Source organism: Streptomyces cyaneofuscatus (genome assembly GCF_042718795.1).
GTDB lineage: Bacteria > Actinomycetota > Actinomycetes > Streptomycetales > Streptomycetaceae > Streptomyces > Streptomyces cyaneofuscatus_A.
In genome coordinates, this window is record NZ_JBHXOX010000013.1 from 55778 (window position 1) to 163973 (window position 108196).

The 108196-nt window shown below is 72.3% G+C and carries 115 protein-coding genes, 1 tRNA gene, 1 pseudogene and 1 riboswitch (1 of these 118 only partly in view); of the genes and pseudogenes, 51 read left to right on the top strand and 66 right to left on the bottom strand.

Annotated features, from left to right (window positions below; genetic code table 11):
* A protein-coding gene (thrC, locus tag ACFWRT_RS16680) for a threonine synthase (RefSeq protein ID WP_380954414.1) crosses the window boundary here: on the bottom strand, nucleotides 1-1065 show its 5' portion. Its footprint begins 231 nt before the window's first position; 1065 of the gene's 1296 nt are visible here — the first part of the coding sequence; its start codon is at nucleotides 1063-1065; its stop codon lies beyond the left edge, outside the window.
* Between the two features lie 18 nt (nucleotides 1066-1083).
* A riboswitch (SAM riboswitch) is annotated at nucleotides 1084-1211 on the bottom strand.
* 164 nt (nucleotides 1212-1375) lie between these two features.
* Between thrC and ACFWRT_RS16685 the strand changes: the two genes are divergently transcribed.
* Both ACFWRT_RS16685 and ACFWRT_RS16690 read left to right on the top strand, forming a co-directional pair.
* Nucleotides 1376-2326: a glucosyl-3-phosphoglycerate synthase gene (locus ACFWRT_RS16685; protein WP_380954415.1), complete on the top strand. Its 951-nt coding sequence runs from the start codon at nucleotides 1376-1378 to the stop codon at nucleotides 2324-2326.
* Between the two features lie 111 nt (nucleotides 2327-2437).
* The gene (locus tag ACFWRT_RS16690; protein WP_380954416.1) at nucleotides 2438-3841 is read left to right on the top strand and encodes an alpha,alpha-trehalose-phosphate synthase (UDP-forming); all 1404 of its coding nucleotides are present in this window, start codon (nucleotides 2438-2440) and stop codon (nucleotides 3839-3841) included.
* An 8-nt stretch (nucleotides 3842-3849) separates the two neighbouring features.
* Here ACFWRT_RS16690 and otsB read toward each other — a convergent pair whose 3' ends face one another.
* The 3 genes from otsB to ACFWRT_RS16705 form a co-directional block, all read right to left on the bottom strand.
* On the bottom strand, nucleotides 3850-4707 hold the full coding sequence (gene otsB / locus ACFWRT_RS16695) for a trehalose-phosphatase (protein ID WP_380954418.1): 858 nt from the start codon (nucleotides 4705-4707) through the stop codon (nucleotides 3850-3852).
* 213 nt (nucleotides 4708-4920) lie between these two features.
* The gene (locus tag ACFWRT_RS16700; protein WP_380951280.1) at nucleotides 4921-5184 is read right to left on the bottom strand and encodes a DUF3263 domain-containing protein; all 264 of its coding nucleotides are present in this window, start codon (nucleotides 5182-5184) and stop codon (nucleotides 4921-4923) included.
* 40 nt (nucleotides 5185-5224) lie between these two features.
* On the bottom strand, nucleotides 5225-6502 hold the full coding sequence (locus ACFWRT_RS16705; RefSeq protein ID WP_380951279.1) for an ABC transporter substrate-binding protein: 1278 nt from the start codon (nucleotides 6500-6502) through the stop codon (nucleotides 5225-5227).
* Between the two features lie 434 nt (nucleotides 6503-6936).
* Here ACFWRT_RS16705 and ACFWRT_RS16710 point away from each other — a divergent pair, with 434 nt between their 5' ends.
* The 3 genes from ACFWRT_RS16710 to ACFWRT_RS16720 all read left to right on the top strand — a co-directional run bounded on the left by ACFWRT_RS16710 (nucleotide 6937) and on the right by ACFWRT_RS16720 (nucleotide 10079).
* Nucleotides 6937-7830 carry an ROK family protein gene (locus ACFWRT_RS16710; protein WP_380951298.1) on the top strand — a complete coding sequence of 298 codons (894 nt, stop codon included), beginning with the start codon at nucleotides 6937-6939 and terminating at the stop codon, nucleotides 7828-7830.
* Entirely contained in the window at nucleotides 7830-8987 is a 1158-nt protein-coding gene (gene nagA, locus ACFWRT_RS16715) for an N-acetylglucosamine-6-phosphate deacetylase (RefSeq protein WP_380951278.1), read from the top strand. The genes ACFWRT_RS16710 and nagA overlap by 1 nt, the downstream gene beginning before the upstream one ends.
* A 165-nt stretch (nucleotides 8988-9152) precedes the next feature.
* Complete coding sequence (locus ACFWRT_RS16720; RefSeq protein WP_380951297.1) at nucleotides 9153-10079, top strand: 1-phosphofructokinase family hexose kinase; 927 nt, start codon at nucleotides 9153-9155, stop codon at nucleotides 10077-10079.
* Nucleotides 10080-10149: 70 nt separating this feature from the next.
* Here ACFWRT_RS16720 and ACFWRT_RS16725 read toward each other — a convergent pair whose 3' ends face one another.
* Nucleotides 10150-11160, bottom strand: a complete 1011-nt coding sequence (locus tag ACFWRT_RS16725; RefSeq protein ID WP_380951277.1) for a carbohydrate-binding protein — start codon at nucleotides 11158-11160, stop codon at nucleotides 10150-10152.
* Nucleotides 11161-11303: 143 nt separating this feature from the next.
* On the bottom strand, nucleotides 11304-12959 hold the full coding sequence (gene cdgB / locus ACFWRT_RS16730; protein WP_326704417.1) for a diguanylate cyclase CdgB: 1656 nt from the start codon (nucleotides 12957-12959) through the stop codon (nucleotides 11304-11306).
* A gap of 475 nt (nucleotides 12960-13434) precedes the next feature.
* Here cdgB and ACFWRT_RS16735 point away from each other — a divergent pair, with 475 nt between their 5' ends.
* On the top strand, nucleotides 13435-13941 hold the full coding sequence (locus tag ACFWRT_RS16735; protein WP_380951296.1) for a flavin reductase family protein: 507 nt from the start codon (nucleotides 13435-13437) through the stop codon (nucleotides 13939-13941).
* A 60-nt stretch (nucleotides 13942-14001) separates the two neighbouring features.
* On the opposite strand, the gene arfB is transcribed toward ACFWRT_RS16735, so the two are convergent.
* A complete protein-coding gene (arfB, locus tag ACFWRT_RS16740; protein ID WP_380951276.1) occupies nucleotides 14002-14427 on the bottom strand; it encodes an alternative ribosome rescue aminoacyl-tRNA hydrolase ArfB in 426 nt (141 codons plus the stop codon).
* 202 nt (nucleotides 14428-14629) lie between these two features.
* Here arfB and ACFWRT_RS16745 point away from each other — a divergent pair, with 202 nt between their 5' ends.
* Nucleotides 14630-15205 (top strand): TerD family protein, encoded by a 576-nt coding sequence (locus ACFWRT_RS16745; protein WP_254812023.1) that lies wholly within the window; start codon nucleotides 14630-14632, stop codon nucleotides 15203-15205.
* A 339-nt stretch (nucleotides 15206-15544) separates the two neighbouring features.
* Nucleotides 15545-17146 carry a M4 family metallopeptidase gene (locus ACFWRT_RS16750; RefSeq protein ID WP_380951275.1) on the top strand — a complete coding sequence of 534 codons (1602 nt, stop codon included), beginning with the start codon at nucleotides 15545-15547 and terminating at the stop codon, nucleotides 17144-17146.
* A 28-nt stretch (nucleotides 17147-17174) separates the two neighbouring features.
* On the opposite strand, the gene ACFWRT_RS16755 is transcribed toward ACFWRT_RS16750, so the two are convergent.
* The 4 genes from ACFWRT_RS16755 to ACFWRT_RS16770 all read right to left on the bottom strand — a co-directional run bounded on the left by ACFWRT_RS16755 (nucleotide 17175) and on the right by ACFWRT_RS16770 (nucleotide 21152).
* Nucleotides 17175-18575, bottom strand: coding sequence for a M1 family metallopeptidase (locus tag ACFWRT_RS16755; protein ID WP_380951274.1), 1401 nt, complete (start codon nucleotides 18573-18575; stop codon nucleotides 17175-17177).
* 83 nt (nucleotides 18576-18658) lie between these two features.
* Complete coding sequence (locus ACFWRT_RS16760; RefSeq protein WP_380951295.1) at nucleotides 18659-19819, bottom strand: beta-propeller fold lactonase family protein; 1161 nt, start codon at nucleotides 19817-19819, stop codon at nucleotides 18659-18661.
* 134 nt (nucleotides 19820-19953) lie between these two features.
* On the bottom strand, nucleotides 19954-20550 hold the full coding sequence (locus ACFWRT_RS16765; protein ID WP_380951273.1) for an ankyrin repeat domain-containing protein: 597 nt from the start codon (nucleotides 20548-20550) through the stop codon (nucleotides 19954-19956).
* A gap of 44 nt (nucleotides 20551-20594) precedes the next feature.
* Nucleotides 20595-21152, bottom strand: coding sequence for a GlcG/HbpS family heme-binding protein (locus tag ACFWRT_RS16770; protein WP_380951272.1), 558 nt, complete (start codon nucleotides 21150-21152; stop codon nucleotides 20595-20597).
* A gap of 228 nt (nucleotides 21153-21380) precedes the next feature.
* On the opposite strand from ACFWRT_RS16770, the gene ACFWRT_RS16775 reads away from it, so the two are divergent.
* Entirely contained in the window at nucleotides 21381-22691 is a 1311-nt protein-coding gene (locus ACFWRT_RS16775; RefSeq protein WP_380951294.1) for a sensor histidine kinase, read from the top strand.
* Nucleotides 22688-23344, top strand: a complete 657-nt coding sequence (locus tag ACFWRT_RS16780) for a response regulator (RefSeq protein ID WP_380951271.1) — start codon at nucleotides 22688-22690, stop codon at nucleotides 23342-23344. The genes ACFWRT_RS16775 and ACFWRT_RS16780 overlap by 4 nt, the downstream gene beginning before the upstream one ends.
* A gap of 14 nt (nucleotides 23345-23358) precedes the next feature.
* Here ACFWRT_RS16780 and ACFWRT_RS16785 read toward each other — a convergent pair whose 3' ends face one another.
* Nucleotides 23359-24354: an aldo/keto reductase gene (locus tag ACFWRT_RS16785; protein WP_380951270.1), complete on the bottom strand. Its 996-nt coding sequence runs from the start codon at nucleotides 24352-24354 to the stop codon at nucleotides 23359-23361.
* A gap of 95 nt (nucleotides 24355-24449) precedes the next feature.
* The gene (locus ACFWRT_RS16790; protein ID WP_380951269.1) at nucleotides 24450-24683 is read right to left on the bottom strand and encodes a hypothetical protein; all 234 of its coding nucleotides are present in this window, start codon (nucleotides 24681-24683) and stop codon (nucleotides 24450-24452) included.
* A gap of 151 nt (nucleotides 24684-24834) precedes the next feature.
* Here ACFWRT_RS16790 and ACFWRT_RS16795 point away from each other — a divergent pair, with 151 nt between their 5' ends.
* On the top strand, nucleotides 24835-25332 hold the full coding sequence (locus ACFWRT_RS16795; protein ID WP_018511041.1) for a hypothetical protein: 498 nt from the start codon (nucleotides 24835-24837) through the stop codon (nucleotides 25330-25332).
* 38 nt (nucleotides 25333-25370) lie between these two features.
* Here the strand turns inward: ACFWRT_RS16795 and ACFWRT_RS16800 are convergent, their stop codons facing one another.
* On the bottom strand, nucleotides 25371-26108 hold the full coding sequence (locus ACFWRT_RS16800) for a pentapeptide repeat-containing protein (RefSeq protein WP_380951268.1): 738 nt from the start codon (nucleotides 26106-26108) through the stop codon (nucleotides 25371-25373).
* Nucleotides 26109-26234: 126 nt separating this feature from the next.
* On the opposite strand from ACFWRT_RS16800, the gene ACFWRT_RS16805 reads away from it, so the two are divergent.
* Together ACFWRT_RS16805 and ACFWRT_RS16810 are read left to right on the top strand one after the other, a co-directional pair.
* Nucleotides 26235-27452, top strand: coding sequence for an NAD(P)-binding protein (locus ACFWRT_RS16805; protein WP_380951267.1), 1218 nt, complete (start codon nucleotides 26235-26237; stop codon nucleotides 27450-27452).
* A 55-nt stretch (nucleotides 27453-27507) separates the two neighbouring features.
* Nucleotides 27508-28509 carry a zinc-binding dehydrogenase gene (locus ACFWRT_RS16810; protein WP_380951266.1) on the top strand — a complete coding sequence of 334 codons (1002 nt, stop codon included), beginning with the start codon at nucleotides 27508-27510 and terminating at the stop codon, nucleotides 28507-28509.
* 18 nt (nucleotides 28510-28527) lie between these two features.
* On the opposite strand, the gene ACFWRT_RS16815 is transcribed toward ACFWRT_RS16810, so the two are convergent.
* Complete coding sequence (locus tag ACFWRT_RS16815; RefSeq protein ID WP_463288371.1) at nucleotides 28528-29535, bottom strand: aminoglycoside phosphotransferase family protein; 1008 nt, start codon at nucleotides 29533-29535, stop codon at nucleotides 28528-28530.
* Nucleotides 29536-29569: 34 nt separating this feature from the next.
* On the opposite strand from ACFWRT_RS16815, the gene ACFWRT_RS16820 reads away from it, so the two are divergent.
* On the top strand, nucleotides 29570-30274 hold the full coding sequence (locus tag ACFWRT_RS16820) for a rhomboid-like protein (protein WP_380951264.1): 705 nt from the start codon (nucleotides 29570-29572) through the stop codon (nucleotides 30272-30274).
* Between the two features lie 80 nt (nucleotides 30275-30354).
* Complete coding sequence (locus ACFWRT_RS16825) at nucleotides 30355-31755, top strand: NAD(P)/FAD-dependent oxidoreductase (protein WP_380951263.1); 1401 nt, start codon at nucleotides 30355-30357, stop codon at nucleotides 31753-31755.
* Nucleotides 31756-31762: 7 nt separating this feature from the next.
* On the opposite strand, the gene ACFWRT_RS16830 is transcribed toward ACFWRT_RS16825, so the two are convergent.
* On the bottom strand, nucleotides 31763-32353 hold the full coding sequence (locus ACFWRT_RS16830; protein ID WP_380951293.1) for a class E sortase: 591 nt from the start codon (nucleotides 32351-32353) through the stop codon (nucleotides 31763-31765).
* Nucleotides 32354-32455: 102 nt separating this feature from the next.
* A complete protein-coding gene (locus tag ACFWRT_RS16835; protein WP_018511051.1) occupies nucleotides 32456-32902 on the bottom strand; it encodes a MarR family winged helix-turn-helix transcriptional regulator in 447 nt (148 codons plus the stop codon).
* A gap of 123 nt (nucleotides 32903-33025) precedes the next feature.
* Here ACFWRT_RS16835 and ACFWRT_RS16840 point away from each other — a divergent pair, with 123 nt between their 5' ends.
* A complete protein-coding gene (locus ACFWRT_RS16840) occupies nucleotides 33026-34522 on the top strand; it encodes an MFS transporter (RefSeq protein WP_380951262.1) in 1497 nt (498 codons plus the stop codon).
* A gap of 127 nt (nucleotides 34523-34649) precedes the next feature.
* Complete coding sequence (locus ACFWRT_RS16845; RefSeq protein ID WP_380951261.1) at nucleotides 34650-34976, top strand: hypothetical protein; 327 nt, start codon at nucleotides 34650-34652, stop codon at nucleotides 34974-34976.
* A 71-nt stretch (nucleotides 34977-35047) separates the two neighbouring features.
* On the opposite strand, the gene ACFWRT_RS16850 is transcribed toward ACFWRT_RS16845, so the two are convergent.
* Nucleotides 35048-35121: transfer RNA gene (locus tag ACFWRT_RS16850), tRNA-Thr, on the bottom strand.
* 177 nt (nucleotides 35122-35298) lie between these two features.
* Here ACFWRT_RS16850 and ACFWRT_RS16855 point away from each other — a divergent pair.
* The 3 genes from ACFWRT_RS16855 (at nucleotide 35299) to ACFWRT_RS16865 (ending at nucleotide 37881) form a co-directional block, all read left to right on the top strand.
* Nucleotides 35299-36435 carry an ABC transporter ATP-binding protein gene (locus ACFWRT_RS16855; RefSeq protein ID WP_030566780.1) on the top strand — a complete coding sequence of 379 codons (1137 nt, stop codon included), beginning with the start codon at nucleotides 35299-35301 and terminating at the stop codon, nucleotides 36433-36435.
* Nucleotides 36436-36659: 224 nt separating this feature from the next.
* Entirely contained in the window at nucleotides 36660-37073 is a 414-nt protein-coding gene (locus ACFWRT_RS16860) for a hypothetical protein (protein WP_380951260.1), read from the top strand.
* Between the two features lie 88 nt (nucleotides 37074-37161).
* On the top strand, nucleotides 37162-37881 hold the full coding sequence (locus ACFWRT_RS16865; protein ID WP_380951259.1) for a nucleotidyltransferase family protein: 720 nt from the start codon (nucleotides 37162-37164) through the stop codon (nucleotides 37879-37881).
* Between the two features lie 71 nt (nucleotides 37882-37952).
* Here ACFWRT_RS16865 and ACFWRT_RS16870 read toward each other — a convergent pair whose 3' ends face one another.
* The 11 genes from ACFWRT_RS16870 to ACFWRT_RS16920 all read right to left on the bottom strand — a co-directional run bounded on the left by ACFWRT_RS16870 (nucleotide 37953) and on the right by ACFWRT_RS16920 (nucleotide 50648).
* Entirely contained in the window at nucleotides 37953-39617 is a 1665-nt protein-coding gene (locus ACFWRT_RS16870) for a DoxX family membrane protein (protein WP_380951258.1), read from the bottom strand.
* A gap of 187 nt (nucleotides 39618-39804) precedes the next feature.
* Nucleotides 39805-40761 carry a 23S rRNA (guanosine(2251)-2'-O)-methyltransferase RlmB gene (rlmB, locus tag ACFWRT_RS16875; RefSeq protein ID WP_380951257.1) on the bottom strand — a complete coding sequence of 319 codons (957 nt, stop codon included), beginning with the start codon at nucleotides 40759-40761 and terminating at the stop codon, nucleotides 39805-39807.
* A 111-nt stretch (nucleotides 40762-40872) separates the two neighbouring features.
* Nucleotides 40873-42273: a cysteine--tRNA ligase gene (gene cysS / locus ACFWRT_RS16880; RefSeq protein WP_380951256.1), complete on the bottom strand. Its 1401-nt coding sequence runs from the start codon at nucleotides 42271-42273 to the stop codon at nucleotides 40873-40875.
* A gap of 182 nt (nucleotides 42274-42455) precedes the next feature.
* Entirely contained in the window at nucleotides 42456-42860 is a 405-nt protein-coding gene (locus ACFWRT_RS16885) for a PPOX class F420-dependent oxidoreductase (RefSeq protein WP_380951255.1), read from the bottom strand.
* A gap of 161 nt (nucleotides 42861-43021) precedes the next feature.
* Complete coding sequence (locus tag ACFWRT_RS16890; RefSeq protein WP_380951292.1) at nucleotides 43022-44278, bottom strand: MFS transporter; 1257 nt, start codon at nucleotides 44276-44278, stop codon at nucleotides 43022-43024.
* Nucleotides 44279-44307: 29 nt separating this feature from the next.
* A complete protein-coding gene (locus ACFWRT_RS16895) occupies nucleotides 44308-46029 on the bottom strand; it encodes an ABC transporter permease subunit (RefSeq protein ID WP_380951254.1) in 1722 nt (573 codons plus the stop codon).
* A 112-nt stretch (nucleotides 46030-46141) separates the two neighbouring features.
* Nucleotides 46142-47683, bottom strand: coding sequence for an ABC transporter substrate-binding protein (locus ACFWRT_RS16900; protein ID WP_380951253.1), 1542 nt, complete (start codon nucleotides 47681-47683; stop codon nucleotides 46142-46144).
* A 31-nt stretch (nucleotides 47684-47714) separates the two neighbouring features.
* Entirely contained in the window at nucleotides 47715-48266 is a 552-nt protein-coding gene (locus tag ACFWRT_RS16905) for a GNAT family N-acetyltransferase (protein WP_380951291.1), read from the bottom strand.
* A gap of 234 nt (nucleotides 48267-48500) precedes the next feature.
* A complete protein-coding gene (gene ispF / locus ACFWRT_RS16910; RefSeq protein WP_380951252.1) occupies nucleotides 48501-49019 on the bottom strand; it encodes a 2-C-methyl-D-erythritol 2,4-cyclodiphosphate synthase in 519 nt (172 codons plus the stop codon).
* Entirely contained in the window at nucleotides 49009-49776 is a 768-nt protein-coding gene (ispD, locus tag ACFWRT_RS16915; RefSeq protein ID WP_380951251.1) for a 2-C-methyl-D-erythritol 4-phosphate cytidylyltransferase, read from the bottom strand. Before ispD ends, ispF begins: the two co-directional genes overlap by 11 nt.
* A 389-nt stretch (nucleotides 49777-50165) precedes the next feature.
* Complete coding sequence (locus ACFWRT_RS16920) at nucleotides 50166-50648, bottom strand: CarD family transcriptional regulator (RefSeq protein ID WP_006380568.1); 483 nt, start codon at nucleotides 50646-50648, stop codon at nucleotides 50166-50168.
* A 713-nt stretch (nucleotides 50649-51361) separates the two neighbouring features.
* Between ACFWRT_RS16920 and ACFWRT_RS16925 the strand changes: the two genes are divergently transcribed.
* A complete protein-coding gene (locus tag ACFWRT_RS16925) occupies nucleotides 51362-52069 on the top strand; it encodes a DUF461 domain-containing protein (protein WP_380951250.1) in 708 nt (235 codons plus the stop codon).
* 88 nt (nucleotides 52070-52157) lie between these two features.
* On the opposite strand, the gene ACFWRT_RS16930 is transcribed toward ACFWRT_RS16925, so the two are convergent.
* Together ACFWRT_RS16930 and ACFWRT_RS16935 are read right to left on the bottom strand one after the other, a co-directional pair.
* Nucleotides 52158-52838 carry a two-component system response regulator PhoP gene (locus ACFWRT_RS16930; protein ID WP_003968183.1) on the bottom strand — a complete coding sequence of 227 codons (681 nt, stop codon included), beginning with the start codon at nucleotides 52836-52838 and terminating at the stop codon, nucleotides 52158-52160.
* Complete coding sequence (locus tag ACFWRT_RS16935; RefSeq protein ID WP_380951249.1) at nucleotides 52835-54115, bottom strand: two-component system sensor histidine kinase PhoR; 1281 nt, start codon at nucleotides 54113-54115, stop codon at nucleotides 52835-52837. Before ACFWRT_RS16935 ends, ACFWRT_RS16930 begins: the two co-directional genes overlap by 4 nt.
* 198 nt (nucleotides 54116-54313) lie before the next feature.
* Between ACFWRT_RS16935 and phoU the strand changes: the two genes are divergently transcribed.
* Nucleotides 54314-54994, top strand: a complete 681-nt coding sequence (phoU, locus tag ACFWRT_RS16940) for a phosphate signaling complex protein PhoU (protein WP_380951248.1) — start codon at nucleotides 54314-54316, stop codon at nucleotides 54992-54994.
* Between the two features lie 221 nt (nucleotides 54995-55215).
* Entirely contained in the window at nucleotides 55216-55365 is a 150-nt protein-coding gene (locus ACFWRT_RS16945) for a hypothetical protein (protein WP_380951247.1), read from the top strand.
* A gap of 189 nt (nucleotides 55366-55554) precedes the next feature.
* Here the strand turns inward: ACFWRT_RS16945 and ACFWRT_RS16950 are convergent, their stop codons facing one another.
* Complete coding sequence (locus ACFWRT_RS16950; protein ID WP_380951246.1) at nucleotides 55555-56880, bottom strand: MDR family MFS transporter; 1326 nt, start codon at nucleotides 56878-56880, stop codon at nucleotides 55555-55557.
* A 256-nt stretch (nucleotides 56881-57136) separates the two neighbouring features.
* On the opposite strand from ACFWRT_RS16950, the gene ACFWRT_RS16955 reads away from it, so the two are divergent.
* Nucleotides 57137-57898 (top strand): phosphoglyceromutase, encoded by a 762-nt coding sequence (locus tag ACFWRT_RS16955; RefSeq protein WP_030566751.1) that lies wholly within the window; start codon nucleotides 57137-57139, stop codon nucleotides 57896-57898.
* A gap of 136 nt (nucleotides 57899-58034) precedes the next feature.
* Here ACFWRT_RS16955 and ACFWRT_RS16960 read toward each other — a convergent pair whose 3' ends face one another.
* On the bottom strand, nucleotides 58035-58259 hold the full coding sequence (locus ACFWRT_RS16960; RefSeq protein ID WP_380951245.1) for a DUF2283 domain-containing protein: 225 nt from the start codon (nucleotides 58257-58259) through the stop codon (nucleotides 58035-58037).
* Between the two features lie 280 nt (nucleotides 58260-58539).
* Here ACFWRT_RS16960 and ACFWRT_RS16965 point away from each other — a divergent pair, with 280 nt between their 5' ends.
* The gene (locus ACFWRT_RS16965) at nucleotides 58540-58764 is read left to right on the top strand and encodes a cold-shock protein (protein WP_380951244.1); all 225 of its coding nucleotides are present in this window, start codon (nucleotides 58540-58542) and stop codon (nucleotides 58762-58764) included.
* Nucleotides 58765-58819: 55 nt separating this feature from the next.
* On the opposite strand, the gene ACFWRT_RS16970 is transcribed toward ACFWRT_RS16965, so the two are convergent.
* Together ACFWRT_RS16970 and ACFWRT_RS16975 are read right to left on the bottom strand one after the other, a co-directional pair.
* Nucleotides 58820-59251 (bottom strand): hypothetical protein, encoded by a 432-nt coding sequence (locus ACFWRT_RS16970; protein WP_380951243.1) that lies wholly within the window; start codon nucleotides 59249-59251, stop codon nucleotides 58820-58822.
* Entirely contained in the window at nucleotides 59248-59496 is a 249-nt protein-coding gene (locus ACFWRT_RS16975) for a hypothetical protein (RefSeq protein ID WP_380951242.1), read from the bottom strand. Before ACFWRT_RS16975 ends, ACFWRT_RS16970 begins: the two co-directional genes overlap by 4 nt.
* A 180-nt stretch (nucleotides 59497-59676) precedes the next feature.
* Here ACFWRT_RS16975 and ACFWRT_RS16980 point away from each other — a divergent pair, with 180 nt between their 5' ends.
* Both ACFWRT_RS16980 and ACFWRT_RS16985 read left to right on the top strand, forming a co-directional pair.
* Nucleotides 59677-59925, top strand: coding sequence for a hypothetical protein (locus tag ACFWRT_RS16980; RefSeq protein ID WP_018511076.1), 249 nt, complete (start codon nucleotides 59677-59679; stop codon nucleotides 59923-59925).
* Nucleotides 59922-60164, top strand: coding sequence for a hypothetical protein (locus ACFWRT_RS16985; protein WP_364778735.1), 243 nt, complete (start codon nucleotides 59922-59924; stop codon nucleotides 60162-60164). Before ACFWRT_RS16980 ends, ACFWRT_RS16985 begins: the two co-directional genes overlap by 4 nt.
* Nucleotides 60165-60195: 31 nt before the next feature.
* Here ACFWRT_RS16985 and ACFWRT_RS16990 read toward each other — a convergent pair whose 3' ends face one another.
* A complete protein-coding gene (locus tag ACFWRT_RS16990; protein ID WP_380951241.1) occupies nucleotides 60196-61029 on the bottom strand; it encodes a hypothetical protein in 834 nt (277 codons plus the stop codon).
* A gap of 555 nt (nucleotides 61030-61584) precedes the next feature.
* On the opposite strand from ACFWRT_RS16990, the gene ACFWRT_RS16995 reads away from it, so the two are divergent.
* Nucleotides 61585-61779, top strand: a complete 195-nt coding sequence (locus tag ACFWRT_RS16995) for a hypothetical protein (protein WP_380951240.1) — start codon at nucleotides 61585-61587, stop codon at nucleotides 61777-61779.
* Here the strand turns inward: ACFWRT_RS16995 and ACFWRT_RS17000 are convergent.
* Both ACFWRT_RS17000 and mshA read right to left on the bottom strand, forming a co-directional pair.
* Entirely contained in the window at nucleotides 61745-62257 is a 513-nt protein-coding gene (locus ACFWRT_RS17000) for a type III secretion system chaperone family protein (RefSeq protein WP_380951239.1), read from the bottom strand. The genes ACFWRT_RS16995 and ACFWRT_RS17000 overlap by 35 nt on opposite strands.
* Nucleotides 62258-62327: 70 nt before the next feature.
* Nucleotides 62328-63680, bottom strand: coding sequence for a D-inositol-3-phosphate glycosyltransferase (mshA, locus tag ACFWRT_RS17005; protein ID WP_380951238.1), 1353 nt, complete (start codon nucleotides 63678-63680; stop codon nucleotides 62328-62330).
* Between the two features lie 218 nt (nucleotides 63681-63898).
* Between mshA and ACFWRT_RS17010 the strand changes: the two genes are divergently transcribed.
* The 3 genes from ACFWRT_RS17010 (at nucleotide 63899) to ACFWRT_RS17020 (ending at nucleotide 67807) form a co-directional block, all read left to right on the top strand.
* The gene (locus ACFWRT_RS17010; RefSeq protein WP_380951237.1) at nucleotides 63899-64684 is read left to right on the top strand and encodes a class I SAM-dependent methyltransferase; all 786 of its coding nucleotides are present in this window, start codon (nucleotides 63899-63901) and stop codon (nucleotides 64682-64684) included.
* Between the two features lie 317 nt (nucleotides 64685-65001).
* Complete coding sequence (locus ACFWRT_RS17015; RefSeq protein ID WP_380951235.1) at nucleotides 65002-66078, top strand: C40 family peptidase; 1077 nt, start codon at nucleotides 65002-65004, stop codon at nucleotides 66076-66078.
* Nucleotides 66079-66412: 334 nt separating this feature from the next.
* A complete protein-coding gene (locus ACFWRT_RS17020) occupies nucleotides 66413-67807 on the top strand; it encodes a PP2C family protein-serine/threonine phosphatase (protein WP_380951234.1) in 1395 nt (464 codons plus the stop codon).
* Here the strand turns inward: ACFWRT_RS17020 and ACFWRT_RS17025 are convergent.
* The 3 genes from ACFWRT_RS17025 to ACFWRT_RS17035 all read right to left on the bottom strand — a co-directional run bounded on the left by ACFWRT_RS17025 (nucleotide 67780) and on the right by ACFWRT_RS17035 (nucleotide 69468).
* Nucleotides 67780-68121, bottom strand: a complete 342-nt coding sequence (locus ACFWRT_RS17025; RefSeq protein ID WP_366425536.1) for a DUF2516 family protein — start codon at nucleotides 68119-68121, stop codon at nucleotides 67780-67782. The two genes, ACFWRT_RS17020 and ACFWRT_RS17025, sit on opposite strands and share 28 nt — an antisense overlap.
* Before the next feature lie 139 nt (nucleotides 68122-68260).
* The gene (locus ACFWRT_RS17030) at nucleotides 68261-68944 is read right to left on the bottom strand and encodes a hypothetical protein (protein WP_380951232.1); all 684 of its coding nucleotides are present in this window, start codon (nucleotides 68942-68944) and stop codon (nucleotides 68261-68263) included.
* A 44-nt stretch (nucleotides 68945-68988) separates the two neighbouring features.
* Nucleotides 68989-69468, bottom strand: a complete 480-nt coding sequence (locus ACFWRT_RS17035; RefSeq protein WP_380951231.1) for a helix-turn-helix domain-containing protein — start codon at nucleotides 69466-69468, stop codon at nucleotides 68989-68991.
* A 126-nt stretch (nucleotides 69469-69594) separates the two neighbouring features.
* Between ACFWRT_RS17035 and ACFWRT_RS17040 the strand changes: the two genes are divergently transcribed.
* The 4 genes and pseudogenes from ACFWRT_RS17040 to ACFWRT_RS17055 form a co-directional block, all read left to right on the top strand.
* Complete coding sequence (locus tag ACFWRT_RS17040) at nucleotides 69595-70119, top strand: NUDIX domain-containing protein (protein WP_380951230.1); 525 nt, start codon at nucleotides 69595-69597, stop codon at nucleotides 70117-70119.
* A gap of 437 nt (nucleotides 70120-70556) precedes the next feature.
* A complete protein-coding gene (locus ACFWRT_RS17045; RefSeq protein WP_380951290.1) occupies nucleotides 70557-71027 on the top strand; it encodes a DIP1984 family protein in 471 nt (156 codons plus the stop codon).
* 185 nt (nucleotides 71028-71212) lie between these two features.
* A complete protein-coding gene (locus tag ACFWRT_RS17050) occupies nucleotides 71213-71470 on the top strand; it encodes a hypothetical protein (RefSeq protein ID WP_380951229.1) in 258 nt (85 codons plus the stop codon).
* A gap of 42 nt (nucleotides 71471-71512) precedes the next feature.
* A pseudogene (locus ACFWRT_RS17055) lies at nucleotides 71513-72232 on the top strand (alpha/beta fold hydrolase); the annotation flags it as partial.
* Between the two features lie 123 nt (nucleotides 72233-72355).
* Here the strand turns inward: ACFWRT_RS17055 and ACFWRT_RS17060 are convergent.
* On the bottom strand, nucleotides 72356-72877 hold the full coding sequence (locus ACFWRT_RS17060) for an HAD domain-containing protein (RefSeq protein WP_380951228.1): 522 nt from the start codon (nucleotides 72875-72877) through the stop codon (nucleotides 72356-72358).
* 152 nt (nucleotides 72878-73029) lie between these two features.
* A complete protein-coding gene (locus ACFWRT_RS17065; RefSeq protein WP_380951227.1) occupies nucleotides 73030-73380 on the bottom strand; it encodes a winged helix-turn-helix transcriptional regulator in 351 nt (116 codons plus the stop codon).
* Nucleotides 73381-73429: 49 nt separating this feature from the next.
* On the opposite strand from ACFWRT_RS17065, the gene ACFWRT_RS17070 reads away from it, so the two are divergent.
* Nucleotides 73430-74353 (top strand): NAD(P)-dependent oxidoreductase, encoded by a 924-nt coding sequence (locus ACFWRT_RS17070; RefSeq protein WP_380951226.1) that lies wholly within the window; start codon nucleotides 73430-73432, stop codon nucleotides 74351-74353.
* 124 nt (nucleotides 74354-74477) lie between these two features.
* On the top strand, nucleotides 74478-75401 hold the full coding sequence (locus tag ACFWRT_RS17075) for an LLM class F420-dependent oxidoreductase (RefSeq protein WP_380951225.1): 924 nt from the start codon (nucleotides 74478-74480) through the stop codon (nucleotides 75399-75401).
* Between the two features lie 4 nt (nucleotides 75402-75405).
* Here ACFWRT_RS17075 and ACFWRT_RS17080 read toward each other — a convergent pair whose 3' ends face one another.
* Nucleotides 75406-76473, bottom strand: a complete 1068-nt coding sequence (locus ACFWRT_RS17080) for a helix-turn-helix transcriptional regulator (RefSeq protein WP_380951224.1) — start codon at nucleotides 76471-76473, stop codon at nucleotides 75406-75408.
* 143 nt (nucleotides 76474-76616) lie between these two features.
* On the opposite strand from ACFWRT_RS17080, the gene ACFWRT_RS17085 reads away from it, so the two are divergent.
* Nucleotides 76617-77207: a DinB family protein gene (locus tag ACFWRT_RS17085; protein ID WP_380951289.1), complete on the top strand. Its 591-nt coding sequence runs from the start codon at nucleotides 76617-76619 to the stop codon at nucleotides 77205-77207.
* Between the two features lie 116 nt (nucleotides 77208-77323).
* Nucleotides 77324-78388, top strand: a complete 1065-nt coding sequence (locus ACFWRT_RS17090) for a winged helix DNA-binding domain-containing protein (protein WP_380951288.1) — start codon at nucleotides 77324-77326, stop codon at nucleotides 78386-78388.
* A gap of 83 nt (nucleotides 78389-78471) precedes the next feature.
* On the opposite strand, the gene ACFWRT_RS17095 is transcribed toward ACFWRT_RS17090, so the two are convergent.
* Both ACFWRT_RS17095 and ACFWRT_RS17100 read right to left on the bottom strand, forming a co-directional pair.
* The gene (locus ACFWRT_RS17095; protein WP_380951287.1) at nucleotides 78472-79404 is read right to left on the bottom strand and encodes a MarR family winged helix-turn-helix transcriptional regulator; all 933 of its coding nucleotides are present in this window, start codon (nucleotides 79402-79404) and stop codon (nucleotides 78472-78474) included.
* Nucleotides 79405-79530: 126 nt separating this feature from the next.
* Nucleotides 79531-80046, bottom strand: a complete 516-nt coding sequence (locus ACFWRT_RS17100; RefSeq protein WP_380951223.1) for a MarR family transcriptional regulator — start codon at nucleotides 80044-80046, stop codon at nucleotides 79531-79533.
* 71 nt (nucleotides 80047-80117) lie between these two features.
* On the opposite strand from ACFWRT_RS17100, the gene ACFWRT_RS17105 reads away from it, so the two are divergent.
* The 3 genes from ACFWRT_RS17105 (at nucleotide 80118) to ACFWRT_RS17115 (ending at nucleotide 82956) form a co-directional block, all read left to right on the top strand.
* Nucleotides 80118-80810, top strand: coding sequence for an HAD-IA family hydrolase (locus tag ACFWRT_RS17105; protein ID WP_380951222.1), 693 nt, complete (start codon nucleotides 80118-80120; stop codon nucleotides 80808-80810).
* A gap of 33 nt (nucleotides 80811-80843) precedes the next feature.
* Nucleotides 80844-81332, top strand: a complete 489-nt coding sequence (locus tag ACFWRT_RS17110) for a MarR family winged helix-turn-helix transcriptional regulator (RefSeq protein WP_380951221.1) — start codon at nucleotides 80844-80846, stop codon at nucleotides 81330-81332.
* A 109-nt stretch (nucleotides 81333-81441) separates the two neighbouring features.
* Nucleotides 81442-82956 carry an MFS transporter gene (locus tag ACFWRT_RS17115; protein ID WP_380951220.1) on the top strand — a complete coding sequence of 505 codons (1515 nt, stop codon included), beginning with the start codon at nucleotides 81442-81444 and terminating at the stop codon, nucleotides 82954-82956.
* A gap of 85 nt (nucleotides 82957-83041) precedes the next feature.
* Here ACFWRT_RS17115 and ACFWRT_RS17120 read toward each other — a convergent pair whose 3' ends face one another.
* Together ACFWRT_RS17120 and ACFWRT_RS17125 are read right to left on the bottom strand one after the other, a co-directional pair.
* Nucleotides 83042-83845 (bottom strand): TetR/AcrR family transcriptional regulator, encoded by an 804-nt coding sequence (locus ACFWRT_RS17120; RefSeq protein WP_380951286.1) that lies wholly within the window; start codon nucleotides 83843-83845, stop codon nucleotides 83042-83044.
* A gap of 60 nt (nucleotides 83846-83905) precedes the next feature.
* A complete protein-coding gene (locus tag ACFWRT_RS17125; protein WP_380951219.1) occupies nucleotides 83906-84679 on the bottom strand; it encodes a TetR/AcrR family transcriptional regulator in 774 nt (257 codons plus the stop codon).
* Between the two features lie 118 nt (nucleotides 84680-84797).
* On the opposite strand from ACFWRT_RS17125, the gene ACFWRT_RS17130 reads away from it, so the two are divergent.
* Together ACFWRT_RS17130 and ACFWRT_RS17135 are read left to right on the top strand one after the other, a co-directional pair.
* Complete coding sequence (locus tag ACFWRT_RS17130; protein ID WP_380951218.1) at nucleotides 84798-85823, top strand: ATP-binding cassette domain-containing protein; 1026 nt, start codon at nucleotides 84798-84800, stop codon at nucleotides 85821-85823.
* On the top strand, nucleotides 85816-86619 hold the full coding sequence (locus tag ACFWRT_RS17135; RefSeq protein WP_380951217.1) for an ABC transporter permease: 804 nt from the start codon (nucleotides 85816-85818) through the stop codon (nucleotides 86617-86619). The genes ACFWRT_RS17130 and ACFWRT_RS17135 overlap by 8 nt, the downstream gene beginning before the upstream one ends.
* 43 nt (nucleotides 86620-86662) lie before the next feature.
* Here ACFWRT_RS17135 and ACFWRT_RS17140 read toward each other — a convergent pair whose 3' ends face one another.
* The 3 genes from ACFWRT_RS17140 to ACFWRT_RS17150 all read right to left on the bottom strand — a co-directional run bounded on the left by ACFWRT_RS17140 (nucleotide 86663) and on the right by ACFWRT_RS17150 (nucleotide 89637).
* Complete coding sequence (locus ACFWRT_RS17140; protein WP_380951216.1) at nucleotides 86663-87913, bottom strand: GNAT family N-acetyltransferase; 1251 nt, start codon at nucleotides 87911-87913, stop codon at nucleotides 86663-86665.
* A gap of 80 nt (nucleotides 87914-87993) precedes the next feature.
* A complete protein-coding gene (locus ACFWRT_RS17145; protein ID WP_380951215.1) occupies nucleotides 87994-88968 on the bottom strand; it encodes an asparaginase in 975 nt (324 codons plus the stop codon).
* A 156-nt stretch (nucleotides 88969-89124) separates the two neighbouring features.
* Nucleotides 89125-89637 (bottom strand): RsiG family protein, encoded by a 513-nt coding sequence (locus ACFWRT_RS17150; RefSeq protein ID WP_380951285.1) that lies wholly within the window; start codon nucleotides 89635-89637, stop codon nucleotides 89125-89127.
* 223 nt (nucleotides 89638-89860) lie between these two features.
* Between ACFWRT_RS17150 and dtd the strand changes: the two genes are divergently transcribed.
* The gene (dtd, locus tag ACFWRT_RS17155) at nucleotides 89861-90310 is read left to right on the top strand and encodes a D-aminoacyl-tRNA deacylase (protein WP_380951214.1); all 450 of its coding nucleotides are present in this window, start codon (nucleotides 89861-89863) and stop codon (nucleotides 90308-90310) included.
* A gap of 4 nt (nucleotides 90311-90314) precedes the next feature.
* Here dtd and ygfZ read toward each other — a convergent pair whose 3' ends face one another.
* From ygfZ to ACFWRT_RS17185, 6 genes are all read right to left on the bottom strand, one after another.
* Nucleotides 90315-91280, bottom strand: coding sequence for a CAF17-like 4Fe-4S cluster assembly/insertion protein YgfZ (gene ygfZ / locus ACFWRT_RS17160; RefSeq protein WP_380951213.1), 966 nt, complete (start codon nucleotides 91278-91280; stop codon nucleotides 90315-90317).
* Between the two features lie 10 nt (nucleotides 91281-91290).
* A complete protein-coding gene (locus ACFWRT_RS17165) occupies nucleotides 91291-91743 on the bottom strand; it encodes a Fur family transcriptional regulator (protein ID WP_380951212.1) in 453 nt (150 codons plus the stop codon).
* Nucleotides 91744-91801: 58 nt separating this feature from the next.
* Nucleotides 91802-92374 (bottom strand): heme-binding beta-barrel domain-containing protein, encoded by a 573-nt coding sequence (locus tag ACFWRT_RS17170; RefSeq protein WP_380951211.1) that lies wholly within the window; start codon nucleotides 92372-92374, stop codon nucleotides 91802-91804.
* A gap of 313 nt (nucleotides 92375-92687) precedes the next feature.
* Entirely contained in the window at nucleotides 92688-93599 is a 912-nt protein-coding gene (locus ACFWRT_RS17175; protein WP_380951210.1) for a hypothetical protein, read from the bottom strand.
* Nucleotides 93596-94342 carry a hypothetical protein gene (locus ACFWRT_RS17180; protein WP_380951209.1) on the bottom strand — a complete coding sequence of 249 codons (747 nt, stop codon included), beginning with the start codon at nucleotides 94340-94342 and terminating at the stop codon, nucleotides 93596-93598. Before ACFWRT_RS17180 ends, ACFWRT_RS17175 begins: the two co-directional genes overlap by 4 nt.
* 155 nt (nucleotides 94343-94497) lie before the next feature.
* On the bottom strand, nucleotides 94498-95259 hold the full coding sequence (locus ACFWRT_RS17185; RefSeq protein WP_380951208.1) for a hypothetical protein: 762 nt from the start codon (nucleotides 95257-95259) through the stop codon (nucleotides 94498-94500).
* Nucleotides 95260-95376: 117 nt separating this feature from the next.
* Between ACFWRT_RS17185 and ACFWRT_RS17190 the strand changes: the two genes are divergently transcribed.
* Nucleotides 95377-95739 (top strand): DsrE family protein, encoded by a 363-nt coding sequence (locus ACFWRT_RS17190; RefSeq protein WP_380951207.1) that lies wholly within the window; start codon nucleotides 95377-95379, stop codon nucleotides 95737-95739.
* Nucleotides 95740-95770: 31 nt separating this feature from the next.
* On the opposite strand, the gene ACFWRT_RS17195 is transcribed toward ACFWRT_RS17190, so the two are convergent.
* From ACFWRT_RS17195 to ACFWRT_RS17230, 8 genes are all read right to left on the bottom strand, one after another.
* Nucleotides 95771-96028: a DUF3099 domain-containing protein gene (locus ACFWRT_RS17195; protein ID WP_326704486.1), complete on the bottom strand. Its 258-nt coding sequence runs from the start codon at nucleotides 96026-96028 to the stop codon at nucleotides 95771-95773.
* A gap of 170 nt (nucleotides 96029-96198) precedes the next feature.
* Nucleotides 96199-96486 carry a DUF1416 domain-containing protein gene (locus ACFWRT_RS17200; protein WP_003968135.1) on the bottom strand — a complete coding sequence of 96 codons (288 nt, stop codon included), beginning with the start codon at nucleotides 96484-96486 and terminating at the stop codon, nucleotides 96199-96201.
* A gap of 41 nt (nucleotides 96487-96527) precedes the next feature.
* A complete protein-coding gene (locus tag ACFWRT_RS17205) occupies nucleotides 96528-97367 on the bottom strand; it encodes a sulfurtransferase (RefSeq protein ID WP_380951206.1) in 840 nt (279 codons plus the stop codon).
* A 170-nt stretch (nucleotides 97368-97537) separates the two neighbouring features.
* Nucleotides 97538-97618 (bottom strand): putative leader peptide, encoded by an 81-nt coding sequence (locus ACFWRT_RS17210; protein ID WP_350240574.1) that lies wholly within the window; start codon nucleotides 97616-97618, stop codon nucleotides 97538-97540.
* 196 nt (nucleotides 97619-97814) lie between these two features.
* A complete protein-coding gene (locus ACFWRT_RS17215) occupies nucleotides 97815-98504 on the bottom strand; it encodes an LmeA family phospholipid-binding protein (RefSeq protein ID WP_380951205.1) in 690 nt (229 codons plus the stop codon).
* 175 nt (nucleotides 98505-98679) lie between these two features.
* Nucleotides 98680-100050 carry a hypothetical protein gene (locus tag ACFWRT_RS17220; protein WP_380951204.1) on the bottom strand — a complete coding sequence of 457 codons (1371 nt, stop codon included), beginning with the start codon at nucleotides 100048-100050 and terminating at the stop codon, nucleotides 98680-98682.
* 10 nt (nucleotides 100051-100060) lie between these two features.
* Entirely contained in the window at nucleotides 100061-100315 is a 255-nt protein-coding gene (locus ACFWRT_RS17225) for a MoaD/ThiS family protein (protein WP_018490344.1), read from the bottom strand.
* A 57-nt stretch (nucleotides 100316-100372) separates the two neighbouring features.
* Entirely contained in the window at nucleotides 100373-101218 is an 846-nt protein-coding gene (locus ACFWRT_RS17230) for an alpha/beta hydrolase family protein (RefSeq protein ID WP_380951203.1), read from the bottom strand.
* A gap of 353 nt (nucleotides 101219-101571) precedes the next feature.
* Here ACFWRT_RS17230 and ACFWRT_RS17235 point away from each other — a divergent pair, with 353 nt between their 5' ends.
* The 5 genes from ACFWRT_RS17235 (at nucleotide 101572) to ACFWRT_RS17255 (ending at nucleotide 106905) form a co-directional block, all read left to right on the top strand.
* Nucleotides 101572-102387: a response regulator transcription factor gene (locus ACFWRT_RS17235; protein WP_380951202.1), complete on the top strand. Its 816-nt coding sequence runs from the start codon at nucleotides 101572-101574 to the stop codon at nucleotides 102385-102387.
* A 24-nt stretch (nucleotides 102388-102411) separates the two neighbouring features.
* The gene (locus ACFWRT_RS17240; RefSeq protein WP_109164439.1) at nucleotides 102412-103446 is read left to right on the top strand and encodes a LacI family DNA-binding transcriptional regulator; all 1035 of its coding nucleotides are present in this window, start codon (nucleotides 102412-102414) and stop codon (nucleotides 103444-103446) included.
* A 94-nt stretch (nucleotides 103447-103540) separates the two neighbouring features.
* The gene (locus ACFWRT_RS17245; protein WP_380951284.1) at nucleotides 103541-104608 is read left to right on the top strand and encodes a S1C family serine protease; all 1068 of its coding nucleotides are present in this window, start codon (nucleotides 103541-103543) and stop codon (nucleotides 104606-104608) included.
* Nucleotides 104609-104677: 69 nt separating this feature from the next.
* Nucleotides 104678-105415, top strand: coding sequence for a response regulator transcription factor (locus tag ACFWRT_RS17250; RefSeq protein WP_380951201.1), 738 nt, complete (start codon nucleotides 104678-104680; stop codon nucleotides 105413-105415).
* Nucleotides 105412-106905: a HAMP domain-containing sensor histidine kinase gene (locus ACFWRT_RS17255; RefSeq protein ID WP_380951200.1), complete on the top strand. Its 1494-nt coding sequence runs from the start codon at nucleotides 105412-105414 to the stop codon at nucleotides 106903-106905. The genes ACFWRT_RS17250 and ACFWRT_RS17255 overlap by 4 nt, the downstream gene beginning before the upstream one ends.
* Before the next feature lie 222 nt (nucleotides 106906-107127).
* On the opposite strand, the gene ACFWRT_RS17260 is transcribed toward ACFWRT_RS17255, so the two are convergent.
* Nucleotides 107128-108051, bottom strand: a complete 924-nt coding sequence (locus tag ACFWRT_RS17260) for a phosphatidylinositol-specific phospholipase C (protein ID WP_380951199.1) — start codon at nucleotides 108049-108051, stop codon at nucleotides 107128-107130.
* Between the last annotated feature and the right edge of the window lie 145 nt (nucleotides 108052-108196).

Below are 108196 nucleotides of genomic sequence, written 5' to 3' on the forward strand. Positions count from 1 at the left end.
CTTGATCGCGTCGACGACCTGCTCGTCGTTCACGTCCTCCACCGCGCCGCCCGTGCGGCGGGCGATGTCGAGGACGTACGGGCCGTCCGCCGGGTTGCCGATGGCCAGGGACTTGGCGATGGTGTTCGGCTTCTGGGGGCGGACCACGTCGTGACCGGCCTTGAAGGCGGCGGAGACCGGGGAGCAGCCCTCGGCCTGGGCGCCGAAGATCTTGTACGGCTTGTCCTCGACGAGCCCGAGCTTGATCAGCTCCTGGAACCCCTTGTCGATCTTCGTCAACTGGGAGCCGGACGCGATCGGGATGACGATCTGGTCGGGCAGCTTCCAGCCGAGCTGCTCGCAGATCTCGTACGCCAGGGTCTTGGAGCCCTCGCCGTAGTACGGGCGCAGGTTGACGTTGACGAAGCCCCAGCCCTCGCCGAGCGGGTCGCCGATGAGCTCGGAGCAGAAGCGGTTGACGTCGTCGTAGTTGCCCTCGATGCCGACCAGCTCACCGCCGTACACCGCGGCCATGACGACCTTGCCCTGCTCCAGATCGTGCGGGATGAAGACGCACGAGCGCAGTCCGGCGCGGGCGGCGGCGGCGCCGACGGCACCGGCCAGGTTGCCCGTGGAGGAGCAGGAGAGGGTGGTGAACCCGAAGGCGCGGGCGGCCTCGACGGCGATCGCGACGACGCGGTCCTTGAAGGAGTGCGTCGGGTTGCCGGAGTCGTCCTTGACGTACAGGCCGCCGGTGACGCCCAGCTCACGGGCGAGGTTGTCGGCCTTGACCAGCTTGGTGAAGCCGGGGTTGATATTGGGCTTCTCCGCCACATCGGCGGGAACCGGCAGCAGCGGGGCGTAGCGCCAGATGTTGTCCGGTCCGGCCTCGATGCGCCGGCGCAGTTCCTCGGGGGAGCCGGTGGGCAGGTCGTACGCGACTTCCAGCGGCCCGAAACAGGACGCACAGGCGAAAAGGGGGCCGAGCTCGAAACGCTCGCCGCACTCGCGGCAGGAAAGCGCCACGGCGGGACCGAGGTCCACGGAAGCGGTGGTGGCATTACCTGCGATGGTCTGAACAGCCATGATGGCGGAGGCCCTTTCTCCTCATCTTCCTTGCGGCGCGTTTCGCCACAAGACGGAATTGGCACCTTCCCCACCGTGACCTCGCGGTCGGTAGGAGGGTTGCCGGGACTTCAACGGGCCGTTCCCTCAGTCCCTCTGGATGAGCTCTGTGGCACTGGATCTTGGATCCAGGCGTTTGTGTGACGACGGACCCCGACATGCGACGGTCATCCGCGTTGTTCAAGACTGTAACCGAAGGACCTGACGGTTGAGATAGTCGTCCGAACGGCGAGATGGATCACATACCGCCCACACACAAGGAGTCCCGACCGTGCTCGAAGAGGTGGAACGCTGGCTGACCAGGCGTTCCTGGTCGTCCGCCGACCGCCCGCTGAACCGGCTCACCGACGTCCGGGCCGCCGACCCGCACCGTACGTCGGTGAGCGTGGTGCTGCCCGCGCTGAACGAGGAGGCCACGGTCGGGGCGATCGTGGCGACGATCCGGCGCGAGCTGATGGAGAAGGTCCGGCTGGTCGACGAGCTGGTGGTGATCGACTCCGGCTCCACCGACGCCACGGCCGCCGTGGCCCGCGCGGCGGGCGCCCGGGTGGTGCACCGGGACGCGATCCTGCCCCGGATCCCGGCCCTGCCGGGCAAGGGCGAGGTGCTGTGGCGGTCGCTCCTGGTGACCAGCGGCGAGATCGTCTGCTTCGTCGACGCCGACCTGAAGGACTTCTCGGCGGACTTCGTCTCGGGGACGGTCGGCCCGCTGCTCACCGACCCCGCCGTGCAGTTCGTCAAGGCGATGTACGACCGTCCGCTCGGCGACAGCGCGGGTCAGGGCGGTCGCGTCACCGAGTTGGTGGCCCGCCCGCTGCTCAATCTGCACTGGCCGCAACTGGCCGGCTTCGTGCAGCCGCTGGGCGGCGAGTACGCGGTGCGGCGCTCGCTGCTGGAGCGGCTGCCGTTCCCGGTCGGTTACGGAGTGGAGCTGGGGCTGCTGGTGGACGCGCTGCACACCGTGGGTCTGGACGCGCTGGGCCAGGTGGATGTGGGGGTGCGGCGCCACCGCCACCAGGACGGGCAGGCGCTGGGCCGGATGGCGGCGGCGATCTACCGCACGGCGCAGTTGCGGCTCTCCCGGGGCCATCTGGTGCGGCCGGCGCTGACGCAGTTCGAGCGGGGCGCGGAGGGGTTCGTGCCGCGCACCCATGCGGTGGACACGGAGGAGCGGCCGCCGATGCGGGAGATCGAGGAGTACGCGGAGCGGTGGGCGGCGTGAGGCTCGCGGGTCTCCGGCGGCTCCGGCGGCTTTGAGGCGTACGCGGGCGCCGTGGCGGGCGTGAGGCTCTGAGGCGTTTGGGGGCTTCCCGAACGGGCTAGGTTCCGCTACATGGTCTCCGAGCACGCAACCCCCGCCCCCGCCTCGTCCACCGCCCAGGTCCTCGTCGCGTCCAACCGCGGCCCGATCACGTACACGCTCGGCGAGGACGGGACGCTCGACGCCAAGCGCGGCGGGGGCGGGCTCGTCTCCGGGCTGAGCGCCGTCGACGACAAGCTCTGGGTCTGCGCGGCCCTCGGCGACGGCGACCGGGAGGCGGTGCGGCGCGGGGTCGGTGAGCCGGGCGTACGGATGCTGGACATCGACGCCGAGGTGCACGCCGACGCGTACAACGGCATCGCGAACTCGGTGCTGTGGTTCGTCCACCACCTGCTCTACCAGACGCCCGTGGAGCCGGTCTTCGACGCGGAGTTCCGGCGCCGGTGGGCATCGTACGAGGCGTACAACCAGGCCTTCGCCCAGGCGCTCGCCGAGGAGGCGGGGGAAGGGGCGGCGGTCCTGGTCCAGGACTACCACCTGGCCCTGGTCCCCGGGATGCTCCGCGAGCTGCGCCCGGACCTGCGGATCGGCCACTTCTCCCACACCCCGTGGGCGCCGGTGGACTACTTCCGGCTGCTGCCCGACGACATCGGCGAGCAGGTGCTGCGCGGCATCCTCGGCGCGGACCGGGCCGCGTTCCTGACCCGGCGGTGGGCGGACGCGTTCATCGGCTGCTGTACGGAGATCCTCGGCGGGACGGGCCGGACCAGGATCGGCGTGCACGGGCTGGGGGCCGACGCGGACTTCCTGCGGCAGCGGTCGCAGGAGGCGGACGTGGACGAGCGCATGGAGGCGCTGCGGGAGCAGGTGGGCGAGGACCGGAAGACGATCGTGCGGGTGGACCGCACCGAGCTGTCCAAGAACATCGTGCGCGGCCTGCACGCGTACCGGGCCCTGCTGGAGTCCCACCCCGAGTGGCGCGAGCGCGTGGTCCACGTGGCCTTCGCCTACCCCTCCCGCCAGGACCTCGCGGTCTACCGGGACTACACGGCGGCGGTGCAGACCCTCGCCACCGAGATCAACGGGGCGTACGGCACGGAGAGCTGGACGCCGGTCCTCCTCCACGTGAACGACGACTTCGCCCGCTCGCTCGCCGCGTACCGGCTGGCGGACGTGGCGCTGGTCAACCCGATCCGCGACGGCATGAACCTGGTCGCCAAGGAGGTCCCCGTCGTCTCCGACCACGGCTGCGCACTGGTGCTGTCGCGGGAGGCGGGGGCGTACGAGGAGCTGGGCGAGGACGCGATCGTGGTGAACCCGTACGACGTGGTGGGCACGGCCGAGGCGCTGCACGAGGCGCTGTCGATGAGCGCCGAGGAGCGGACCGGGCGCACGAAGCGGCTGGCGGAGGCGGCGACGGCGCTCCCGCCGCAGCAGTGGTTCCTGGACCAGTTGGAGGCGCTGCGGCAGGAGTGAGCGACTTCCTACAGGCGGGCCGCCAGGGCCGCCAGGAAGTCCACGACGGCGGCCGGGCCCGGGACCGACAGGTCGGCGCGCTCGGCCAGTTCGGGCACCTCGGCGCTGCCGCTGCACACCAGCAGCCCCGGGATGCCGTCCGGGCCGGCGCCGCGCAGCTTCTCCACCGTGGCGAAGGCGGCGAGGTCCCCGAGGTCGTCGCCCGCGTACAGGACGGACTCCGCGTCGACCTCGGCGACGTACGAGGCCAGGGCGACGCCCTTGTCCATGCCCGGCGGGCGCAACTCCAGGACCTGGCGGCCCGGTTCGAGGATCAGCCCGTGGCGGGCGGCCAGCTCGCCGAGGGGGCCGCGCAGGGTCTCGAAGGCCGCCTGCGGGTCGGCGGCGCGGCGGGTGTGGACGGCGACGGCCTGCCCCTTCTCCTCGGTCCAGGTGCCGTGCCAGGAGTCGAACTCGTGCAGTACGCCGGGGAGTTCGGCCCGCACCGCGGCGACTCCGGGGTGCGGGGCCGGGGCGTTCACGGTGCCGGTGGTGGCGTCCCAGCGCTCGGCGCCGTAGTGGCCGAGGACCACGAGGTGGTCGAGGCCGGGGACACCGGCGAAGCCGCCGTAGCGGACGGCGACGCCTGCGGGGCGGCCGGTGATCACGGCGACCGAGGCGACCTTGGGCGCGAGTGCGGCGAGCGCCTCCACGGCGCCGGGGTGGGCGCGGGCGTGCTCGGGGTCGGGGACGATGTCGGCGAGCGTGCCGTCGAAGTCGAGGGCGATGACCGCGCGGTCGGGCCGGGCGAGGATGGCGTCCAGGCCCTCGCGGCCGGCCGGGGTGGTCGGGGTCGGGATCGGCGGCTGTACGGAGTGGCTGCCCATGGGGTTGAGCCTAGCGGGGTGCGGCCGGTGACGGGGCCCGGGCCCGACCGGGGCTCCGCCCCGCACCCCGCTCCTCATTCGCCGGAGGGGCTGGAATGGTGGGCCTCGCGCCCCGTCAGGGACGGGCGGCCGCAGTTGGAAGCCGAGGTCAGCGAAATCAAGCCCCTCCGGCGATTGAGGAGCGGGGGTCCGGGGGCAGCGCCCCCGGAAGGCTCAGCGGCGCTCCCGCCGCGCCGCTCGCAGCCGGCGCAGGCGGTTCACCGTGACCGGGTCCTCCCGCAGCGCCCGCTCGTCCTCGATGAGCGCGTTCAGGAGCTGGTAGTAACGGACCGGGGAGATGCCGAGCTCCTCCCGGATCGCCCGCTCCTTCGCCCCGGGCCCCGCCCAGGACCTCCGCTCCAGCGCGAGCAGCGCCCGGTCACGGTCGGACAGCTCCTGGGGGGCAGGCGCGGGCTCGGCGTCGTCGGAAGCGGTCATACGACCAACCTAACCGCGCCCGCTCCCCCCACGCCCCCTGCTACTCCGCGCTCTCCGCCTTCGCCGCCTCCGCCGCTATCGACCCGAGCACCCGCTCCGGGCTTCCGCCGGGCGCGACCGCCTCGCCGATGTTCGTCTTGATCGACTCGCTCACCGTCGCCCAGGAGGTCTTGCCGAAGGGGGGCAGCTGGGAGTTGGGCAGCGCCGCCAGGAACGCGCGGAGCTTCGCGTGCTTGGTGTCGGTCTCCATCTCGGCGGACGCGCTGCCGGTCACCGGGAGCAGGTCGTACTCGTCGGCGAAGGCGAGCACGTTCTCGTCGGAGTAGGCGTAGTCGAAGAACTCACCGATCGCCTTGCGGTTGCCGTTCTGCTTGAAGCCCATCATCCAGTCGGCGACGCCCATCGAGCCCTTGGTCGGCCCCTCGGCGCCGGGCAGCGGCACCATGCCGACCTTGACGCCCTTGGCCTCGGCCTCCTCCATCAGCGTGGGGTGGCCGTTGAGCATGCCGACCTCGCCCTTGGTGAACGCCTCGAAGGCCTTCGCGCGGTCCAGCTTGCCGGGCGCGACGGGGCCGGTGAGGCCCTTGCCGACGAGGTTGTCCCGGAGCCAGCTGAACGTGGCGATGTTCTGGGCCGAGTCGATGTCGTACAGGCCGACGTCGTCGACGTAACCGCCGCTGTTGCTGAGCAGCCACATCAGGGTCTCCGCCTGGGACTCCTCCTGGCCGAGCGGCAGGGCGAAGGGGTACTTCACGCCCTTGGCCTTGAGCGCGGTGGCGTCCTTCTGGATGTCGTCCCAGGTCTGGGGGGCGTCCAGGCCCGCCTGGCCGAAGAGCTTCTCGTTGTAGAAGAGCAGGCGGGTGCTGGCGACGAACGGGAGCCCGTACAGCGTGCCGTCGACCTTGCCCGCGTCGGTGAGGGTGGGCAGGAAGTTCGCCTGGGTACGGATGGAGAGCATCTGGTCGGCGCTGTAGAGCTTGCCGTCCTTGGCGTAGTCCGCGTAGGCGCCGATCTGCGCGATGTCGGGGGCCTTGCCCGCCTTCACCATCTCGGCGACCTTGCGGTCGACGTCCTTCCAGGAGTAGACGTTGACCTCGACCTTGATGTTGGGGTGCTTCTTCTCGAAGCCCGCCGCGACACCGCTCCAGTACTTCTCGGAGCTGTTGGCCGCACTGTTGCCGTAGTCGGCGGCGACCAGCGTGAGGGTGACGTCGCCCGAGCCGCTGTCACCCCCGCAGGCCGACAACGTTGCCGTCATACCCAGCGCGGCCACCACCGCGGTCAGAACCGTAAAGCGCCGCTGCACAGCCTCGCCCATCCTCGTTGATCCATCTGGTCTCGGGCGGTGGCGCAACGGCACCGTACGGACCTCTCCTCGGTCGGCCACGGCGCCGCCACCCGTCCTGCCACCGTCCGGATGAACTGCGATTTTCCCCCACGGCGGAGGGGAGGTCTACACCACCGGCGTATCGCTTCGGCAACGTATGCGGACCCTGGGGGCCACAACTGGCTTACGTGGTCTGGCAGTCGGGGCGCCGAACCCGTATCTTGGTCCAGACCATTGGATGAGCAGACCCCTGTTCCGCGTGCCCAATTCGTGGCTTTCCGGCAGGAAACGGTCCGCCTCCACTCATTCATCATTTTGTATGGGTGCGCAACAAACCGCGCTAGTGGACTAGACCTTTTAGGGGTCGGCGGGCGAAACTGTCTCTCGTGAGACATGTCATCGCCCTCGATGTGGGCGGCACCGGAATGAAGGCCGCGCTGGTCGGAACCGACGGCACGCTGCTCCATGAGGCGCGGCGGGCCACCGGCCGCAAGCGCGGGGCCGACGCGGTCGTCGAGACGATCCTCGCGTTCGCCGCGGATCTGCGCGCCCACGGCGAGGAGCACTTCGGCGAGAGCGCAGTCGCCGCGGGGGTCGCCGTGCCCGGCATCGTCGACGCCGAGAAGGGGATCGCGGTCTACTCCGCCAACCTGGGCTGGCGCGACGTACCGATGCGCGCCCTGCTCGGCCAGCGCCTCGGCGGGATCCCGGTCGCCCTCGGGCACGACGTCCGCACCGGGGGGCTCGCCGAGGGCCGGATCGGGGCGGGCCGGGGCGCGGACCGCTTCCTGTTCATGCCGCTGGGCACCGGGATCGCCGGGGCCATCGGCATCGGCCGGACCATCGAGGCGGGCGCGCACGGGTACGCGGGCGAGATCGGCCACATCGTGGTCCGCCCGGACGGCCCGGACTGCGGCTGCGGCCAGCGCGGCTGTCTGGAGACCCTGGCCTCCGCCTCCGCGGTGAGCCGGGCCTGGGCCGCCGCCTCCGGCGACCCGGAGGCGGACGCCGCGGACTGCGCCAAGGCCGTCGAGTCGGGCGACCCGGCGGCGATCGCGGTCTGGCGGGACGCGGTCGACGCGCTCGCCGCCGGACTCGTCACCGCGCTCACCCTGCTGGACCCCAGCACGCTCATCATCGGTGGCGGTCTCGCCGAGGCCGGGGAAACCTTGTTCACACCACTGCGTGCGGCCGTCGAGGAACGCGTCACGTTCCAGAAGCTGCCCCACATCGTCCCGGCGGCCCTCGGGGACACCGCCGGATGCCTGGGCGCGGGGCTGCTCGCCTGGGATCTACTCTCCACGGAGGTTTCCGCCTGATGGCCGGACGCGCAGCAGACAGCACGGTCCTCGCGGGCGCCCGGGTGGTCCTTCCCACCGGGACCGTGGAGGACGGCCGGGTGACCGTCGAGTCCACCCGGATCTCGGACTCCGCCCCCGAGGGCGCCCGGGTCATCGACCTCACCGGCCACTGGGTGGTCCCCGGCTTCGTGGACATGCACAACCACGGCGGCGGCGGGGCCTCCTTCACCTCCGGCACCGTGGACGAGGTCCTGCACGGCATCCGTACGCACCGCGAGCACGGCACCACCACCCTGGTCGCCTCCGCCGTCACCGACGGAATGGACTTCCTCGCCCGGCGCGCCGGCATCCTCTCCGAGCTGGTCGAGCAGGGCGACCTGGCCGGGATCCACTTCGAGGGCCCCTTCATCTCGCCGTGCCGCAAGGGCGCCCACAGCGAGCAACTGCTGCGCTACCCGGACCCGGCAGAGGTCCGCAAGCTGGTCGACGCCGGGCGCGGTGCCGCCCGGATGGTGACCCTGGCCACCGAGCTGCCCGGCGGACTCGACTCCGTACGGCTGCTCGCCGACCTCGGCGTGATCGCCGCGATCGGCCACACCGACGCCACGTACGCGCAGACCGTCGAGGCGATCGACGCGGGCGCCACCGTCGCGACGCACCTGTTCAACGCGATGCCGCCGATCGCCCACCGCGAGCCGGGCCCGATCACCGCGCTCCTGGAGGACGACCGGATCACCGTCGAGCTGATCAACGACGGTACGCATCTGCACCCGGCGGTCCTGGAGCTGGCCTACCGCCACAAGGGCGCCGGCCGGGTCGCGCTGATCACCGACGCGATGGACGCGGCCGGCTTCGGCGACGGGCTGTACGACCTGGGCCCGCTCGCCGTCGAGGTCCGCGACGGCGTCGCCCGGCTGGTGGAGGGCGGCTCCATCGCGGGCTCGACCCTCACCCTGGACACCGCGTTCCGCCGGGCCGTCACCATCGACAGGATCGCCGTCGAGGACGTCGTACGGTCCATCTCCGCCAACCCCGCCCGCCTCCTCGGCGTCGACGACCGGGTCGGCTCGCTGGAGCCGGGCAAGGACGCGGACCTGGTGGTGCTCGACGAGGACTTCGTGCTGGCGGGCGTCATGCGCAAGGGCGAGTGGATCATCGAGCCGAAGACGGCCTGAGGGCCTCCCCCGGTGAGCACGGGGTGAGCACGTAACGAAGAGATGGCGGTCGGGCCCGAGCACTGGGCCCGGCCGCCCTCCCTTTGACATGATCACCAGGCCCGCAAGCACCCGCACGGGCGGACGCACCGAAGGACCGACGGATCGAGGGAGGTGCCGGACCAGGTGATCCTGACCGTCACTCTGAACAGCGCGCTCGACGTGACGTACACCGTCGACGCGCTCGTCCCGCACGCCAGCCACCGCGTCGGCGAGGTCACCGAACGCCCCGGCGGCAAGGGACTGAACGTCGCCCGGGTGCTGGGCGCGCTGGGCCACGACACCGTGGTCACCGGCTTCGCCGGCGGCCCGACCGGAGACGTCCTGCGCGGCCTCCTCGCCCCGCTCCCGCCCCGCGACGCCCTGGTCCCCGTCGCCGGGAACACCCGCCGCACCCTCGCGATCACCGACCGCTCGACCGGCGACACCACCCAGCTCAACGAGCCGGGACCGCAGGTGAGCGCCGCCGAATGGGCCGCCTTCCTGCGGTCGTACGAGGAGCTCGTCGCCGCCGCCGACGCGGTCGCGCTCTGCGGCTCGCTGCCGCCCGGCGTCCACGTCGGCGCCTACGCGGAGCTGGTCAGGATCGCCCGCGCCGCCGCCGTACCCGTGCTCCTGGACACCAGCGGCGAACCCCTGCGCCGGGGCATCGCCGCCCGCCCCGACCTGGTCAAGCCGAACGCGGAGGAGCTGGCCCAGCTCACCGGCTTCCGCGAACCGCTGCGCGCCGCCCGCGACGCCCGCCGGCGCGGGGCCCACACGGTGATCGCCTCCCTGGGCCCCGAGGGCGTCCTCGCCGACACCCCGGAGGGCACCTGGCGCGCCGCCCCGCCCGCCGCCGTCCGCGGCAACCCGACGGGTGCGGGCGACTCCGCGGTGGCCGGCCTGCTCTCCGCCCTGGCCGAGGGGCTCGACTGGCCGGCCCGGCTGGCCCGGGCGGTGGCCCTGTCGACGGCGACGGTCCTGGCCCCGGCAGCGGGCGAGTTCGACGCGGCGGCTTACGCGGAGCTGCTGCCGCGGATCACGGTGGAGCCGCACACCGCCACTCCCTGACCGTCCCCGCACACCGACGCCCTGACCACCTCGGAGGCGGTCAGGGCGTCGGCGGACACAGGCAGCGGGACTAGCTCTTGATGTGACCCGACTTCAGCTCGAGCTGGTCGAGGTTGGCGTCGCACTGGTCGCCCGTCTCGCAGGACAGCCTGAGGGTGTTGGAGCCCTTGTCGAGCTGGACGTACGCGTAGGTGTTCGTCCAGCCCTTCTCCAGGTCGCCCTCGGGAGCCTTGGCGAAGTTCGTCATGTTGATGCCCCGGGGCTCCTGCGCGTTGACCGTCAGGGTCGTCTTCGCGTCCTTGCCGGGCACGCCGTAGGTCACGTACAGGGTGTACGGGCCGGCCTCCGGCACATCGACCGTCCAGGTGGCCGACCGGCCGACCTCGTTCAGGTTGATGTAGTTGCCGTTGGCGCCCTTGGCGCCCTTGACCGTGCTGTCCAGGGAGGCCGAGCCGCCCAGCGTCAGCGTCGCCGCGTCCTGCTTCGGGAGTTCGACCGGCTTCGGCTTCTCCTCGGGCTTCTTCTCCGGCTTGCCGGACTCCTCGACCTTGTCGGCGGGGCCCTGCGTGGACACGGCCTCGTTCTTCTTCTCCTTGTCGCCGTCGCTGCCCGAGAGCAGCGCGGCGCCGATGCCGATGAGGACGACCGCGACCACGGCGACCGCCGCGATCAGCAGCGCCTTGGTGTTCGGGCCGCCCCGGCCGCCGGAACCGCCGCCGGAACCGCCGCCGCCGGGTACCGAGCCGTGCTGCGCGGTGGTCGCGCCGCCCGGGTAGGTCTCGGGGGCCGCGTACTGCGGGTTCGGCGCGTTGTACTGCTGCGCGGGCTGGCCGTAGGCCTGCTGGGGCGGGTAGCCGTACCCCTGCTGCGGCGGCACCTGGTGCTGCCCGTACTGGCGCTCACCGACCGTCCGCACCTGGTTGTACGACGTCCGGGGCACGCCCGGCTGCGCGGCCGGACCCGGGTAGCCGTAGCCGCCCTGACCGGGTGGCTGGGCGCCTGCCGCTTGTCCGTCCGCGTACAGGTAGCCGAACGGATCGTCGTCCTCGGGCTTGCTCGCGCCGTTGTTTCCGGCCGTCATCCCTGGGTCACTCCTCACCATCTCGCCAGCCGTCGCCGACCGGCCGAGCCTACCTCGAACGGAGCACAGGCCGAATTGCGATCACCGGCCGGGCGGGCTCGCGGGAACGGGTACGGGGTAGGGGGACCAAGCGTCTGTGAACGTCAGCCGGCCCGGCGGTGAACCTTCGACCGCGACCGCTTCTCGACGTACATCCGCTGGTCGGCGGAGCGCAGGACCTCCTCCACGCTCATCCCGCACTCGGCCCAGCCGATGCCGAAGCTCGCCCCGACCCGGACCGCGCGCCCATCGACCCTTATGGGCGGAATGATGGCATTTCGCAGACGTACGGCCAGGTCAGCGGCGTCCGCCGCCCCGAGGCCGTCCGCGAGAACGACGAATTCGTCACCTCCGAGCCGCGCGACCGTGTCGCCGTCCCGGACGCAGGTGGACAGTCGCCGCGCGACCTCTATGAGCACCGCGTCACCCGTGTGGTGGCCGAAGCGGTCGTTGATGGACTTGAAGCCGTCGAGGTCGCAGAAAAGGACCGCGAGCCCCTTCGTGCCGTCGTCGTGCTCCGCGTCGGGGGCCAGCGTGTGCACATGGTGGTCCCAGGGCCCGCCGCCGGGCGCGGCCTCCCCCTCGTACCCGTCGGCCTGGTAGCCGTGGGTGAGGGACGACTCGACGTCCCCGTACGCCGCGTCCAGCGCCTCGATCGCGGTGGCGGCCGGGGAGTTCGGCCGCTCGCAGATCCGGGCGCTGAGGCGGGACTTCAGCTCGGCACTGTTGGGCAGCCCGGTCAGGGCGTCGTGCGAGGCCCGGTGGGCGAGGTTCAGCTCATGGCGCTTGCGCTCCTCTATGTCCTCGACGTGGGTGAGGAGGAAGCGCGGCCCGTCGGCGGTGTCGGCGACCACCGAGTTGCGCAGGGAGACCCAGAGGTACGTCCCGTCCCGCCGCGCGAGCCGCAGCTCGGCCCGGCCGCCCTCGGCCGAGGTCCGCAGCAGGGTGCCGATGTCCTCGGGGTGGACCAGGTCGGCGAAGGAGTACCGGCGCAGCACGGAGGCGGGGCGGCCGAGCAGCCGGCACAGGGCGTCGTTGGTGCGGAGCAGTCGGCCGTGCTGGTCGCCGCCCATCTCGGCGATGGCCATGCCGCTGGGCGCGTACTCGAAGGCCTGGCGGAAGGACTCCTCGCTGGCCCGCAGCGCCTGCTGCTCGCGCTCCAGCCGGACCAGCGCGCGCTGCATGTTGGCGCGCAGGCGGGCGTTGCTGATCGCGATGGCGGCCTGGGAGGCGTACATCTGGAGCGCCTCGCGCCCCCACGCGCCGGGGCGGCGCCCGTTGCGCGGCCGGTCGACGGATATGACCCCGAGGAGGTCCCGTCCGCCCCCGGAGGCGTACATCGGGGCGTAGAGACGGTCCAGCGGGTGCCACTCGTCCTCGAAGCGCGGCTCGGGGCCCTCGGTGTGCCACTGCGGTACGTCGTCGTCGAGCAGGACCCAGCCCTCGGTGTGCGGGATGAACCGCAACTGGTCCCAGGCCTCGCCCATGGTCAGCCGGCGGTCCCAGGAGGCGCGCGAGCCGACGCGGCCGGTGATCAGCGCCTCGGCGGCGGCGTTGCCCGCGAAGGCGGCGATGACGAGGTCACCGTCGGGCCGGACCAGGTTGACGCAGCCCAGCTCGTAGCCGAGACCGGTGACGATGCCGTCCGCCACGGTCTGCAGCGTGTCCGCCAGACTCCGCGCCGTGTTGAGATCAGCGACGGCCTGGTGCAGCTGCCGCATGGTCGCAAGGCGGACGTAGGGTTCCGACTCGGCCTCCATCGCTCGCACTCCCCGAGACCTCGACAGCAACTCCAGGTTTCATATCGACGTACTTGTTGCAGTGTCACGGCCACTGAATCACAGTGAGCTGTGCACCCGGTACACAGGGTCAGCAGAAAATGGACTCTGTGACTCAAGTCACAACAGATGGTGCCGTGGTGGAGGGTGACTCTTCGGGCGTTCCGTCGTTTTCCCGGCGCACATCCGGCCGTGCGCCACCGTGCGTATTCGGCCACGCTTCGATGTTCGGACGCCCCCGGAGTTCCCGGGGTTCCCATAGTTCCCGGAGCCCCCGTAGTTCCCGTAGTTCCCGAAGTTCCCGGGGGAGGCCCCGCGATCCCGTCGGGCTGAGGTCCTAGGACCCGGCTGGTCCCCTGGCCCGATGCCGCGGCCGGCCGCGCGCGGTTAGCGTTCCGGTGTGCTGCAGACGACTCCCGCCACCCCGAGCCCCGAGCCCATCCCCCATGCTGAGGGGGTGAGCAACGACGAGTTCCGCGCAGCACTCGCGCGCCTGGCCGCCGGAGTGGTGCTGGTCACCGCCCAGGAGCCGCCGCTCGACGAGGAGGGCCGCGGCGAGGACGTCGGGATGACGGCCACCGCCTTCATGTCCGTCTCCCTGGACCCGCCCCTGGTGATGGTGAGCCTGCGCAACGGCTCCCGGATGGACGACCTGCTCGACGAGCAGCCCCTGTGGGCCGTCTCCGTCCTGGCGGCGGGCCAGCGGCAGATCGCGGGGCGCTTCGCCATGAAGGGCCGGATCAGCGACCGGCTGCTCTTCCAGGACCTGCCGTACGTACGGGGTGAGGTGACGCGTGCACCGCTGATCGGCGGGGCGCTGGCGACGCTGGAGTGCCGTACGGAGCAGCGCGTGGTGGCCGGTGACCACACCCTGGTGATCGGGCGGGTGCTGACGGCCCAGGCGCCGAACACGGACGGGGAGCCGCTGACGTACTTCAAGGGGCGCTACCGGCAACTGGGCTGACGGGGCGCGGCGTGAACCGCATGATCACCAGTCCCGTAACGGCTACCAGTCCCGGAGCGGCTACCAGTCCCGGCCCGAGCGGCCGCGCTTGGTGTCGCCGCGCTGCTTCTTCTCGCGCAGCCTGCGCTCGTTGATCCCGCGTGGGATCTTGCGCTTGATCCGCGGTTTGGGCGGCGGTGCCGTGGCCTCGGCCAGGAGTGCGGCGAGCCGGACGGCGGCCGTCTCGCGGTTGCGCCACTGGGAGCGGTGCTCGGAGGCCCGTACGGAGATCACCCCGCCCACCAGTCTGGCCGCCAGCCGCTCCAGCGCCCGCGCCTTCCACACCTCGGGGAGCGCGTCGGTCGCCGCGAGGTCGAAGCGCAGCTCCACCTGGGAGTCGCTGGTGTTGACGTGCTGGCCGCCGGGCCCGGAGGAGCGCGAGAAACGCCACATGAGCTCGGCCTCCGGGAGGGAGACCGAGCCGCGGATGACATAGGGCCCGGACATGACACCCATGTTCCCCGCCCCCCACCCGGTACGTCACCTTCTTTTGCGCCCGAGTTCCGCGCCCGGCACCTCTTCGGAGGGAAGTTCGGCAAAGAAAGTAAAGAGAACAGGAACCTCATGGTCTGCTGACTGCGTTATGACGGGTGACGGTAGCTTTCGTGATGGCATGAAGGCCCGCACACGACGAGGAAAGGGACTTCCCATGGCTGTAAGCCTGTCCAAGGGCGGCAACGTCTCGCTCACCAAGGAGGCCCCGGGCCTGACCGCCGTCACGGTCGGCCTCGGCTGGGACGTCCGCACCACCACCGGCACCGACTTCGACCTCGACGCCTCGGCGATCGCGGTCAACGCGGCGGGCAAGGTCGTCTCCGACGGCCACTTCGTCTTCTTCAACAACAAGTCGACGCCGGACCAGACCATCGTGCACACCGGTGACAACGTCACGGGTGAGGGCGAGGGCGACGACGAGCAGATCAACGTCAACCTGGCGGGTCTCCCCGCCGACGTGGACAAGATCGTCTTCCCGGTCTCCATCTACGACGCCGAGAGCCGCAGCCAGAACTTCGGCCAGGTCCGCAACGCGTTCATCCGCATCCTCAACCAGGCCGGCGGCGCCGAGATCGCCCGCTACGACCTGAGCGAGGACGCCGCCACCGAGACCGCCATGGTCTTCGGCGAGCTCTACCGCAACGGTGCCGAGTGGAAGTTCCGCGCGGTCGGCCAGGGCTACGCCTCCGGCCTCAGCGGCATCGCCCGCGACTTCGGTGTCAACCTCTGACCCGAGCCGCACCCCATCTCCACCGGGAGCCCCCGGCCGCGCGTATACGCGGCCGGGGGCTCCCGTGCGTGCGTGTGCGGCGGCGGGGGCCCCGTGCGTGTGCGTGATGTGTAGGCGTGATGCGTGTGCGTGATGTGCCGTCAACTCAGGCGTACGACTCCGTGTAGAGCGCAGTGAAATCACGCCACTCCACCGAATACCGGACACCCGAGGGCTTCAGTCGGACAAGGACTGGTCAAAAACTTGTGAGGTAATTGTCGGCACACCGTCAACTTCGCTCATTCGGTGGCACGCTCTCCGCTCGTAGTCCCCCCACAGGACGACCGACGGAGAACACACATGAACCTCCACACCACCCCCCACAACTCCCGCACCACCCGGCGGCTCGCAGCACTCGCGGCCGTCGCCGCGATGGTGGTCGCCGGAGTCCAGGCCGGATCGGCGGTCGCCACCCCCGGTGACAGCGACACGCCCTCCGCAGCGCCCTCCACGGCCGCCGCGCTCGGCGTGAACCCCTCGGCCCAGCGCGCCACGGCCATCACGTCCGCGCAGGCCGAGACCGCTGCGGCGGCGAAGGCCCTCAAGCTCGGCGCCGGCGAGAAGCTGATCGTCCGTGACGTCATCACCGACGCCCACGGCACCGTCCACACCCGCTACGAGCGCACCTACGACGGCCTGCCCGTCCTCGGCGGCGACCTCGTCACCCACACCGCCGCCACCGGCACGCTCAAGGGCGTCGACAAGGCGACGGACGCGAAGATAGCCGTGGCCTCGACCACGCCGAAGCTGAAGGCCGCGGCGAGCGCCCGCAAGGTGATCTACGCGGGCCACGGCGGCACGCCCGTACTCGCCTGGGAGACCGTCAAGAAGGGCGTCCAGAAGGACGGCACGCCCAGCCGCGTCCACACCATCACCGACGCCACGACCGGCAAGAAGCTGCACAGCTACGAGGCGATCGAGACCGGCACCGGCCACAGCCAGTACAGCGGTGACGTCGAGCTCACCACCACCAAGACCGACGCCGGCTTCGAGCTCACCGACGCCGAGCGGGGCGGCCACAAGACGTACGACCTGAACCAGGGCTCCTCCGGCACCGGCGCACTCGTCACGGACGACGACGACACCTGGGGCGACGGCACGGGCGGCGACCGGCAGACCGCCGCCGTCGACGCCCACTACGGCGCCGCGAAGACCTGGGACTTCTACAAGAGCGCGCTCGGCCGGGACGGCATCGCGGGCGACGGCAAGGCCGCCTACTCCCGCGTCCACTACGGCAACGCGTACGTCAACGCCTTCTGGGACGACAGCTGCTTCTGCATGACGTACGGCGACGGCGAGGGCAACAAGAACGCGCTGACCGCCATCGACGTCGCGGGCCACGAGATGACCCACGGCCTCACCTCCGCCACCGCGAACCTGGAGTACGCGGGCGAGTCCGGCGGCCTCAACGAGGCGACCAGCGACATCCTCGGCACCTCGGTGGAGTTCTTCGCCGACAACGCCTCCGACGCCGGGGACTACCTCATCGGCGAGAAGATCGACATCAACGGCGACGGCACCCCGCTGCGCTACATGGACCAGCCGTCCAAGGACGGCAGCTCCGCCGATTTCTGGGACGAGAACCTCGGCGACCTGGACGTCCACCACTCCTCCGGCGTCGCCAACCACTTCTTCTACCTGCTGGCCGAGGGCAGCGGGAAGAAGACGGTCAACGGCGTCGCGTACGACTCCCCGACCTCCGACGGCTCCACGCTGACGGGTATCGGCCGGGAGAAGGCGTACCAGATCTGGTACAAGGCGCTCTCCGTCTACATGACCTCCACCACCGACTACGCGGGCGCGCGCGTCGCGACCGAGAAGGCGGCGACCGACCTGTTCGGCGCGGACAGCGAGGAGCTGAAGGCGGTCTCGGCCACCTGGACCGGGGTCGACGTCAAGTAACCCCGGCGGTACGGAACACGGAAGCCGGTCAGCCCTCCACGGGCGGCCGGCTTCCGCCGTACAGCCAGGCGTCCCACAGCGCGGTGAGGTCCCGGCCCGTCTGCTCCTCCACGTACGCGGTGAAGTCGTCGGTCGAGGCGTTCCCGTGCCGGTGGGCCTTCGTCCACCCCTTGACCAGGGCGAAGAACGCCGCGTCGTCGTCCATCGCCAGCCGGATCCGGTGGACGACCATCGCGCCCCGCGCGTACACCGGCGAGCCGAACAGATCGGCGGCGCCCGGTGGATCGGCCGGCGGAAACGCCCAGTTGGCGTCGTCCTCGTACGCCTCGTCGAAACTCTCCTGGACCGGCACGTCGTCGTGGTCGGCGGCCCAGAGCCACTCCGCGTACGTGGCGAACCCCTCGTTGAGCCACAGGTCCCGCCAGGTCGCGGGGGTGACGGAGTTCCCGAACCACTGGTGGGCCAGCTCGTGGACGAGGAGCCCGGTGTCGGGCGGGCCGGGGAAGACGGGCCGGTTCTGGGTCTCCAGCGCGTACGCGGAGTCGTCCTCCCGCTCCACGATCGCCCCGGCGGAAGTGAAGGGGTACGGGCCGAACTTCTGCGCCGACCACTCCAGTACGGCCGGGATCTCGTCCAGCACGTCCTTGCTCGCGGCCGCCGACTCCGGGTCCACGGCGGTGAACAGCCGGATGCCGTCGGGCGTGACCGACTCCCGCGTGGCGAACCGGCCGACGGCGACGGTCGCCAGATAGCTCGCCATCGGTTCGCGGGTGCGCCAGCGGTAGGCGGTACGGCCGTCCGTCGTCCGCCGGGACACCAGCTCCCCGTTGGAGACGGCCGTGAGCCTTTCCGGAACGGTGACCTCGATGTCGTACGCGGCCTTGTCGCTCGGGTGGTGGTTGCCGGGGAACCAGGCCATCGAACCGGACGGCTCCCCGAGGGCGACCGCGCCGTCCGCCGTCCGCAGCCAGCCCTCCTTCCCGCCCTCCGCGTCGGTGAGGGCCTGCGGAGAGCCGGAGTAGCGCACGACGGCGGTGAACGTGCGCCCCTTGCGCAGCCGGTTCTCCACCGTGGCGCCCGGACGGATCGTCAGCTCCTTGCCCGCCCGGTTCACGGACGCCCGGCGCCCCTCCACGGTGGCGCCCTCGACGTCGAGCCCGGCCAGGTCGAGGTGGAAGGCGCTCAGGTCCTGGGTGGCGCGCGCGGTGATCGTGGCCGTGCCGCGCAGCCGGTTCGCGGCCGGGTCGACGTCGAGCTCCAGGCCGTAGTGGGTGACGTCGTAGCCGCCGTTGCCGAGCCCCGGGAAGTACGGGTCGCGCACCCCGACCGCGCCCGGGGTGCCCTCGACCCCGCCGGTGCAGCCCGCGCCGAGGAGGGCGAGGGCGAGGAGGAGGACGGGGGTGGCGGGGGCCGGGAGGCGGTGGTTCACCGGTCGATCCTAGGCGTCGGATGCGGTGCATCGGCGGACGGGAAGGAGCCGCCCGCCCCGGGGGACGGGCGGACGGCTCTGCCTCAGAGGATGGCGATACCGAGGGGTCGGTTGCCTGCTTCCAGCCGGATCGGCTTGTTCTTCTCGTCGTTCAGGTCGACGACGGTGATCCCGTTCCAGTACCCGTCACGCGTGAACCCCCCGGTGACGTACGCCGTACGGCCGTCAGCCGACACCGCCACGTTCTCGTGCGGCCCGTCCAGCTCCACGGTCCGCTCCTTGCCGTCGGGGGCGCGGACGGTGAGCGAGGGGCCCTCGTCGTCCGCGCCGATCGGGCCGGTGCCGACGACGAGGAGGGTGCCGTCGGGGGCGAGGGCCGCGCCGTGCTGGTGGGTGTCGGCGGTCATGCGCTCGGCGGCCACCTCGCCGGTCCGCGGGTCGAGGACCGCGAGCCGCTCGCCCTCGAACGGCAGCAGCAGCCTGCCGTCCTCAGGTCGTACGACGGCGTAGTGCGGCTTCAGCCAGGAGCCGAGACCGCCTTCCGTGCCGTACGGGGCGACTTCCATGCGCCGGGTCCGCAGGGTGTCCGCGTCGACCGCCGTCACGTCGAAGGAGTCGTGGTTGGTGGCGTACACCTCGCGGCCGTCCGGGGAGACGTCCACGTCGAAGGGGCGGCGTCCGACGTCGGCGACCCCGGTGACCTGGCGGGTCGCGGTGTCGATGACCTCCACGGTGCCGTTGCCGTCCGGCACGTTGACCCCGACGTAGACGTGCCGGCCGTCGGGGGCCAGGGCGATGCCCATGCCGCCACCCCGGTACTCGCCGGTCGTGACGGGCCCGGTCTCCGTCTCGTACGGGACGGTCCCGAGCCGGGTCCGCCGCTGCGTGTCCACGACGGCGACGCCCTCGGCGGTGGCGACCCAGGCGCGCCCGTCCTCGCCGACGACGAGGCCGTAGGGGGCGGTGCCGACCTTGACGGAGGCGATGGGGCGGCCGGTCTTTCCGGAACCTGACGTGCCGGGGTCGACGAAGGTGACGGTGTCGCTGCCGAAGTCGGCTACGAGGAGGGTGCCTTGGGGGGTTCCCTGGGGGGTGCGGCCGGAGGGGGTGGAGGAGGGCGGGGCGGCAGGTGCGGTCGTTGCGGGTGCGGTGGTTCCGGGTGCGGTGGTTCCCGTTGCGTCCGGGGTGGCCTCCGTCGTGCCGGACGCGCACCCGGCGAGCGCGGCGGCGGCGGTGAGCGCCAGCGTGAACCGGCGCGCGCGGGAGACGCGAGGCGTACGGGGCGCACGGGGAGTACCAGTCGCGCCAGACGCACTCGGGGCACTCGGCGCACTCGGCGTCCAGGAAGGAGTGACGGTCCACGCCCCGCGCACGCCGGTCACGCGGCGGCCCGCAGCAGCGCGGCGATCTCCGCGAAACCGCGCCGCTCGGCGTGGGCCAGGGCCGTGACCCCGTCCCCGTCCGGCAGCCCGGGAGACGCCCCGGCCGCGAGCAGCAGCTCCACGACCTCCTGGTGCGCCCGCCCGCCGTCGCCGAGGATCACCGCCTCCAGCAGGGCGGTCCAGCCGAGCCGGTTGACGTGGTCGACGTCGATCTCGGTGCTGCGCAGCACCTCCCGTACGTACGCGACATGGCCACGCTCACTCGCCGGGATCAGCGAGACACCGCCGAACCGGTTGCGCAGGGTCAGATCGGGCCCGGCCGGCAGCAGCACGTGCAGCATCGCGACGCTGCCGGTGACCCCGGTGACCAGCCACGGGCTGTCCTCGCGCCGGTCCTGCGCGTCCGGATCGGCCCCGGCGGCCACGAGGAGCCGGGCCGCCTCCACATGGTCGCCGAGGGCGGCGAGGAGCAGCGGGGTGCGCAGCTCCTCGTCGCGGGCGTCGACCCGGGCGCCGCCCTCGATCGCGGTGCGCACACCGTCGGTGTCGCCGGTGCGTGCGGCGGTGAGCAGGTCGTGATCGAGGGCGTTCATGGGCCTCTCCGTTCCGTGGTCGCGTGGGTGGGCGGGGCGGGTGACTACCGGGCGAGGGCGGCGACGCCCGCCTGGGCGAACTTCTCGTCCAGGTCGCCGCTCGGCGCGCCCGCCACGCCGATGCCCGCGACCGGGGCGCCCTTGGCCTGGACCGGGGCGCCGCCGCCGAGGAACAGGGTGCCAGGGATGTCCTTCAGGTTCGGGGCCTGCTCCAGGCGCTTGGCCAGCTCGGAGGTGGGCGCGTTCCAGGAGACGGCGGTGAACGCCTTCTTGACCGCCGACTCCGGCGACTGCGGCCCCGCGCCGTCGCCGCGGAGGGTCACGATGGTGTTGCCGTTGCGGTCGACGACGGCGACCGAGACGCGCTGGTTCTCCTTCTTCGCGGCGTCCAGTGTGGCCTGCGCGGCCTTGGTGGCGGCGGCCACGGTGAGGTGGGTGCTCTGCTGGAGGTTGCGGTTGCTCGTGTCGGCCTTGACCGCGGCGGCGGGGGCGGCGGCCGGGGCGGAGGCGCTCGCGGAGACGGCGCCGAAGGTCCCGGCACCGAGGGCGGCGACGGCGACGGTACCGGTGAGGACGCGGGCACGCAGCGACAGCTTCTTCATGGTGGCTCCTTGGGGTGGTGTGCGGGGCGGCCCGACGGCTTCCCGGGCGTTTCGCTCTCTGCCATCGATCCTCCCGTCGGACCCGGCCCCGTACGGTCGACGTACCGGCTGCACCGGGCGCGCGGGACGGCTGACGCCCCTGTCGGCCGATCGGTTGATGCGGGGGTGGTCGGACCGGGTCACCATGGAGGGATCCGCGCAGGTCAACGAGGGAACGTGAGGTACAGGGTGGAGCGCCGGACCGGTGCAGGGGAAGCGGAGGCGGAGGCGGACGGTGCGGCCACCGGCTCCGCCCCCGGCCCCGGCCCCGCCCCCGACCCCGATGCCCGCTGGCTCGCGCTCCTCATGCACGCCGCGTTCTTCCTGCTGCTCGGCGCCTCGCTGACCCGGTTCCTGATGCGGCACCCCGGTGAGGCCCGTACGCCGTGGATCATCGCGCTGTCGATCACGCTGGCGGTGCTGTACCTGCTCGGCCCCGTCCTCGGCTCGCGCCCCACCCCGCGCCGGCTCACCTGGCTCGGGGTGCTCGTCGCCGTCTGGATGGTGCTGGTCGTGCTCGCGCCGAGTTTCGCGTGGTGCGCGGTGCCGCTGTTCTACACCGGGCTGCGCATCCTGCCCCCGCGCGCGGCGCTCGCGCTCGTCGCCCTGCTGACCGCGTTCGTGGTGGCCGCGCAGCTCCGCCTGGCCACCGGGTTCGACCCGAACCTGGTGCTCGCCCCGCCCGCCGTGGCGGCCGTCGCCACCGCCGTATTCGTGCACATGCAGCGGCAGGCCGTACGCCAACGGGAACTGGCGGCCCGCCAGCGCGAGCTGATCGACGACCTGCTGCGCACCCGGCGCGAACTGGCCGCCACCGAGCGACGCGAGGGGACCCTCGCCGAGCGCCAGCGGCTCTCCATGGAGATCCACGACACCCTCGCGCAGGGCCTGTCCAGCCAGCAGATGCTGCTCCAGGCCGCTGACCGCACCTGGGCCGCCGACCCGGACGCGGCCCGCCGCCACGTCCGTACGGCCACCGGCATCGCGGAACGCAACCTCGCCGAGGCCCGCCGCTTCGTCCACGACCTGGCCCCGGCCGACCTGGCGGAGGGCGGCGGCCTGGAGGCGGCCCTGCACGCACTGGCGGCCCGCGAAACGGCCCAGGCGCAGGGGGCGCTCACCGTTCGCTGCCATGTGGAGGGCACGCCGCACGCCCCGCTGCCGGACCGGGTGCAGTCCGCGCTGCTGCGGATCGCGCAGGGGGCCCTCGCCAACGTACGGGAGCACGCGGGGGCCACCGCCGCCGGGCTGACCCTGACCCATCTGGACGACCGGGTGGTCCTGGACATCGGCGACAACGGCCGCGGCTTCACGCCGGAGCCCGGCGCCCCGCGCGCGACGGGCGCCGTACGCGGCCACGGGCTCCCGGCGATCCGGGCCCGCGTGCACCAGCTCGGCGGCACGCTGACGATCGAGTCGGCGCCGGGCGAGGGCACGGTGCTCTCGGCCGAGATCCCGCTCGCGCCCACCGCCCTCACCACCCCGGAGGCCCCCGCATGACCGACGAGGCAACCCCGTCCGCCCCCGCGCCTGCCCCCGTACGCATCCTTCTCTGCGACGACCACGTGGTGGTCCGCGCCGGACTGCTCGCCCTCCTCGGCAGCGAACCGGACATCGAGGTCGTCGGCGAGGCGGGCAGCGGCGAGGAGGCCGTGGCGCTCGCCGCCCGCCTCACCCCGGACGTCGTCCTCATGGACCTCCAGCTCGGCGAGGGCATCGACGGCGTCGAGGCGACCCGCCGCATCGCCGCCGGCGGCACGGTCCACGTCCTGGTGCTGACCACGTACGACACCGACGCCGACATCACGCGCGCCATCGAGGCCGGTGCCACCGGCTACCTGCTGAAGGCGGAGCGCCCCGAGGAGCTCTTCGCCGCCATCCGCTCCGCCGCCCAGGGCCGCACCACCCTCTCGGCCCCCGTCGCCACCCGGGTCATGGCCCGCATGCGCAGCCCCCGCCCCACCCTCACCGACCGGGAACGCGACATCCTGGCCCAGCTCTCCCAGGGCCTCGGCAACCGCGACATCGCCCGCGCCCTGTTCATCAGCGAGGCCACGGTCAAGACCCACCTGGGCCGGATCTACGACAAGCTCGGCGTCGACACCCGCGCGGGCGCGGTCTCGGTCGCGAAGGAGCAGCGGCTGCTGCCGTGAGACACCCCCTTGGGTCAGCGCCCGAGGATCGCGTCGATCTCCGCGAGCTGCCCTGCGGTGAGCGGCCCCTTCGCGATCGCTCCGGCGTTCTCCTCGGCCTGGGCGACCGTACGGAACCCGGGGATGGGGATCGTGCGCGGGCTGCGGGCCCAGAGCCAGCCGAGGGCGCCCTGCGTGAGCGTGCGGCCGTCGCTCGTCAGGACGTCCCGCAGGGCCTCGACCCGCCGCAGCCACTCCGGGTCGGGCCCGGCACCGGCGGTGAAGCCCGGCAGCCAGGCGGGAGGCGTGCTGCGGATGTCCCCGGCCTCCAGCACGCGCCCGGCGCCGTGCTTGCCGGTCAGCAGGCCCATCGCCAACGGGCTGCGGTTGATGCTCGCCAGGTCCGAGGCCTCGCAGAGGGCGAGGAGTTCGGGGGCGTCCTGGAGAACGTTCAGCCGGTGCTGGACGGCCGCGCAGTGCGGGCCGTCCGCGAAGACGGCGGCGCGATCGGGGTCGTCGGTGCTCCAGGCGTACGCACGGACGAGCCCTTCCCGTACGAACTCCTCGCACAGGTCACGGAGGTGGGCGGCCTGCTCGGGGTCGGCCTCGGAGATATGCAGCTGGTAGAGGTCGATGTGGTCGGTGTCCAGCCGGTGCAGGGACGCGGTGAGGGCCCGGCGGGCGTACGCGAGGGAGTCGTCCGGTCCCAGGGCGGTGCAGCTGCTCTCGTCAAAGGTGTTGCCCCACTTCGTGGCCACGACGACGTCCGCGCGGCGCTTGCCGAGGGCCCGGCCCAGCAGCCGCTCGCTGTGGCCGGCGCCGTACGCGTCGGCGGTGTCGAAGAAGGTGACCCCGAGGTCGACGGCCCGCCGCACGGCCCGCACCGACTCGTCGTCGTCCACCGCGCCCCAGCCCAGCGGCTCACCGTCGACGGTCCGCCACTCCCCGCCGACGGCCCAGCAGCCGAATCCGAGGGCGCTCACGGTGATCCCGCTGCGGCCCAGTGTCCTGTGGTGTGTGTTGGTCTCCATGCCGACGCACGCTAGAAGTTGAAGCGCACACGAAGGCAAGACCCCGCGCGGGCCCGGCGGTCAGCGCACCCCGGCCCGGCCCGCGCGCCTCGCGGTCAGTCCTCCCCCAGAACCGCGTCGGCGGTGGAGGCGGTGATGGCCCGCCCGAACCACACATCGAGCACATCGAGGTCCTTGCAGCCGGTGATCCGCTGCCGCACCTCATCCGGCACCTCGACACCGCGCACCGCGAGAATCCGGAGGATGTCCTCGCGGCGGCCTTCCGCACGCCCCTCGTCGCGGAAGGATTCGGCGACGAAGCCGCGGAAGTGACTGAGACCAGTGCCCATCAGGTTCCTCCAGAGCTCACGGGCCGAGGTCGTTCCCAGGCCCGCTTCGGTGAGGTGAAACTAGAGGCGTCTGGCATATGCGTGGGGCATAACAAACTCCGTTCACCCGATCGTGTCAGTCCGGCCCGACCCGGCATGACACCATCGATCCGTGCTCGACATCGGCTACTCCCTCTCCCGCCGCTTCCCCGACCCCCCGCAGACCGACTACCGCCGCGCGGACGTCCGCGCGCTCCGGCACGATCTGTTCTCCGGGGACGTCTACCTCGCGGACACCAAGGCGGACCGCGAGGTGTCCACAGCCTGGGGATGGGTGCCGGTGCTCGACTTCGCGTGGGCGCTGTGCGACATCGTCGAGCAGATCGACCAGGACCCCCGCGGCAACCGCTCGCACCGGCGGCAGTACGCGGAGCTGGACTTCACCGAGTCCTCGGACGTCATGATCTTCGAGCGGCGGTTCGGCTGGGTCGACGTCGAGGCGGACTGGATGCCCGGTGACGAGCCCCCGCTCACCTTCGGCCATTCGCTCCTGCGCCGCGAGGCCCGGGACTTCCTGCACGACCTGATCGCCGACCTGTCCGACCTGCACGACGGGCTCGCCGACAACCCGGTGATCTGGGACCTCCAGGCCCGCTTCCCCCGTATCTGACCGCCTCCGACCACCTCCGAACGCGCCCCCCGGACGCGTCACCCCTCCACCCGCACCCCGATCTGCGCCGCGAACGCCGGAGCCAGCTCCAGCAGCTGCGCCGGGCTGATCACCGCGCCCGCCAGCCGCTCCACCCCCCGCGCGATGTCCAGCTCGGCGACCGTCCGCAGATCCACCGACTCCATCCGCACCGCGCTGAAGTCGGCCCGCTTCAGCACACAGTCCCGGAACTCCACCCGCACCAGGTGCGCGTCCCCGAAATCGGGCTCGGAGAGCACGCAGCCCTCGAAGACCACGTCCTTCAGCCGGGCCTTGCGCAGATTCAGGTAGTCGATCTTCCCACCGCGCACCACCACCCGCTCCAGCACCGCCCCGTGCAGCTGCACCCCGCCCAGCCGCGCGTCCACCACCTCCACGTCCCGCAGCGACGCCTCCGCGAGGTCGGTGCCCACGCCCCGTACGCCGGTCAGCACCGAGTCCATGAAGCGGGCCCGCGTCAGCTCCGTACGGTCCAGGGCGCAGCCGTCCAGCGCGCAGTCCATGAACCGCGCGCCCGGCCCCGACGCGTCCGCCAGGTCCGTCCCGTCGAACCGCACCCCGTCGTAGTCGCCGTCCGGCTCCAGGCCCTCGCCGTCGTACGGAACGAGCGGCGGGAGCCGCACGTCCGGGCGGCGCGCCGCCGCGACGGTGTCCTTCTTGCTCCTGGTCGGCCTGGTCGGCCTGGTCGGGTTGGTCGAACCGGTTGACCGGGTCGTCCTGCTCGCGCTCGATGCCATGCCCCCATCGTGACGCACCCCACTGACAACGCCCCCGGTCCCCTGTCAGGCCACCCCATGTCACGCGCCGCCGTCCCCGATCCGTCACATCCCCAAAGAGGCGAAAGAGGCGAAGGAGTTTCAGCCATGGAGCACATCCAGAGCGACACCCGCACCCCCGTCCACGTCATCGGCGGCGGCCTCGCCGGGCTCACCGCCGCGATCACCGCGGCCGAATCCGGCGCCCGGGTCACCCTGTACGAGAGCCACCGGACGCTCGGCGGCCGGGCCAGGACCGCCGACGGGCCCTACCGCACCAACGAGGGCCCGCACGCCCTCTACCACCGCGGGCCGCTCTGCACCTGGCTGGCCAGGCGCGATCTGCTCGGCCCGGTCGCCTCCGTACCGCCCCTCGAAGGCCTCCGCTTCCGCTTCCGGCGGGCCGGGGCCCTGCGCGCGCTGCCGCCCGTCGCCCTGCTGCGGCTCTCCCGCCGCAACCCCCGAACGGCCCCGGTCGACGCCGCCTTCCGCGACTGGGCCGCCGGCCAGGTCGGGGACGAGGGCGCCCGGGCCGCCGCGCACTTCGTCGCCGCCGCGCTCTTCCACCACGACCCCGGCGCGCTCTCGGCCCGGTTCGTCCAGGAGCGCCTGCGCCGTCTCACCTCGCTCCCGCCCGAGGCCCGCTACCCGGTCGGCGGCTGGGCGCGGCTCGTCGAGCGGATGGCCGGCCACGCCCGCGGCCTCGGGGTCACCGTCGAGACGGGCGCCCGCGTCGACCCCCGTACGCTCGGCGAGCTGGCCCGTACCGGACCGGTCGCCGTCGCCACCTCGCTCGACGCCGCCCGCGTCCTCCTCGACGACGCGTCGCTCACCTGGGAGAGCGGCCGGACCGTCCTGGTGGACCTGGCCGTACGGAACCGGCGCGGCGACCCGTTCATCGTGTCGGACCTGGACGCGCCGGGCTGGGTCGAACGGTTCACCGCCCAGGACCCCGGGCTGGCCCCGGCCGGGGAACAACTGCTCCAGGGCCAGTTCCCGATCGGGCCGGGCGTGGGCAAGGCCGAGGGCGCCGCCCGTGCCGAGGAACTCCTCGACCTCGGCTTCCCCGGCCGGCGCGAGCGCACCACCTGGCGCTCCGAGGCCCTCGCCGACGGCCGCACCGGGGCCGTCGACCACCCCGGCACCACCTGGCGGGACCGGCCCGCGATCGTCCGGGGCGACGGGATCTTCCTCGCGGGCGACCAGGTCGCCGCGCCGGGACTCCTCAGCGAGGTCTCCTTCACCAGCGGCCTCGAAGCCGGACTGCTCGCCGTGCGGGACGCCGGCCGGCGCTCCGGCTCAGGGGTTGACCTCAACCAAACCTGAGGTACGAGGCTGAGGGCACAGCCCGCCCCGCCCGACCGCCCCGAGGGAGCCCGCCATGCACGCCGTCCGCCTCCACGCCTTCGGCCCCGCCGAGAACCTCACGTACGAGAAGACCGAGGACCCCGTACCCGGCCCCGGCCAGGTCCGTATCGCCGTCGAAGCGGCCGGCGTACACCTTCTGGACACCGCCCTGCGCGAGGGGCAGACCGGCCCCTACCCCACCCGCGCCGAACTGCCCACCGTCCCCGGCCGCGAAGTCGCCGGGACCGTCGAGTCCGTGGGCGAGGGCACCGACCCCGGCTGGCTCGGCAAGCGCGTCGTCGCCCACATCGGCACGGCGCCGGGCGGGTACGCCGAACTCACCGTCACCGAGGCCGACAAGCTCCACGAGATCCCCGGCGAGCTGGCTGCGGCCGAGGCCGTCGCCATGATCGGCACCGGCCGCACCACCCTCGGCATCCTCGGCTTCACCGACCTCGGCCCCGACTCCGTGGCCGTCGTCACCGCGGCGGCGGGCGGGATCGGCACCCTCCTCGTCCAGTTCGCGAAGCACGCCGGGGCCACCGTGATCGCCCTGGCCGGCGGCCCCGCCAAGGTCGCCCGGGCCGAGGCGAACGGCGCCGACCTCGCCCTCGACTACACCCTCCCCGACTGGCCCGACCGCGCCCGCGCCTTCCTCGACGCGAACGGCCTGTGGGCCACCGTGGTCTACGACTCCGTCGGCGGGACCACCGCCCGCGACGCCGTGAGCCTCCTCGGCCGGGGCGGGCAGCACATCGTCTACGGCTGGTCCGGCGAGGGCCTCCAGGACGGGAAGCCCCTCACCTTCACCCCCGAGGAGCTGGACCGACGCGCCATCACCTCCACCTCCGTCCTCGGGCCCCGGATGATCGAGCGGGGCGGCGGCCTGCGCGCCCTGGAGACCCGCGCCCTCACCGAGGCGGCCACCGGGCGGCTGCGCCCCGCCGTCCAGCGCTACCCGCTCGCCGAAGCGGCCGCCGCCCACCGCGCCCTGGAGACGCGCGGCACGATCGGCAAGGTGGTGCTGGAGCCGTGACGCCGTACGCCGCCGGCCTCACCCCACCCCCAGCAGCCGCCGCCCCAACAACCGCCGCGCGATCTCCGCATGGTCCGGGGCCAGTTCACGCTTCCCGCCTGCGACCGCCCACACCGCGTTCTGGAGCACCCGCCCCAGCGTCCAGGCCCGCGCCCGCCCCCGGTCCCGCTCCAGGCCCAGCGCCTCCGTCAACGCGTCGAACCGCCACACCACCTCCCCGGCGTCGAACAGGTTGTCCAGCGCCGGGAACAGCTCGAACCCCGGGTCCCCCGCCAGCGGCTTGGGGTCGAGCGCCACCCACTCCCCCGCACGCCCCGCGTCCGCCCGCCCCGCCAGGATGTTGTCGTAGTGCAGGTCCCAGTGGAGCAACCGGTCCCCCGGCTCCCCCGCCACCTCCCGCACCGCCGCCACGCAGTCCGCGAGCAGCCGCCGTTCCTGCTCGTCGACCAGCCGCTCCACCACCCCCGGAGCCGCCGCCAGCATCCGCTCCACCGCATCGCCCAGCGTCCGCAGCCCCTCCGGCGCGGGCACCGCCGCCAGCCGGGCCAGCACCCCGCCGAGCACCGTCACCGCCCGCCGGGCGTCGGCCACGTCCCCCTCCAGACGGCTCCCACCAGGAACCCCACCGGCACCACCACCCCCAGCATCACCGCCGCCCCCAACCATCCCCGACAACGGCCGCCGCTCGTCCAGCCGTTCCAGCAGCAGCGCCCCGGTCCCCGGGTCATGGCCGAGCACCCCCACCGCCCCGGCCCCCGCCGCACCCCACGCCCGCAGCGCCACCGGCTCGCCCACCGTCTCCTCGTCCACCAACTGGAGCTTCAGCGCGGCGGGCACCCCGTCCGCCTCCCGCACCACCGGCAGGACCAGCGCGCACATGCCGTACATCGCGGCCCCGTCCCGCCGCAGCCCCCACTCCTCCAGGAACCGGCCGGCGAGGCCGGGCAGCGCGGCGACGAAGGCCCGCCCGGCCGCCCCGTTGTATGCGTACTGAGTGGCGATCAGCTCGTCCGGGATGTCAATCACGCCCTGGATCCTAGGGGCGTGCGTCAATCGGACCATGCCCCGAAATCGGCCGGGCCCCACCGCCAACGGCAACGGCAGCACACGCACCACCGACCACCACCGCACCCGGCCCCGCGCCGTACGCCACTGGATCGCCACCGCCCCCGGGACGTACATCTGGCTGACGGTCCTCTTCGTCACCACCGTCGTCCTGCACCGGATGTCCCCCGCCTTCGAGGACGCGTTCCTGCGCGACCGCTCCACCAACCTCCACGAGCTCTCGCAGAACCCCGTCCGCGTCCTGATCTCCAGCGCCTTCTGGATCGACGGCGGCCGCTGGCTCCCGTACGCCGTCCTGTTCACCGTCTTCCACGCCACCGCCGAACACTGGCTCGGCACCCTGCGCTGGCTCGCCGTCGCCGCCGCCGCGCACGTCGTGGCCACGCTGGTCAGCGAAGGGGTCCTCGCCTGGGCCATCCGGCAGGACCACGCCCCGCAGTCCGCCACCGACGCCCGGGACATCGGCGTGAGTTACGCCCTGGCCGGGGTGATCGCCGTCCTCAGCTACCGCGTGCCGCGCCCCTGGCCGTACGTCTACGCCTTCACCGTCCTCGTCTTCTACGGCATCCCCCTGCTCGCCGACGGCCGCACCTTCACCGACGTGGGCCACTTCACCGCCGTCCTGACCGGCCTGGCCTGCTACCCCCTCACCCGCACCCGCCGGAAGACACAGAAGACGAAACACCCCGCCGCGCAGTAACGTCCCGCCACACATACGCTCGGCCTCAGCAGAGAGCCGACCGACGCAGCGGCACACCGGACAGGGACCCCAGGGGCATCATGAGCACCGTCAGTACCGTCAACGGCGGCATATCGTTCTGGTACGCGCAGGAGGGCACACCGGCCCCCCGCGAACCCCTCCCCGGCGACGCGAGCGCCGACGTCTGCATCGTCGGCGGCGGCTACACCGGACTCTGGACGGCGTACTACCTGAAGAAGGCCGTCCCCTTCCTCAACATCACCGTGCTGGAGGCCAAGTTCTGCGGTTACGGGGCCTCCGGCCGTAACGGCGGCTGGCTGTACAACGGCATCGCGGGGCGCGAGCGGTACGCGAAGCTGCACGGCCACGACGCCGCCGTACGGCTCCAGAAGGCGATGAACGAGACGGTCGGCGAGGTCGTCCGGATCGCCGCCGAGGAGAAGATCGAGGCCGACATCCACCAGGGCGGCGTCCTGGAGGTCGCCCACACCCCGGCGCAGCTCGCCCGCCTCAAGGACTTCCACAGCGTCGAGATCGCCTTCGGGGAGACCGACCGGGTCCTGCGCGGCGCCCGCGAGACCGCCGAGCGCGTCCGTGTCACCGGAGCCGTCGGCTCCACCTGGACCCCGCACGGCGCCCGGCTGCACCCCGCCAAGCTGGTCAAGGGGCTCGCGGACACCGTGGAGGCGCTCGGCGTCACGATCCACGAGTCGACCCCGGTCACCGAGATCAAGCCGAAGCACGCCGTCACCCCGTACGGCACGGTCCGCGCGCCCTACATCCTGCGCTGCACCGAGGGCTTCACGGCCGGCCTCAAGGGGCTCAGGCGGACCTGGCTCCCGATGAACTCCTCCATGATCGCCACCGAACCGCTCCCCGCCCGCATCTGGGACACCATCGGCTGGGCGGGCCGCGAGACCCTCGGCGACATGGCCCACGCCTACCTCTACGCCCAGCGCACCGCCGACGACCGCATCGCCATCGGCGGCCGCGGCTACCCCTACCGCTACGGCTCCGCCACCGACAACGACGGCCGCACCCAGCCCGCCACCATCGCCGCCCTGCGCGACCTGCTGGTCCGCCTCTTCCCCACCACGGCGGGCGTCCGCATCGACCACGCCTGGTCCGGCGTCCTCGGTGTCCCGCGCGACTGGTGCGCCACCGTCACGCTGGACCGCTCCACCGGGCTCGGCTGGGCGGGCGGGTACGTCGGCTCCGGCGTCGCCACCGCCAACCTCGCCGCCCGCACCCTGCGCGACCTCATCCAGCAGGACTCCGGCCAGGCGGGCCCCACCGACCTGACCACGCTCCCCTGGGTCAACCACAAGGTCCGCCGCTGGGAACCGGAACCCCTCCGCTGGCTCGGCGTCCACGGCCTGTACGCCGCCTACCGAGGCGCCGACCGCCGCGAGAGCACCTCACCGCGCCCCGGCACCGACCCGGTCGCGAAGGCGGCGGACCGCATCTCGGGCCGCCACTGAGACCGGGCTACGGCACAGGGCTCTCGGCCACCAGCACGCCCACCTTGTCGATCCGGTGCTCGGGATTGCCGAGACCGTCCCGCCAGAAGTTCCCGGCCGCGTCGTCCTCGGGCGTCGCACAGGTGGAGATCGTGATCATGGCCCGGGACGGCTCCTCACCGGGCTTGCCCGGCACCTCGGCCCGCTGCTCGGCGAGGAGACGCTCACTGCGGAAGGAGGTCTGCCGGGTCGCGGTGATCTCGTACGTGTACCGGGTGCCGTCCTCCACCACGTACACGGGATCGCCCTTGCCGAGATCCGGCAGCTCCCGCAGCACCCCTCCGGCGCTCAGCCGGTGCGCGGTGACGAGGTAGTTGCCGACATCTCCCGGCCCGACCCCGCCCTCCTCCCCGTACGGGCTGGAGGCCACGCCCCGGTCCTGGATCCGGCTGCCGGGGACGTCGTCGGTGGTCCCCTCGTACGGCACGACGTCCAGGTCCGCGACGCCGATGGCGGGGATCGCGAGGACGGCGGTCTCGGTGCGGGGTTCGGTGCGGTCGGCAGGGGCGGCGGAGACGAAGCCGGTGGTCAGCAGGGCGGCGGCACCGGCACAGGTCACCACCCTGGGCAGCGTACGAAGACGACGGTGGCGGCGGCTCATGGGCATCCATCCCCATCCATCCCTGTCCGGGCTCGGTACCTCCAGTACACCAGGACGGGCTCAGTCGCGCGGCCAGGGCCGTCCGTCGAGACGCTCGATGGAGAGGTTCAGCCGGCTGAGCGAGGCGGCGAGCTGCTCGGCCTCCTCGGGCGTCCAGTCGGCCATGACCTTCGCCAGACCTGCCACGTTCCGCTCGCGGTCGCTGTCGAGCCGGCGGGCACCCTCGTCGGTGATGGCGAACTTGCGGGCGATGCCGCCGTCGGGGTCCGGGATGCGCTCGACGACCCCGGCGCGGAGCATCGCGGCAGTCTGCCGGTTGAGGGTGGAGGCGTCCAGACCGAAGGCCTCGCTGAGCTGGCTGATGGACATGGGGCCCTCCACCTCGATCCGGCTGAGCAGGATGTAGGCGCTGCGGTCGAGCCGCCACTCCACACGCGGGGTGAGCAGGTGCATGTACCGGCCGAGCAGCATGGTCTCGCGTTCGATCCGGTCGAGGGGCATGTCCACGCGTACAGGTATATCACGATGGATATGTGCCATACATAAGATGTGCATGATGCATATTCCCTGTATCTTGCATAGCCGAACAGCCCGACCGAGATACGGGAAGGCTGAGAACGGAGACACCCCGTGGAGAGTCCACCGCCCGCAACAGCCTCCCCGGGGGCACCCACCGCCCGCCCCGGAGGCATCGTCGGGATCCTGGCCTTCGCCGGCATCGTGGCGGCGCTCACGCAGACCCTGGTGGTGCCGCTGATCGCCCAGTTGCCGACCCTGTTCGACACCTCCGCGTCCAACGCCTCCTGGGTCATCACCGCCACCCTGCTGGCCGCCGCGGTCTCCACGCCCGTCGCCGGACGGCTCGGCGACCTGTACGGCAAGCGGCGGATGCTGCTCGTCTCCCTCGTACCGCTGATCCTCGGTTCGGTGGTCTGCGCCCTGTCCTCCGCCGTGATCCCGATGATCGCCGGACGTGCCCTCCAGGGCCTCGGCATGGGTGTGGTGCCGCTCGGCATCAGCCTGCTGCGGGACGTCGTCCCGGCGGAGAAGCTCGGCCCGTCCATCGCGATCATGAGCGCGTCGATGGGCGTGGGCGGCGCGCTCGGCCTGCCGTTCGCCGCCGCGATCGCGGAGAACACCAGTTGGCGGGTGCTGTTCTGGGTCGTCGCCGTACTCGCCCTCGCGGTCGGCGCACTGATCACCGCCCTGGTCCCGGCCGACCGCCCCGCCGATCGTCCCGCCTCCGCGCGCGGCCGCTTCGACGTTCCCGGCGCCCTCGGCCTCGGCGCCGCCCTGATCGCCCTCCTGCTCGCCGTCTCCAAGGGCGCCGACTGGGGCTGGGGCAGCGCCACCACGCTCACCCTCTTCGCCGCCGCACTCGTCCTGCTGCCCGCCTGGGGCTGGTGGGAACTGCGCCTGAGCGACCCCCTGGTCGACCTGCGCGTGACCGCCCGCCCCCAGGTCCTGATGACGAACACCGCCTCGGTCCTGGTCGGCTTCGCGATGTACGCCCAGTCCCTCGTCGTGCCCCAACTGCTCCAGCTCCCCGAGGCGACGGGCTACGGCCTCGGCCGGTCGATGCTGGCGATGGGCCTGTGGATGGCCCCGGCCGGGCTGATGATGATGGCGATGTCCCCGGTCGGCGCCAAACTCTCCGCCGCCAAGGGCCCCAAGGTCACCCTGGCCGTCGGCAGCCTCCTCATCGCCGCCGGCTACGGCCTGTCCGTACCGCTCATCGGCTCCGGCTCCCCGTGGAGCCTGCTGATCGTCACCCTCGTCTGCAACTCGGGCGTCGGCTTCGCGTACGGGGCGATGCCCGCGCTCATCATGAGCGCGGTGCCGCAGTCCGAGACCGCCTCCGCCAACAGCTTCAACGCCCTGATGCGCTCGATCGGCACGTCGTTCGCGGCGGCCGTCATCGGCGTCGTCCTGGCCCGCATGACGACCGACTTCGGCGGCTTCCCGCTGCCCTCGCAGGACGGCTTCCGGGTCGCGATGCTGATCGGCTGCGGAGTCGGCCTGGCGGCGGCGGTCGTCGCCGCGCTCATCCCCGTACGGACGGCGAAGGCCCCGCTCGACCAGCCCGCACCTTCCACCTCACCGGAACGAGCGCATCAGGGAGCCTGAGCAGAAGAGTTCGCAGAATCCACGGAGAGCGGCCGCACGACACGGGCGAGAACCAGCCCCAGCCGACCCCCACCCTGTAGGCAGTCGGAACCAGCCACGGCCACCCCACCCACTCCCGGAGCCCCGCATGGAACCGAAAGACGCCACCTCGATCCCGGCCACCTGCAGCCACACCCACCTCTTCCCGGGCGCCCGCTGCCACCTCGAGGGCCTCCCTGCCCCCACCGCCTTCGCAACGTCCCCGCACCCGATCGACATCTACCTGCGCTTCCCCGACGGAGCGGCCACGGACGTGGAACTTCACACAACGGACCCGGCAGGCCCGACCCTCAAGGTCCCGGCATACACGACCGGCGCGGGCACAGCCATCGACGCCCACACCTGGACCATCCGCGACATCACCGCGAAGGGCGCCGAGGTAGAGCTGACGATCGGCGCCAAGAACGCGACCTGACCCATCGAGCACAGCACGGCAACCAACAGGAAAGCCCAGGTCGGACAACATCTGACCTGGGCTTCCCACCGGGCCCCCTGTCGGATTCGAACCGACGACCTACGCATTACAAGTGCGTTGCTCTGGCCAGCTGAGCTAAGGAGGCGTGCCGGAGCAGTGTAACCAACCGCGCACCCGGCCCGTCCCCGATTTCCCTGTGCCCCGGGCTACTGACAGATCGGGAAACGCCAGGTAGCGTCACGGCAGGTCCGCTCAAGTGGACCAGACCACTCCCTACTCGGATCGTCCGGCACGTTCCTGCCGGTGGAGGAGAAGATTCAGCATGGCCAGTGTCACGTTCGACAAGGCGTCCCGCGTCTACCCCGGCTCCACGAAGCCGGCGGTGGACCAGCTCGAGATCGACATCGCGGACGGTGAGTTCCTCGTCCTCGTCGGTCCTTCCGGTTGTGGCAAGTCGACCTCCCTGCGCATGCTCGCGGGTCTTGAGGACGTCAACGGCGGTGCCATCCGCATCGGTGACCGCGATGTCACGCACCTGCCGCCCAAGGACCGGGACATCGCCATGGTGTTCCAGAACTACGCGCTCTACCCGCACATGTCCGTCGCGGACAACATGGGCTTCGCGCTGAAGATCGCCGGCGTGAACAAGACCGACATCCGGGCGAAGGTCGAAGAGGCCGCCAAGATGCTGGACCTCACCGACTACCTGGACCGCAAGCCGAAGGCGCTCTCCGGTGGTCAGCGGCAGCGTGTGGCGATGGGTCGCGCCATCGTCCGTGAGCCGCAGGTCTTCCTCATGGACGAGCCGCTGTCGAACCTCGACGCCAAGCTCCGTGTCTCCACGCGTACGCAGATCGCCTCGCTGCAGCGCCGCCTCGGCATCACCACCGTGTACGTCACCCACGACCAGGTCGAGGCGCTCACCATGGGCGACCGGGTCGCGGTGCTGAAGGACGGGCTGCTGCAGCAGGTCGACTCGCCGCGCAACATGTACGACCGGCCGGCCAACCTCTTCGTCGCCGGCTTCATCGGCTCGCCCGCGATGAACCTGGTCGAGGTCCCGATCACCGACGGTGGCGTGAAGTTCGGCAACAGCGTCGTGCCGGTGTCGCGCGAGGCGCTGAGCGCCGCCGCGGACCGCGGCGACACCACCGTCACGGTCGGCATCCGCCCCGAGCACTTCGACATCGTCGAGCACGGTGGCGCCGCCGCGAAGACCCTGACCAAGGACTCCTCGGACGCGCCGGCCGGTCTCGCGGTCTCCGTGAACGTCGTCGAGGAGCTCGGCGCCGACGGGTTCGTCTACGGTGCCGCGCAGGTCGGCGGGGAGCACAAGGACCTGGTCGTCCGCGTCGGCGGCCGTGCCGTGCCGGAGAAGGGCACCGAGCTGCACGTCGTCCCGCGCCCGGACGAGCTGCACGTCTTCGCCACCTCGACCGGTGAGCGCCTCACCAACTGACCCCGTCAGGCCTCTCGGCCCCGCCTCCCCTTCCCCGGGGACGCGGGGCCGTTTGCGTGCTCGGGGGCGGGTTGGGGTTTCGGTGGCGGGCGGCGTCAAATACCCCGGCACACAGGGCATTTCCCCCTGCTTCGTCAACCTGGCATTCGAAAGGACGCGTCGAACCATCCCCCGGAGGGGTGACGAAATGTCATCGCACCACCACCGACCGCTACGCTCGCTGCGTGACCCACACCGCTCGGCGCATCGGCCGATCCTTCGCCCTCGTCCTGCCCGTCGTCATGGTGCTCTCCGGGACCCTCGCGGTCACCAGCGTTCCGTGGGCGGGGACGGACAAAGACTCCACGCTGCTGGCCGCCTCCTCGGAGACCGTGTCCAAGCCCGCCAAGCCCCGTGCCGCCCAGGACATCCTGCGCGACAAGCTGCTCGTCGAGCTCCAGGAGAAAGACCCGGGCACCGCGCTCACGGGCCTCCAGCGGGCCGTCGAGCAGCGCCCCTCGCTGGCGCGGCACTGCATGTCGATCGCGCGGGCGCTCGGCAAGGCCGCGGTCGAGCAGTACGGCCCGGCGCGCGCGCAGCGCTTCTCCCGCCCCGTCTGCGACACCTCGTTCGCCTCGGGGGTCGCTCAGTTCAGCTGAGCCGCGTACACGTACACGAGCTGCCGTCGCCCGGCTGTCGTCGGGCAACGGCGGCTTTCCTCTGTCCGCACCGCATATCGTGCGTGCCATGCATACGTTTCCGACGCAGGCCGTGATCCTCGCCGGTGGCCAGGGGTCGCGGCTGCGGCCGTACACCGATGACCGCCCCAAGCCGATGGTCGAGATCCCGGGCACCGGGACCCCGATCATCGGCCATCAGCTGTCCTGGCTGGCCGCCGAGGGGGTGACCGACGCCGTGGTCTCCTGCGGCCATCTCGCCGAGGTGCTCCAGGAGTGGCTGGAGTCCGCCGTGCTGCCCCTGCGGGTCACCACCGTGGTGGAGAAGGAGCCGCTGGGCCGTGGCGGCGGGCTGAAGTACGCGGCGCAGCGGCTGCCCGATCCGGAGCAGCCCTGGTATGCCACCAACGGGGACATCTGGACGCGGTTCTCGTTGCGTGAGATGGCGGCCTTCCACGGCGAGCGTGACGCCACCGCCACGCTGGCTCTCGCGCGGCCCCGGATTCCGTGGGGTGCGGTGGAGACGGACGCGTTCGGGCACATCACGGACTTCATCGAGTCGCCGCCGTCGCCGTATCTGATCAACGCGGGCGTGTACGTGTTCTCCCCGGCCTTCACCGGGATGCTGCCGGACCAGGGCGACCATGAGCGGACGACGTTCCCGCGGCTGGCGCGGGAGCGCCGGCTGGCCGGGTATCCGCTGCCCCATGGGGCGTACTGGCGGGCGATCGACACGGCGAAGGACCTGACCGAGGCGGCGCGTGAGCTGGGCGCCCAGGGCGGCGGCTGACCCGTACGGACGGTAAGGAGAAGAGGGGCGGCCCCCATCCGGGCCGCCCCTCTTGCTGTGCGTCGCTGCGGTCAGCCGAGGAGGCCGCCGATGGGGTTGCGGCCGCCGCCGGTGGAGCCGCCGTTCGATGCGGGGGCTTCGCCGCCGCCGGTGGTGGCGGGCGGGGCCTCGGGTTCGGGGGCGCTGCCGCCGGAGGAGCCGTCCGAGCCGGTGGAGCCGGAGGAGGTGGGGCCGGCGCTGGTGGCGGCGGGGGGCTGCTGGGGGGTGGTCTGCTGCGGGGGTTCCTGGCCGGTGCCCTGGGTCTGGCTGGGCTGGGTGCCGGTGCCGGTGCCGGTTCCGGTGCCGGCGCTCTCGCCGCCGCCGGAGTCGCTGGTCGCGCCGGGGGTGGTGGCCTGGCCGCCGGTGGCGGGGGTGGTGGGGGCGCCGGAGCTGGTGGGCTCGGGGCTGCGCTCCTGCTCCTGGGGCGTACGGGAGGCCTGGCGTTCGCCGGTGGACTCCTGGGGGAGCGGCTGGCCGGGGAGCCGGTTGGTCGGGTAGTCGTTGCGGCCGGGGACGGTGACGACCTCGGCCGAGCGGACGGCGCCGCCGAGGATGGAGCCGATGAGCAGGGTGAGGCCGATGACGACGGAGGCGACGACCCCGCCGCGGCGCAGGACGCGGCGGCGCAGGTCCCAGATCTCGGAGCGGGGTCCGAGCGTGCGCCAGGCTTCCCCGGCGAGGCGTCCGTCGACGGAGTAGACGGGGGCGCCCGCGATGATCAGGGGGCTCCAGGCGGCCAGCAGGATGATGTCGGGGGCGTCGTACACGGCGACGGTGCGCCAGCTCACGGTCACCAGGAGGGCGGCGGAGAGCAGGGCGCCGACGGAGGCGGCGACGCGCTGCCAGAGGCCGAGGACGGTGAGGACGCCGACGACGACCTGGAGGAAGGCGACGGTGAGTCCGGCGCCGACCGGGTGGGAGAGGGCGAAGTCGCGCAGGGGTTCGGCGAGCGCCCAGGGGTGCAGCGAGGTCAGCCACTTGACCATGGAGCCGCGTTCGCCGCCGTCGAAGTAGACGGGGTCGCAGAGCTTGCCCATGCCGGCGTAGATGGAGATGAAGCCGAGGAGGACCCGCATGGGGAACAGGACGACCCCGAGGTTCATCCGGTGGCCGGGGTAGTAGGCGTGCCGGACGGGGTCGTTGCCGTGGCGCCGGGCGCGGGCCTCGGAGGTCTCGTCCTCGTCGCGGTCGTCGCCGGTGCCGGGGGGGTCCTGGTCGAGGTCGACGGAGTCGTACGCGCCGACGGCTCGGCGCATGGGCGGCAGGAGGGGGCCGGTGCGGCCGGGCTGGTGCGGGGTGGTCAGTACGGGGTTGGGCTGGGTCTCCTCCAGGAGCGGGATGACCTGGGTCGCGCCCGCCGCGTGGCTGTCCGCGGCCCCGGCGGTGAGCGCGGTGTCGAGGTGGCCCGCGGTGGAGTTGCGTACGGCCTGGAGGAGGCCGGTGGCGCCGGGGTCGCCCGGGGCCGATCTGCCGCTCCAGACGACCGGTGCGCGCCTGCGGCCGCCGCCTCCGGCACCGCTCATGGCGGGGATGCGGGCCGTGTCCGCGAGACCGCGCAGCCGTGCGCGCTGACCCGGGGCGAGCTGCACCCGGAAGCTGGCGTGGTTGACGATGACCTGCGCGGGGTCGCTGTCCACCTTGGTCATGCTCAGGGCGGGTTGCTCGTCGAACCGAGGCGTTCTGGTGTCCACACTCATCTAACCGAGTGATGGGTGGATAGGACACTGCCTTGACGGGCCCGATGTGTCCGAGACCCGTCAAGATCCGGCCAAACTCGGGCATCCTGGAACCCTGTTCGGCGTTCGCGCGTCAACTCGGTGAGCGGGCGAGCCCGTTGCCGAGGTGGACACCGCGCGAACGCCGTACGGGCGGCCGGTACGGCGGCTATGCGCGGCGGCGCGCCACCTCGTAGAGCACGATGCCCGCCGCGACCCCGGCGTTGAGCGATTCGGCGCCGCCGGGCATGGAGATCCGGACGCGGTAGTCGCAGGTCTCGCCGACGAGGCGGCCGAGACCCTTGCCCTCGCTGCCGATGACGATGACGACCGGACCGGCCAGCTCCTGGAGGTCCTCGACCGTGTGCTCGCCGTCGGCGGCGAGGCCGACGACCGTGAGGCCCGCCTTCTGGTAGCCCTCCAGGGCGCGGGTCAGGTTGGTGACCCGGGAGACCGGGGTGCGCGCCGCCGTACCGGCCGAGGACTTCCACGCCCCGGCGGTCATGCCGGCCGCGCGGCGCTCGGGGACGACCACGCCGTGGCCGCCGAACGCGGAGACGGAGCGGACGATCGCGCCGAGGTTACGGGGGTCGGTGACGCCGTCGAGGGCGACGATCAGCGGGTCCTCGTTGTTGTCGTACGCGGCGGCGGTGAGGTCCTCCGGGTGCGCGTACTCGTACGGCGGGACCTGGAGGACGAGACCCTGGTGGTTCAGGCCGTTCGTCATCCGGTCCAGCTCGGGGCGCGGGGCCTCCATCAGGTTGATGTTGCCGCGCTCGCCCGCGAGCTTGAGGGCGTCGCGGACGCGCTCGTCGTTGTCGATGTACTGCTGGACGTAGAGGGTGGTGGCGGGGACGCCGTCGCGCAGGGCCTCGTAGACGGGATTGCGGCCCACGACCATCTCGGAGGTGCCCTTCACACCGCCGCGCCGGGGCGCGGGGCGGCGGGCGGCGGCCTGCTTGGCCTGGGCTCCGGCGATCCGGTTCTTCTTGTGTCCCTTGCGGGCGGAGGCGGGCGGCGTGGGTCCCTTGCCTTCGAGACCACGGCGTCGCTGACCACCGCTGCCGACCTGCATGCCCTTCTTGTTGGACGTGCGGCGGTTCCTGCGCTGGCTGTTCCCGGCCATGACCTACCTGTTCCTGTAAATCTGCGATCTGCATGCGTATGCGGATCGTGTACGTCTCAGTGTGCCGCCCGGATCGCCGGGCGGCACCATTGCCCTGTTCAGAGGGTGCGCTCAGCGCGGTCCGAGTGTCCACCGGGGACCGTTGGCACTGTCCTCGATGACGAGTCCCGACTGGTTGAGCTGGTCGCGGATGGCGTCGGCGGCCGCCCAGTCCTTGCGCTCACGGGCCGACTGCCGCTGGTCGAGGACCAGGCGTACGAGGGTGTCGACGACGCCGTGGAGGTCCTCGCCCCGGTCGCCCTCGCCCGCCCAGTGCTCGTCCAGCGGGTCGAGTCCGAGGACGCCGAGCATGGCCCGGACCTCGGCGAGGCGGGCGACGGCGGCTTCCTTGTCGTCGGCGGCGAGCGCGCTGTTGCCCTGGCGGACCGTGGTGTGGACGATCGCGAGGGCCTGCGGCACGCCCAGGTCCTCGTCCATCGCCTCGGCGAAGGCGGGCGGCACCTCGGCGGCGGGGGCGACGGTCTCCCCGGCCTTCTCGGTGACGCGCTGGACGAAGCCCTCGATCCGCGCGAACGCGGACTCGGCCTCGCGAAGGGACTCCTCGCTGTACTCGATCATCGACCGGTAGTGCGGGGTGCCCAGGTAGTAGCGCAGGACGATGGGGCGCCAGTGCTTGACCATCTCGCTGACGAGGACGGAGTTGCCGAGGGACTTCGACATCTTCTCGCCGGCCATGGTGACCCAGGCGTTGTGCACCCAGTAGTTGGCGAACGCGTCGCCGTACGCCTTGGCCTGGGCGATCTCGTTCTCGTGGTGCGGGAAGATCAGGTCGAGCCCGCCGCCGTGGATGTCGAACGCGGAGCCCAGGTACTTGTGGGCCATCGCGGAGCACTCCAGGTGCCAGCCGGGCCGGCCGCGACCCCAGGGGGTCTCCCAGCTCGGCTCGCCTTCCTTGGCCGCCTTCCACATGGCGAAGTCCCGCTGGTCGCGCTTGCCGGTCTCGCCCTCGCCGGAGGGCTGGCGCAGGTCGCCCAGCTCCTGGTTGGAGAGGGAGAGGTAGCCGGGGAGGGAGCGGACGTCGAAGTAGACGTTGCCGTCGGCCTCGTAGGCGTGGCCGCGCTCGATCAGGCCGCGCATCATCTCGATCATCTCGGTGATGTGGCCGGTGGCACGGGGCTCGTAGGTGGGCGGCAGGCAGCCCAGCGCGTCGTAGCCGTCGTTGAACGCGCGCTCGTTCTCGTAACCGATCGACCACCAGGGGCGGCCCTGTTCGGCGGACTTCTTGATGATCTTGTCGTCGATGTCGGTCACGTTCCGGATGAACGTCACGTCGTAGCCGCGGTAGGTGAACCAGCGGCGCATGATGTCGAAGTTCAGCCCGGAACGGATGTGCCCGATGTGCGGTGCGGCCTGGACGGTAGCGCCGCAGAGGTAGATCGAGACACAGCCCGCGGTGAGCGGGACGAAGTCACGGATCTGCCGGGCGCTGGTGTCGTGCAGGCGAATAGTCACGCCTCAAGGGTAGTAGGCCGACACCAGTGCCCCGCGACCCTTGGGCGATCGCGGGGGCAACTTTCTGATACCGGCTGGTCGAGGAGGCCCCGCCGAGGGCACTAGGGGGCTCTGTGGGGCCCTCGGAAGGGCTCTCGGGGGGCTCTCCTGTGGCTCTGGCGAGCTCCGGGGAGCCGGGCTTCTCAGATGCTGCCGACGACCTTGCGCGGCGTGATCCGGACCACGACCCGGGGGTCGTCCTGGCCGGCGTTCGGGTTGAACTCCCCGTACGGCTTGCCGGTGTACTTCACGGACAGCTCGTCGATCAGCTCCTGGCCGCCCTCCGTGGTCAGCTCCGCCTGGCCCCGGATCTCGGCGTAGGAGTAGGGGTTGTCGGCCGGCTGGACGACGACGGTGACGCGCGGGTCGCGGCGGAGGTTCGTCTCCTTGCGGCGGCCGACCGTGGTGGAGATCAGGACGTCGTCGCCGTCGCGCTTCACCCACACCGGGGAGACCTGCGGGCTGCCGTCCGGCTGGATGGTGGCGATGTTGACGAAGACCGGGGTGTCGAGAAGGTTCTTGAGCTCGGTGGAGAGTGCGGCGGTCATGACGTACGTCCTCCTGAGTGGCCGGGTGGTCCGGTGCCGGGGGCCCTGGACCCGGTGTCGGGTGCTCTTGATCCGGTGTCGGATGCTCTTGATCCGCTGTCGGGTGCCCTGCGGTCCTACCCCCCAACCTCGCGCGGCCTCTGTTACTTCCCGCGTGGCCCTTAGTTGTCGCCGTTTCCCGCCGGAAGGGTGAACGCGAGGGCGGCTCCGGCCAGCGGTACGGCGGCCAGCACCGCCCACAGGACCGGGGCGGGCGCGCCGAGGAGGGCCCCGGTTGCCGCGCTGCCGCCGAGGACCGCGAGGCCGGATACGGAGGAGAGCGCTCCGGTGGCCAGCCCGAGCCGCCGGTCGTCGACCAGGTCCGGCACGATGCCCCGGGCCGCGGGGACCAGCAGCATCTGGCCGAGGGTGAGCAGGACGACGAGGGCCGCGCCGGGCAGCAGGCCGCCGGGCCCGCCGGGGGTGAGCGGTACGGCGGCGAACCCGGCGGCGACGGTGGTGAGGCCGGTGACCAGGGCGGTGCGCGGGGTCATCCGGTGCGCGGACCGGCGGGTCAGCGGCAGTTGGAGGGTGACGACGAGCAGCGAGGAGAGCGCGAAGAGCCAGCCGAGCGCTGCCTGCGAGCCGGTGGCGCGCTCCACCTCGGCGGGGAGGGAGAGATAGAGCTGGTTGTAGGCGACGAGGTAGGTGCTGTACGCGAGGCAGAGGACGAGGAAGGGCCGGTTGGTGAAGACGGCTCGCCAGGAAGACCCTGGGGTGCTCTGGGCCGTACGGGTGATGGCGTCGTCCCGCGTCCGCTCCCGCCCCGGCATCAGGCGGGCGTGTCCCGCGAGGACGGCGACGAAGACGAGGGCCCCGGCGAGGCAGGCGGCCCGGAAGCCGCCGCCGAGCAGCAGGAGCAGCGAGCCCAGCAGCGGCCCGAGGAACGCCCCGGCCTGTCCGGCGGCGGAGAACAGGGCGAGCACCTGGGCGCGCGGGGTGCCGGTGGCCTGCTCGTGGCGGACGGCCTCGCGGGCGGTCTCGGACTCGACGGCGGGCGAGAACAGGGCGGCGGCGAAGCCGATGAGGAGGACGGCCGCGATGACGGTGGCAGTGGAACCGGCGTACGCGAGCCAGCCGAACCCGGCGATCCGCAGCGCGCACCCGGCCAGGACGACCGGGCGGGGGCCGTAGCGGTCGGTGAGGGCGCCGCCGACGACGAAGAGGCCCTGCTGGCTGAAGGTGCGCAGGCCGAGGACGAGCCCGATGAGCCAGCCCGCCATGTCCAGGCCGCTGCCGAGGTGGGCGGCGAGGTAGGGCAGGACGGCGAAGAAGCCGATGTTGAAGGCGAACTGGGTGGTGGTGAGGAGGCGGAGGTAGGGGGTGGTGGCGCTCGCGATACGGGGGCCTGGCACGCGGCGGCGGGTGCGGGTGCTCACCTCCGTCTGCGCCCGGCTCACGCGCGCGGTCACCTCGCGCCCGCCGGGGTGCGCCCGCGCGCGGCGGCCGAGGTGAGGACGGCCAGCGCGCCGAGGACGACGAGCGCGGCGGCGGGTGCGAGGACGGCCCAGGGGGCGCGTTCGGCGTACGGCATGTTCTCCGAGAGCATCCGGCCCCACTCCGGCGCGGGCGCCTGGGTGCCGAGCCCGAGGAAGCCGAGGGAGGCGAGGGCCAGCGCGACGGCCGGGATGCGGAGGAGGGCGTGGCGGGCGACGGGCGGGAGGACGCCGGGGAGCACGTGGTGGCGGAGCAGGCGGGTCCGGTGGGCGCCGAGGGCGACGGCGGCGGTGAGGTGGGGTGCGGCCTTCTCCTGGGCGTACAGGGCGGCGGTGTGCGCGGCGAGCGGGGCCCAGGCGACGGCGGCCACGGCGGCGGCCGCGCCCCAGGGGCCGGGTCCGGCGATGCCCGCGACGACGAGGCCGGTGAGGACGGCGGGGAGCGCGTTGGCGGTCTCGGTGAGCGCTCCGGCGCGTACGGCTCCGAGGGCGAGGCCGAGGAGGAGGGTGACGGCTCCGACGGCGACGGCTGCCAGGGCGGTCCTGGCGGCCCCGTGGCCGAGGCGGGCGAGGACGTCGCGGCCGAGGTGGTCGGTGCCGAAGGGGTGCGCGGCGGAGGGGCCGGCGAGGCGGGCGGCCGTGTCGACGTGGAGGGGGTCGCGCAGGAGCCCTGCGACGGTGACGGCGACGAGGAGGGTGCCGAGGAGGACGGCGGCGATCGTGAGCGCGCGGCGGCCGGGGAGCCGGGGCGCTACGAGGGTGGGCAGGGCGCGTTCGGTGAGGGCGAGGCCGAGGAGGGTGCGGGCGGCGAGGCGGGCGGCGAGCCCGGCCGCGATGCCGAGGAGCAGCAGCACGAGGACGCAGGCCTGGAGGACGGGCAGGTCCTGGGCGAGGGCGGCGGCGAGCGCGGTGCCCCCGAGCCCGGGGATGGCGAAGAGCGTCTCGACGGCCACCGCTCCCCCGGTCAGCCCGACCGCGACCAGCCCCACCTGGGGCAGCAGCCCCGGCAGCGTACGGCGCAGGGTGTGGGCGGCGATCCGGCGGCGCGGCAGGCCGTGCGCGGTGGCGGCGCGGGCCCAGGGTTCGGCGAAGGCGGCGGGCAGGGCGTCGTCCAGGAGGCGGCCGAGGAGGGCCCCGGCGGGGACGCCCATGGCGAGGGCGGGCAGCACGAGCTGGCCGGGCGCGCCCCAGCCGAGGGCCGGGAACCACCCCAGGTGCACGGCGAACACCGTCGCCAGCACGGCCGCGAGCAGGAACTCCGGCAGCGCGGCGAGCACCGCCGCGCCCACTCCGGCGCGCACCCGCACGATCCGGCGCGCGGCCCCGCGCCGGAGGGTCGGGGCGCTCAGCGCGAGGGCGAGGAGGAGGGCGACGGCCATCGAGACGCCCATCAGGGTCAGGGAGTTGCCGAGGGCGGCGACCACGTCGGGGGCGACGGGCAGCCCGGAGACCCAGGACTCCCCCAGGTCGCCCCGGAACAGCCCGCCGAGCCAGGAGCCGAGGACGTGCAGGGGCCCGCCGTCGAGTCCGGTCTCGGCACGGATGGCGTCGAGGGTCTCCGGGGTGGGCTCCCGGTCGGCGTACCGGGCGTGCAGGATCGTGCGGGCCGGGTCGGTGCGGGTGAGCCGGGGCAGCAGCCCGATCACCGCGACGACGGCGAGCAGGGTGGCCAGCCGCCCGGCGAGGTACTTCACGGGGACACCCGGGCGCACATCCCGGCGGACCTCTCGGTATCCGTCCCGGCGGACCTCTCGGTATCCGTCCCGGCGGACCTCTCGGCATCCGTCCCAGCGGTCGTCCGGTCGCTCATCCGACGTGCGTGTCGGCGGTGATCAGGGTGCGCTCCATCGGGTCGAGGGCGACGCCTTCGACGCGGGCGTCGTCGTACCCCTGGATGAACCGTTCGTGGACGAGCGGGACGAGGGCGTCAGCGCCGAGGATCGCGGCCTCGGCGGTCATCTCGGCGCGGTGGCGGGCGTCGGGGTCGGCGAGGGAGGCGGCCTTCGCGACGGCCGCGTCGACCGGCTTCGCGCACAACTGGCTGATGTTGAAGCTGCCGTCGCAGGTGAAGTCGGAGGCGAGGTAGGAGAGCGGGTCGGCGGTGTCGAGAAGGGTGTTGCGTGCCTGAAGGAAGGCGTCGAATTTCCCGCCGAGCGCGTCGGCCTCCATCTGCGCGTAGTCGCGGACGACCTGCTTCACCGTGAAGCCGCGCTTCTCCAACTGCTGCTGGACGACGGTGGCGGCCTCGGGGAGTTCGGGCCGGTTGGTGTACGTGGCGAGGACGATCTCCTTCGTCTGCGCGACCTCGGCCGGGGCGGCGGCCTTCGCCCGTCCGGTGGGGGCGGTGCGCAGCTCGGCGGCCCAGCGGACGCCGGGGCCCAGCAGCCCTTGTGCGGTGTCGGCGCGGCCCTCGTAGACGCCGGTGGCCAGGGCCTCGGAGTCGATGGCCTCGCGGGCGGCGGCGCGCATCGCCGGGTCGGCGAAGACGCCGCGTTCGGTGTTGAGGGAGAGGCCGCTGGTGCGGGCGGTGGGGAACTCGTGGACCAGGTTGTCACCGAGGAGGGCGGCCTGCGAGATCGGTACGTACTCCGCGATGTCGACGTCCTTGGTACGGAGCGCGTTGGCGCGGGCGGTGCCGTCGGCGACGAACTTCACGTCGATGCCCAGGGCCTTGGCCTTGGTGCCCCAGTAGGTGTCGTTGCGCTCCAGGGTGGCGCTGACCGCGCCGTTGACCTTGGCGAGGGTGAAGGGGCCGGTGGCGTGCCCGGCCGGGTCGGCCTTGCCGCTGCCCTTGCCGTCGTCCTTGTAGGCGGCGGCGGAGAGGACGGCGAGCGAGGGGTTGGCGAGCCGCTGGGGCAGCAGCGGGTCGGCGGCCTTCGTCGTGACCCGTACGGTGTCCGCTCCCTCGGCCGTCGCGGTGAGCGTGGTGTCGGAGAGCACCCGGGGCTTCGGGGAGGCCTTCTGGGCGGCGGTGAGCGAGCGGACGACGGCGGCGGCGTCGACCTGCGTACCGTCCTGGAACGCCGCCTTCCGCAGCGTGAACTCCCAGGCCAGGTCCCCGTCGCGCTTCCAGGCGGTGGCGAGGGCGGGCGTGGCGTCGCCGTTCTTGTCGAGGCCGGTCAGGCCCTCGACGACGGCGAGGCGGCTGAGGGTGACGGCGTCGTCCCCGTACGGCGACATGGCCTGGGCGGGCGGGAAGGCCATGGCGACCTTCAGCCGCTGGTCCCCGCCGGACGCGCCGGAGCCGCCTGCCCCGCCGGAGGAGCAGGCGGTGGCGGCGGGGACGAGGAGTGCGGCGGCGGCGAGCGGCAGGGCGACGCGGCGGTGGCGGGGGGAGGTGCTGGGCATGCGGGTGACCCTACATGAAAACGATTATCATCTAACCGGCGGGGCAGGTGCCGGTGCGACGGCCCGGCAGCGGCATCACCCTCGGCATCGGCAGCTCGAAGTGGACGATCCCCTGCCCGCCGCCCGGCAGCGCGCGCTCGTCGCACACCTCACGGGCGAGCGAGCGCCAGAACGGCTCGGCCCCGGGAACGGCCGGGTCGGTGTGCAGGTACAGGGCGTCGTAGCCGCCCACCCGCGCCGCGAACTCCCCCAGCTCACGTACCAGTTGACGGGCCAGCCCGTGCCTGCGGTGTTCTGGGCGCACATAGATCCGGCAGAGCTGGGCGGTGGTTCCGGAGGGGAAGCGGTCGGCGACCCACCGTGGATTGGGCGGCGCCTGCGGCCCCCGGTCGCGTACGGCACCGGTGGCGACGATCTCGCCGCCGTGCCCTGCCTCCCCGCCGTGCCCTGCCTGCCCGCCGTGCTCGACGACGAGCAGCGTGCAGCGCTTTGGGCGGAGGTAGGCGGTGGCGGGGTCGATGATGTCGGCGTGCCAGCGGGGTACGTAACCGGACTTCAGGTCGCGGTAGACGGTGTCGAGCATCACGGCCCGGGCGCCGCCGAGGTCGTCGGCGGTGGCGGTGCGCAGGACGTACCCGGACGCGTCGGGCTTCCGGTCGGCTTCCGCCCCTGCGGCCGCCGTGGCCGCACCCGTCGCGCTCGTCACCGGGATCACTCCTGCCTCGTGCGGCACATCGCTTGCGGTATCAGCGTACGTGCAAGCGATGTGCAGCAAGGCGGGAGTGCGGCCGCTGGTGGGCCGCCTTGGTGGACCGGGTCAGCGCGCCCGGTAGACCAGCGCCGTCGCGATCCCCGCGAGGCCCTCGCCGCGCCCGGTGAAGCCGAGGCCGTCCGAGGTGGCGGCGGAGAGTGAGACCGGGGCGCCGACGGCGGCGGACAGCACCTTCTGCGCCTCGTCGCGCCGCTTGCCGATCTTGGGGCGTACGCCGACGACCTGGACGGCGACGTTCCCGATCTCGTACCCCTCGGCGCGGACGATCCGGGCGGCCTCGGTGAGCAGGGTCACGCCGGCGGCGCCGGACCACTGGGGGCGGCCGGTGCCGAAGTGCTGCCCGAGGTCGCCGAGGCCGGCGGCGGAGAAGAGGGCGTTGCAGGCGGCGTGCGCGACGACGTCGGCGTCCGAGTGGCCGGCCAGGCCGGGGCCCTCGCCCTCCCACTTCAGGCCCGCGCACCACAGCTCGCGGCCCTCCTCGAAGGCGTGGATGTCGGTGCCGATGCCGACGAGCGGGATGACGGGGACGGCGGGCTCTGCCGCCGCGTGCTGCTCAGAAGCCATCGTGGGCCCTCCTGCGGGCGAGTACCGCTTCGGCCAGCACCAGGTCGAGCGGCCGGGTCACCTTGAACGCCTCCTCGTGGCCGGGGACGACGACGACCGGCGCGCCGAGGCGCTCGACCATGCCCGCGTCGTCCGTGGCGCCCTCACCGTCGAGTGCGACCTCGGCGTGGGCCCGTACCAGCGTGTCCCGGTCGAAGCCCTGCGGGGTCTGCACCGCGCGCAGCCTGGCCCGGACGGGGGTGGAGAGCACCGGCTCCGGATCCCCGGCCACCTCGGCGGGCTCGACCTCCTTGACGGTGTCGGTGAGCGGCAGGGCGGGAACGACGGCGGCCGCCCCGTTCCGTACGGCTTCGACGACCGCGTCCACCGTGTCGACCGGCACCAGCGGGCGGGCGGCGTCGTGGACCAGGACGACGGCGATGTCCTCGGGCAGCGCGTCGAGGCCGAGGCCCACCGACTCCTGTCGGGTGTCGCCGCCGGGCACGACCAGGTAGTCCGTGCGCTCGGGCAGGGCGTGCTCGTCGAGGAGGTGCTTCACCTCGGGCGCGCCGTTCGGCGGGGCGACGACCACGACGAGGGAGACGGCCCGGGAGGCCGCCATGGCGCGTACGGCGTGGATGAGCATGGGCGTGCCGCCGAGCGCCCGGAGGGCCTTGGGCGCGCCCGGTCCGAGCCGTATGCCGCGCCCGGCCGCGGGGATCACCGCGGCGGTGCGCGGGGGGCGCGGCCGGTCGGGCGGGGGTGGCGTCGAGGTCATCGATTGCACTCCGAAGGTCCGGGGGTTCGGCAGGTTTGTTTCCACGGGGGACGTGGGTAGGGGCCCAGCAAGCCGGGCGTGACGCCCTGACTTGAACCGGGCCCCTTCCGTGACCCCCGGTCGAGCGGAGTCGCAGCGGTGATCAACGGTACGGCGGGTGACGATACGGCGGTCGGCGGTGCGTCGGGCACATCGCCGTCGCCGGTTCGGGAATCGCCGGGAGTCGGGCTCGGAATCCGCCGGGAGTCGGGCTCGCGATCCGGAACCGAAGGTGCCGCGAGCCAGGTACCGCGAGCCGGATCCGGACATGCCTCAGCGCCCGACGACACACCGTAAAACGGCTGGTCAGCGGGCACCGCGGCATATTCATACGACCGGTGCGATCCGGTTCAGGACGCGAGGACCTCGTCGAGAAGGGCCTCGGCCTTGTCCTCGTTCGTGTTCTCCGCGAGAGCGAGCTCGCTCACCAGGATCTGGCGGGCCTTGGCGAGCATGCGCTTCTCTCCGGCGGAGAGACCGCGCTCGCGCTCACGACGCCACAGGTCACGCACGACTTCAGCGACCTTGATGACATCGCCCGAGGCGAGCTTTTCCAGATTTGCCTTGTAACGCCGGGACCAGTTGGTCGGCTCTTCGGCATACGGTGCGCGAAGCACCTCGAAGACCCGGTCCAGCCCCTCCTGCCCGACCACGTCGCGCACGCCCACGAACTCCGCATTGTCCGCCGGCACACGAACCGTCAAGTCGCCCTGGGCGACCTTGAGCACCAAGTAGGTCTTGTCCACGCCTTTGATCTGGCGAGTTTCGATAGCCTCGATCAGCGCGGCCCCGTGATGGGGATAGACCACGGTGTCGCCAACCTTGAACGTCATGTGACAGGTACCCCTTCCGTGGCTATCCAGAGTAACACGAGAATCGCCTCTCCTGAATGGCGTTTTCGCAGGTCAGGGCATATCTCAGGGCTTGACAACAGCAACATGGACGTGCTGCGGAAGGCTTCCGGAAGGCGGTATTCGCAGGTGGGAGCCGCTGTGCGGCCAAGGGGAAACGCTCGCGTCACACGGCCCGGAAGCCCTACAGAAGAGGGCGAAAGTCCCGTTTTGTCGGGTTCCAGGCGGTGAACTTTACGTACTCCGTTCGGTCATCGATCACCCGTACGGATGTAAGTACGCGTGCCCCATGAAATTGATCAAGACGCGCACCTCACGGCACCTCACGGCATCTCTCACGACGACTCTCCCGACGCCTCTCCCGACGCCTTTCGCGGGGAATGCGCCGCGGCCGGAAAAATTGATCACCGCGATTATGTGAACGGCACGTGACACGTCGGCCCTGGTGGGGCCATCACCGCCCGCTCCGCCGCACGCCGGGCCGTCGGGAAGCGCTCCCCCCGAAGAGCCGCGCTCTCTAGAGGCGGGTCGGGTGCGGGGCGGGAGTGGTGGCTCGGTAGCCTAAGGCCGCTGACACACCCTTAGGGCGGCTTTACGTCACCCCTTCCCTCCGTCCACGGGGCGCTCAGCCAGCACACGTACAACGCCCGACGCCCGAAGTCCGCAGTCCGATCGTTCAAGGAGTTGCCGCCGCCGTGAGCCGCAGCCTTCGACACGGCGCCCTCGCCGCCACTGCCATCGCGTTCTCGATCGTCTCCCTGTCCGCCTGCGCGGCGGGCAACAACGCCGAGACGCTCAAGGTCAGGCCGGACAACGCGGCCACCTCGGTGGGCACCATCAAGGTCCAGAACGCGAACGTGATCACGCAGGCCGAGCCCGAGGCCGAGGGCCCCGCCGTCGTCGTCGCGACGCTGTTCAACGACGGCACCGAGGACGAGGTCCTGGAGAGCGTCACGCTGCCCGGCACCGACGTCCAGGTGAAGCTCCAGCCCGCGAAGGGCACGGGCCCCGTCGAGATCCCGGCCGGCGGCCGCGTCCTCCTCGGCGGCAAGGGCAACGCCTCCGCCGTGATCGAGGGAGGCCGTGAGGCCGCCCAGGACGGCAACGTCCAGCAGGTCGTCTTCAAGCTGAGCCGCACCGGCGACGTCGGCCTCGGCGCCAACGTCGTCCCGGCCACCGGCTACTACAAGGACTTCGGCCCCAGCGCGCTGCCCGAGGCCCCGGCCGCCACGCCGAGCGGGACCCCGGAGACCGGCGGCTCCGAGACGCCGGAGGCCGGCAGCTCGGAGACCCCGGCCGGCGAGAAGCCCGAGTCCCCCGCCGCCGGCACCCCCGAGTCGCCTGCGGCCGGTACGGAGCAGCAGGGCACCCCGGAGACCGCGACGGCCGGGACGACCGGCTGACGCCACTCGCGTACGTACGGAACGACGTGAAGGGGCGCTCCCGGCCGGGAGCGCCCCTTCACGTGTCAGTCGTCCCGCAGTCTGCGGTCTACGGCTCGAACTTGTAGCCCAGGCCCCGCACGGTGACGAGGTAGCGCGGCGCTCCGGGGTCGGGCTCGATCTTGGCGCGCAGGCGCTTGACGTGGACATCGAGGGTCTTGGTGTCGCCGACGTAGTCCGCGCCCCAGACCCGGTCGATGAGCTGCATCCGGGTCAGCACGCGGCCCGCGTTGCGCAGCAGCATCTCCAGGAGGTCGAACTCCTTGAGCGGGAGGTCGACCTTGCCGCCGGAGACGGTGACCACGTGCCGGTCGACGTCCATCCGGACCGGGCCCGCCTCCAGGGCGGCCGGGGTGACCTCCTCCGGCTCCCCGCGGCGGCGCAGGACGGCGCGGATACGGGCGACGAGCTCGCGCGAGGAGAACGGCTTGGTGACGTAGTCGTCGGCTCCTATTTCGAGACCGACGACCTTGTCGATCTCGCTGTCCTTGGCGGTGACCATGATCACCGGAACGTTGGACCGGCTGCGGAGCTGGCGGCACACCTCGGTGCCGGGCAGACCGGGCAGCATCAGGTCGAGCAGGACCAGGTCGGCGCCGTTGCGCTCGAACTCGTCCAGGCCGTCGGGGCCGGTCGCGGCGATCGCGACCTCGAAACCTTCCTTGCGCAGCATGTAGGACAGGGCGTCGCTGAAGGATTCCTCATCCTCGACGACAAGCACTCGGGTCACGGAAGAGCCTCCGGGGCGGGGAAGGGGTCATAGGAGTCGGTCTCGAACGGGGACCTGTCCTGTTCGCCGACGCCGTTGACGCCGTTGACGATAAGGGGTCCGCCGGTGGTGCGCTCCCTCACGGCGCCCGATTCGGGCAGCCGGAGGGTGAAGGTGGAGCCCTGTCCCTCGGAGCTCCAGACGGTGACCTCCCCGCCGTGCGAGGCGGCCACGTGTTTGACGATGGCGAGGCCGAGACCGGTGCCACCGGTGGCCCGTGAGCGGGCCGGGTCGACGCGGTAGAACCGCTCGAAGACCCGCTCGCGGTCCTTCTCCGAGATGCCGATGCCCTGGTCGGTCACGGCGATCTCGATCAGGTCCCCGCCCGGTCCGGCGGTGCGGCGGGCCGCGATACCGACCCGGGTGCGGGCGGGACTGTAGTTGACGGCGTTCTCGACGAGGTTGCCGAGGGCTCCGACGAGCTGGCCCCGGTTGCCCCAGACCGTGAGGCCCTCGGTGCCACCGGAGGCCATGGTGATCTGCTTGGAGCCGGCCTGCTGGCGGCAGCGGTCGATCGCCTCGGCGACGAGCACCTCCACCTTGACCGGCTCGGCGTCCTCCAGGGGGTCGTCGTTCTGCACCCGGGAGAGGTCGATGAGCTCCTGGACGAGGTTGGTGAGCCGGGTCGCCTCGATCTGCATCCGTCCGGCGAACCGCTCCACCGCCTCCGGGTCGTCGGAGGCGTCCATGACCGCTTCGGAGAGCAGGGAGAGCGCTCCCGTGGGGGTCTTGAGCTCATGGCTCACGTTGGCGACGAAGTCGCGCCGTACCGCTTCTATCCGACGGGCCTCGGTGAGGTCCTCGACGAGCAGCAGCACCAGCCGTGAGCCCAGCGGGGCGACCCGGGCGGAGACCGCGAGGGTGTCGCCCCGGCCGGTGCCGCGCCGGGGGAGGTCCAGCTCGCCCTGGCGTATCTCGCCGTCGCGCCGGGTGTCGCGGGCCATGTTGAGCATCGGCTCGACGGAGAGGCGGCCGCCTCTGACCAGGCCCAGCGCATACGCCGCGGAGCTGGCCTTGACCACGCTGTCGCTCTCGTCGAGCACGACGGCGGAGGAGCTGAGCACGGAGAGGACGGTGTCCACCCCGGGGGGAAGAGCGGCGTTGCTGTCCGGCCGCAGGGACGTACGCGTGGGCCGTTTCAGGTCGCGCTCGCTCCAGCGGAACGCCAGCATGGCGATCACACCGGTCAGGAGACCGGCGATCGCCGAAGCTGCGGCGACCGCCGCGTTCACGTCCATGCTTCAAGGTTATGCGGGTGCGCCGACACTCTCCCAGCCGTCCGAGTGCTATCTCGAACACTCGTCGCCCAGAGTTCACCGAGGGGTAGGAGCCGGTTCACTTAGGGGGCCGGATACGGACGCGTTGCGGCCCCACCGTGTAACCGTGGGGGTCGGTCCGAGACCCCGGCCTCAGTTGGAACTGGAGAGGGACTTCCCATGCGCGACGCTTACCACGAGGAACTCGACTCGATCGGAGAAGGCCTGGTCGAGATGGCCCGGCTGGTCGGTTCGGCGATCGGCCGGGCGACCACGTCCATGCTCGATGCCGACCTGAAGCTCGCGGAGAGCGTGATCGCCGGTGACCAGAAGGTCGACGACCTTCAGCACGACCTGGAGGCGCGCGCGATCGCCCTCCTGGCCCGTCAGCAGCCGGTGGCGACCGATCTGCGGATCGTGGTGACCTCGCTGCGGATGAGCGCCGACCTGGAGCGCTCCGGCGACCTCGCCCAGCACGTGGCGAAGCTCGCCCGGCTGCGCTTCCCGCAGTCGGCGGTCCCGAACGACCTGCACGCCACCATCCTGGAGATGGGCCAGCTCGCCCAGCGGCTGATGGCCAAGGCCGCCGAGGTCATCATCACCAAGGACGTCGATCTGGCGCTCCAGCTCGAGCAGGACGACGACGAGATGGACCTGCTGCACCGCACGCTCTTCCAGCACCTGATGGACGACCGCTGGAAGCACGGCATCGAGACGGCCGTCGACGTGACGCTGCTGGGCCGCTACTACGAGCGCTTCGCCGACCACGCGGTGTCGGTCGCCAAGCGCGTCGTCTACCTGGTGACGGGTGAGCACGCGGACGAGATCCAGGCGGCGGCGACGCCGGCGGAGGGCTCGTAGCCGTTACGGGGCCGGGTGCGGGCACTCCGTATGCTCCCGGCGCACGCGAGTCGCACATGTGTTCCTGCACGTGTGCGCCGTTGATGCGCCGTACGGGATGGGCATGCAATGGGGCGGGGACGGCGCCAGGGCCGTACGCGGTACGTACGGCCCTGCCGTCACGTCCCCGGCGGTGGCGCAGCGGCGTCCGCCGCCCAGCCGTACGCCCCTGAGGAGGGACCATGGCCGATTCCCCCACCGCCGAACCCCAGCTGGAGACCCCGACCGAAGTGGTGCACCTGACCGTGCTCGGCGCCTGCGGCTGCGGCTCGGGCTGCGGGTGCGGCTGCCAGTCCGGTGCTCCGTGCCAGTGCGGCGGCTGCTCGGGCTGACGCGCGCCGGCGCATCTCGTACGGCGTTCGCGTGTCCCGTACGGCGTCGCGTGTCCCGTACGGCATTCGCCGCGCCCTGTACGGCGTTCGCGCGTCCCGTACGCGTTCACGGACGAAGGCGCCCGCCCGGAGAGTGGTCCGGGCGGGCGCCGTCGTCGTACTCAGGGGTCCGGCTCTCGGGCCCGGAGCTCAGCCCGCGCGTTCCATCACCGTCGCCGGGTCGGGTTCGGCCTGGTCCGGCCGGGCCTGGGCGGGTACGGGGGCGGGCTCGGGGACGGCCTCCTCCGCGAGGATCTCCTCACGGGGCAGGTTGCGCATCAGCAGCCAGTAGCCGAGGCCGGCGACCGTACCGATCACCGCGCAGGCGCCCCAGAGCCAGGCGGCACCGTAGTGGTCGATCACGAAACCGGACATCAGGGGCGCGACGAGGGCCGCCACCGACCAGGACATCGTGTACATGCCCTGGTAGCGGCCCCGGCCCTGGGCCGGGGACAGTTGCACGACCAGACCCGTCTGGGTGGGCGCGTTGACGATCTCGGCGAGGGTCCAGACGCAGACCGTCAGGGCGTACGCGGCGACGGACCCGGCGAAGGCGGTCAGCCCGAAGCCGTACCCGGCGAGCAGCGAGGAGATGATCAGCAGCCGCCGCGGGTCGCGGTGCTGGATGAAGCGGGTGACGGGGATCTGGAGGGCCACGATCAGGACGCCGTTGACGGCGATGGCGGTACCGAAGTCGGAGCTGGAGAGCCCGTCCGTCCCCATCGCCACCGGCAGCCCCACGTACCCCTGCTGGAAGATCAGTGACACCAGGAACGACAGCCCCACGACACCCATGAAGCGCCCGTCGCGCAGCACGGTGATGAGCCGCACGTCGTCCTCGCCCCGCTTGCCGCCGGCGGTCTTCACCAGGACGGCCTGCTCGGGCCGCGACTCCGGCACCTTCAGGAAGACGACGACGGCGCAGGCCAGCACCATCGTCGCCTCGCCGAGGAAGCCGGCGAGATAGCTGTACTCGGCGATGAACCCGGCCCCGGCGGAGGAGATGGCGAACCCGAGGTTGATGGCCCAGTAGTTGAGCGAGAACGCTCGTACACGATCCTTGGGCGGCACGATGTCGGCCATCATCGCCTGGACGGCGGGGCGCGAGGCGTTGCTCGCCATGCCGACGAGGAACGCGACGGCGGCGATGGCGACCGGGTGCTCCATGAACCCGAGCACCGCCACGGAGGCCGCCATCGACACCTGCGCGATCAGCATGGTGGGCCGCCGCCCGAGCCGGTCGGTCATCACCCCGGCGCCGAGCGAGGAGATGACGCCGCCGAGCCCGTGGAGGGCGGCGACGAGACCGGCGTACGAGGCCGAGTAGCCCCGGTCCAGGGTCAGGTACAGCGCCATGAAGGTGGCGACGAAGCCGCCGAGCCGGTTGACCAGCGTGCTGAGCCAGAGCCACCAGAACTCCCGGGGCAGCCCGGAGACGGTCTCACGTGCGGCGGTTCTGAGACCGGCGACGGACATGCGGTTTCCCCCCACGGGACGTGACGGACGGTCGCCTCGGGCAGGCTCCCGGGACGTACGGAACGGGTCGCCTTCGGTAAGGCTCCCGGCGACCATCCGAACGTTACGAACCCCGACGGCTCACCCGCCACCGGATTGACGCCCGCCGTCAATCGTCAGCCGCGCTCGTCACCCGCCCTCGTCACCCGCGCGAGCGCTTTGTCCGCCACGCGGGCGGGCGCGCGGAGGGCGTGCGGGTTCGATTACGCTCGGACTCATGGCCGACGCACCGTACAAGCTGATCCTCCTCCGCCACGGCGAGAGCGAATGGAACGCGAAGAACCTGTTCACCGGCTGGGTGGACGTCAACCTCACCGAGAAGGGCGAGAAGGAAGCAGTCCGCGGCGGTGAGCTGCTCAAGGACGCCGGTCTGCTCCCCGACGTCCTGCACACCTCCCTCCAGCGCCGCGCGATCCGCACCGCGCAGCTCGCCCTGGAGTCCGCCGACCGCCTCTGGATCCCGGTCCGCCGCTCCTGGCGCCTGAACGAGCGCCACTACGGCGCCCTCCAGGGCAAGGACAAGGCGCAGACGCTGGCCGAGTTCGGCGAGGAGCAGTTCATGCTCTGGCGCCGCTCGTACGACACCCCGCCGCCGCCGCTGGCCCGCGACGACGAGTACAGCCAGTTCGACGACGCGCGCTACGCGGACCTCCCGCCGGAGCTGCGCCCGGACACGGAGTGCCTGAAGGACGTCGTGGTCCGGATGCTCCCGTACTGGTTCGACAGCATCGTCCCCGACCTCCTCACCGGCCGCACGGTCCTGGTGGCCGCCCACGGCAACAGCCTCCGGGGCCTGGTGAAGCACCTGGACGGCATCTCGGACGAGGACATCTCGGGCCTCAACATCCCGACGGGCATCCCGCTCTCCTACGAGCTGGACGCCGACTTCAAGCCGCTGAAGCCGGGCGGCACGTACCTCGACCCGGACGCGGCGAAGGCGGCCATCGAGGCCGTGAAGAACCAGGGCAAGAAGAAGTAGCTTTCGCGATCATGCCCCCGAACCGCACTTACGGCGCGGGGCGGGGGCATTTTCACGGCCTGGGCCCGCTGTGGGACCTTGACGCGGCGCATCCCGCGGCGGTCGACTCGACTGGTCATGCACCTTCGGTGTCCAGTCACTCGGCGGACCGGAGCAGGTACGTGGGCAGTTTCGAACGGGCCGCCAGCACCTCGATGCCGATGAGGCGGCCCTGCTCGTCGAAGTCGAGGTTGATCATGCCGTCGATGTCCACAGGATCGCAGGGATACATGCGTGCGGACGTCACGCGGGCCTGCGGTTCGGTGAGATGTACGTACGCCGCGTCTACGGTCTCGTCGTAAGTGACTCTGACGTCTGCCACGGTGAGCGGTCTCCTTTGCTGTCGCTGATGGCGGCGCTGTCCTCTGGCCGAAAGAGCTGAACTCGTGCGTACACGGGGAGAGAGCCCGTCTCCCGGCTGCAACGTGCTGGAAGGGGTCTTGATCCATCACCTGCGCTCGGTTTCTTTCACACAGGGGTTCCAAGGTCTCCGTCGGATCATGTCAGGGCAGCCAGGGACGACGGCCGGGAGCGGGAGCGCGGATCGGGGGCATTCTCACGTGCTGGAAGGGCTCGGAGGGCTGGGGCCATGGAGTTCCGGCATGGTGATGGCGACGTTTCGTGAGTGGGACGACGAGGAGGGGTGGGGCGTGCTCGACTCCGCCGAGACTCCCGGCGGTTGCTTCGGGCACTACTCCGACATCCAGGCGACCGGCTTCCGTACGCCGGCGGCCGGGCAGCGGGTCGGTCTGATCTGGGAAGCCCCGGGGTTCCAGCAGGACGGGTACGACTACCGGGCGCTGAGCATCGTGCCCCGGGCCGTGTGAGGTCCCAACGCCTACGGCGAGCGCTCTGGCGCTCGGGAAGTCAGGCCCCGGTCCGTCAGTTCGGAACCCTGGCGGCCACGAAGCCCTCACCGTCCTGGAACTCGATCAGTACGTGGCCGTCGGTGAAGTAGAGCCAGCACTCGTAGCAACTGTCCACCACCAACTCCGCTTGAGCCGCCACGACTTCGGTCTCCAGCGCGACGGCGGGGACCACCTGGTCGCCCCAGAACACGACGACGAGCTCTCCCTCGCCCCCGTAACGTCGCACCATCTCGCGCAGCCCGTCCCCATCGAACTCCTCGGAGCGTTCCAGAACTTCGACACCCTGCCAGTCCAGGCGGGTCGAGTTCACCGAGGCGAAGCGGTTGAGGCTGACGCCGGCGAAGGCCCGGTCCTCCGCGTACGTCAGCACGATGGCGGCGTCCCCTGCGGCAGCCAGCAGACCGGCGATCTGCTCGGGGTGCATCCCGTATCCGGTCGTCCTCACCGGGCACCTGACTCCCGGCGGGGCCAGGAGTTCGGCACGAAGAGGCTCAGGCGGTACGTCGTCGGCTGCTTCAGGCGGCCGCAGAGCGTCTCCATCCGCACGGCGGACCAGTCGATCCCGGGGCCCTCCGCCCGCAGGCGCCGGACGTAGGCGCGGTGTTCCGACGCGTCCTGCGTCTCGAAGAGCACGCTCCAGTGGCCCGCCTCGGGTGCGAAGCGCCCGGCGGGCGGACGTGGTTCGCCCACCGGCTGTCGTCTTCTCTTTCGCTGACCTGGCATCGGACAAGGATCGTCGCTTCCGGCCAGGGAGCCAAGCTCCGCTCCGGCACGGCCGTTGCGCCACCCCCGACCCGAACTCTCCGCCTCACGCACTACGGTGACCCCAACAGGTAGCGGTCAACGGCAAGGAGATCGGGGAGAGCGATCATGGGCGAGTCTCTGAAGACCTTCGTCGGCGGCACCGAGGTGGAGGTGCCCAACAGCATCCCGGACATCCGCGCCGCCCTGCCCGAGGAGAGACGCGAGGAGTTCGACCTCGCCATCAACGAGGCCGGGGTGCACGAGATCTCGGCCGTCATGCGGCACTGGATGCTGGAGGCCGTTCCCGATCCCGAGGCCGAACGGATCCTGGACCGGCTGGCGCAGGACGAGGCCGAGAGGCGGAGCGTCGCTTGAGCTTCCGCATCTCCTACGCGCCGCCCGCCGACGACACCCTGGCCAAGATGCGCGACGGGCAGTCCTTCCGGGACGCGATGGCCCGCACCCTGGGCCGGGAGCCGTACGGGCACGCCTCCTCCGCCGTCAAGAGTGAGCGGGACCGGCGGGAGGCCACCGTCTCCGGGGCCATCGTCCTCTACTACGTCTCCCGGTCCGTACTGACCGTCACCGTCGTCCGGCTCGTGCCCCTGCCCTGAAGCCGGAGCCGCCGGGCAGGGGTTGCGTTCATCAGCCGAGCTTCTTCGCCTGGGCCGCCACGACCTCCGTCGGCACGGTGAACTTCGCGCCGCCGTCGCCGCCCGCCGCCAGGTTGAAGGAGAAGAACGTCGCCACGGTGCCCTCCTTGCGGAGCGCCACCAGCTTGAACGGCGCCTTCGCGCCCTCGTCGTCCTGGACGAGCGTCCAGGCCGCCGCCTCGTCGCCGCCGGTGACCTTCTCCTCGGTGATCGAGACGATCTTCTGCGGGGCGCCCGCGACCGTCGCGGTGAAGCCGCCCGCGCACTCCGCCGCGGCCTTCTTCAGCCCGGCGAACGTGTCCTGGCCCGCCGTACCGTCGTACGCGTTCAGCGCGACCAGGGTGGACGTCAGGTCGAAGGCCGCCTTCAGGGCGCCCTCGGCCTCGCCGTCCGTCATGTCCTCCAGCGACTTCTTGGTACCCGCCTTCGGGTCCGTGATCACCTTGCGCTTGCTGGTGGCCTTGGAACCCGCCTCCGCCGCGCCGTACATGGCGTGGACCACCGGCAGGCAGGCGGCCTTGTCGGCCTTCAGGCCGTCCGCCGGGGCCTCGTCGTCCGGGCCCGCCGCGGCGATCTTGTGGCCCTCGACGTCACCCTGCTTCAGCGACGCGGCCTCCAGCTCGGCGGCGCTGAGCGCCTTGGCCCCGGAGGCCTTCGGGGCCGAGCTGCTCCCGCTCGTGGCTCCGCCCTGGCCGTCCTTCCCGCTGCCCGCGTCGGTGCCGGTGCCGGTGCCGGTGTCGGACGAGCCGCCGCAGGCCGTGGCCAGCAGGGTCAGCGAGACCGCGCAGGCGGCGAGGGCGGTACGGCGTACGGCGGTGGCGCGCATGGTTCTTCATCTCCGGGTCGGGGTTCGGGGAGCAACCGCCCTTCGCCCGTACGGCACTTCGACGCCGCCCGGGACGGACCGTCGCAGTGATCCACACTTTACGTTCGAACCTGTGAGCGATGATCCGGCCGACAGCCCTCTCCCATGATCGTGATTCGGCTGTGATCATCCTGTGAACGCACTGTGCGGCACCGCCGTACAACCCCACCCGCCGTACCACCCCGCCCGCCGTGCAACCTCCACGGTACGGGGGACGGGGCGACGAAGCCCGCCTCCGCACTGAACTCGGGCGCCTCGTCGGGCGGTTGCACACCGTAACCGGCCCTGGCGGCTTCGGCTGTCCCGCCGCGCCGTTCGGGCCGCCCGCCACCACCTGGCGTACCGCCTTCACCGCGATGACCGAGGCCGTGCTCGCCGACGCCGTGACGTACCGGGCGCCACTCCCGTACCCCCTCGACCGCATCCGTACGGTGCTGGCGCACGCCGCCCCGGCCCTGGACGACGTCACGCGGCCCGCGCTCGTCCACTTCGATCGCCGAAGGGAGCGGGCGAGCAGTGGAGTTCACCGATGCGGTGCGCCTTCGGCTTGCCCTGTACCGGAGTTACCTCTACCTCATCATGCTCGTCGAGACCGTGCTGCGTGGCCCCGGGCCCGAAGCGGCCGGGGAGACACGGCAGTTGATGGCGCCCCACCTCGTCGCGGCACTGGACGCCGTCAGTCGCGCGGCGAACGCTCGATCAGATGGCTGAACGCGTCGAGGTTGCGGGTGGACTCGCCGCGGGAGACCCGCCAGGCGTGCTCCTTGCGGATCGAGCTCGCGAAGCCCAGTTCGAGGAGGGTGTTGAACGAGTCGTCGGCCGCCTCCAGGACCACGCCGAGCAGTCGGTCCAGCTCCTCGGGGGTGACCACGGCGAGCGGCAGTCGGCCGGCCAGGTAGATGTCACCGAGGGAGTCGATCGCGTAACTCACCCCGAAGAGACGGAGGTTGCGCTCCAGGAGCCAGCGGTGCACCTCGGCATCGTTCTCGTCCGGGTGGCGGACGACGAAGGCGTTGACGGAGAGGGAGTGATTGCCGACGATGAGCGAACAGGTCGTCGACAGCTTGCGGGTGCCGGGCAGGGTCACCACATAGGTGCCGGGGGCGGGGCTCTCCCAGGCGAGCCCGGCACCGTCCAGCGTCGCCTCGATGACGCGGGCCGCTGCTGTTCCATCGGGTACGTCAGCCATGCAGCGAGCGTACGTCAGCCGTGGGTGGCGGGCAGGACGGGCTCAGCCGTGGGCGGTCGGCAGGACAGGCTCAGCCGTGGTGCGTACGCGCCCGGCGGCGGTGGTCGGCCAGTGCCGCCGTGTAGACGTCGGCCGTGCCGGAGGCCGCCGTGTCCCAGCCGAAGGACTGCGCGTGCGCCGCGGCCGCCGCCCCCATCCGCTCGACCAGCTCCGGCGCGTCCGCGAACCGCTCCAGCGCGCGGGCGTACGCCTCCGGGTCGTGGCCGGGTATCAGGAAGCCGCTGACCTCGTCGCGCACCGCCACCGGCAGCCCGCCCACCGCCGCCGCGACCACCGGCGTACCGGCCGCCTGGGCCTCGATGGCGACCAGACCGAAGGACTCGCTGTACGACGGCATGACCAGCACGGACGCGGCCCGGAACCAGTCCGCCAGCCTGTCCTGGCCCACCGGCGGATGGAACCGTACGACGTCGGCGATGCCGAGCCGCGCGGCCAGCTTCTGCAGCCCCTCGGGCTTCGCGAGCCCGCTGCCGCTCGGGCCTCCGACGACGGGCACCACGATGCGGGAGCGCAGGGAGGGGTGCCGGTCCAGCAGCACCGCCACCGCGCGCAGCAGCACGTCCGGGGCCTTCAGCGGCTGGATGCGGCCCGCGAAGAGCGGGATCAGCGCGTCCTGCGGCAGGCCCAGGCGGGCCCGGGCGGCGGCGCGGCCGTCGGCCGTGCGGAAGCGGTCCAGGTTGACGCCCGGGTGCACGACGGCGACGGAGGACGGGTCGGCGTCGTAGAAGCGGACCAGTTCGTCGGCCTCCTCGGCGGTGTTGGCGATCAGCCGGTCCGAGGCGTGGACGATCTGGGTCTCGCCGATGACCCGGGCGGCCGGCTCGGGGGTGTCGCCCTCGGCGAGCGCGGCGTTCTTGACCTTGGCCATGGTGTGCATGGCGTGCACGAGCGGGACGCCCCAGCGCTGGGCGGCGAGCCAGCCGACCTGCCCGGAGAGCCAGTAGTGGGAGTGGACCAGGTCGTAGTAGCCGGGGCGCTGGCCGGCCCAGGCCTGCATCACGCCGTGCGTGAAGGCGCAGAGCTGGGCGGGCAGGTCCTCCTTGGCGAGCCCCTCGTACGGCCCGGCGTCGACGTGCCGGACCAGCACGCCGGGGGCCAGCTCGACCTCGGGGGGCAGCGAGCCGGTGGTGGCCCGGGTGAAGATCTCGACCTCGATATTGATCGCGGCGAGGCGCTTGGCCAGTTCGACGATGTAGACGTTCATCCCGCCCGCGTCGCCCGTGCCGGGCTGGTGCAGGGGCGAGGTGTGCACGGAGAGCATCGCGATGCGGCGCGGTTTGCGGGAGGAGCCGGGGAAACTGCCGGGGAACCGGATGCGGGGGCCGGTCCGGGTGGAACCGAGCCGGGAGACGTACTGGCTCACGTCGTCGGTCCTCCTCACTCACGCTCACTGGCTCACTGGCTCACTCAGGGCACGCCACGTGAGGGCGCGGAGCCCTCTGAAGGGCGAGAACAGCGGAATCCCGCCTTTCATTTCCGCTTTGCCAAATCATTACGGAGGTGGAGGGAGGCGGCATCCCGGCCCCTCGCGCCCACGGCCACCCGCGTACCCGCCCCTCCCCCGTCGCATACGCTCACCGCATGCGCCAGCGCCCCATCGGCACCGCCACCCGCGGGACCACCAACCCGAACCGGCTGCGCCGCATGGACCGCTGGATCGCCGCCGCGCACGGCCCGGCCCTGCGCCGCGCGGAGACCCCCGTGGCCGTCGATCTCGGGTACGGGGCGGCGCCCTGGACCGCCGTGGAGCTCCTGGCCCGGCTGCGTACCGCCGAACCCCGCACCGCCGTAGCGGGCGTCGAGATCGACGCGGAGCGGGTCGCCGCGGCGAAGCCGTACGAGCGCGAGGGGCTCACCTTCGTCCACGGCGGCTTCGAGATCCCGCTGGCGGAGCGGCCCACGCTCATCCGGGTGGCGAACGTGCTGCGGCAGTACGACGAGGACCAGGTCGCCGAGGTCTGGGCGCGGCTCTGCTCGCGGCTCGCCCCGGACGGGCTCCTGGTGGAGGGGACCTGCGACGAGATCGGGCGCCGGCATGTGTGGGTGGCGCTGGGGCCCGAGGGGCCGCGCACGGTGACCTTCGCGACCCGGCTCGGCTCGCTGGAGCGCCCGTCCGACCTCGCCGAGCGCCTGCCGAAGGCGCTGATCCACCGGAACGTGCCGGGCGAGCCGGTCCACGCGTTCCTGCGCGACTTCGACCGGGCGTGGGCGGCGGCCTCCCCGTACGCGTCGCTCGGCGCCCGGCAGCGCTGGATCGCGGCGGTACGGGTGCTGTCGGCCCACTGGCCGGTGAGGGACGGCGTACGGCGGTGGCGGCAGGGCGAGGTCACGGTGGCGTGGGAGGCGCTGCGGCCCGGGGACCACTGAACGGCAAGCTGAACGGCAGCCGCTCGATGAGGACCGCTCGACGACGACCGCTCGACGACGACCGCTGAACGACGACCGCTGAACGATCACCCGACCGGGCGAAAGTATGCTCTTCCGGGGAGCGACGGGAACGCCGACCGCGTGTCGTTCGTCCTGGGGTGGGGATCACGAGGCGCCGGACACCGACTGCCTCTGTTGTTTTACGGGACGACATGGCACGATCGCGACGTCGCCTGAACGTTACTGATGGTAAGTCAGATGCTCACTATCCGGCTTCTGTTGCTTTTGTCTTGATTTCGTTCTTGCTGGGGGAGCTCGTGAACCGACGCCACTGCGCCGCCGCGGCCATCACGCTGGTCTGCGCGCTGGGCCTGCTGACCGTTCCGGTCCAGGCGATGGCCGCACCGACGCCGGACTCGTCGCCGTCTTCCGTATCGGCGCCGGTCTCCTCCGAGCAGGACCTCGAAAAGATCCGCGAGCAGATCGAGACGCTCTACCGGCAGGCCGGCGCGGCGACGGACGCGTACAACCTCGCCGAGCAGCAGACCAAGAAGCAGTCCGGCGAGATCGTGAAGCTGGCCAAGGCGATCGTCGACGGCCAGGCCCGGATAGCCGAGCTGAAGGACCGCGCCGGCGCCCAGGCGCGCGAGCAGTACCGCAACGGCGGCCTGCCGCCCGGCGCCCAACTGGTCCTCAGCGACGACCCGCGGCTCTTCCTGGACGGCGTCAACAAGGTCCGCACCAGCCAGCAGGCGAGCAAGACGGTCCTGGCCGAGCTGACCCGGACCCAGGAGGACCTGGAGACGTACACCCAGGACGCCAGCAGCAACTGGCACAAGCTGGAGACGAACCGGGTCAAGCAGGCCAAGGCCAAGAAGAAGATCAACGCGCAGATAGCCGCGGCGCAGAAGCTCGAATCGCGGCTGGAGACGAAGGAGCGGGCCCGGCTCCGCGAGCTGGAGCAGGACGCCGCGAACCGGGCGCAGTCCGCCTGGCTCGCCACCCGCCCCACGCCCAACGTCGCCGTCAGCGGCGCGACGACCGCGGCCGGCGAGGCGGCGGTGGCCTTCGCGACCGCGCAGATAGGCAAGCCGTACGTCTGGGGCGCCACGGGCCCCGGCTCGTACGACTGCTCGGGGCTGACCTCGAAGGCCTGGGCCGCGGCGGGCCGGCCGATCCCGCGCACCTCGCAGGAGCAGTGGCGTCTGCTCCCGCGCATCGACATCCAGGACATGCGCCCCGGCGACCTGATCATCTACCACGCCGACGCCAGCCACGTCGGGATGTACGTCGGGGACGGCGCGATCGTCCACTCCCCGCGCCCCGGCCGCCACGTCACCCTGGCGGGCGCGGGCTCGATGAAGATCCTCGGCGTGGTCCGGCCGGACAGGTAGGGCCGGACAGGCAGGGCCGGACAGGTAGAGCCGGACAGACAGGGCTGCGGGGCCCTCGCGCGGCCACGGGGACTTCGGGCGTACGTGAGCGGCGCCACGTCGCCGGGGCGGGCGCGGGCGTGCGCGGGTGATGTTTGTCATGGCCTCTCCGCCGCCTCCGGCACGCCCCATCCGGCCGGATCCGTGCCGGGAAGCGGCTTATGACGGCGCATATGACAGGGGCTGGTCCCCGCGCGCCATTCCGTTCCCCCGCCGGAGACCGCTATCGTCCCCGACTGGCGTTCGTCGATCGGCGTACCGCCGCACCCTAGGGGGGAGGGGAGGACCCGAACCGATGCCCGTACCCGTACCGCAGCAACGTGATGCTCCCGCTGCGGAGACCCCCCATGGCGCCGACCTCACCGTCCTGGTGATCGAGGACGACCCGGCGGGCAGCATCACGGGACCCGAGCTCTCGGCAGCGGCCGGCACCCGGGTCCGTATCCGTACCGCCCGCAACCTCACCGAGGCCGGGCGGCTGCTGACCGACGACGTCGACTGCATCCTGCTGGACCTCGCACTGCCCGTACCGACCACCACCACGGCAGCGGCCACCGCCGTCCCCGATCACCGGCCCGAGCCCGTCCCCGGCCGGGCCGACGAGCTGGCGGTCCTCACCCACGTACTGCGGATCGCACCGCTCCACGCGGTCCTCGTGCTGACCGCGCAGGACGACACGGAGCTGGCGGCCGAGGCGGTACGCGTCGGGGCGCAGGACTACCTCTTCCGGGGTGAGCTGGACGCGCGGGTCCTGAGCCGCGCGATCCGGTACGCCGTCGAGCGCAAGCGCGCCGACCTCGCCCAGCACCAGTTGACCGAGTCCGGGCTGCGCGCCCAGGAGAACGCCCGCCTGGAACGCGGCCTCCTGCCCACCCCGCTCCTGGAGGGCTCCGACCTGAGCTTCGCCGCCCGCTACCGGCCGGGCCGCAGCCGCGCCCTCCTCGGCGGCGACTTCTACGACACCGTGCGCACCCCGGACGGCACGGTCCACGCGATGATCGGCGACGTCTGCGGGCACGGCCCGGACGAGGCGGCGCTGGGCGTCGAGCTGCGGATCGCCTGGCGGGCGCTGACCCTGGCCGGGCTATGCGGGGACCAGTTGCTCTCCACGCTCCAGCAGGTGCTGGAGCACGAGCGGCAGAGCGAGGAGATCTTCGCGACGCTCTGCACCGTCGACATCGCCCCCGACGGCCGCCGCGCCGGGCTCTGCCTGGCCGGCCACCCCGCACCGCTGCTGGCCCGCCACGGCCGGCCGGCCCGGCTGCTCCCGTACGAGGACGGCGGCCCGGCGCTCGGGCTGCTGCCGCGCGCCCGGTGGCCGCGCCGCCAGGTGGAGCTGGGCGCGGAGTGGAGCCTGATGATGTACACGGACGGGCTGATCGAGGGCCGCGTCGGGGCGGGCAGCAGTCAGCGGCTCGGCCAGGACGGCATGGTCGCGATGGTCAACAGCCGGCTGGAGCAGGGGCTGACGGGCGAGGAGCTGCTGGAGGCGGCGGTCGCCGAGGTGCGGGAGTTGAACGGCGGCGAGCTGACGGACGACGTGGCGGTGCTGCTGCTGGGCCGCGACCCGGAGCGGATACGGCGACGGGGCCGGAGCGCCTCGCGCCCCGGCCCCGTATCGACCGCTCCTGCGACGGCTGTCGCTCCCGCCGCCGCGAGCGCTCAGCGCCCGCCGTTGTACGGCCCGTAGGGCCCGTCACTGCTGGAACCGCCCCGGCGGCCACCGCCGCTGCCACCCGAGACCTCCTTGAGCGCGGGCCGGACGTCGACCATGAACACGATCGACGCGACCACACCCGCGAGCTGGAGGAAGAGGAACGGGATGAGCAGGTTCACGGCGACGGCGACACCGAGAAGGATCAGCCAGAAGGACTTCTTCTTCTTGTCGGCGGCCCGGTAGGCGTCCTCCCGGGCGATCGCCGCGAAGACGAACGCGACCACGGCCAGCACCAGCATGCCCAGGTAGAGCAGCTGGAGGAGTGAGCCGAATGCGGAGAGCAACATGGTGTGAACCGCCTAGTGAGTGGATGAGCGCCCTGCGGCCGAGAAGGCCAAGGTACCGGGACAACGAACCGGCCACCGGTAAAGGTGCCCGCCCCGCGCCCCGGTCACTCTTCGTCCGTACGGAGGGGAGCCGTCGGGGTCACTTCCCGGCGGGCGGGGTGGTCTTCTTGGCGGCGGGCTTGCGCGGGGCGGGAGCCTTCTTGGCGGGCGCGGCCTTGGCCTCGGCGGGGGCGGCGCTCTTCGCGGCCGGGGTGGCGGGCTTCGCGGCGGGGGTGGCGGGCTTCGCGGCCGGCGCGGGCTTCACGGCGGCCGGCTTGGGCGCGCTCCTGGTCGTCGCGGCGGCGGGCTTCGCAGCAGCGGGCTTCGGCGCGGCCTCCACGACGGCGGCGATCTCGACGATCTCGTCGGCCGTCTCGCCGCGCCAGGTCCGCACGGCCTGCTCACCGTGGACGGCGACCTTCTCGTACGTCTCCCGGGCCCGCACCGCGTACTCGGCGGCGATGCCCACGCCGCGCAGCGCCAGGTCCTGAGCGCTCTCGCCCAGCTTCTTCAGGTCGGCGGCGTCGAGCGCCCCGAACACCTCGGTGACCTTCGCCTGCACGGTGGCCTGGGCCTCCTTGGCCTGCGTGGTCACCTTCTCCTGCACGACCTTGGGGTCGGTGTTGCGTACGGCCTCGAACCGCTCGGGCGCCTCGGCCCGAAGCTGCTCGATCAGCGCCGGGACCTTGAGCGCCTGCTGCACGGCCAGGTCGGCCGTACCGGCGGCGAAGTAGAGGGGGGTGCGGTCGGTGAGGGTCTTGCGCAGGTCATCGGTGATGGCCATGACTGTGGTCCTCCCGGATCATCAGAAGCAGGTGGTGACTGTGGCTAGCTGTGAGGGTTGTCGTCTTTCGCGGCATCGGCCTTGAGCACGTCAGCCTTGAGCGCTTCGGCCTTGAGCGCGTCGGCCTTGAGCGCGTCGTCCGCCCCAGGTGTCCCGTCCGTCTCGTCCGTCTCCGGCACGAACCCGTTCTCGCGGCGGAAGGAGTCGTAGATCTGCAGTAGGACGTTCTTCTGCCGCTCGTTGATCGACGGATCGGCCAGAATGACCGCCCGCGTCTCCAGCTCCTCCCGCTCCCGCTCGTCGAGGATTCCCGCCCGTACGTAGAGGGTCTCGGCCGAGATCCGCAGCGCCTTGGCGACCTGCTGCAGCACTTCCGCACTGGGCTTGCGCAGGCCACGCTCGATCTGGCTGAGGTAGGGGTTCGACACCCCGGCGGCATCGGCGAGCTGCCGCAACGAGAGCTGCGCGGCGTTGCGCTGCTCGCGGAGGTACTCACCGAGATTGCCGACGTTGAGTGATGCCATGACTCGATACTGCAACACCTTTGCTAACTATTGCAAGCGGATGCTTGCAATAGTGTCGCACGCCACGTGTCGGGGCCGGCCTCCGCGAGTCACCGAGAAACGGCGTTGTCGGTGGGCTCAGCCAGGATGTGCGTCGTGGATGAATGGGTGGAGCGTGTCGACGGTCAAGATCGCGTGCTGGGGGTGGTCACCCGTCGGGAGGCCGTTCGGGTGGGTTGGCTGCACCGGGTCGCCGTGACGGTGTGCCGTGATGAGCGTGGGCGGATCCTCGTCCATCGGCGTTCGGGGCAGGTGTCGCGCTTCCCTGGGCTCTATGAGGTCGAGGTCGGTGGCGCCGCAAACGTCGGCGAGTCCTATGAACAGGCCGCCGCGCGGGAGCTGGCCGAGGAGCTGGGCATGCGTGCGCTGCCGCGCCTGCTGTTCACGTTCATCAACCGCATCGGCTTGAGCCCTCACTGGCTCGGCGTGCACGAAGCCGTGGTGCCGGACGCCGTGGTGCAGGACACTGTGGTCCCCGATCCGGATGAGGTCGCCTGGCATGGCTGGCTGACCGAGCCGGAGCTCGGCTCGGCTTTGCTGGAGTGGCGCTTCACCCCCGACAGCCACGCGGTCTTCAGCCGGTATCTCGCATTCCGGAGCGCGCGCTCCTGACCTTGTTCGCCTCGCGGTCCGGGATGCCTGCTTGAGGCCGACGCGCCTTGTGAGGGCGGCTGTTCGGGATAGGGAGTACGGCGGGAGAAGCGCTTCGTATGCGTCTTCTGCGGCGAGTACCTGCTGCGGGAATGGAACGTCGGGGAGCACGGGTGACTGGTCAGACCGCGAAGATCGCAGCGCTCTGCGAGTGCGGCAGCATGGCAGCGCTGAAGGTGAACCAGTTCATCCTTCATGATGAGTTGTGGTGGGAAGCGGAGTTCCCGTCGACATCGATCGGCAGCTGTCCCTGGGGACTGAACCGGAGTGCTCCGGCGCCGGCTGCTCGGGTTCGGTGAACCACAGTCAGAGCCTCCTGCGGATCAGAAATCCAGGTGCGTGTGAGCTGGTTCGCACTCCTATACTCGTGCGAGCTCACGGAGGGGGAGGTGGAGACAGTGAAGCTTGCTGAGGCACTGGCAGAACGTGCGGAGGCGACGCGCCGCGTAGAACAGTTGCGAGCGCGCGTCGTCAGCAGCGCGCGGTACCAGGAGGGGGAGACACCTGCCGAGGATGCCGCCCAGTTGCTGGCTGAGGCCGGTGAGGTGCTGAGCGCTCTGGAATCGTTGATCCGGCGGATCAACCGGACCAATGCCACCGTGGAGATGGGTCCCGACGGCACGCTCACCGATGCCCTTGCGCGCCGGGATGTCCTGCGGTTGCGTCACTCGGTGCTCACCGCGGCGGCGGACGCGGCGGCGGGCAGCAGCGAGCGGGGATACGGTCGGCAACTCCGGTCCGAGCTGATGATGCTTTCCGCGCTTCCGGTCGCGGAACTACGCGGTCAGGCGGATGTGCTCGCGCGGGAGATCCGCGAGGTCGATGTGCGGATCCAGCGTACGAACTGGGAGGTGGATCTGCTGGACTGAGCAGTCCGGCAGGCGGAGACGATGTGGAGCAGGTAGCAGCTTCGGAGGCGTGCACGAACCGAGGGCCGGCGGTTTTCCAGCCCACTCCTGGCGCGTGAAGAGCAACGCGGGGTTCGACTCCCCATCAACAGTGCAGCTCAGCACGGCGTACAGGTAAAGGTGCACATCGCACAGCACATCACCACGTGCAGATCCGAAGCGGTGAGGGCGGGTTCGGGGCTTTCCACATCGCAGCACACGAGGCGCTCATCCGCGCCTGCGCGGAAGGGGAGGGCCCGCCGGACGGGCCGCAGAAGGCCCCGGCGATCCTCTCCCGTCATGCCCCGCTCGCCGCGGTGATGACGGACTTCTACGTCAAGGTCCAGGACGAGGACAGGGAGACTCTGTACCCGTCGGAGGCGCTCCGCCGGGCCCTCCAGGCGGACAGGTCACGTCGTAGCTGAGCAGATGCCTTGTTCTGAAGATCGTTCTGTTGGACGCTGAGGCACGGCTTCGAGGCGGCCTTCCCCGCTGCCTACCAGGCGCCCCAGGACCTGGCCGCGCTCGCCGCGGAGCCCGGGAGCATCAAGGGAGTCACGCTCGCCGACAACGCCGCCCGGGTGGTCGAGGTCCTCGAACGGGCCAAGCGGAACGGGCCCACCGTCCTCGTCGCGCACAGCAGGGGCGGCGCCACGGCCACCGCCGTCGCCAACGCCCGGCCCGAGCTGATCGACCGGATCGTCCACGTCTCCGCATGGTGTCCCGTCGACCTGACCGTGGGCGACTACTACGCCGAGCCGGAGATGGCGGACGTCGACCCGGCGGCCTTCGTCGCCACGCTCGTCGGGAACCCGGCCGAACTCGGGCTGCTCCGGACCAACTTCCGTACCGTCGACCCGACAGCGCTCGACGCGTTCAAGCAGGCGTTCGCCGCCGACCTCACCGATGACGAGTTCCGGACCTTCCTCAACACCTTCCAGCCCGAGGAGAACCTCGACGTCGGTACGACCGCCGACCGGACCCAGGCCACTACCTGGGGCCGGATACCCAGGACCTACGTACGTCTGGCCGCCGATGCCAGCGTGCCGCTCGCGATACAGGACCGCATGATCCGCGAGGCGGGCGCGCTCACACCCGGCAATCCCTTCGACGTCCGGACCCTGGAGGGAAGCCACCTGCGCTGGCTCGTCCACCCGAAGCCCGCAGCCGAGGTGCTCGCGGGCCTCCCTGGCCTCCCTGGCCTCCCTGGCCTCCCTGGCCTCGCGGACCTCGCGGACCTCGCGGACCTCGCGGGGAGCTGACCGCCGATTGACCGGCGAGGGGGGAGCGCCCAGGGGGAGCCTTGACCGTCAGCTCCCGGTCAGCCACTCCGTGAGAGCGGCGAAGTCCGCGTCCGTGAGGCCGTGGCGGGGATCGACCCGGTGGAGAAGCGCCCGCCCCCTGTGGTGCCTCTCCACCCAGGCCCGGTCGGTAGCGGTGATCTCGTCGTCCACCCAGGCGAAGGCGCGGCCGCCCGCCCGGTCGACGAGGGCGCGGGTCTTCCAGTGGAGGCCGTCCCGCTCGGCCTCGGCGGGCTCCTCCGGCCAGGACACCACCGGTAGGGGCGGCAGCCCCAGCCAGGGGGCGACGCACGCGTTGGCGTCGGCCATCCAGGTCGTCGCCCACACCAACTCGTAGCCCAGGGACGCCAGTCGCGGGCCGTGTGCCGGATCGATCCTGGTCAGCAGGGGGTTCGCCGCTGCGGCCTGAGGCGCCGAGGGCGAGCGGTACCTCGGATATCCCTGCGGGTACTGCTGCGGTGTTCCTCCGAACGGGATGAGGGGGCCGTCGACGTCGAGGAAGAGAAGCGAACGCTGCCTGTTGCTGGTCACGGCCGCACGATAGTGGCCGAGGAGCGGACGCCCTTCCCGTAGCCACCTTTTTGTGGGTACTGGGCAACGGGCGACGGCCGACCGATGCTGGTGGGGAGCGGTCGGGACGGCCGCCCGAGCCCGCGGCGGGGAGAGGGAGGGGGCGTGGTGCGTCAGGAGGCCGAGCGGAGTTCGGTGAGTCGCGCCAGGCGGCGGTGGCCCCAGTCGGAGAGGGTGTCGAGGAGTTCGGCGAGTTCCTGGCCGTCCTCGGTCAGCGAGTACGTCGTCTTCAACGGCCGGACGTCATGCACCTCCCGGCGCACCAGCCCGTCGGTCTCCATCTCGCGGAGCGCCTGAGTCAGCACCTTCTCGCTGAGGCCGGGCAGTCCGCGGCGTAGTTCGCCCGGGCGGCGCGGGCCTGATTCCAGGAGCCACATCAGGCCCGGCTTCCACTTTCCGTCGACCACAGCGATCGCTGCGGTCACCCCGCAGACGTTCGGGTCCTGGGCACGGCTGCGCGTCATCATCGCTCCGTTCGTCAAGAGAACATCCATTATTTCAGGGAGTTGAGCCATGTCTCCGCAGAGTGAGCCACGTGAACAGTCCGCCGTCACCGGCACCGGCACCGGCTCCGTCACCGTGATCGGGCTGGGGCCGATGGGGCGGGCCCTCGCGGGTGCGTTCCTCGACGCCGGGCTGCGGACCACCGTCTGGAACCGGACGCCGGGGCGGGACCGGGAGCTGGTCGAGCGAGGGGCGGTCAGCGCCCCTTCGGCCGAGGCCGCCGTTGCCGCGAGCACGTTGACCGTGGTCTGCGTCGTGAACTACGACGCGGTGGACGCGATCCTGCGACGCGACGCGGTCGCAGGTGCGCTCAAGGGCCGCACCGTGGTCAACCTGACGGCCGACACCCCGTCCCGGGCCCGGGACGCGGCGGCGTGGGCGGCCGAGCACGGCGTACGGTACCTGGACGGGGCGATCATGACGCCCACCGTGACCATCGGGACCCCGGACGCCGTCCTCATCTACAGCGGGCCCGAAGATCTCTACCGCGAACACCGCCCCGTCCTCAACGCGTTGGGCGGCACTCACACCCACCTCGGCGAGAAGATCTGTCGGGCGGCGGCCTACGACATCGCCCTGCTCGACATCTTCTGGACCGCGATGGCCGGCTTCAACCACGCCCTGGCCGTGGCGCGGGCGGAAGGCATCACCGCCCGGGAGCTGGCGCCCTTCGCCGCCGGGATCGGCGCCATCCTCCCGGCCGTCTTCACGGAGGTCGCGGAGGAGGTCGACCGGGGCACGTTCTCCGCCGAGGGCACCCCGCTCACCTCGACGGCCTCGACCATGGCCCACGTCGTCCACACCTCCGAGGCCCACGGCATCTACGCCGGCGTCATGCGCGCCGCCGAGGGCCTCGCCCGGCAGGCCATCGGCCTCGGTCACGGAGAGGAGGGGTTCCACCGGGTCGCCGAGCTGTTGGGGCGGCGGAGTTGATCAACTCCCGTTAGGTGAAGCGGGGTTGATGCCGGTACGAGGCCGTGGATCCGTTCATACGAATGACAAGCAGCCTTCACACGCGTACGGAATGCGGGCCTGTCCGCCGACCGTTGGCATCCGTATGGCCATAGGAGTAGCACTCAACGCGCGCGACGCCGACAACGAGATCGACTCCACCGTGGAGCTGGCCCGCGAGGCGGCTGCCGCCGGGCTGCGGTCCGCGTGGTTCGGGCAGCGCTTCGGCGTGGACTCGCCCGCGCTCGCGGGGATCGTCGGGCGGGAGGTGCCCGGCCTCCAGGTGGGGACGTCCGCCATCCCCATCTTCGGCCGCCACCCCCTGCTCGTGTCCAGCCAGGCCCAGACCGCGCAGGCCGCCACCCACGGCCGTTACCACCTCGGGCTCGCCCTCGGCGCCCGGCACCTGGTCGAGGGCGGCTTCGGGATCCCCTTCGAGCGGCCCATCGCCCGGCTGCGTGAATTCCTCACCGCGCTAAGGGAGTTGACCGAGACCGGGGCCGCCGACTTCCACGGCGAGCTGCTCACCGCCACCACCCCGATCCCCGCGCGCGTCCCGGGCGCCGAGGCCGGGGTGCCGCTGCTCGTCGCCGCGATGGGGCCCCAGGCGCTCCGGGTCAGCGGCGAGCTGGCGGACGGGATCCTGCCCTACCTGGCCGGGCCCCGCGCCCTGGCCGAACACATCGTCCCGGCCGTCAACGCGGCGGCAGAGGCGGCCGGGCGGCCCGCGCCCCGGATCGTCGCGCTGGTGAACGGCGTGGTGACCGACGACGTCGACGCCGTACGGGAACGGGTCGCCGAGCAGCTCGCGTTCTACGAGAAGATCCCGTCCTACATCCGCGCCATCGAACTCTCCGGCGGCCGGCGGGCCGTCGACGTGGCGGTGATCGGCGACGAGAAGGCGGTCGCCGCCGAGGTGCGGCGCTACCGGGACGCCGGGGCGACCGAGGTGGTCTTCGCGGGGACGGAGGTCGCCGGGGACGCCGACCGGCGCCGCACCTGGGCGCTGCTCGGGGAGCTGGCCGGCTGATCCCTCACAGGTCCGGTGCCCTGCGGGCGTCCGTCGCCGCTGCCGCGTACCGGGCCGCCAACTGGGCGAAGACCGAACGGAGTTCGGGAGGACCGATCACCTCGATGTCGGCGTCGAACCTGCCGATCGCGGCGACCAGGCCGGGCCACGACCACGAACCCAGCACCAGGCGGCAACAGTCCGGCCCGAGCTCCTCGACGATCCCCTCGCGGGTGTGGCGCAGGACCTCGGCGGCCGGCAGGGCGAGGATCACCTCCCCTCGGCAGGGCCATCCGCCGACGCCGTCCCCGGTGGCGGCGGCGCCCCGGAACCGGGCGGTGATGAAGTCCGCCACGCCCCCGCCGGGCAGCTCGCGCGGCGTGAAGCGCGGGCCGGTCGGGGTGCGCGGGGCGATCCGGTCGGCGCGGAAGGTCCGCCAGTCACCGCGTTCGAGATCCCAGGCGACGAGATACCAGCGCCGGCCCCAGGTGACGAGGTGGTGCGGCTCCACCCGGCGGGGCGGGGGCGGCAGCACACCAAGGCCGCCCTCCGCCTCCCCCTCCGCCTCCCCCTCCCCCTCCGGCTGTACGGGCCCGGGTGCGGACACCGCGCTGTAGTCGAAGCGCAGCACCTCGCGCGCGTGCACCGCCGCCCCGATCGCCATCAGCACCCCGCTGTCCACCTGGGGCCCCGGCCGGCTCCCCGGGCGGTCCACCGCGGTGACCCGGAGCGTGTCGACGCGGTGGCGCAGCCGGGCGGGCAGGACCTGGCGGACCGTGTTCAGCGCGCGGGCCGCCGCCTCCTCGATGCCCGCACCGGAGGCGGTCGCGATCTGGAGCGCCACCGCCAGGGCCACGGCCTGCTCGTCGTCGAAGAGGAGCGGCGGCAGCTCCGTACCCGCGTCGAGGCGGTAGCCGCCGTCCGGGCCCTTCATGGCCGCGACCGGGTAGCCGAGTTCCCGGAGCCGGTCGACATCGCGGCGTACGGTACGCGCGCTGACGTCCAGCCGTTCGGCCAGCAGCGCCCCGGGCCAGTCGCGGCGCGCCTGGAGCAGGGAGAGCAGCGACAGCAGCCGCGCTGAAGTTTTCGGCATGACATCCATGGTGCACCGAGTAGCGGACACAACCTGACCGCTTCTCTTGGGATGGTGGACCTGTTCCCGAGAGCACGGAAACGCATACGAAGCAGTAGTAAGCGGCATGAAGCGGTATGAAGCTCCACGTAGCGAAAGGCCCGATGACCATGACCTCCTCCCCGTCCCCCTCCCCCGCCCCCTCCCTCGAGGGCGAGCGCGCCGACCTCCTCGCCGAGCTGGCCGAAGCACGTGCCGCCCTGATCCGTACGGCACAAGGGCTCAGCGACGAGCAGATCGCCGAGCGGCCGACCGTCAGCGCGCTCTGCCTGGGCGGACTGATCAAGCACGTCGCCTCTACCGAGGAGGGCTGGCTGGACTTCGTGGTCGAGGGTCCCTCCGCGATGGCCTTCGACCTGCCCGAGGGCGTGACCTGGGAGGACTTCGCGGCCGGGACCGCCCACACCTACCCGCAGTGGGCCATCGACCGCCAGACCGACTTCCAGGTGCTGCCCGGTGAGACGCTGGCCGGCATCCTCGCCCGGTACGAGGAGGTCGCCGCCCGCACCGAGAAGGTCGTCGCCGGCCTGCCGGACCTGTCCGTCACGCACCCGCTGCCCGACGTGCCGTGGAACGAGCCCGGAGCCGTGCGCAGCATCCGCCGCGTGCTGATCCACGTCATCGCCGAGACGACCCAGCACGCCGGACACGCGGACATCCTGCGCGAGACGATCGACGGGCGGACCGCGACGTGACCCGTACGCCCAGCAGCCGTACGCAGAGCAGCCATACGTCCAGCAGCCGTACGCCCGCCGGCCATGGGCCCGTTCTCGACGTCCGTGCGCTCAACCGGGCCACCCTCGCCCGGCAGTTGCTGCTCGACCGGGCCGACGTGCCGCCGCTCGACGCCGTCGCGCACCTCTGCGGGCTGCAGGCGCAGGAGCCCCAAGAGCCGTTCACCGGGATCTGGTCACGGCTGCGCGGGTTCCAACCCGGTTCGCTGGACGACCTGTTGACCGGGCGGCACGTCGTACGCACCCATCTCATGCGCCGCACCGTGCACCTCGTCACCGCTGAGGACGTCCTCGCCTGGCGGGCCCGCCACAACGCCATGCTGCGACAGCGTGTGCTCGGCGTCTACCGCCGCGAGCTCGCCGGGGTCGACCTCGACGAACTCGCGGCGGCGGGGCGGGCGGTGCTGGCCGACGGCGAGCCCCGCTCCATGGCCCAGCTCGCCCGCGCGGTCGCCGACCGCTGGCCGGAGCCGGGGACGCGGCCGCTCGGCGAGATGCTCGTCGCCGGTGTCCTGCCGATGGTGCAACTGCCGCCGCGCGGGGTCTGGCGGACGAAGGCGGGCGTGCGCAACGCGCTGGTCTCCTCCTGGCTGGGGCGTGAGATCGACCCGCTGCCCGCGGACGACGGCTCGGACCCGGTGGGGCAGGAGCTGGTACGCCGCTATCTCGCCGCGTACGGGCCCGCCGCCACCGCCGACGTACGCGCCTGGTCCGGCCTCGCCGGGCTGCCGGGCGCGGTCGCCGCCCTGCGCGGGGAGCTGGTCACCTTCCGCGACGAGCGCGGCCGGGAGCTGCTGGACCTGCCCGACGCGCCGCGCCCGGACCCCGAAACCCCGGCGCCCGTACGGTTCCTGCCCGCCTTCGACAACGCCGTCCTCGGCTACGACGACCGCACCCGGATCATCGACGACGCCGACCGGGGCCTCTCGGTCGCCGGAGCCCGGGTCGTCCTGGTCGACGGCCGGGTCTCCGCGACCTGGGACGTGGAGGCGGGGACGAGCGGGGCGGGCACCGTCGTGGTCACGCCGCTGCGGGCGTTCTCCCGCACCGAGCGGGACGAAGTCGGCGAGGAGGGAGAGGAGTTGGCGGGATTTCTCTCCGACGGGGAGAGCCGGCGGGTACGGGTCGCCTCATCGGCGTGAGGGCCGGGCGGGGGGGGCGCCGGCGTGACCGGCGCCCCTGGCGTGCCCAGCGCGCCCCCGGCACGGGTGAAGCCGCCCGGTCCTCAGTCGCGCCGTGCGGTCGCGGTCGCCTCGGCGGCCCCCGGGTGCGCCGGTTCGAGGAGCCGGCCGAGCAGGGCGCGCAGTTCGTCCTCGCCGCCGGGGCCGAGCAGCTCCGCGGTCTCCGCCGCCAGCAGGCCCACCGCCTCCGCGACCCTCTCCAGCCGGGTGTGCCCGAGCTCGGTGAGCTCCAGGGCGTACCGGCGCCGGTCGTGCGGGTCGCGCCCCCGGTAAACCATCCCGCCCGCGACGAGCTCGTCCACCAGTTGGGAGGTCGCGGGGCCGGAGATGGCCAGCTCCTGGGCGAGGCGCTGCTGCGGGCAGGGGCCGGAGGTGGCGAGGAGGGAGAGCGGCCCGTAGTGGCGGATCCGCAGGCCGGTCCCGGCCAGCTTCTCGTCGCCCAGCCTGCGCAGCCGGTGGTGGGCCTGCGCCACCAGGTGCTCGGTGCCCTGCACGAGGTCTCGGGCGCCCGGGGGGAGCAGCCGCGCGAGCAGGGTGTTGAGCCGGGTGACCTGCTCGGGGGCGAGGGCGGCGGTGAGCCGCGCGTCCCGCTCGGCGACCGCGCGGCGGCCGGCCTCCACGGCGGAGCGGCCCTCGTCGGTCAGGGAGAGGATGTACTGGCGGCGGTTGTCCGGGTTGCGGGTGCGGCGCACCTGGCCGCGCCCCTCCAGGCGGTCGACGACGCCGACCATCAGGGTCCGGTTGATGCCGAGGCGTTCGGCCAGGTCGAGTTGGGAGGCCCAGTCGCCCCCCGTGAGGGCGTCGAGGACGAGGAACTCCCGGGAGCCGTCCTCCGCGCCTTCCGAGTCGGCGGCGAACCGGGCGAACACCCGGCGCAGCAGATAGCCGACGAAGCCGGTGAGCGCTTCCGGCAGCGCGCCGGGGACCTCAGCCGTCTCCTCAGCCGTCTCCTCGACCCGAGCCGTAGCCTCCGCCACGGCATCCGTCACGGCCTCGGTCCTCGCTTCGGGGCCCCGCGCCCCGCCGCCGGGTTCGACTCGCACGATCGCCCCCTCCCCTCCAGAACCGGAAGGCCGATTGTACGGAGGGGCAGGCCCGGTGGATCAGGCGGTCAGCGCCGCGAGCTCCGCGTTCGCACGCGCGGTGACCAGCGCGAGGACCCGGCCGGCGGCGACCAGGTCCTCCGCCGGAATCCCGCCCCAGATGCGTGCGGAGATGGGGGCGGTCTCCACGGCGACGGCCGCGAAGAGCTCGCGCCCCGCCTCCGTGGGGCGAAGGTGTGCACCGTCGGCGACGAGCAGCCCCTTGGCCCGGAGCTCATCGAGCACGGCGCGGATGCCGGCCGGATCCGCCTTGAGGGACCCCTGGATCTGGGCGATGAGATCGTCCGGCGTCTGCGGGGCGTCGGCGGTGATGGCGGCGCGCAGGGCGATCTGCTGCGGGAACGTGGCGCCGTGCCGGGCCAGGACCTTCTCCAGAACGCCGCGGGCGGCGTAATGGGCCAGGCCGAGGTCACGCGCCGTGGCAACAGCCGCGGGTGCGGATGCGGGTGCGGGTGCGGGTGGGGATGCGGGTGCGGAGGCTGAAGCGGTGGTGGTGGATGCGGTGGTGGTGGTCATGGTTGTCTCCCTCTCCCAGCACACGTCCGGCCGTCGGCAGGCGACCGGCTCAAGAGGAAGCTATCGTCAACTTGCTTAACCATCAAGAGGATAACCATCAACTCCCCAAGGAGTCACCGGCGCCGGGGGCCGTACTCTGCGACCTCGACAACGTGATCCGCTTCTACGACACCGCCCCCCTCGCCGCACGGGAGCGGGCGGCCGGACTGCCGGTGGGCCTGACCATGGAGGTCGCGTACGCCCCCGAGATCGACCTCCCCCTCCTCCTCGGCCGGATCACCCCCGACGCCTGGGTCGAGGCCATCACCGCCGGGCTCGCCGAGCGGGCCGGCGGGGACACGGAGCTGGCCCGCTCACTCGGCCGCGCGCTGGCCAGGGCGCCGTTCCGGGCCGACGCGGAGGTGGTCGCGCTGCTGCGGCGGGCGCGTACCCACGTACCGGTGGTGCTCGTCACCAACGCGACCCTTCAACTGGACGACGACCTGGCCCTGTTGGGGCTGACCGACCTGGCCGACGCCGTGGTGAGCAGCGCGGTGGAGCAGGTGGCCAAGCCGGACCCGGCCATCTACCGGATCGCCGCCGAGCGGGCCGGCGTACCGGCGGAGCGGTGCCTGTTCGTGGACGATCGGCAGGAGAACGTCGACGCGGCCGCCGCCCTCGGCATGAGGGGCGTGCTGTACCGCGAGCCGGCCGACCTGCGACGGGCGCTGGGGCCGTACGCGTACGAGGCTCCCGGGCGACGCCAGTCGTCCATTTACGGATGATCCATCACGGATCGAACCGTTACGCTGGCTGCCATGACCGCCATGGCGCCCGCCCGCACCGCACCTGACCTGTCCTTCCTCCTGGACCACACCAGCCACGTCCTGCGCACCCGGATGTCGGCAGCACTCGGCGAGATCGGCCTGACCGCCCGGATGCACTGCGTGCTGGTCCACGCCCTGGAGGAGGAGCGCACCCAGATCCAGCTCGCCGAGATCGGCGACATGGACAAGACCACGATGGTGGTGACGGTGGACGCCCTGGAGAGCGCCGGGCTCGCCGAGCGCCGCCCCTCCAGCCGGGACCGGCGGGCCCGGATCATCTCGGTCACCGAGAAGGGCGCGGCGCTCGCCGTACAGAGCCAGGAGATCGTCGACCGGGTCCACGAGGAGGCCCTGGCGTCGCTGCCCGCGCGCGACCGCGAGGTGCTGCTCCGGGCGCTGAACTCCCTGGCCGGGGGGCACCTGGCGACGCCCGCGGAGAGCGCCGGGCCGGTCCGCCGGGCGCGCCAGTCCAAGAAGTAGTAGCGAGGAGGAGCCGAACCACGGAGGAAGGAAGGACCCAAAGAGATAGTCTGCAACAAAACCATCTGCTACGGTCACTCCTGTCGCATCGACCGACAGGAGAAGGCCCATGCCCACCACCGCGCCGCGCACCCCCTCCACCCCCGCCATCCCCGCCACCCCCTCCGTCCCTGGAGCGCTCCACCCCCCTTCGCCTCAACTCACCCCCCGAGCACGGCTGTCGGCCCTCGGGGTGATCGCCACGAGCATGCTGATGATCGTGCTCGACGGCTCGATCGTGACCGTCGCGATGCCCGCGGTCCAGGACGACCTCGGCTTCACGCCCGCCGGGCTCAGTTGGGTGGTCAACGCCTACCTCATCGCCTTCGGCAGCCTGCTCCTGCTCGCCGGACGGCTCGGCGACCTGGTCGGCCGTAAGCCGGTGTTCCTGTCCGGGATCGGCCTGTTCACCGCGGCCTCACTGGTGGCCGGGGCGGCCGGCTCGCCCGCCGTGCTGATCGCCGCCCGGTTCGCGCAGGGTGTCGGCAGCGCGATGAGCGCAGCGGTGGCCCTCGGCATCCTGGTCACCCTGTTCACCGAGCCGGCCGAACGCGCCCGCGCCATCGCCGTGTTCTCCTTCACAGGCGCGGCCGGAGCCTCGATCGGCCAGGTCCTCGGCGGCGTCCTCACCGACGCCCTGAGCTGGCACTGGATCTTCTTCATCAACCTGCCGATCGGCCTCGCCGTCCTGCTGGTCGCCGTACGCGTGCTGCCCGCCGACCGGGGCCGGGGACTCGCCGCCGGAGCGGACGTGGCGGGCGCCCTGCTCGTCACCGCCGGTCTGATGCTCGGGATCTCCACGGTCGTCGGGGTGGAGACGTACGGCTGGTCCTCGGCGCGCACGCTGGGGCTCGGCGCGCTCGCGCTCGCCCTGCTGGCCGGGTTCGTCCTGCGCCAGGCCACCGCCCGGACCCCGCTGATGCCGCTGCGCGTCCTGCGCTCCCGCAACGTGTCCGGGGCCAACGTGGTCCAGATGCTGATGGTGGCCGCGCTGTTCTCGTTCCAGGTCATCGTCGCCCTGCACCTGCAGAAGGTCCTCGGTTACGGGGCCGCCGCGACCGGTCTCGCGATGCTTCCGGCCGCCGTCGTCATCGGAGCCGTATCGCTCGGCCTGTCGGCCCGGCTCGTCGCCCGCTTCGGTGAGCGGATCGTCCTGCTGACCGGGATCGGGCTGCTGGTCGCGGCCCTCGGCCTCCTCGCCCGGGTGCCGGTGCGGGCGGAGTACGTGACCGACCTGCTGCCGGTGATGCTGCTGGCCTCCGGGTTCGGGCTCGCGCTCCCGGCGCTCACCTCACTCGGCATGTCGGGCGCGGGCGAGGACGATGCCGGACTGGCCTCGGGGCTCTTCAACACCACCCAGCAGATCGGCATGGCGCTCGGCGTCGCCGTCCTGTCCACCCTGGCCGCCGGGCGGACCGAGGCGCTCACCGCCGCCGGTCGCCCCGCCGAGGCGCTGACCGGCGGCTACCGGCTGGCGTTCACCGTCGGCGCGGCGCTGCTCGTGGCCGCCTTCGCCGTCGCGTTCCTGGTGCTGCGCCGGAAGCCGGCCGACGCGCAGGGCCCGGGCGACCCGCAGGGCCCGTGAGCCGCACACGACCCGGCCGCCTCGCAGGGCCCGGGAGCCTCGCAGGGCCCTGCCGAGGCAGGCACCACCTGACCCGGCCCCTCCCTCAGCCCCGCCCCTCCGGCTCCAGCCCCCTCCGCAACTGGACGAACGCCTCCTCGGCCGCCTGCACCGCGCCCGCGTACACCGCGTCCGCGCTCTCCCCCGCGTCGATCCGGCGCCAGTTCTCCTCGGCCAGGATGCGCAGGACGGCGATGACCTGACCGGCCGCCAGCCGCGCGGCCACCCCGCCGCCGAGGGCGCGTGCGAGGGCGGCCTCGGAGCGGCCCTGGTACGCGTAGAGGCGGGCGACCAGCGACGGGGTCCCGTACAACAGGCGGTGGAACGCGAGCACTTGAGGGGCGTCGGAGAGGCCGGTCACCGGGTCGCGGCGGTCCAGGCCGGCCAGGAAGTGGCGGCGCAGCGCGTCCAGCGGGCTCTCGCCGGGTCCCCGGCCGCCGACCACCCGGGCCGCCTCGTCCTCGTGGTCGGCGAACCGGTGCAGCGCGAGGTCCTCCTTGGCGGGGAAGTACCGGAACAGCGTCGGCTTGGAGATGTCCGCCGCGGCCGCCACCTCCGCCACGGAGACCCTGTCGAAGCCGCGCTCCAGGAACATCGCGATCGCGGCGTCGGAGATCGCCCGGTACGTCAGTTGCTTCTTCCGCTCCCGCAGGCTGACCCGGGGCGGAGCCGCCGGTTCCCCCTGTCCCCGCGCGCCGACCCCGGACGGAGCCGCCGGTCCCTCCTTCCCCCGCGCACCGACCCCGGACGGATCCGCCGGTTCCCCCTGCCCCCGCGCCCCTTCTCCCGCCGCCCCGGCGACGCTTCCGCTTCCGTTCCCGCCGCCGGCCTTCTCTCCGCTCATGACCATGAAGCGTACGCCCTTGACCTCGGCCGGACTTGATGTCGCGGGCACGACAGCACGGCCCCGTCAGCCCTCTGCGGCCGTGCTCCGGATCAGCGCCTCGACCCCGTCCAGCAGGGTCGCCAGGCCGAAGGTGAACTCGTAGTCGGGGTCGTCCGGTTCACTCATCACGCCGGAGTCCAGCAGCCGGTGGATGCCGGGGTGGCGCACCGGGTCGACCAGCCGCCGCAACGTGCGCTCGTGGCCCGCGACCACTTCCTCGGGGGGGACGCCGCGCGCGGTGACGGCGGCGGCGAGGTCGCTCATCAGCAGCGCCTCGCTGCGCACGAAGTTGGAGATCAGCAGGATCACCGAGATCTTGTCGCCCTCGCCGAGCCCGCTGCCCTCCAGCGCTTGGAGCCCCTGCTCCCACCAGGCGAGCGAGTTCGGGGTGGCGGGCGGGCCGCCGATCGGGATGCGGAGCACCCAGAGGTTGGCGCGGAACTGGTCGCGCTGCCCGGCCGCCCACTCCGTGAGCGCCTCGCGCCAGCCCGCCCCGGCCGCCAGGGCGGCCGACGGGGCCGGCGGGCCGATCGCCGCCTCCTGCATCAGGACGTACAGCTCGTCCTTGGCGGAGACGTACCGGTAGAGCGACATCGTGGAGGCGCCGACCTCCTGCGCGACCCGGCCCATCGACACGGCGGCGATCCCCTCGGACGCCGCCACGGCCACCGCAGCCGCCACGATCCGCTCCAGGCTCAGGCCGGGCTTCGGGCCCTTGACCGGGCGCTCCCGCAGCCCCCAGGCGGCCTCGATGGAGGGCGGGAGGTCGCCGCCGCCCGCGCTGTTCTTCTCGGCCATCGCATCCCCTTGCCCGCGTTCCGTGCCCCCGTGCCCCGTGCGCCTTGACCCCATCCTAGAGATGCGTAATGCTTACGCAGTAACGCGTATGTCATACGCAGAAGGGGGTCAGGCCACCATGACCAGCCCGAGCACCGAGAAGAACGGGTACGCCATCGAGGCGTACGGCCTCACCAAGTCCTACGGGAACCACGGAAAACCCGGAGACCCCGGAAAACCCGGCAACCCCGGCAACCCCGGAAAACCCCGAAAGCACGTCACCTGCGTCCTGGACGGCCTCGACCTCCGCGTCGAGCGCGGCAGCGTCTTCGCCCTGCTCGGCCCCAACGGAGCGGGCAAGACCACCTCCGTACGCATCCTCGCCACGCTCACCACCGCCGACTCCGGCACCGCCCGCGTCGCCGGGTACGACGTCGTCGCCGACCGGAGCGCGGTGCGCCGGGCGATCAGCCTCACCGGCCAGTTCGCCGCCGTCGACGAGACCCAGACCGGCGAGGAGAACCTGCGGATGATGGCCCGGCTCACCGGGCTCTCCCGCCCCGCCGCCCGCCGCCGGGCCGAGGAGCTGCTGGAGCGCTTCCGGCTCACCGACGCCGCCCGGCGGCCCGCCCGTACGTACTCCGGGGGCATGCGCCGCCGCCTGGACCTGGCCGCCGGGCTCACCGGCTCACCGGAGCCGGGCGTCTTCTTCCTGGACGAGCCGACGACCGGCCTCGACCCGCGCAGCCGCCAGGAGCTGTGGGAGGTGGTCCGGGGGCTGGCCGAGCGCGGCGCGAGCGTCCTGCTCACCACGCAGTACCTGGAGGAGGCCGACCGCCTCGCCGACCGGATCGCCCTGCTGGACAAGGGGAGCATCGCCGCCGAGGGCAGCGCCGCCGACCTCAAGGGCCGGGTCGCCGGACACCGCCTCGACGCGGTACTCACCAGCCGCGACGCCTACCTCCGGCTGACCGGGCGGGCCGTGCACCACTCCCCCGACACGCTGACCCTGGGCATCCCCACGGACGGCAGCGCCGCCCACGTACGCGCGCTGCTCGACGAGATCGACCCGGCCGGCACCGAGATCGACCGCTTCACCCTGCACAGCGCGACCCTCGACGACGTCTTCCTGGCCCTCACCTCGGAGGTACCCGCCCATGTCTGAGACCGCCGTCCCGCTCGTCCCCCCGGGGCGGGCACCGGGCCCCCTCACCCACGCGAGCGTCATGGCCGGCCGCAGCCTGCGCGTCAGCCTCCGCAACTCCGACGCGCTGATCATGTCGCTGGCCCTGCCGATCATGCTGATGCTGATCTTCGTCTACTTCTTCGGCGGCGCGATCGAGACCGGGGCGGGCTACGACTCGTACGTCATGTACGTCGTCCCGGGCGTCCTGCTCCTGTGCGCCGGGTTCGGCGCCGCGACCACCGCCACCGCCGTCAGCGAGGACATGAAGGGCGGCATCATCGACCGCTTCCGTTCGCTGGACGTGGGCGGTACGCCGGTGCTCGCCGGCCATGTGGCGGCGAGCACCGTCCGCAACCTCTTCGCCACCGTCCTGGTCTTCGGCGTCGCCCTGCTGATCGGCTTCCGCCCCGCGGCCTCCTGGAGCGGCTGGCTCCTGGTCGCCACCGTGCTGATCGCCTACATCGTGGCGCTGTCCTGGATCTCGGCGGCGATCGGGCTGCTGGCCCGCTCCCCGGAGGCGGCGAGCGGGTTCACGTTCTTCATGTCGTTCCTGCCCTACCCGAGCAGCGCGTTCGCCCCGATCGAGAAGATGCCCGACTGGCTGCACGGCTTCGCCGAGAACCAGCCGATCACCCCGGCCATCGAGTCCCTGCGGGGGCTGCTGCTGGGCCAGGAGGTGGGCAACGCGCCCTGGATCGCGCTCGCCTGGGCCGGGGGGATGCTGGCGGTGGCGATCGCCGCGTCGGGGGTGCTGTTCCGGATCAGGACGCGCTGACCACCACCGGAGAAAGCTGACCACCACCGGAGAAAGCAGGGGATCAGAAGATGTCCGGGCACCAAGGGCGCCGCCCCGTACGGAAGACGGCGTCGGCCGTGGTCGCCGCCCCGGTCCGCAGCTCCTCGGCCCGCCCCAGGTCCACCAGCCGCCGCGCCGACTCGTCGCCCAGATACAGGGCCGCCAACTCCCCTGCCCCCAGGACCAGATCGGCGCTCCGGGTGGTCGGGGCGCAGCGCGCCCCGTCGGGCGAGGCGTCCAGCAGGAAGCGGCCCTCGGCCACACCCCCGCCGTCCCGGACGTCCAGGACGAGCGACGCCTCCCGCTCGTAACTCCGGGCCTCCAGCGCGCGCTCCACGTCCAGCACCCGCAGCCACAGCCAGTCCGCGTGCGTGATCGTCCTGGCGGCCCGGGGGTCCGGAAGCAGCAGGGGCAGCAGGTCGTCGGGGGCGCGGTAGCCGGAGCGGACGGTGGTGATCCAGTCGACCGAGCAGAGGAAGAGCCAGAGCGCCCGCTCCGCCGCCGGGGTGAGCGCGATCAGGTCCCGGACGGTCGCGGTGTTCAGGGGCTGCTTGGCGTCGCCCCACTTGTCGTCGGCGCCGTAGACCATCAGGCCGTCGACCTCGCCGGACGCGTCGCGGTGGATGACGTAGAACGGCTCGGTCCACTTCTCGTGGGCCGGGACGACGGCCGCGCCCGTGTGCAGCTTCCACCAGCGCTCGCTGCGGCTGACGACCCCGGGCCGGAGCGCCGCGAGCCGGGTGTGCAGCTCGGGGCCGTACTTGCGGATGTCGGCGCCGTCCACCATCTCGATCCGGCCGCCGTCCTCCGGCTGCCCGGACCGGCGCGGGTCGAGGCCCGCGCGGTGGACGGAGACCTCCCACTCGGTGGTCCAGGTGGCGGGGCCGAAGCCGAACCGCCCGTAGATCGGGTACTCGGCGGCGATCAGCGTGGCGACCACCTCGCCGCGCTCCCTGGCCGCCGCGAGGTCGGTCGCCATCATCCGGCTCAGCAGTCCGCGCCGGCGGTGCGTCGGCGCCACCGTCACCCCGCTGACCGCGTCGGCCGGGACGGTGGCGCCGCCCACCACGGTCAGCCGCTGGGCGAACGAGCGGAACGTCGCCACGCACCGCCCGGCGTCGAACGCGCCCTGGAGGCGGGAGAGATCGGTGTCGGCGAGCCGCTCCGCGACATCGTCCTCGGACGGTGAGCCGGCCGTGAGGAATCCGTTCTGCACCGCCCGCAGCCAGTCGGGGTAGTCGGACGCGGTGACGGTACGGACATCAAGGCTCATTCCCCCACGCTAAGCAGCCGCGCCGGAGAATGTCGCGCGAATTTCCCGCACGGAACGCCGTACGGGCGGTCCCCCGAAGCTCAGAACACCGCCCGTACGGCCCCGACCTCCGCCGCCCCGCCGAGCAGCGGCGCGCGCCCGATCCGGGCGACCACCGGGGCGTCCACGCCGAGCAGTTCCAGGGCGCGGGCCAGGACAGGGCCGAGCGCCCGGGTGGAACCGTCGTCGATCTTGAAGGCGAGGGCCCGTCCGTCGGCGAGCGCGACCGCCTGCACGGCCTCGGCGCCCATCTTGGAGAGCGTGCCGGGGACCTCGCTCATCAGCCAGGTGTCGGGGCGCCGGGTGCCCGCCACGTACTCCGGGTGGGCGCGCATGGCGTCCGCGACCCGGCGCTCGGCGCTGCCCGGCTCCGCCAGCACGAAGGACCGGAAGGCGCGGGCCAGACCGGTCAGCCCGATCGCCATCAGCGGGGCCCCGCAGCCGTCGGTGCCGAGCGAGGCGACCGGCTCGCCCGCAGCCTCGGCCACGACCTGGCCGACGAGGAGCTGGAGCGGGTGGGCGGGGTCGAGGTAGCTCGCGGTGTCCCAGCCGTTGCGGACGCAGACGGCGAGCATGGCGGCGTGCTTGCCGGAGCAGTTCATGGTGATCCGCTCGCGTACGTTCCCGGCGGCGAGGTAGGCCTCGGCGGCGACCGGGTCCAGCGGCAGGTCCGGCGGGGTCTGGAGGTCGTCGGCGGACAGCTCGTGCTCGGCGAGCATCGTCGCCACGAGCTCCAGGTGGAAGGGCTCCCCCGAGTGGCTGGCCGCCGCCAGCGCCAGCCGCTCCCCCGACAGTTCCAGGCCCGCCCGGAGGATCGCGGCGGCCTGCATCGGCTTGTTGGAGGACCGGGGGAAGACCGGGGCGGCCGGGTCGCCGAGCGCGTACTCCACGCTCCCGTCGGCGGCGAGCAGGACCAGCGAACCGCGGTGGTGGCCCTCGGTGAACCCGGACCGCACGACCTCGGCCAGGACGGGCGGGGCGGGGGCTATCGCGGCAGGGGCGTCGGTGGACGTCATGGTGGCCTTCCGGAGACGGTCGGTACGTTGCGTACGGACCCGGGACGGTCGGTACGGGCGGGTACACACGGGTTCAGACGGCTGTGCGGAGACCCGGCGCCCGGAAGGATCGGCCGGACGGGCGGGGTGCGGGACCCGCCGTCCGGAAGGGTCGCTTCAGGCGAGCAGGTCGTCCACTCGGGCTTCCCCGTCACGGTACCTGCGGGCGATCTCCGCGCTGCAATCATCCGTCGTGCGCTGGAGCTCGTGACGGCGCCGGGAGACCTGCTGCTCGTAGCGGACCAGGCGGCCCATCGCGTCGTGCAGCTCCTCGTCCGTCCGGGCGGCCAGGTCCGAGAGCTCGACCTCCGCCAGGTTCTCGGCGGCGAGCCGCCGGAACTCGTCCCCGCGCGGCGTCGTCACCGTGACGTGCCGGGCGGAGGTGCGGTGCCGGGACGGGGCGTCGGCCAGGATCTCCGAGAGCCGGTCCACCACCGGGGCCTCCGGCACGGGCGCCTGCGGGTCCCGCCTGCGGTCCAGCTCGGCGCGGAGGATGTCGATCCGGCCCTGGACGAGCCGGCGTACGTAACTGAGATCGGCCTCGTCCCGCTGCGCGTCCCGCCGTAGCGTCCGCAGCTCCGGCAGCCGCAGCCCGCCGAACCCGCCCTCGCCGCCGCCCTGCTCCGGCACGGACGCGAGCCCGGGCAGCAGGGGCCGTACGGATGGGTGCAGGGTGCTGGTCCTCGTACGGGCGCCCGGTACGGGCCCGGGAGATTGTCCGGCTCCATAGGTACTCATGCTGTTCCGTCCCCTCGACCGGTGCGTCGGCACACCGACATCGTGCATCGTGCCACCCTGCGAGGTGCCCCCGCCCACACTCTGTACCCGTTCAGCCCAAGATAGGTTGGTCTGTATGCGTGCAGTGGTACAGCGAGTGGACGGCGCCACCGTCTCGGTGGCCGGGACGGACGACGACCCGTCCGCGACTGACGTGGTCGGCGAGATCATCGGCGAAGGCCTGTGTGTACTGGTCGGAGTCACCCATGGCGACACCCCCGAGAAGGCGGCGCAACTGGCCCGCAAGCTCTGGTCCGTCCGCATCCTGGAGGGCGAGAAGTCCTGTTCGGAGGTGAATGCCCCCCTCCTGGTGATTTCGCAGTTCACTCTCTACGGGGACGCCCGCAAGGGCCGCCGCCCCACCTGGAACGCCGCGGCGCCCGGCGAGGTCGCCGAGCCGCTGGTGGACGAGGTGGTGGCGCGGTTGCGGGCGCTGGGCGCGGAGGTGGCGACGGGCCGGTTCGGAGCGGACATGCGGGTCTCGCTCACGAACCACGGCCCGTTCACGGTGATCATCGAGGTGTGAGACCTCAGGGCTCGACGACCGTCTCCTGGGCCGCCGCCGTGTCCCCGGCGATCAGCTCCGCGTCCACCGCCACGTTCCGCTTGACCAGCGCCAGGGCGATCGGGCCCAGCTCGTGGTGGCGGGCCGAGGTGGTGATGAAGCCGAGCTGCCGGCCCTCCTCGCCGTCGGCGGCCAGCCGCACGGGCGTGCCGTGGCCGGGCAGGTGCACCTCGCTGCCGTCCAGGTGCAGGAAGACCAGCCGGCGCGGCGGCTTCCCCAGGTTGTGGACGCGGGCGACGGTCTCCTGGCCCCGGTAGCACCCCTTCTGGAGGTGGACGGCGGTGCCGATCCAGCCCAGCTCGTGCGGGATGGTGCGGTGGTCGGTCTCGAAGCCGACGCGCGGCCGGTGCGCCTCGATGCGCAGCGCCTCGTACGCCAGGATCCCGACGGCCGGGCCGTTGGCGGCCGCGTACGTCTCCAGGTCGGCGCGGGGCAGGAAGAGGTCCCGGCCCTGCGCGGTCTCCCGTACGGCGACCCCGTCCGGGGCCTCCGCGATGGAACCGGCCGGCAGGTGCACGACGGCGGTGTCCGCGGTGCGGTCGGCGACCTCGACCCGGTAGAAGAACTTCATCGACTCCAGATAGGCGATGAGATCGCCTTCGGTGCCGGGTTCGACGTGCATCCACACCGTCGTCCCGTCGTCGACGAGATACATGGCGTGCTCGATGTGGCCGTTGGCGGAGAGGATCAGCGCCTCGGTGGCCTGGTGCGGGGCGAGGTCGCTGACGTGCTGGGTGAGCAGCAGGTGCAGCCAGCTCAGCCGGTCGTCGCCGGTGACGGTGACGACGCCGCGGTGGGAGAGGTCGACGAGGCCGTTGCCGTCGGCGAGGGCGCGTTGCTCGCGGAACAGGTCGCCGTAGTGCCCGGCGACTCCTTCGTCGCGGCCCTCGGCGGCGACCGCGCCGGGCAGGGACAGCAGGGGGCTCTTCATGGAGCCCAGCCTACGACTCGGGCTCGCCGGTGCCCGCGCCGTCCCTCGCGGCCGTGCACGCCTCGCACCGGCCGAAGATCGCGAAGTGCTTCATATCGGTCGCGAAGCCGAAGTCGGCGCGGAGCTTCTCGGTGAACTCGGTGACGACGGAGACGTCCGCCTCGATGACGCCCTCGCAGTCCCGGCAGACCAGGTGGATGTGGTGGTGCCGGTCGGCGAGGTGGTACGTCGGCGCGCCGTGCCCGAGGTGCGCGTGGCTGACCAGCCCGAGCTCCTCCAGGAGCTCCAGGGTCCGGTAGACGGTGGAGATGTTCACGCCGGAGGCGGTTTTGCGCACCTCGCAGAGGATGGAGTCCGGGGTCGCGTGCTCCAGGACGTCCACGGCCTCCAGCACGAGCTGGCGCTGGGGCGTCAGCCGGTAGCCGCGCTGCCGAAGATCGGTCTTCCAGTCGGTGCTCACCACAGGCCCAGTGTAGGCGGGGTGAGCACCGGCCGGCAGAGATCGCTCCGTGCGGGCTTCCCTACCTGAAGAACGCGATGCCGTCGTCGGGCATGTCCTCAAGATTGCGCGCCATCTCGGCCACCTCTTCCGGGGTGACGACCTTCTTCAGGTGCGCCGACATGTAGGGGCGCAGCTCGACCTCGGGGGTCGCCTTCTCGCCGACCCACATGAGGTCGCTCTTCACATACCCGTAGAGGCGCTTTCCGCCGGTGTACGGGCCGGAGGCCGCGGTGCGGGCCACGGCGTCGGTGACCAGGTCGATCTGCGGCTTCTGGTCCGCCAGCTCGCCGTACCAGATCTCGACGACGCCCTGGTCGCGGACCATGACGACCTCGACCTTGCGGTCCTTGTCGATGCGCCAGTAGCCGGACTCCGACTCCAGCGGGCGGACCTGGTTGCCGTCCGCGTCCAGGACCCAGGTGTGGGAGACGTACTCCAGGAAGTCACGGCCGTCGTGGCTGAACGTGACCTCCTGGCCGAAGTTGCACTTCTCGGCGCCGGGGAAGTCGGAAACGCCCGCGCCCGCCCACTTGCCGATGAGGAAGGCCAGCGGGACGAGGTCCGGGTTGAGGTCGGACGGAATCTCGATCATGAGCGGCTCAGACGATCTGTGAGGGAGCGGCGGAACGTTCGGGGTACGGCGGGGGTCAGCGCTGGCCCTGGTACAGCTTCTTCACGGCGACGACCGTGAAGGCGAGCACGCCGACGCAGACCAGGATGAGCAGGGCGGAGAAGAATGCCTCAAGCACGAAGGGCTCCTCGGAATGAGCGGTATGGCGGCAGTACAGGGCCGGTTCCCAGCCTAATGGGTGGGGGCCCGGCCTTCTCGTCCAGGTAGGGGCCGAACGGCGTCACCACCGCCGCCCGGCCCCCCTGCCGTCCGGGCCCTCCCGTCCGGACCGTTCTCAGCCCAGCATCTGGTTCTGGAGGATCACGGTCTGGTGGAACGGGATGCGCGCCGCTTCCGCCTTGCCCGGCCGCTCGTGCACGATCAGCGCGAGCGTGTCTCCGGCCAGGCTGTAGGCCAGCCGGGTGTGCGCGTCGCCGTGGGGAGCCTGCTCGGTGTGGAGGTACGTCACCACCCCCTGGACCGCACGCGAGAACGTCGCGGTCGCGTCGAACTCCGTCACCTGCGCACCGGCCAGTTGCCGTTGCTCCGGGAGACCGAAGCGCAGCGCGTCCCGTACGTGCGTGGCGAAGGCTGTCGAGTCGAACCGGACCAGGTAGATCCGGGCCCGGGTGCCGTCGGGCATCGTCCAGCCGCGGGCCGTGATGTGCCGGGGCGGGGTGTCCACCAGGGTCTGGGCCAGTTCGTCGCGGTCCTCGGCCCGGTACTCGGCGAGGAACCGCTCCGGCTTCACCCAGCCGCCGTCCAGCGTCTTGTCCGGGGTGGCCCCGGCGGGCGCGGGCAGCAGCAGCTTCCGCAGGTCCGCGTGGTGGATCTCCGCGTGGTTGGCGTCGGTGAACGGGCGGGGCGAGCCGGCCGGCAGCGCGGGGAGGGAGAGCTCGGGGTACGCCCAGCGCCCGTCGCCCTCGGTGGCCAGCCCGGGGACGTCGGTCCGCTCGGCCGAGGTGATCGCCAGGGCCGTCCCCGTACCGAGCCCGCCGAACACCAGCAGGGCCGCCGTCCACCGCGCCACGGCCCGCAGGGCGCGGCGGGGCGGACGAGGAGCATCCGGTACGGCCGGGGAGGCGATGGGCGGGGCGGTGATGGCCGGAGACGCGATGGCCGGGGCGGTGATGGCCGGAGACGCGATGGCCGGGGCGGCCTCAGTCGGTTCGGCGGGGGCGGGTGGAGCGGTCTGCTGGTCGGTCATATGGACACCCCCGGGGACTTGATGTGGTCGAGCTGGTCCTTGACCAGACCGGCGACCGTGGACGCGCTGAACGGCTTCGGCCCGTCCGCCTCGACGGTCACCGAGATCCCGCCCTTGTAGGCGTAGCAGGCGATGCTGTCGAGCGGGTCCTCGGCGTCCTTGGGCATCCGGTAGCAGGTGACGTTCTTGTGGCCTTCGATCTTCGGCCCCTTGCGCAGCACGCCGAACGAGTCCAGCATCCTGTTCCGCCGCTCGTGGACGGTGCGGACCATCCGCTCGTCCCCCATCTTGCCCACCCGGACGGTCAGCACCAGATCGTCGAAGCCGGTGCGGGTGAACCGGACGTGGGGGCCACGGGTGTACGAGCGGTAGGCGATGCCCTCGAACCGGAGCTTGTCGATGAGCGCGTCGAATTCACGGCGCTCCTTGCCGGCCAGCCCGCGCCCGGTGTCCTTCAGGACGGCGGTGGCCTTCTCACCGCTCGTCTCGCTGTCGTTGCCGAGGTCGCCGATGTCCGGGCCGAGCCGGTAGCCCTCGGGCACGGGCATCAGCAGCCTGCTCAGCTCGGTGTCCGTGCGGCCGCGGTCCGCGTCCACGGCGGGATCGACGCCCGGCTTGGTGCCTCTGCCGTCCCAGACGACCGTGGTGACGGTCCGGTCGGCGCTGTCCGCGGTCCGCACGGTGTAGGCGGCGGCGCCGCCGACGGCGGCGAGGACCAGGACGAAGGGCAACGCGGTGCGCACCGCCCGGCGCCCCTTCCCTGCGGCAGCCTCCGGAGCGGCGGGCGGCTCGGAAGCGAAGGGCGGCTCGGAAGCAACAGGCGGCTCGGAGGCCGCGGGCGATTCGGAAACCACGGGCGGCTCGGAGGCCGCGGAGGTGGTCGTCTCGACGTCGTCGCTCACAGGCGCTCCAGCTGTCGTTCGGCGAGGACGCGGATGTCCTTCTTGCTGATCGGCTTCACGTCGGTGATGTTGATGTCGATCATGATGTCGCCGCGTACGGCCAGCGCCCTGGCGCGGTGGAACGGCAGGTAGCCGGGGTCCCGCTCGACGGCGTACAGGTAGTAGCGGCCCTCGCCGGTGCCGGCGATCGGGTCACCGGCGTTGCCGGCACCGTCCTCCGCTTCCGGCATGTACGAGAGCTGTCCGCCGAAGTGATCGGCCGCACCCATCCGCGCGTTCGACCGGAACTGGACCAGGGTGACGTCGGACTGCCGGTGCTGCCCCTGCATCCATCCGGTCACCGCGATCCGGCGCACGTCGTTCTCGGCGAGGAACAGGAACATGCTCCGCTCGTCCTCGAACACCCGGGTGTAGTCCGGGAGCGGCAGCCACTCACCGCCCTTCCGGGGATGCGACGGGGAGCCCTTCGCCCCCTTGGGCCGCTCCACCAGCAGCTTGCGCAGATCGCCGTCCGTCCTGACCTGCCGGTCCTCCGAGGCCGGGAGCGGAGCCGGGGCCTTGCCTGCGGGCAGCGCCTTCGCCGGGTAGCCGAGGCCGGTCTGGGCGAGGGCGGGCAGGGGTGTCGGTGGCCGCTGTGCCTGGATGCCGTAGCCGACGGCGGTGCCGCCGGAGATCCCGAGCAGGGCCGCGGCGGCGATGATCAGCGCCGTGCGGCCCCGAGGTCTGCGGGTGGGCGAAACGGTGTCGTTCGGTTCCAAAAGGGGTCCCTCGTAAGGAGCTTGTGCGAGCTTGTTCGCGCACGTCGCGTACGTGCGCGCACAAGTGACCCCCCGGTCGACCATGGGGTTGCCCCGTGGACGATTACAGTTCGGCATATGCCGAAGAAGCTCGTGATCAAGGTGACCGCCGGGCCCGAAGCCGCCGAGCGGTGTTCGCAGGCCTTCACCGTGGCGGCGGTGGCCGTGGCCAGTGGCGTGGAGGTCTCGCTCTGGCTGACCGGGGAGTCGTCGTGGTTCGCGCTGCCGGGCCGGGCCGCCGAGTTCGAGCTGCCGCACGCCGCCCCGCTGCCCGATCTGCTGGAGTCGATCCTGGCGGGCGGGCGGATCACCCTCTGCACGCAGTGCGCGGCGCGGCGGGAGATCGCGGAGAAGGACGTGCTGGAGGGCGTACGGATCGCCGGGGCGCAGGTCTTCGTGCAGGAGGCCATGGCGGACGGCACGCAGGCGCTCGTCTACTGATCCCTCCCCGGGGGCGGGCTGCGGGGCGGGCTCAGCGGCGCTTCTTCCCGTCCAGCTCGTCCCACCACTCGTCGGACTTGGGATCGCCGGAGGGGTCGTCCCACCACCGGTCCTCGGGCCCCCGCCGATTGGCGAGCACCGCGGCGACGGGCGGGATCACCATCGCGACCAGGCACATCGCGACGGCGGCCGGCATCGACCACAGGCGCACGACCGCCCAGGCGGAGACGAAGAGGGCGACGCATCCGCCCATCATCCAGAAGTAGCCGCGCCGGCGTCGGGCGTACATGCCTCCAGCGTAGAACCGCAGAACGGTTTCCGGGCCTCTGGAACAGACCAGGCCTCCGGAACAGAACGGAACGGCGCGAAGGGCCGCACCCCGCGTCAGGTGGCGTCCAACCCCCTGGGGTGCGGCCCTCCGGCCGTTCTGTGCCGTCGGCCGAACGGCCATGCCGTGGATCAGACGGCGATCGCGACCTCGGAGAGTCCACCGGTCTGCGCGACGACCGTGCGGTCGGCGCTGCCGCCCGGGACCAGGGCGCGGAGCGTCCAGGTGCCCTCGGCCGCGTAGAAGCGGAACTGTCCGGTCGCCGAGGTCGGAACCTCGGCGGTGAACTCGCCGGTCGAGTCCAGCAGACGCACGTAACCGGTGACGGGCTCGCCGTCGCGGGTCACGCTGCCCTGGATGGTGGTCTCACCGGGCTTGATCGTCGAAGCGTCGGGGCCGCCGGCCTGTGCTCCACACATGGGGTTCTGTCCTTCGGGTCGAAGTGGTGCTGGTCGGTCGGTTACTTGTTGGCGCCGAGCTCGATCGGCACGCCGACGAGGGAGCCGTACTCGGTCCAGGAACCGTCGTAGTTCTTGACGTTCTCCTGGCCGAGCAGCTCGTGCAGGACGAACCAGGTGAGCGCGGAGCGCTCACCGATGCGGCAGTAGGCGATGGTGTCCTTCGCCAGGTCGACCTGCTCGTCCTCGTAGAGGGCCTTGAGCTCGTCGTCCGACTTGAAGGTGCCGTCGTCGTTGGCGTTCTTCGACCACGGGATGTTGCGGGCGCTCGGCACGTGGCCGGGGCGCTGGGACTGCTCCTGCGGGAGGTGCGCCGGGGCGAGCAGCTTGCCGCTGAACTCGTCGGGCGAGCGCACGTCGACCAGGTTCTGGCTGCCGATGGCCTTCACGACGTCGTCGCGGTAGGCGCGGATCGACTCGTCCTGCGGCTTGGCCTTGTACTGCGTGGCCGGGCGCGTGGGGACGGCGTCGGTCAGGTCGCGGGAGTCCAGCTCCCACTTCTTGCGGCCGCCGTCGAGGAGCTTGACGCTCTCGTGGCCGTACAGCTTGAAGTACCAGTAGGCGTAGGAGGCGAACCAGTTGTTGTTGCCGCCGTAGAGGACGACCAGCGTGTCGTTGCCGATGCCCTTCTCGCTGAGCAGCTTCTCGAAGCCGGCCTGGTCCACGAAGTCACGGCGGACCGGGTCCTGGAGGTCCTTCGTCCAGTCGATCCGGATCGCGTTCTTGATGTGGTTCTTCTCGTACGCCGAGGTGTCCTCGTCGACCTCGACGATGGCGACCTGCGGGTCGTCGATGTGGGCCTCGACCCAGTCGGCGTCTACCAGGACGTCGCTGCGGCTCATGTTGTTCTCCTCCGGGGCAGTCTGCGGCGGGTGGTGCGAGATGCGGAGTGATCGTGCGGGGGTGCGGGTGTGCACGCGGACGGACGGAGCGCGGCGCGTACGGGGCACGGGTCCGGCCCTGACGGTGGTCGAAGGGCCGAGGGGAGGCGGGACGGAACGAACGGCCCCGCTCAGGAGGTGCGACAGAGCATGGCGGCGACGCGGCACAGGTCTACTGCCCGCCGCTTCGTGAGATCCGCCTGTCGCTTCATGGGTCCGATCGTAGGGAGGTACGGGCGGAGATGTCACCGTCGTGTCGCATGATGAGACGCGATCATCCATGATGCGAGACGCGAGGCGGGGAGGCGCGCCCTGGAGCCGGTTTCCCGTCACTCTTCTTTCGCCGCGCATCTACGGACCGGACACCGGCGTCTCACTATCCGGATCGGCGGGCCGTGGGGCGCGGAATCAGCCCGTCAGCGAGACGTCCGAGCCGTTCAGCGCGATCTCCAGGCCGCTCTCGGTCACCTGGACCTTCTGGAGTCCGAGGCCCTTCGGCAGGCCGTCGACGTCCCCCTCGAAGTCCGTCCTCGTCCGCACGAGCTGCTCGACGCCCGGAATGCCCTCGCCCGGCACCTCGTCCGCGCGCACCTTGATCGTCTGGCCGTCGACCCGGGTCACGGTGGAGACCACGCTGCGGGAGATCGAGCGGCCGAGGATCTCGACCGTGCCGGTGACCTTCACCTTGCCGTCGCCGCCGTACGCGACGGTGACGCCGTCCTCAGCGGCCGCCGTCAGGTCCGCGTACGAGACGACGGCCGTGCCGGTGGCGCGGGCGGCCGTGGCGGTGGAGTAGCCGGAGCCGAGCTTCACGTCGTGCAGCCGCGCCCGCACCTCGCCGACGCGTATCGCCCGGCCCGCGGCCTCGGTCTTCATGTCCTTCAGGGTCACGTCGACCCGGTCGAACTCGGAGGCGGCGAGCTGGGTCAGGAACGGGAAGCCCTTGATCGAGATATCGGTCGTCCCGGCGCTGCCACCGCTGATCCTGACCCGGTCCTCGGCCTCCGACTCGGCGAAGTGGAGCGCCAGCCGGTCGGCCGCGACGAAGAGGGCGCCGACCACCACGAGCAGGACCAGCAGGTTTCGCAGTGCGCGCATGTGTGTGGTTCCCCCACCTCGGCCGTACGGTCAGTGCCCCCGGGTGATCGACGAGTGACGCCACCCGATCGGTTCCCGTGGTTCCCGGAGCGCGTACCCCCGTCGAGGGCGTGTCAGGCTCGTACCGGCCCAGGCGAGGGCAACCTCATGCCCGTACGGCCTCGATGCGTACGCGTCAGACCAGCGCGCGGCCGATCAGGTAGACCGCCGGGGCCGCCGCGGTGAGCGGCAGTGCCACCCCGGCCGTCATGTGGACGAAGCGGGACGGGTAGTCGTAGCTCGCCACCCGCAGCCCGATCAGGGCGCTGACGCCCGCCGCGAGGCCGAGGAGCGCCCCCTGGCCGCCGCCGTACTCGGTGAAGCCGCCCACCGCGATGCCGGCGCCCGCGCTCACGAGCAGCGCCACCACGACCGACACGGCACCCGGCAGCGGCAGCGCCCGGGCGAGCGCGGCGGCCGCGACCGCCACCCCGCCGACCGTCACCGCGTCCGGGATCGCCGCCAGGTGCCCGGCGGCGAGGACCGCCAGGGCCGCCGAGACGACCGTGGCCATCAGCCCGTACATCCGCTCCTCGCCCGTCGCGGGAGAGCGGAGCTGGAGGACCACGGCGAGCAGCACCCAGACCCCCAGGGTGCCCAGGAGCGCGGTGGGCCCGTGCTCCCGGCCCGCCGCGAGGAGCGCGGTGTCGGCGACGAGGCCGCCGGCGAAGGCGAGCGCGATGCCCTGGCGGGCCGGCCACATGCCGTTGAGCCGGAACCAGCCGGCGGCGGTCACCGCCTGGAGGAGGACGAGCGGGACGAGCAGGGCGTACGAGCCGATGGCCGCGCCGCCCGCGAGGAGCAGGCCGAGCACGGCGGTGATCGCGGCGGGCTGCATCCCGGGCGCGATGATCGGCGAGCGCCCCTCGGCCCTGGCCCGCTGGGCGTCGGTGATCCGGGCGTTGCCGAGGGTGGTGGGGGCGCTGTAGCCGGAGGCGTCGCGTGCCTGGGGCGCCGCGGCCGGGGGTACGGGGGCGGGGGCGACCGGGGAGGTGACCGGGACCTCGGGCGGGAGCGGGAGGGAGCCGGAGGCGCCCTGCGGGGGCAGGTAGGCGGTCTCCTCGGCGGCGGGCCGGTACGGCTGCTGGGGCTGCTGGTACGGCTGGTGGGGCTGCTGAGGCTCCTGGTAGGGCTGGTGGTACTGCGGCTCCTGGTACTGCGGCTGCGGCTCCTGGTAGCGCGGCTGCGGCTGCGGTGTCCCGTACGGGTGTGCCTGCCCGGTTCCGTACGCCTCCGGCTGCCCGTGACCCTGCGCGTCCGCCGGCCCCTGGTACGGCCCCTGATTCCGCTGGATCGTCGGCTGGTACTGCGTGTCCCAGGTCGGCGCCTGCCAGGTCTGCGTCCCGCCCTGGTCGTAACCGCCCTGGTCGTACCCGCCCGGCTCCTGGGGCAGCGCGGACTGCCCGGCCGTCCCGTCGGGCCAGTGCTGCGGCGACGCGGGCTGCTGCTGGGGTTGCTGCTGAGGGTTGTACGGATACGGGTACTGCTGATCGTTGCTGCTGCTCATGGCCTGCGGTTCACCCTCCTGCGAACGGCGGGAGCACCTCGACCGTGCCGCCCTCGGCAAGGCGTACGGTCTCATGCCCACGGGTACCGACGGGGTTGCCGTCGATGAGGAACGAGCACCGCTGGAGCACCCGGCTCAGCTCGCCGGGGTGCCGTTCGCGTACGGCGTCGAGCGCCTCGGCGAGGGTCGCCGCCGCGTACGGCTCCTCGGCGGTGCCCGCGGCGGCCTTGGCCGCGGCCCAGTAGCGGATCGTTCCCGCTGCCATGGCGCCACTCCTTCGGTCGGTTCGTCGGACGCGTGTGCGTCAGCTCTCCATGATGGGTCACGCGGACAGCGCGCCCGTCGCCCAGTCGGCGATCCGGGCCAGCAGGGCGTCGTCCGCCGCGTTCTCCGCGTGCCCCATCCCCCGCTCCAGCCACAGCTCCGCACCGCCCTCCCCCGCCGCCCCGGCCAGCATGCGCGGGTGGTCGAGCGGGAAGTACGGGTCCCGGTCGCCGTGCACGAGCAGCAGCGGGGCCGGGGCGATGAGCGGGACCGCGGCGACCGGGGAGAGCGGGACGGGGTCCCAGTCGTCGGTGGCGATCCGGGTACGGAATCCGTACCGCCCGACGAGGCGCCCCGAGGGCCGGGTGACCACCCAGTGCAGGCGGCGCATCGGGGCCGTACCCCGGTAGTACCAGCGGGCGGGAGAGCTGACCGCCACCACCGCGTCCGAGTGCGCCCCTGAGTGCGCCTCCGTGCGCCGTTCGCGCACCGGTACACGGACGGCCGTATCGCGTGCCTCCGATGCGTCCGTATACAGAGCGCCGTGCCGGAGCACCACGGAGCCGCCCATGGAGAACCCGACCGTAACGACCCGGCGATGCCCCAGGGACCGCGCCCACGCCACCGCGGCGGCCAGATCCAGCACCTCGCGGTCGCCCACCGTGGAGCGTCCGCCGGACCTCCCGTGCCCCCGGAACGAGAACGTGATCACGGCCGCACGCTGGGAGAACACCCGCGCGGCCCGGCGTACGGCGGGGCGGTCGACCGAGCCCGTGAACCCGTGCGCCACCACGATCACGGGGACATCGTCCACCGGTTCCGCACGCACCCCCGAGGATGCGCCGAAACCGGCCGTACACGGCTCGTACACCGCCTCGACCGGGATCCCGTCATCGGTGAGCAATGTGGCGAATCGTGGGACCCGCGTGAGCAAGGGAACAGAAGAACCCAGGAATCGACCCTCGGACGCGGAAGTCATGTGGGCTATTCTGCTGCGAAGAGGACCTGGGCAATGCAGCCCCCGGGTCCTTTTGTGCTTCCCGGGCGTTGTTACGCCGACGTTTCGAGAAGCTCAGCGGTCCCCGGGGCGCGGGATCGCACGTAATACACGCAATACCGGCTTGACGTACGAAGCAGTGCCGCATACTCCCCCGGGTCCGACCCGGGAGTGCCCCTCTCGCAGGGAACGAGGAGGACCGACGTAATGGGCGAGCGAACCGTGCAACACGATCGACCGAACCAGGCAGGTGGGCGGCGATGAGTTCACTGCTGCTGTTGACGAACGCACTCCAGCCCTCGACGGAGGTGCTCCCCGCCCTCGGCCTCCTGCTGCACAGCGTGCGGGTCGCCCCGGCCGAGGGACCGGCCCTGGTGGACACCCCGGGCGCCGATGTGATCCTCATCGACGGGCGCCGCGACCTCCCGCAGGTCCGCTCGCTCTGTCAGCTGCTGCGGTCCACCGGACCGGGCTGTCCGCTGATCCTCGTCGTCACCGAGGGCGGCCTCGCGGCCGTCACCGCCGACTGGGGCATCGACGACGTGCTGCTGGACACCGCGGGTCCTGCGGAGGTGGAGGCGCGGCTGCGGCTGGCCACCGGCCGGCAGCAGATCACCTCCGACGACTCCCCGATGGAGATCCGCAACGGCGACCTCTCCGTCGACGAGGCCACGTACAGCGCGAAACTCAAGGGCCGGGTCCTGGACCTGACCTTCAAGGAATTCGAACTGCTGAAATACCTGGCCCAGCACCCGGGCCGGGTGTTCACCCGCGCCCAGCTCCTCCAGGAGGTCTGGGGCTACGACTACTTCGGCGGTACGCGGACGGTCGACGTCCACGTCCGGCGGCTGCGCGCCAAGCTCGGCCCCGAGCACGAGTCGCTGATCGGGACCGTCCGCAACGTCGGCTACCGCTTCGTCACCCCGGAGAAGGTCGAGCGCGCCGCCGAGGAGGCGAAGGAGCGGCAGGCCGCCCAGCAGAAGCAGCAGAACGCCGCCGGGCCCGTCGCCCGATCGGAGCAGTCCTCTTCGGCCACGGCGGCGGAAGAGGCCCCGGTGGAGGCTGCCAAGAGGTAGGTCCATCCGCGTAGACTGCCGCGCGTGGCCAAGGTGACGCGGGACGATGTGGCGAGACTGGCGGGGACGTCGACCGCGGTCGTCAGTTACGTCATCAACAACGGACCCCGGCCGGTCGCCCCGGCCACGCGCGAGCGGGTGCTCGCCGCGATCAAGCAATTGGGCTACCGGCCCGACCGGGTCGCCCAGGCCATGGCCTCGCGGCGGACCGACCTCATAGGGATGATCGTCCCCGACGCCCGGCAGCCCTTCTTCGCGGAGATGGCGCACGCGGTCGAACAGGCCGCCGCCGAGCGCGGGAAAATGGTGCTCGTCGGCAACTCCGACTACCGCGACGAGCGCGAGGTCCACTATCTGCGCGCCTTCCTCGGCATGCGCGTCTCGGGCCTGATCCTGGTCAGCCAGGGCCCCAGCGAGCGGGCGGCGGCGGAGATAGAGGCCTGGGACGCCCGGGTCGTGCTGCTGCACGAGCGCCCCGAGGCGATCGACGACGTAGCGGTCGTCACGGACGACGTCGGCGGCGCCCAGCTCGCCACCCGCCACCTCCTGGAGCACGGCAACGCGTACGTGGCCTGCCTCGGCGGTACGGAGGAGACCCCGTCGGTCGGTGACCCGGTCGCGGACCACGTCGAGGGGTGGCGCCGGGCGATGCACGAGTCCGGCCGCTCGACGGAGGGCCGGCTGTTCCAGGCCCCGTACAACCGGTACGACGCCTACCAGGTGGCCCTCGGGCTGCTCGCCGGCCCGGACCGGCCACCGGCGATCTTCTGCGCCACGGACGACCAGGCCATCGGGGTGCTGCGGGCGGCGCGGGAGCTGCGCATCGACGTGCCGGGTGAGCTGGCGGTGGCGGGCTTCGACGACGTGAAGGAGGCCGGGCTCACCGATCCGCCGCTGACCACGGTCTTCTCCGACCGCCCGGCGATGGCGCGGGCCGCGGTGGACCTGGTGCTGGACGACTCGCTCCGGGTCGTCGGCTCACGGCGGGAGCGGCTGAAGCAGTTCCCCTCGGCGCTGGTGATCCGGCGCTCGTGCGGCTGCGGGGAGCCGACGGCGTAGGACCGGGGGCTCAGGCCTTTACAGCGGGCATACACGCTTCTTCCGGGCTTCTCAGGACGTACTCAGGCTGCTCTCATGTTCGGTGGCCAGCCTGATGGACATGACGGAGAACCTTCGCCCGAGCGGCGCGCACTCGACGGACCAGGCCCCGACCCCGTACGCGTACGGCGGCACGGCGTACGACGGCGGCACGGCGTACAGCGACACCGCGTACGACGGCGCGGCGGGCGGCTACCCGCCCCCGCCCCCGTACGCCCCCACCAACCACCGCCGGGCCAAGCGGCCGGTGGCGCTGCTGGCGGCGGTCGCGCTCGCGGCGGCGGTGGTCGGCGGCGGTACGGCGACTCTGGTCGGGCAGCTGAACAATGACGGTACGGGAACCACCGGCGCCTCCGGCACGGTCCAGGGCACCACCGTCTCGCAGAGCAGCAAGGGCACGGTCTCCGGCGTCGCGGAGGCGGTCTCGCCGGCCATCGTCGAGATCGGCGCGGCCTCCTCGGCGGGCAAGTCCACCGGGTCCGGGGTCGTGATCACCGAGGACGGCGAGATCGTCACCAACAACCACGTGATCTCGGGCGCCCAGCAGATCGAGGTCACGCTCTCCACCGGCAAGACCTACACCGCCGACGTCGTGGGCACCGACCCCGACAAGGACCTCGCGCTGATCAAGCTGCGCGGCGCGAGCGGGCTGAAGACGGCCGCGCTCGGCGACTCCTCGCAGGTCAAGGTGGGCGACCAGGTGGTGGCGATCGGCTCGCCGGAAGGCCTGACGGGCACGGTCACCAGCGGGATCATCTCCGCGCTGGACCGGGACGTGACGGTGGCGAAGGACGACTCGGGCAGTTCAGGGGAGAACCAAGGTGGTGGTGGCCAGCAGTGGCCGTTCGAGTTCGGTGGCCAGCAGTTCAACGGCGACACCGGCGAGAAGACGACCACGTACAAGGCGCTCCAGACCGACGCCTCGCTCAACCCCGGCAACTCCGGCGGTGCGCTGATCAACATGGACGGCGAGATCATCGGCATCAACTCCGCGATGTACGCGCCGAGTTCCTCGGCAGCGGGCAGCGGCTCGTCGGCGGGCAGCGTGGGCCTCGGATTCGCGATCCCGGTGAACACGCTCAAGGCCGACCTGGACACCCTGCGCGCGGGGAACAACTCCTGACCGTGCGAGGCTGAGACACTCCCGCAGAGCAGGCCAACCAGGCCGGAACGAGAAGAGGACGACACCGCGATGAGCCCCGCCGAAGACGATCCCCAGCGCATCCTGATCGTCGACGACGAACCGGCCGTACGGGAGGCGCTCCAGCGCAGCCTCGCCTTCGAGGGGTACGGCACGCGGGTCGCGGTCGACGGGTACGACGCCCTGGCGATGGCCGAGGCGTACGCCCCCGACCTCATCGTCCTGGACATCCAGATGCCGCGCATGGACGGCCTCACCGCCGCCCGCCGCATCCGCGCCACCGGCTCCACCACGCCCATCCTCATGCTCACCGCGCGCGACACCGTCGGGGACCGGGTCACCGGCCTCGACGCGGGGGCGGACGACTACCTGGTCAAGCCGTTCGAGCTGGACGAGCTGTTCGCCCGGATCCGGGCCCTGCTGCGCCGCAGCTCGTACGCGGCGTCGGCGGCGGACGCTGAGGCCCCCGACGACGACGTGCTCTCGTTCGCGGACCTGCGGATGGACCTGGCGACGCGCGACGTCACGCGGGGCGCGCGCCGGGTGGAGCTGACGCGTACCGAGTTCACGCTCCTGGAGATGTTCCTGGCCCACCCGCGCCAGGTGCTGACCCGCGAGCAGATCCTCAAGGCGGTCTGGGGCTTCGACTTCGAGCCGAGCTCCAACTCCCTGGACGTGTACGTGATGTACCTGCGCCGCAAGACGGAGGCGGGCGGCGAGCCGCGCCTGGTCCACACCGTGCGCGGGGTCGGCTACGCGCTCCGTACGGGCGGGAGCGGCGAGGCGTGAGCACGGCGGAACCTCCCGCGAGCAAGGCGGAGCCCACCGCGAACAAGGCGAGCACCTCCAGGCAAGGCCTCGTACGGCGCTTCCGCGCGCTGCCGCTGCGCTCCCGGCTCGCGCTCCTCGTGGCGACGGCGGTGGCGGTGGCGGTCGCGGCGGTGGCGGCGGCGTGCTGGTTCGTGACCCGGATCCAGTTGGAGGACCAGCTCGACGACTCGCTGCGCAACGCGAAGATGGACAACGAGCCGATGCGCGACCTGCTGAGCTCGTGCCTGAGCGGCGGGCAGTTGCCGGCGCAGGAGTTCCCGGGCCAGTACACCGTGCAGATCGTCGCGGCGAACGGCAGCTACTGCACCGCCCCGAACACCACGCCCGTCCCCGCCCAGCCGAGTGACGTCGACGTGGCGGCGGGCCGGAAGACCGACGCCCTGCACACGACGGAGAACAACGACGGCAAGGACATGCGGGTCTACACCCGCAAGCTGCCGCCGGTGGTCAGCTCCGGCCAGGCCAACAACCAACTGGCCGTCTCGGTGGCCCGCCCGCTCAGCGAGATCGACGCACCGCTCTCCACCCTGGCCTGGGTCCTGGCCCTGGTCGGCGGCATCGGTGTCGTCGGCGCGGGCGCGGCCGGGCTCTGGGTGGCGCGGGCGGGCCTGCGTCCGGTGGACGAGCTGACGGAGGCGGTGGAGCACGTGGCGCGGACGGAGGATCTGACCGTACGGATCCCGGTCGACGGCGAGGACGAGATCGCCCGGCTGTCGCACTCCTTCAACTCCATGGCGGCCCAGCTCGCCTCCTCCCGCGACCGCCAGGCACAACTGATCGCGGACGCGGGCCATGAGCTGCGCACCCCGCTCACCTCGCTCCGGACGAACGTGGAGCTGCTGGCGCGCAGCGACGAGACGGGCCGGGTGATCCCGCCGGAGGACCGGAAGGCGCTGATGGCCTCGGTGAAGGCCCAGATGACGGAGCTGGCGGCGTTGATCGGCGACCTCCAGGAGCTGGCCCGCCCGGACGCGGCCGGACCCGGCCCGCTCCAGGTGGTGGGCCTGCACGACATCACCCGTACCGCCCTGCAACGCGCCCGCCTGCGCGGCCCCGAGCTGACGATCACGGCTGACCTGGCCCCCTGGTACGTACGGGCGGAGCCGGCCGCCCTGGAGCGGGCCATCGTCAACGTCCTGGACAACGCGGTGAAGTTCAGCCCGCCCCGCGCCACGATCGACGTGCACCTGCACCGGGGCGAGCTGACGGTACGGGACCGGGGCCCCGGCATCCCCGCCGAGGAGCTCCCGCACGTCTTCGAACGCTTCTGGCGCTCCCCCTCGGCCCGCCAGCTCCCGGGCTCGGGGCTGGGCCTGTCCATCGTGGCCCGTACGGTCCAGCAGGCAGGCGGCGAGATCACGCTGCGCCCGGCCCCGGAGGGCAACGGCCCCGGCACGGTCGCGACGATCAGGCTGCCCGGGGCGCCGACGCCGCCGCCGGAGATGTGAGGCCGTGAGGGGCAGGCCTCTCCGATCGCTCCGGTCGGCTCGGCGGAATCGGATGGTCAGTCACCGTAGAGACCGGACTCCTCGGTGAGTCCGGCCAGCTCGTCCAGCCCTCTGCGACATCGTGAGCGCCGGGTGTGGTCAGTGTCGTGTTCACGGGCGCGACGGTAACCGGCTTGAGGGCGGGTTGTGCCGGGGTGCGGCACGACCCGGCACAACCCGCCCTCACCCCACCGGGTTGTGCCGGATCAGCGACTCCACCAGCCCGCCCCGCTGGTTCGGGTAGTCCAGCGGGACGATGCCGAGCCCCGTCCACCCGGCGGTCTCGGACCGCTCAAGGAACGAGTGCACCTGCGGGTTGAGCCGGTCGGCGTTCCAGCGGGGCGGCATCAGGGCGGCCGTGGAGACGTAGTTCATGAAGAACTTGCCCGGCTGCTGAGCCGCCTTGCGGAACTGGGCCTCGATCTTCGGGTACTTGGCGAACGGCTCCGCCATGTAGTCGTCCTGGATGTCGAAGACGGCCGGATCGCCGTACCGCACCCCCGGCAGCCCGCCGTTGTCGGCCAGCAGCACCACCTTGCCGCGCGCCCCGCCGAGCGAGGGCAGCGCCGAGTCCAGCCGGAACAGCGACCGCCACCCCCGCCCGTCGAGGTAGTCGTCGAAGACCGCCCGGAACGCGGCGTCGCTCTCGGAGGAGTACTCCTGCTTCACCCGCATCAGCACGGTCTCGCTCGGCCGCGCGGCCAGGAAGTCCCGGCAGGCGACGAGGACATCGCCGAACATCATGTTCTGGAACGCGGCCCCGTGATGGATCGCGAACGACCCTGACGTGATCCGGCACCGTACGTCCAGGAACCGCACCCCGCTCTGCAACTGCTGCGCGATCGTGGTGTTCTGGCACTCCGCCCACGGCCCCCCGAACCGCGCGCCCGAGTCGTGCGTCCCCGGAATCGTCAGCCGTTGGAGCGCGGTGCCGTCGGGCAGCCCGCCCATCCAGTCCTGCGTCCCGCGCACCGCCTTCCGCGTGGCGGCGACGGCCGGCGCGGCTCCGATGACGGCGGTGGCGGAGACGGCGAGGGCTCCGGCCAGGAAACCTCTGCGGCTGGTCAAGGGGCCGGCGGGAGCAGGGCGGTTCGAGGTCGTCGACATGGGAGCGCCTCCAAGGGCCGTGGGGGGCAGGGCCCTTGGATTCTGACGCGCGCACGTCATGACGGGAAGGGGGTCGTCCGCTGCGCCGCTCGGGGTTTCCGGCCCGGGTGACGGAGGAAGACGGGTAGCGGACGGACGGACCGAG

Bases quoted from the DNA above. Each gene is read 5' to 3' on its own strand.
- ACFWRT_RS17225 (WP_018490344.1), bottom strand. From the start codon at position 100,315: ATGGCAGCGGGAACGATCCGCTACTGGGCCGCGGCCAAGGCCGCCGCG.
- phoU (WP_380951248.1), top strand. From the start codon at position 54,314: ATGCGCGACGCTTACCACGAGGAACTCGACTCGATCGGAGAAGGCCTG.
- ACFWRT_RS17070 (WP_380951226.1), top strand. From the start codon at position 73,430: ATGTCTCCGCAGAGTGAGCCACGTGAACAGTCCGCCGTCACCGGCACC.
- ACFWRT_RS17025 (WP_366425536.1), bottom strand. From the start codon at position 68,121: ATGTTGCTCTCCGCATTCGGCTCACTCCTCCAGCTGCTCTACCTGGGC.
- ACFWRT_RS16900 (WP_380951253.1), bottom strand. From the start codon at position 47,683: ATGCCCAGCACCTCCCCCCGCCACCGCCGCGTCGCCCTGCCGCTCGCC.
- ACFWRT_RS17000 (WP_380951239.1), bottom strand. From the start codon at position 62,257: ATGGCTGACGTACCCGATGGAACAGCAGCGGCCCGCGTCATCGAGGCG.
- ACFWRT_RS17250 (WP_380951201.1), top strand. From the start codon at position 104,678: ATGAGCCCCGCCGAAGACGATCCCCAGCGCATCCTGATCGTCGACGAC.
- ACFWRT_RS17035 (WP_380951231.1), bottom strand. From the start codon at position 69,468: ATGGCATCACTCAACGTCGGCAATCTCGGTGAGTACCTCCGCGAGCAG.
- ACFWRT_RS17020 (WP_380951234.1), top strand. From the start codon at position 66,413: ATGCCCGTACCCGTACCGCAGCAACGTGATGCTCCCGCTGCGGAGACC.
- ACFWRT_RS17130 (WP_380951218.1), top strand. From the start codon at position 84,798: ATGACCAGCCCGAGCACCGAGAAGAACGGGTACGCCATCGAGGCGTAC.
- cdgB (WP_326704417.1), bottom strand. From the start codon at position 12,959: ATGGAGGCCGAGTCGGAACCCTACGTCCGCCTTGCGACCATGCGGCAG.
- ACFWRT_RS16845 (WP_380951261.1), top strand. From the start codon at position 34,650: ATGGAACCGAAAGACGCCACCTCGATCCCGGCCACCTGCAGCCACACC.
- ACFWRT_RS17085 (WP_380951289.1), top strand. From the start codon at position 76,617: ATGACCATGACCTCCTCCCCGTCCCCCTCCCCCGCCCCCTCCCTCGAG.
- ACFWRT_RS17110 (WP_380951221.1), top strand. From the start codon at position 80,844: ATGACCGCCATGGCGCCCGCCCGCACCGCACCTGACCTGTCCTTCCTC.
- ACFWRT_RS16825 (WP_380951263.1), top strand. From the start codon at position 30,355: ATGAGCACCGTCAGTACCGTCAACGGCGGCATATCGTTCTGGTACGCG.
- ACFWRT_RS16955 (WP_030566751.1), top strand. From the start codon at position 57,137: ATGGCCGACGCACCGTACAAGCTGATCCTCCTCCGCCACGGCGAGAGC.
- ACFWRT_RS17145 (WP_380951215.1), bottom strand. From the start codon at position 88,968: ATGACGTCCACCGACGCCCCTGCCGCGATAGCCCCCGCCCCGCCCGTC.
- ACFWRT_RS16920 (WP_006380568.1), bottom strand. From the start codon at position 50,648: ATGACGTTCAAGGTTGGCGACACCGTGGTCTATCCCCATCACGGGGCC.
- ACFWRT_RS17200 (WP_003968135.1), bottom strand. From the start codon at position 96,486: ATGTGTGGAGCACAGGCCGGCGGCCCCGACGCTTCGACGATCAAGCCC.
- nagA (WP_380951278.1), top strand. From the start codon at position 7,830: ATGGCCGGACGCGCAGCAGACAGCACGGTCCTCGCGGGCGCCCGGGTG.
- ACFWRT_RS16935 (WP_380951249.1), bottom strand. From the start codon at position 54,115: ATGGACGTGAACGCGGCGGTCGCCGCAGCTTCGGCGATCGCCGGTCTC.
- ACFWRT_RS17030 (WP_380951232.1), bottom strand. From the start codon at position 68,944: ATGGCCATCACCGATGACCTGCGCAAGACCCTCACCGACCGCACCCCC.
- ACFWRT_RS16700 (WP_380951280.1), bottom strand. From the start codon at position 5,184: ATGACCGCTTCCGACGACGCCGAGCCCGCGCCTGCCCCCCAGGAGCTG.
- ACFWRT_RS16750 (WP_380951275.1), top strand. From the start codon at position 15,545: ATGAACCTCCACACCACCCCCCACAACTCCCGCACCACCCGGCGGCTC.
- ACFWRT_RS17010 (WP_380951237.1), top strand. From the start codon at position 63,899: ATGCGCCAGCGCCCCATCGGCACCGCCACCCGCGGGACCACCAACCCG.
- ACFWRT_RS17215 (WP_380951205.1), bottom strand. From the start codon at position 98,504: ATGCGCGCACTGCGAAACCTGCTGGTCCTGCTCGTGGTGGTCGGCGCC.
- ACFWRT_RS16805 (WP_380951267.1), top strand. From the start codon at position 26,235: ATGGAGCACATCCAGAGCGACACCCGCACCCCCGTCCACGTCATCGGC.
- ACFWRT_RS17100 (WP_380951223.1), bottom strand. From the start codon at position 80,046: ATGACCACCACCACCGCATCCACCACCACCGCTTCAGCCTCCGCACCC.
- ACFWRT_RS16980 (WP_018511076.1), top strand. From the start codon at position 59,677: ATGGGCGAGTCTCTGAAGACCTTCGTCGGCGGCACCGAGGTGGAGGTG.
- dtd (WP_380951214.1), top strand. From the start codon at position 89,861: ATGCGTGCAGTGGTACAGCGAGTGGACGGCGCCACCGTCTCGGTGGCC.
- ACFWRT_RS16990 (WP_380951241.1), bottom strand. From the start codon at position 61,029: ATGCGCGCCACCGCCGTACGCCGTACCGCCCTCGCCGCCTGCGCGGTC.
- ispF (WP_380951252.1), bottom strand. From the start codon at position 49,019: ATGGCTTCTGAGCAGCACGCGGCGGCAGAGCCCGCCGTCCCCGTCATC.
- ACFWRT_RS16690 (WP_380954416.1), top strand. From the start codon at position 2,438: ATGGTCTCCGAGCACGCAACCCCCGCCCCCGCCTCGTCCACCGCCCAG.
- ACFWRT_RS16745 (WP_254812023.1), top strand. From the start codon at position 14,630: ATGGCTGTAAGCCTGTCCAAGGGCGGCAACGTCTCGCTCACCAAGGAG.
- ACFWRT_RS16800 (WP_380951268.1), bottom strand. From the start codon at position 26,108: ATGGCATCGAGCGCGAGCAGGACGACCCGGTCAACCGGTTCGACCAAC.
- arfB (WP_380951276.1), bottom strand. From the start codon at position 14,427: ATGTCCGGGCCCTATGTCATCCGCGGCTCGGTCTCCCTCCCGGAGGCC.
- ACFWRT_RS16865 (WP_380951259.1), top strand. From the start codon at position 37,162: ATGCATACGTTTCCGACGCAGGCCGTGATCCTCGCCGGTGGCCAGGGG.
- ygfZ (WP_380951213.1), bottom strand. From the start codon at position 91,280: ATGAAGAGCCCCCTGCTGTCCCTGCCCGGCGCGGTCGCCGCCGAGGGC.
- ACFWRT_RS17170 (WP_380951211.1), bottom strand. From the start codon at position 92,374: ATGATCGAGATTCCGTCCGACCTCAACCCGGACCTCGTCCCGCTGGCC.
- ACFWRT_RS17040 (WP_380951230.1), top strand. From the start codon at position 69,595: ATGTGCGTCGTGGATGAATGGGTGGAGCGTGTCGACGGTCAAGATCGC.
- ACFWRT_RS17210 (WP_350240574.1), bottom strand. From the start codon at position 97,618: ATGAAGCGACAGGCGGATCTCACGAAGCGGCGGGCAGTAGACCTGTGC.
- ACFWRT_RS16905 (WP_380951291.1), bottom strand. From the start codon at position 48,266: ATGCTCGACACCGTCTACCGCGACCTGAAGTCCGGTTACGTACCCCGC.
- ACFWRT_RS16765 (WP_380951273.1), bottom strand. From the start codon at position 20,550: ATGAACGCCCTCGATCACGACCTGCTCACCGCCGCACGCACCGGCGAC.
- ACFWRT_RS16965 (WP_380951244.1), top strand. From the start codon at position 58,540: ATGGTGATGGCGACGTTTCGTGAGTGGGACGACGAGGAGGGGTGGGGC.
- otsB (WP_380954418.1), bottom strand. From the start codon at position 4,707: ATGGGCAGCCACTCCGTACAGCCGCCGATCCCGACCCCGACCACCCCG.
- ACFWRT_RS16710 (WP_380951298.1), top strand. From the start codon at position 6,937: ATGAAGGCCGCGCTGGTCGGAACCGACGGCACGCTGCTCCATGAGGCG.
- ACFWRT_RS16950 (WP_380951246.1), bottom strand. From the start codon at position 56,880: ATGTCCGTCGCCGGTCTCAGAACCGCCGCACGTGAGACCGTCTCCGGG.
- ACFWRT_RS16885 (WP_380951255.1), bottom strand. From the start codon at position 42,860: ATGACCGCCGCACTCTCCACCGAGCTCAAGAACCTTCTCGACACCCCG.
- ACFWRT_RS16780 (WP_380951271.1), top strand. From the start codon at position 22,688: ATGACCGACGAGGCAACCCCGTCCGCCCCCGCGCCTGCCCCCGTACGC.
- ACFWRT_RS17245 (WP_380951284.1), top strand. From the start codon at position 103,541: ATGGACATGACGGAGAACCTTCGCCCGAGCGGCGCGCACTCGACGGAC.
- ACFWRT_RS17195 (WP_326704486.1), bottom strand. From the start codon at position 96,028: ATGTACGCCCGACGCCGGCGCGGCTACTTCTGGATGATGGGCGGATGC.
- rlmB (WP_380951257.1), bottom strand. From the start codon at position 40,761: ATGGCCGGGAACAGCCAGCGCAGGAACCGCCGCACGTCCAACAAGAAG.
- ACFWRT_RS16855 (WP_030566780.1), top strand. From the start codon at position 35,299: ATGGCCAGTGTCACGTTCGACAAGGCGTCCCGCGTCTACCCCGGCTCC.
- ACFWRT_RS17065 (WP_380951227.1), bottom strand. From the start codon at position 73,380: ATGACGCGCAGCCGTGCCCAGGACCCGAACGTCTGCGGGGTGACCGCA.
- ACFWRT_RS17235 (WP_380951202.1), top strand. From the start codon at position 101,572: ATGAGTTCACTGCTGCTGTTGACGAACGCACTCCAGCCCTCGACGGAG.
- ACFWRT_RS17260 (WP_380951199.1), bottom strand. From the start codon at position 108,051: ATGTCGACGACCTCGAACCGCCCTGCTCCCGCCGGCCCCTTGACCAGC.
- ACFWRT_RS17080 (WP_380951224.1), bottom strand. From the start codon at position 76,473: ATGCCGAAAACTTCAGCGCGGCTGCTGTCGCTGCTCTCCCTGCTCCAG.
- ACFWRT_RS17120 (WP_380951286.1), bottom strand. From the start codon at position 83,845: ATGGTCATGAGCGGAGAGAAGGCCGGCGGCGGGAACGGAAGCGGAAGC.
- ACFWRT_RS17175 (WP_380951210.1), bottom strand. From the start codon at position 93,599: ATGACCGACCAGCAGACCGCTCCACCCGCCCCCGCCGAACCGACTGAG.
- ACFWRT_RS17115 (WP_380951220.1), top strand. From the start codon at position 81,442: ATGCCCACCACCGCGCCGCGCACCCCCTCCACCCCCGCCATCCCCGCC.
- ACFWRT_RS16870 (WP_380951258.1), bottom strand. From the start codon at position 39,617: ATGAGTGTGGACACCAGAACGCCTCGGTTCGACGAGCAACCCGCCCTG.
- ACFWRT_RS16785 (WP_380951270.1), bottom strand. From the start codon at position 24,354: ATGGAGACCAACACACACCACAGGACACTGGGCCGCAGCGGGATCACC.
- ACFWRT_RS16790 (WP_380951269.1), bottom strand. From the start codon at position 24,683: ATGGGCACTGGTCTCAGTCACTTCCGCGGCTTCGTCGCCGAATCCTTC.
- ACFWRT_RS17135 (WP_380951217.1), top strand. From the start codon at position 85,816: ATGTCTGAGACCGCCGTCCCGCTCGTCCCCCCGGGGCGGGCACCGGGC.
- ACFWRT_RS17075 (WP_380951225.1), top strand. From the start codon at position 74,478: ATGGCCATAGGAGTAGCACTCAACGCGCGCGACGCCGACAACGAGATC.
- ACFWRT_RS17125 (WP_380951219.1), bottom strand. From the start codon at position 84,679: ATGGCCGAGAAGAACAGCGCGGGCGGCGGCGACCTCCCGCCCTCCATC.
- ACFWRT_RS16820 (WP_380951264.1), top strand. From the start codon at position 29,570: ATGCCCCGAAATCGGCCGGGCCCCACCGCCAACGGCAACGGCAGCACA.
- ACFWRT_RS16705 (WP_380951279.1), bottom strand. From the start codon at position 6,502: ATGGGCGAGGCTGTGCAGCGGCGCTTTACGGTTCTGACCGCGGTGGTG.
- ACFWRT_RS17190 (WP_380951207.1), top strand. From the start codon at position 95,377: ATGCCGAAGAAGCTCGTGATCAAGGTGACCGCCGGGCCCGAAGCCGCC.
- ACFWRT_RS17205 (WP_380951206.1), bottom strand. From the start codon at position 97,367: ATGAGCCGCAGCGACGTCCTGGTAGACGCCGACTGGGTCGAGGCCCAC.
- ACFWRT_RS16725 (WP_380951277.1), bottom strand. From the start codon at position 11,160: ATGACGGCCGGAAACAACGGCGCGAGCAAGCCCGAGGACGACGATCCG.
- ACFWRT_RS16945 (WP_380951247.1), top strand. From the start codon at position 55,216: ATGGCCGATTCCCCCACCGCCGAACCCCAGCTGGAGACCCCGACCGAA.
- ACFWRT_RS16810 (WP_380951266.1), top strand. From the start codon at position 27,508: ATGCACGCCGTCCGCCTCCACGCCTTCGGCCCCGCCGAGAACCTCACG.
- ispD (WP_380951251.1), bottom strand. From the start codon at position 49,776: ATGACCTCGACGCCACCCCCGCCCGACCGGCCGCGCCCCCCGCGCACC.
- ACFWRT_RS17140 (WP_380951216.1), bottom strand. From the start codon at position 87,913: ATGAGCCTTGATGTCCGTACCGTCACCGCGTCCGACTACCCCGACTGG.
- ACFWRT_RS16770 (WP_380951272.1), bottom strand. From the start codon at position 21,152: ATGAAGAAGCTGTCGCTGCGTGCCCGCGTCCTCACCGGTACCGTCGCC.
- ACFWRT_RS17220 (WP_380951204.1), bottom strand. From the start codon at position 100,050: ATGAGCAGCAGCAACGATCAGCAGTACCCGTATCCGTACAACCCTCAG.